The organism is Streptomyces sp. NPDC047072, assembly GCF_040643855.1.
Taxonomy (GTDB): domain Bacteria; phylum Actinomycetota; class Actinomycetes; order Streptomycetales; family Streptomycetaceae; genus Streptomyces.
In genome coordinates this window covers 1-83636 of the sequence record NZ_JBEYVC010000030.1, presented here as the reverse complement: position 1 = coordinate 83636, position 83636 = coordinate 1, and the positions used below count along the sequence as shown (strand labels likewise).

The window sequence follows — 83636 nt, the reverse complement described above, 5'->3', positions numbered from 1 at the left end:
TGGCCTTGATCGGTGCGGATGTCCATGCTAACGGGAAGCAAGGGTGGCAAATTCCACCGATTCCACGGCTCGGACCCGCTCCGGGCTTCGTATGTCGCCGACACGCTGCAGCGCACCATGCTCCCGCCGTCGCTGCCCGAGCCGCCGGGCGTCCGGCTGGCCAGCCGCTATCTGCCGTCCTCGCGGACCGCGCAGGTCGGCGGCGACTGGTACGACGCGATCCCGCTGCCCGGCAACCGCGTCGCCCTGGTCATCGGCGACGTGATGGGCCACTCCATGACCTCGGCGGCGATCATGGGCCAGCTGCGGACCAGCGTGCAGACCCTGGCCGGCCTCGACCTGCCCCCGGACGAGGTGCTGCACCACCTCGATGAGCAGGCGGGGCGCCTGGGCAGCGAGCACACGGCGACCTGCCTCTACGCCATGTACGACCCCGTGCTGCACCGGCTGCTGATGGCCAACGCGGGCCATCTGCCACCGGTCCTGCTGCACCCCGACGGGAGCACGGAGGTGCTCCGGGTCCCGCCCGGGGCGCCGATCGGCGTGGGCGGCGGCGGGTTCGAGACCGTCGAGCGGCACGCGCCCGCCGGGGCCACCCTGCTGCTCTACACCGACGGCCTGGTCGAGTCCCGCGACTCGGACGTGCTGACCGGGATCGACCGGCTGTGCGGACGGTTGCGTACGACCGCGCCGGGACCCGCGCTCGTGACGCTGGAGACGCTGTGCGACCGGGCGCTCGGCACGCTGGGGACGGGTGGCCGCGACGACGACATCGCGCTGCTCGCCGCCCGCTTCGAGGGCATCCGGCCGGAGACCGTCGCGTACTGGTACATGGCCCCGCGCCCGCAGACCGCGGGACAGGCCCGCCGGCTGACCCGCAGGACGCTCCACGAGTGGGGTCTCGACGCGCTGGTGGAGACCACCGAGCTGATGGTCAGCGAGGTGGTGGCGAACGCCGTGCGCTTCGCGTCCCGGCCGATCACGCTACGGCTACTGTGCACCGACGTACTGCGCTGCGAGGTGGGCGACGACTCCCCGGTGGTCCCCCGGATGCGGCACGCCCGGCTGAGCGACGAGGGCGGCAGGGGCCTCTTCCTTGTGGACCAGCTGTCCGAGCGCTGGGGTGCGACGCGGTTGAGCACGGGCAAGGTGGTGTGGTTCGAACAGCCGCTGCACCGCTGAACGGACCCGACAGAACTTTCTGCCGGCCTCGGTACCCAAGTTCCTCCTCGCCTCACTGCTCGCCACGGTGTGCGGGGGGTGGCTGGGCTGGTCCCTTCCAGTGGCTCAGACGATCGCTCGGCGTAGACATCCACCAGCAGCGGCCACAGCCGGGCGCGTTCCTCGGGGTCGGCGGTGTGGGACCGCACCGGGTGCCGGTCCGCGTGGATCTGGATGTGGGTGTCCGGTTGGGCGCAGAGGTTGCGGTACCACTGCGGGTGTTTGGGCAGCCCGCCCTGGGAGGCGACGACGACGGTGTCCGGTCCGTCGGTCATGTAGAGCAGCGGGGTGGTGTGGAGCCGGCCGGACTTCCTGCCGCGATGGTCCAGGAGCAGGGTGGGTACAGGCTTGCGGAAGCCGGCGGCGAGACGCCACTTCCCGCCCAGCCGGCCACGCGTGCGCCGGTAGAGCCAGACCTGGGTCCTGGACATGTACGTGAAGATCTTCGGCAGCAGCGGGGCGTCGAGCTGCCGGGGTCGCGGACGGTGAGTGGACACGCGGGGGCCTCCGATCCGGCCGGTCGGCGCCGTCACGCGCCCCGGGCACACCGCCTCACGACCGCCTCCGGCGCATGGCCCCGAAGACGCCGAGACCGGTCAGAGAGACGAGCGCGGCGCCTCCGACCGCCGTCCCCAGCCGCAGCCCGGGCGGACGGAACGCGCAGGTGACACTGGTCGAGGTGCCGTCCAGCGGTACGGCGATCAGCCCGTGGTACTGCTTCGCGGGTACGGCGGTGGCGTCACCGGCGGCGCAGCGCCACCCCGCGATCCGGGGCGCCGCGACGACGGCGACGCCCTCGCTGCCCGCCGGGAGGTCGGCCCGGATCGTGCCGCCCGAGCCGGAGACGGTGACCTTCGTGGCACCGGTGGCCCGCAGGTGTCGTACGACCGTATGCAGTCGGCCCGTGTCCAGGCAGCCGACCGCCTGGTCCGGCACGACCCCCATCCGGTTCGGGGACAGTTCGATCGTGAGGCGCCCGGAGTCCGGGACCGTGCCGAGGCGCTGCATGGCGGCGATCTTGGTGAGGGGGCGGAAGTCGGCCCTGAAGCGTCCCGTGAGGCCCTGCGCGGACGGGCCGGCGAGCCGCGCGGTGCCCGCGAAGTGCGGCGCCCAGAGGTAGACCTCGCTGCCCGCCCGGCACCGGGCGGTGATCGTCGCCCTTGCGCCGACGCGCACGCCCTGCCGCTCATTGGTGCTGCGGTCCGCCGGCTTCCCGGCGCCGTTGCGGACGGTGATGCGGGGCAGGGTGTAGACGCGGGCGCCCAGCAGGAGTTCCTGGTTGCGGTAGGGCGAGGGCCCGAAGGAGCCGGTCGCGGCGGACGGCCGTACGGTCACCAGGGGCGGTACGGCCTCCCGGGTCACGGTCACTCCGGTGCCGTCCTGCGGGAACCAGTTCTGGTGCGGGTCCGGCGGTGAGTGCACTCGGGCGCCCACCGAGAAGATGGCGTCGGTGACCGCGTTGTCCAGGCTCTGGAGGCTGCGGCCGCCCGAGGTCCAGCCGTAGCCGAGGGCGGTGAGCGTGCCGCTGAGCACGGCGGAGGTGTGGCTGCTGTAGTACTGGGCGCCCTGGCCGCCGACCTCCAACGGGTCGTTGCCGACGGTCTGTTCGCGGCCCGGGTCGGTGCGGTAGCGGGGCCAGCCGTCGGCCTCGGCGATCGCGTCCGCCTGTTGTTGCTGCCGCTCGCCCCAGGGGGCGTAGTCGTCCATGTGGTCGACCCGCATCCGGGTGGCCACGGCGTCGGTGGCGGTGGCCTCGCCGAGCTGCGCCCCGACGAGCAGGACGGCGGCGAGCGCGGCCGGGGCCATCCGCAGCACGGGTCGTTCGCGGCCGAGGAGGAGCAGGCCGAGCAGCGCGCCCACGGCCGCGGTCAGGAAGACCGGCCAGGCGAAGAAGCGGACCAATGGGCTGCCGCTCGCGACGAGCGCGATCAGGGCGAGCAGTCCGACGGCGGCGGCGAGGGCGCGGCGGTCGAGGGGGCCGTAGGAGAGTGTGTGCCAGGCCGCGACGACCAACAGGGCGCACACCACGAAGGTCTGGCGGTACGAACTGCCCTGCGGCTCGGCGAAGGCGTGCCACATCAGATGGGTCGGGCCCCACTGCATCGACAGGGTCACGAGGACCACAAGGAGGGTCCATCCGGCCCGGACCCGGCGGGGAGCGGCCCGGTGGACGGGCAGTGCGAGGGCGAGCAGCAGGGCCGTGGTGCCGACGTAGAGCGCCGGGGAGCCGAAGCTGTACGTCGTCGGCAGCAGACGGGCGAGGAGGTCCTGTGTGCCCACCGGGGCGAACCGGGTGAAGCGGCCTTCGGAGGCGTGTGCGCTGCCGAAGTAGACGACCGTCACCAGGGGCGCGGCCAGGCCGATGCCGAGCCCGAAGGTCAGCGCGGCCCGGCCCGCCGCCGTGAGCTTGTGGCGGCGCGGGAGGCCGGTGAGCCACAGTCGCAGCAGGAACACCAGGGCGGCGGCGAGGGTGGCCATGTACGCCGTGTAGAAGTTGGCGATCCAGACGGCCGTCACCACCAGCACGCCGACCAGAGGGCGCCGGCCGCTCAGGACCCGCTCGCCGACCAGGCACAGCAGCGGCAGGGCTAGCAGCCCGTCGAGCCACATGAGGTTGTACGAGGCGGTCGCCACCGTCCAGCCGCACAGGGCGTACGACGCGCCCAGCAGGCCTGCCGCCCACCAGCGCCCGGGACGCAGCCGCAGCAGCAGCCAGGCCATGGCGGCACCGGCACAGGCGATCTTCAGCACGGTGATCAGGTAGACCGCGAGGTCGATCTCGTCTCTCGGGAACAGGGCGACGAGGAGAGCGAACGGGCTGGTGAGGTAGGTGCCGAGATCGGGCAGGAAGCTCGCGCCGTACCCCGACTGCCAGTTGACGAGAAGCCCGCCGGTGCCCCGGCCGTGCAGCAGGTCCCACAGGTGCGCGTGGAACGGGACGTACTGGTTGCCCAGGTCGTTGACGTTCCGGGTGCGCGGGCCGAAGGGGTAGCTGCGGGCCACGGCGTCGGCCGCGCAGAGCACGACGACGGTGATCGTCGCCGCGAACAGCGCGGCCTGCCGCTTGCCCGGCGCCGATTCCGGTGCGGGTAGGGGCGGACGGCCTCCCACGAGGTCGTCCGCGGTCTTCGGTGCGGGCGGGATGGTCGGTCGCACGCCCTGTCCACTGGTCAATTGAGGCCCCCGTCCGGGGTGTTCACCCGGTGCGTTGTCACTGCGCCGGATTAGACGGGGGGTGCGTTCGGTTGGTTGTGCGACCAGGGAAGGCGGTGAGATGAACTCTGCGCGATCCGGAGACCAACGGAAAGTGCAGGTCGGACACGCCCTCCATGACCTTACGCGTGGGTGCCGGCGAGGGCGTGGACGCTGTCGAGCACGCCCGCGACGCCGTGGTGGCGTCGGTAGGGGCGGAGTTGGCGGGCCGCGTCGGTCAGACTGCGGCTGGCTCGCCGGGAGTTGAGGGTCGGATAGACGTCGAGGAAGGCCCGCCAGTGCGGCAGGGCCTGGTCGAGATGGCCGAGGCGGAGGTGGGTCTCGGCCAGCCGGGCGCGGGTCAGGGCCGCGGGGAGCCGCTCGCCCGGGGCGCGCAGCCGCAGGGAGACGGTCAGCGCCTTCAGGGCCGAGGCGTGGTCGCCGAGGGCGGCCAGCATCGACGCGCGTTGGTAGTGCAGGGCGCCGGCCGGGTAGCTGGTGAACGGTCCGGGGGTGTCGTCGGCACGGGTGTGGAGCCGTTCGGCCTGCGAGAGGGAGTGCAGCGCCGCGTGCCGGTCGTGGTGGGCCTGGAGGACGGCCAGTTGGACCTGTGCGTAGGACCGGACCGCGATAGGGGCGTGGCGGGCGTGCACGGCGGCCTGCTCGGCGAGGTCGAGGACGGCCGGGGTGTGGTGGCCCAGGTCGTGGGCATGGGCGGCCATGGTGCGCAGCGCGATGGCGAGGGTGGTGCGGTCGTCGGCGTCCGCGGCGAGCCGGGCGGCGATCTGCTGGTAGTGCTGGGCGGCGCCGTCCTGGCCCGCGTCGACGCACATGCCGCCGAGGAGCAGCGTGAGTTGTGCCGCCGCGGACAGTACGTCGGCGTGGACCTGTCCGCCAGCGGCGGGGTGCAGATGCGGGATGACCTCGTGGGCCAGGTAGGCGCTCAACGGGGCTCGTACGTGCTGCCCGCCGTGCCGGTCGGCCGCGGTGGCGAACACGGCGGCCATGGTGCGCATCTGTTCCGCCCCGGGATCGTGCGGGCGCCCCGGGAACCTGTCGGCGGCGCCGGACGGCGACGGGGTGTACGGCGGGGCGAGGGCACTGTGGGTGAAGCCACCCGCTCCCGGCAGGACACGGCGCCGCGGGTCGAGCTCGGCATCGGTGAGGTGGGTGAGCTTGCGTACGGGATCGGCTTCCCAGGACAGGTCCGCGACGGCGGCCGGGGCCCGGGTGAGCCCGGCCTCCCGCGCGGTAACTCGCCGGCCCAGGCGGCGCGAGAGGCATTCGAGGATGAGTGCGGGAAACGGCGGCCTCGGTTGGACGCCCTGTGTCCAGCGTCCCGCGGTGGTGCGATGACACACCAGGCCGAGGTCTCGTTCCGCCGCCAACTTCCCGATGGCGAGCGCCAGTTGCGACGCCCCCCAGCCGGCGTCCTGCAACAGGAGCTGTAATCGGGTGTTCGGGGCGTGCGGCATGACTGCCTCCCGGGCAGACAGAACGGCGGCAGTGACGAACGGATCCTGCACAGCGGCTTCCCCCTCCGCGCGTGCGGTGCGGCTGTGACATGGGTGTCTTGGTTGCGGTAGGGCAGTCAAGCCGAGCGGTCCGGGCCGGGGTAAGCGTGTGCGCCGGGCATATGCAGGCAGTCGGTTCCCACCTCACGTGCTGTCCACACACCCCGAACGCGGGGCGTGCGCCCGTGGACGTCCGGTCGGCATGAGGAAATGCGCAGGATGCGCGAGGTTTTACTCCTCGACGCCCACTCCGGCGCGGCCACACAGAGCGCATCACCAGCATCACTGTCACCTTCGCCCGGCCTTACGTCGGCCACCTTTTCACAAATTCACCAAGCCGCACGACATGCACTCCCCCGGCCGCGTCCACGGCTGCGGAATGGTCAGTTCCCGTGGTGAACTGACCGTCCATTGCGGCGCATTGGCAGAAAAAGACCGGCCATTCACTGGGAGACTTATGAAGGAGAACGAGGAATCACCCACGCCCACTTCCGGCGCCTGCCTCCCCGATATGCTGCTGGAGCAGGAGCGCCGCGCCCCCGACCACATCGCCGTCGTCCACGGCGAGCACCGCCTCAGCCGCGCCGAACTCATAGCCGAAAGCCGCGACCTGGGATTCTTCCTGGTGGACGCGGGAGTGACGCGCGACAGTCGCGTGGGCCTGCTCATGGAACCGTCCATCGACCTGATGACCGGCGTCTGGGGCACCCTCTTCGCGGGCGCCGCCTATCTTCCGCTTTCCCCGGAATACCCGGAGGAGCGCATCGCGTACATGCTGCGGGACGCGGAAGTCACCGTCGTCCTCACCCAGGAGCATCTCCGTTCCGCTCTCCGCGATTTGGCCGGTCCGGGAGTGAGGGTGCTGACACTGGACGAGACCCGTAAAGCGCACACCGGGCGTCGATTGACTTCCCCGCGCCCCGATGATCTGGCATATGTCATCTACACGTCCGGCAGTACCGGAAAGCCGAAAGGCGTGATGATCGACCATCGCGGTCTGGTGAACCAGCTGGAATGGCTGCACAACTCCTGCGCGGTGAACGACCAAAAGCGGATTCTCCAGAAAACCCCGATAAGTTTCGACGCCGCGCAGTGGGAGATACTCGCGCCCACCCTCGGAGCCACGGTCGTCATGGGCGAACCCGGGATGTACCGGGACCCGGAAGCGCTTATCGACGCCGTCATCCGGCACGACATCACCACGCTCCAGTGCGTGCCCACCCTGCTCCAGGCACTGATCGACACCGAGGAGCTGCCGTCCTGCCGTTCGCTGCGGCAGCTCTTCAGCGGCGGCGAGGCCCTCTCCCGCGGCCTGGCCCGGCAGTGCCTGGACACCCTGCCGGACTGCCGGCTCGTCAACCTGTACGGGCCCACCGAGTGCACCATCAACGCCTCCGCCCACGTCGTCGACCGGACGGCCGTCGAGGACGGACCCGCCACCGTGCCGATCGGCACCCCTGTCCACGGCACCACGCTCCACGTCCTGGACGCCGAAGGACGGCCCACCCGGGCCGGGGAGATCGGCGAACTCCACATCGGCGGCGTGCAGGTGGCCCGCGGCTACCTCAACCGCCCCGACCTCACCGCCGAGCGCTTCCTGGACGACCCCTTCGCGGCCGGGCCCGGCGCGCGCCTGTACCGCACCGGCGACCTGGCGCACCGGAACCCGGACGGAACCGTCCAGTTCGTCGGGCGGGCTGACAACCAGGTGAAACTGCGCGGCTACCGCGTGGAGCTGGACGAGATCAGCCGGACCGTCGAGTCCCACGACTGGGTCAGGAGCTCCGCGGTCCTGCTGCGCGACGACAGCGCCACCGGTTTCCAGAACCTGGTCGCCTTCGTGGAGTTGAACCCGAGGGAAGCCGCCCTGATGGACCAGGGCGAGCACAGCCCCCACCACCGGTCCAAGGGCGACAGGCTCCAGGTCAGGGCCCAACTGTCGTACCAGGGCTGCCGTGACGAGGCGGAACTGGCCGGCCGACCGGTGATCGAACTGCCCGGGGCGGACGCCACACCCCGCCAGCGCGCTCTCGCCTTCGCCCGCAAGACGTACCGGTTCTACGAGGGCGGCGAGGTCCGCCGGGACGACATCGTGCGACTGCTCGCACGCCCCCGGGATGCCGTCGCCTCTCGCCCGCCCGACAGCCTGGGTCTCAATGAACTGGGCGTCGTCCTCAGGAACTTCGGGCAGCACCTCAGCAACGAACGGCTGCTGCCGAAGTTCGCCTACGCCTCCCCCGGCTCCCTGTACGCGACCCAGCTGTACCTCGAACTCACCGGTACAGCCGAGGTGTTGCCGGGCCTGTACTACTACCACCCCGTGCACCACCACTTGGTGCGCATCGGCGAGGCCGACCCGCGGCCGGGCCCCTCCATCCGCGTCCACCTCCTCGGCAAGCACCGGGCGATCGCACCGGTGTACCGCACCAACATCCGGGAGGTTCTCGAGATCGAGGCCGGCCACATGGTCGGTCTGTTCGAGGAGGTCCTGCCGGAGCACGGCCTCGACATCACGCCCGCCGCCCGCCCCGCCGTCCGGGAGCACCTCGACTGCGCGCCGGAGGACCACTTCCTCGGCTCCTTCGACTGGGTGCCGTACGGCACCGCCGCGCCTCACGACGCTCTCGAGGTCTACGTCCAGTCCCACCCCGGGAAGATCGCGGACCTGCCGGCCGGGCTGTACCGGTACGCCGACGGCCGTCTGGAGCGCATCAGCGACTCGCTCGTCCAGAAGAAGCACGTGGTCGCCATCAACCAACGGGTGTACGAGCGTGCCTCCTTCGGGATGGCGGTGGTGGCCCGTGGTGATGCCGAGCGGTCCTACGTCGACCTGGGCCGCGCGTTGCAGCGCCTGCAGACGAACGACCTGGGCATCGGCCTGATGTCGTCGGGCTACAGCTCCAAGTCCGGCAACGACCTTCCCGCGGCCCGGCGTCTGGAGCAGATCCTCGCCTCCTGCGGGCTGCCCACGGGGCCGTCGTACTTCTTCGTCGGCGGGCGGGTCAGCGAGGAGCAGGTGCGCGGCGAGGGGATGAAGGAGGACACGGTCCATATGCAGGGGCCCGCGGAACTGATCAAGGAGGATCTGTCCGCTCTGCTGCCGCACTACATGGTGCCCCACCGCGTCGTGGTCCTGGACCGGCTGCCGCTGACCGCCAACGGCAAGATCGACACCAAGGCGCTGGAGTCGTCCCAGGAAGCCGAACTCGCCTTTTCCGGGCGGACTTTCGTCGCCCCGCGCTCCCGCACCGAGCGCCGGGTGCGGGACGTGTGGCGGGCGGTCCTCGGGCGGGAACAGGTCTCCGTCCTCGATGACTTCTTCGAGTGCGGCGGCAACTCCCTGCTCGCCGTGGCGCTCGTCCACCGGCTCAACAGGGCGTTCGGAAGTGCGCTGCCGTACCAGACGTTCTTCGAGGCGCCGACGGTGGAGCAGCTCGCCCGCAGGCTGGACGCCGGGTCCCCCGCCACCGTCTCCCGTCTGGTGCCGCTGGCGTCCGGGGGCTCCGGCACCCCGCTGTTCTGCTGGCCGGGCCTGGGCGGCTACCCCATGAACCTGCGTCCGCTGGCCGCCGCGCTGGGCACCGACCGGCCCGTCTACGGCATCCAGGCCCACGGCATCAACCAGGGCGAGGTCCCCTACGGGACGGTGCGCGAGATGGCGTCGGCGGACGTCGAGGCCATCAGGGAGGTCCAGCCGGCGGGGCCGTATCTGATGTGCGGGTACTCCTTCGGCGCCCGGGTCGCCTTCGAGACGGCCCGCCTGCTGGAGCGGGCCGGCGAACGCGTGGAGCATCTCTTCCTCGTCGCCCCCGGGCAGCCCCGGCTACGGCCCGAGGACGCGGCCGAGGCGAGCGGCACCGCGGACTTCACCGACCGGGCCTTCCTCGCCCTCCTCTTCTCCGTCTTCGCCGGCACGCTCGACGGCCGGGTGCTGGACGATTGTCTGCGGACCGTCCACGACGAGGACGGGTTCACCGCCTTCGTCACCGCCCGCTTCCCCCGCCTGGACGAGAAGCTGGTGCGGGCCGTCACCGCGATCGTCCGGCGGACGTACGCCCTGACGTACGCGTTCCCCGAGCTGACCGGACGTCGGCTCGACGCTCCGGTGACAATCCTCAAGGCCGCCGACGACGACTGCTCCTTCCTGGAGAGCCGGAGCGGCTACTCGGCCACACCACCCACCGTGCACCGGCTCGGCACCGGCCACTACGCCGTGCTGCGCGAACCGCATGTCACCGAACTCGCCGCACGGATCCGCGACGGGCTGGCGGCCCCGTCCCACGTGCCCTTTCAGGAGGCCGACGTGCCCCACGTCCACATCAAGCACTTCCCAGTGCCCCTCACCCGGGAACAGGAGACCGAGCTGGTCGACGCGGTGACCACCGCGGTGCGGAAGGCCTTCGGCTGCGCCGAGGACGTCGTGTCCATCGCCCTCGAACCGGTCGACCAAGAGGCATGGCACGAGCGCGTCTACGTCCCGGAGATCGTCGAGCGCAAGGACCTGCTGCGCAAGGCCCCCAACTACTGATCCCCCTACCGGAAGGACCGCGCATGACCAGGCACCAGCCAGGCGTGCACAGCCCTGTGCCTCTCGTGTTCACCGACGAGGTGGCCACGGCACTCGCCGCGGGCGACCCCGTGGTCGCCCTGGAGTCCAACGTCATCAGCCACGGGCTGCCCTACCCCGACAACGTGGCCACCGCCCGCAAGGTCGAACAGGCCGTCCGGACGGGCGGCGCGATACCGGCGACCATCGGCATCGACGGCGGACGGATCCTCGTCGGCATGACCGACGACGACATCGAGCGATTCGGCGCCGGCTCCGGGATCCCCAAGGTGAGCAGCCGGGACCTGCCGGTCGTCCTCGCCGCGGGGTCGCCGGGCGCCACCACCGTCGCCTCCTCCCTGGTGGCGGCGGAACTCGCCGGGATCGAGTTCTTCGCCTCCGCCGGCGTCGGAGGCGTCCACCGCGGGGCGCAGACCACCATGGACATCTCCTCCGATCTCATCCAGTTCACCCGGTCGAAGGTGGCCGTGGTCTGCGCGGGCGCCAAGAAGATCCTGGACCTGGGCCTGACCCTGGAGTTCCTGGAGACGCACTGCGTCCCCGTCCTCTCCTACGGCTTCGACGACTTCCCCGCGTTCTACTGCCGTTCCAGCGGGCTGCGCGCCCCGCACCGGCTGGACGACGAGACGCTGATCGCCCGCACGGTCGACATGCACTGGGCGCTGGGCAACGACGGCGCCGTCCTGATCACCACCCCCACGCCTGCGGAGGACGCCATCGACGGCGAGGAGATCGAGGCGGCCATCGCCGGGGCCCTCGCGGGCGCCGAGCGGGACGGAGTGCGTGGCGGTGACGTGACGAAGTACGTGATGCGTGCGGTCGACCGGGCCACGGAGGGCAGGTCGACCGCGGCCAACACGGCGGTCCTCGTCCACACCGCCGAGGCCGGCGGCCGGCTCGCCGCGGCCCACACCGCCTACCGCCGCGAGGAGGGCCGATGACCGAGACCGAGCATCGGGAGTCGCGAGCGGACAGCCGTAGGCAGCAGGTGCGCGCGGACAGCCGTAGGCAGGGGGCCGATATGACGCGTGTGGCGATCTTCGATCTCGACGGGACCCTGGTGGACTCGCCGCAGGCGATCATGCGGACCTTCGCCGCCGCCTTCGAGGCGATGGGCGTCGGACCCCGGGACCCGGCCGAGATCCGGGCCACCATCGGGCTTCCGCTGGACCAGGCGTTCGCGGACCTGCTGGGTGTACGCCGGGACGACCCCCGCGTCGCCGAGGGCATGGCCCGCTACCAGGAGGCGTTCCGCACCGTACTTCTGCCGCGCGCCGCCGAACTGGTCTTCCCCGGTGTCCCGGAAGGACTCGCCGAGCTGCGCCGCCAGGGCATCACCCTCGCGGTGGCCACCAGCAAGTTCCACGCCGGCGCCGACGCCCTGCTCCGTGCGGCCGGCCTCGGGGACTTCTTCACGGTCCTCGTCGGCGCCGACGACGTGGCCCACCCCAAACCGCATCCGGAGTCCGCGCTGACCGTCCTGGTGCGCTGTGCCGCCGGGCCGGAGCGGGCGGTGGCGGTCGGCGACACCAGCCACGATCTGCTCATGGCCCGGGCGGCCGGTATCCGCTCGGTCGCGGTCACCTACGGCGTCCACACCCGCTCGGCACTGGCGGCGGCCGACCCGTCGTACATCGCCGACAGCTTCGAGGAGGTCGTGGCCCACCTCGTGAAGGAGCTGCCGCCGGACGGCCGCCTCCGCACGACCTCCAGCGCGGTGGTCGACCGGCTGCTCGCGGACCGCAGCCGGCACATCGAGTTCAACGGTCACCTCACCGACCACATCAAGCACGCCGTGGTGGCCCTGGCGGGGCTCGGCGTGGATCCGCGGCGGATCGAGGAGTACCACGACGCCTACGTGAGCATGACGTCGTACGGCTTCCGTGTGGAGCCGGCCCGGCCCGCGCGGCGCACGATCGACGACGACAACTGGCTCGAACTGCTGGGCAGGCGTACCGACTTCGCCGCGTACTGCGACTTCTTCGACCGTCGCGAGCGGGAGTTGGGCCTGCCGGAGGTGCTCCGCCGTTATATGCCCCACCTGTTGTCCGGCTGGGTCGGCGCGCTCACGCACGCCACCATCCATCTCGGCTGGGGGCTGGACGCGGGCAGCCGCCGGATGACGGTCGAGGGGCTCGCCTACCTCGCCTTCGGCCATGTCTCCTGCCACCCCGAGCGCACCTTCCCCGCCGTCCACGGCGAGAAGAGCCCGCTGGACTCTTGGATGCGCATCGTCGCCTTCTGGGAGGACAACCGGGAGGAACTCTCCGACTGGGTGGAGAAGTTGGTCGGTGACACCTCCCCCGAGGCGATGGCCGGCATCAACCCCGAGATCCTGCGCTCGGGGATCCAGTACCGCATCGCCCGGATGCACGCCGTGGGCCACCCCCTGATCCACGAGATCCCCTCCTGGGCCACCGACCAGGACCCCACGACCAGCTGGAACGAAGTGACCCGGCTGGTCACGCTGCTCTATCTCGCGGAGCCCGGCGACTTCCTGCTGGTGCACCTGATCACCTCCCTGCACGCCATGCGGCACATCGCCGACGCGCTCCCCGCCGACCGGCGCCACGAGGTGGTCGGTTGTCACTGGACGGGTCTGATCGGCGTGCTGTTCTCCCGCGGCCGCTTCCCCCGGCAGCGCAAGGTCGCCGCACTGGCCGCGCTCTTCGACACCGCCCTCGACGACCTGGACGACCCGCGCTGGACCCGGGAGTGGGACTGGCTGATCGCGCGGGCGGTCGAGGAGGACGAGGAGCACAACCCGAAGCTGGTGTACGTCATGCACGAGATGTGGTGCCTGAGCGGCGGACTCTCCCTCTACCGGGTCGCCGCGGGCCAGTTCACCACCAGGCCGGCGCTGCCCGCCACCTTCGAGGAGCCGCCCACCGACGAGGAGGCCTGATGACCACTCCCACGCTGTCCGTCGAGAAATACCTCGGCACGAACGTCCATCTCCTGCCCCAGACCGACCAGTTGCGCGCCCTGCACACCCTCATCCGCGACCGGAACGCCCGCCGCGAGGACTTCGTGCTCCACTCCGGCCGTGTCATCCGCAGGGTGATCGAGGCGGGACTGGACCTGCTGCCCTTCGAGCCCTACGACGTCCGGACCCCGGTCGGCGCCACCTACCCCGGGCTGCGCCTGGCGGCCGGACTGTGCGGTGTGCCGGTGCTGCGGGCCGGGGAGAGCATGGAGACGGAGCTGCGCGCGGTGTGCCCCGGGATTCCGATCGGGAAGATCCTCATCCAGCGGGACCCGACCACCAAACTGCCCCGGCTGTACTACACGAAGCTCCCCGGCGACATCGCCGAGCGCCATGTCCTCCTCCTCGATCCGATGCTGGCCACGGGGGGAACGGCCACGGCCTCCATCGAGCTGCTGCTGGAGCACGGGGTGCGCCAGAGCCACCTCGTCTTCGTCAACCTCATCACCGTGCCCGAGGGCATCACGGCCGTGTGCGAGCGGTTCCCCGAGGTGCGGATCGTGACGTCCGCCATCGAGCGACGGCTCAACGAGAACGCCTATATGGTCCCCGGAATCGGCGACTTCGGGGACCGCTACTTCGGCACGGAGGGGTGAGGAGGAGCAGTGCCGACGGCACGGCCGCGGTGGCGACGACCGCGGTGACGTAGAACGTCCGGACGAAGTCCGGGGCCGTCGGCCGCTCTCCGTGCAGGAGGACCAGTAGGGCCAGGCCGAGGGAGCCGCCGATGTACTGCGCCGTGGTCACCAGCGCGCTCCCCATCGCGTTGCTCTCCTGCGGCAGGTCGCGGGTCCCGGTGATGAACATGCCGGTGAACGCCATCCCCTGTCCCAGGCCGCTGAGCAGCAGCCCCGGGAGGATGCCCGGCGCGTATCCCCCGTCGGCGGCGACGGCCAGGGCGAGCACCACGAGTCCGGTCGTGCCGATGAGGAACCCCGCGGACAGCAGCGCTCTCAAGGACAGCCGTCCGGCCGCCCGGCCCGCCACCTGGTTGCCCACCGTGACGGCTCCGGCCAGCGGGAGGAAGGCCAGGCCCGCGGCGAGCGCGCTGTAGTCCCGCAGTTCCTGGAGGTACAGGGTGACCAGGTAGAACTCGGCCCCGAAGCTCGCCATGTGCAACGCCGCGACCAGACAGGCCACTTGGAGGGTTCGCACCCGCAGCAGGGTGCGGGGCACCAGTGGTCTGCCTCCGCTCTGGCACCGTATGAGCAGCCCTCCTGCCAGGACCGCCGCCGCCAGTGCGACGGCGACGACGGGGAGGGAGGGCCGGGTGCGGGAGAGTTCGGTGAAGGCCACGACGAGGGCCACGACGGCGACGCACGCGGAGAACGTGGCCGTCGCCGCGACGGGGGCCCGGGCGGCCCCGGATGCGCCGGAACGGACCGCGTTCCCGGCGGCGAGCAGGCAGAGCGCCACGATGGGGAGGTTGATCCAGAAGATCCACGGCCACGAGGCCACCGCGAGGATGCCCCCGCCGACCGTGACCCCGAGGGCGAGCCCGACCGCACCGGTGGTGCCCCACACGCTCACCGCCCGGTCGCGCTCGGGGCCGGCCGGGTAGGCGGAGCTGAGCAGCCCCAGCGTCGCCGGCACCAGCAGGGCCGCGGCCATTCCCTGCCCGACCCGTGCGGCGATCAGCGGCGTGGCGGAGGACGAGAGCGCGGCACCGGTCGAGGAGACGGCGAAGAGCACCTGGGCGACGAGATACACCCGGCCGGCTCCGAGGACGTCCGACAGCTGTCCGCCCAGCAGCAGGAACCCGGCGAAGAAGATCGCGTACGCGCTCACGATCCACTGCAGCGCCACGGAGGAGAAGTGGAGGTCGGCCCCGATGTCGGGGAGCGCGACATAGATGACGGAGAAGTCCAGCGCCACGAGCAGCTGCGCCCCGGCCAGAGCCGTCAGCAGACGGGGCCCCGGCGTCGGACCAGGGGAAACGGGCACGGTATCGGGGCCTCCGTACGTGACGTCGGATCGAACGTGCCCACTGGCGCGCCGGTTCACACACCCGCACGCGCGCGTGACCTTCGCTGTCTCAAGGTCGATACTGCCGACAGCGGCGATCTCAGCCGCCGACCCTCACGAGGAGACAGCAATGAGGATGTTGATCAACGTCCCGGAAACCGTGGTCGCGGACGCGCTGCGTGGCGTGGCGGCCGCCCATCCCGAGCTGGCCGTGGACGTGGAGAACCGCGTGATCGTACGGCGGGACGCCCCCGTCGCCGGGAAGGTCGGCCTGGTCTCCGGTGGTGGCTCGGGGCACGAACCGCTGCACGGCGGTTTCGTGGGCCCCGGCATGCTCTCCGCGGCCTGTCCGGGCGAGGTGTTCACCTCCCCGGTGCCGGACCAGATGGTGCGGGCCGCGGCGGCCGTGGACAGCGGGGCCGGGGTGCTGTTCATCGTGAAGAACTACACCGGTGATGTGCTCAACTTCGACATGGCCGCCGAACTCGCCGAGGACGAGGGCATCCGGGTCGCCAAGGTCCTCGTCAACGACGACGTGGCGGTGACCGACAGCCTCTACACCGCCGGTCGGCGCGGCACGGGTGCCACGCTGTTCGTGGAGAAGATCGCCGGCGCGGCGGCCGACGAGGGGCAGCCGCTGGAGCGGGTGGAGGCGATCGCCCGTCAGGTCAACGAGAACTCCCGCAGCTTCGGCGTCGCGCTCAGCGCCTGCACGACCCCCGCCAAGGGCAGCCCCACCTTCGAACTGCCCGACGGCGAGCTGGAGTTGGGAGTCGGCATCCACGGCGAGCCCGGCCGGGAGCGGCGCGCGATGATGACCTCGCGCGAGATCGCCGACTTCTCCGTGCACGCGATCCTCGACGACATGAGCCCGCGCAACCCGGTGCTCGTCCTGGTCAACGGCATGGGCGCGACACCGCTGTTGGAGCTGTACGGCTTCAACGCCGAGGTGCAGCGGGTGCTCACGGAGCGCGGGGTCGCCGTCGCCCGCACCCTGGTCGGCAACTACGTCACCTCGCTCGACATGGCCGGCGCCTCGGTCACCCTGTGCCAGGTCGACGAGGAGCTGCTGCGCCTGTGGGACGCCCCCGTGAAGACGGCGGGGCTGCGCTGGGGCATGTGAGCAGGCCGACCGACGTACCTTCCACGCAAGGAGATCCAGTGCTCGACGCCGACTTCTTCCGCCGTTGGATGACGGCGACCGCCGCGTCCGTGGACCGCGAGGCGGAGCGGCTCACCGCCCTCGACTCGCCCATCGGGGACGCCGACCACGGCAGCAACCTCCAGCGCGGCTTCCGCTCGGTGGCCGCAACTCTGGAGAAGGAGGCACCGGAGACTCCGGGGGCCGTCCTCACCCTCGCCGGACGTCAGTTGATCTCGACGGTGGGCGGTGCGTCGGGGCCGTTGTACGGCACGCTGCTGCGGCGGACGGGCAAGGCTCTGGGCGACGAAGCCGAGGTGAGTGAGCGGGAGTTCGCGGACGCGCTGCGGGCGGGTGTGGACGCGGTCATGGCGCTGGGCGGTGCCGCGCCGGGCGACAAGACCATGATCGACGCGCTGGTGCCCGCCGTAGACGGGCTCGGAACCGGGTTCGCCGCAGCGCGGGCGGCGGCCGAGGAAGGGGCCCTCGCGACCACGCCGTTGCAGGCCCGCAAGGGCCGGGCGAGTTATCTCGGGGAGCGCAGCGTCGGGCACCAGGACCCGGGCGCGACCTCCGCCTCGCTGCTGATCGCCGCGCTTGCGGAGGCCGCCGGTGAGTGACGGAAAGCTCGTCGGGATCGTGCTGGTGTCGCACAGCGCACAAGTCGCCGCGTCCGTGGCCGAGTTGGCGAAGGGTCTGGTGGGCGGTGGTGTCGAGGTGCCGGTGGCGCCGGCCGGCGGTACGGCGGGCGGTGAACTCGGCACCAGCGCGGAGCTGATCGCCGCGGCGGCCGCGTCCGTGGACCGGGGCGCCGGGGTCGCCGTCCTGACCGACCTCGGCAGCGCGGTCCTCACCGTCAAGGCGCTGCTCGCCGAGGGCGACGAACTCCCCGCCGACACCCGCCTGGTCGACGCCCCGTTCGTCGAAGGCGCGGTTGCCGCGGTGGTCACAGCGGCAACAGGAGCCGACCTCGCGACGGTGGAGGCGGCGGCCACGGAGGCGTACAGCTACCGGAAGGTCTGACAAGCGGTACGACCGGCGGGGGGCTGGCGGGCGGTACAGCCGGTGGGGAAGGGATGGCGGGCGCCCGGCCGGCGAAGGTCCGGCAGGCGTACGGCCGACGGCGCGTCCGGTGGGCGTACGCCTGAAGCGCGCGGCCACCGTGCAGCCGACGGCGGACCCGGCCGGCGTACGGACCGACGGACGGTCCCGCGAGCGGCCCCGAGCCCCCTCGCCTCCCCTCGCCCGCTATCCGACCCCTTCCGCGGCGACGGCCAGCGCCGAGCGCAACGTCTCCAGCAGTTCGGCCTCCGCCGCCGCGGCCTCGGTGGGCGTGTCGGAGGTGCGCCAGGCATAGTGCTCGACCGCCGCGCGCAGCGCCGCGTTGAACATCGCGGCCCAGATCGCGGGCCGCAGTCCGTCGGCGGATATTCCGGCGCGCTCGGCCAGGGCACGGGCGAAGGCCGGCTCGGCCTCGTCGTACGTCTGGAGCCAGACGGCGCGCAGCCCCGGCTCGGTGCGGGTCAGCCGGACCAGATCGCCGACCGTGGCCCGTTCCGGTCCGCCGATGATGCCGACGTCGGTCGCGGCGTCCCGGTCGAAGAGCCCCTCCAGGGGGCAGTCCGGGGGCCACTCCCGCAGCAGGCCGGCGATCAGGTCGATACCCGCCGAGAACAGCGGCCGTACGCAGCTCTCCTTGCTCGGGAAGTAGCGCCACAGGGTCCGCGCGGAGACGCCGGCCGCCTGTCCGATCTGCTCCCCCGTCGTGGCCGCCACGCCCTGGGTGACGAAGAGGTCCACCGCGGCCCGGGCGATCTCCAGCCGTATCTCGGCCCGGCGCTGCTCCGTCAGGGGCGGCCGTCCCGTGCGCCCACGGGCTGCGGTCATCAGTTCCTCCGGCTTCGGTCCTCGCTGCTCACTGTCCTGCGAAATTCTCCACCAAGAATTTATGTCACTCACAGACATTAAGTCGTAGGGTGGCATCCGCGCAGGCGGACCGCCCGCGCGAGCACCAGGCACAGAACGACAGGAGCACCACATGGCCGGCGATTTCGACGGACGCAGCGTCATCGTCACCGGAGCGGGTTCGGGTATCGGGCGCGCGACCGCCCTGGCCTTCGCCGCCCGGGGCGCCCGGGTCGTCGTCGCGGACCTCAACGCCGAGGGCGCCGCGGCGGTCGTCAAGGAGATCGAGGACGCGGACGGCACCGCGGTCGCCGTCACCGGGGACCTCAGCGAGCAGGCCGTCGTGGACCAGGTGACCCAGGCCGCGGTGGAGCGTTTCGGCGGGGTGGACGTCCTGGTCAACAACGCCGGGATCATGGACCGGATGTCGGCGCTGGCGGACGTGAGCGACGCGGAGTGGGAGCGGGTCATCCGGGTCAACCTGACGGCGCCCTTCCTGCTCACCCGGGCCGTGCTGCCGCACATGCTGAAGGCGGGCAAGGGCGCGATCGTCAGCACCGCCTCCGAGGCGGGCCTGCGCGGCAGCGCCGCGGGCGCCGCCTACACGGCCTCCAAGCACGGCGTGGTGGGCCTCACCAAGAACCTCGCGGTGATGTACCGCAAGCAGGGCATCCGCGCGAACGCGATCGCGCCGGGCGGCACCGCGACCAACATCGTGGTGGAGGCCGACCAGGAGGCGCACGGCCCTGCGGCGCTCGGCCCGCACTTCGTCAACATCGGCAGGATCTCCCAGCCCGAGGAGCAGGCCGCGGCCATCGTGTTCCTGGCCTCGGACGCGGCGAGCAATGTCAACGGCGTGGTCCTGCCGGTGGACGACGGCTGGGCCGCGGTCTGATCCGGCCCACGGAAGGGGAGTCCCGGCGGTCGGGGCTCCCCTGTCTCATTTCGCGTCCACGAACTTGCGTGCGAGCCGCTCGCCGAGTTCCACGGCGGCCTCCTGGTCCTCGATCGGCTGCACCCGCTCGTCCTTGAAGACGATGTAGGTGACCTCGGCGTCCGTGCCGCCGCCGATCGGGTCGGGGCGGATACCGAGGGCCTTGGCGGTGGCGTAGGAGGCCTCGCCGATGATGTCGTGCGGGCCGACGTCCCCGACGACCGCGTACCGCACCTGACCGTCGTGGACGACGGCGGCCACCGAGCCGCCGCGCACCCCGTGGTCGCGGTAGTTCCAGATCCGGCTCGGGGTGGGGACCACGATGTACGGCAGGCGTTCGGCGCTGAGATGGCGGCCGTCCGACTGCTGGAACGCGGTGGCGGCGGAGAAGAGCGGGTCGGTGCGGCGATTGCACCGGCGACCGGGCCGTCCGTCGCAGTCGATGTCCATGTCGGCCTTCCAGAAGACCGCGTCGCGCGTGCCGCAGACCGGGACGGTCGCGCGCTTGCCGTCGTCACTGCGGTAGCGGCCGCGTGAGACGGGCTTGCACTTGCTCACCTTCGCCAGCAGGTCGGCGGCCAGGCTCTCGGCCTCGTGCCGCACCACCGGCTCCGTCCGGGCGACGGGCTCCGTGGCGGGGGACGTCGTGGGGGCGAGCAGAGCGGCGCTTGCCGCGGCCAGTGTCAGCGACTGGACACGCACGATGAGGGGCCCTCTCGTGGGGGGACATTGACGGACACTCAGCCAAATCTGATGCCGTTTCAGTCGGGCGGCCACCGCAAGGGGTCCGTACGGGGCAGGGGCCGGGGGCCGAGGCCCTCGACGGACCCCGGGCCGCCCTGCCACCCGTACCGGTGCGGGGACAGCAACGACAGCGGCCCGCACCACCGGCGCGAACTCCCTTTCAGTCAGGGACAGTTCGGCCGTGAAGGCCCTCAGCATACGTAACCGTCCCGGACCGGCCCACGCGGACCGCCCTCTTGATGCGGGCACCCCACCGGCGTCATATTGGTCCGGACCATTGCCGCGGTGTCCTCCCCGGGAGGCAGAGACGTGCGAGGCGTTCCCGTCCCCCTGCGCCTGTGCGCCGCGCTGGTGTTCGTCGGCTCCTGCGGGTGGGGCGGCCCGGACGACGGCGACAGCGGCCGACTCCCCGCCGCTCCCCTGGGCGTCACCGCCGCCGCGGGAAGCGCGACCAGCGTGCACGTGATGTGGAACGCGGTCCCCTCCGCCTCCATCGACTGCTACGAGGTGTATCGCGGCACCACGAAGGTCCGGGAAGTGCCGGGTTCACAGCACATGGTGGATGTCACCAGGCTCAAGCCGGGCACCCCGTACGTCTTCACCGTCCGCGCCCGTGACATGGAGGGCCGTCTCGGCCCACCCGGCCGGGAGGTCCGGGCGACGACCCCGGTCGCCGTGGCGGCGGACCACGAGGCGCCGACCCGGCCCGGGACGCTGGAGGGGCGGGCGGTGGGCAGCAGGGCCGTGCAGCTGAGCTGGTCCGCCTCCAAGGACGACCGGGATGTGGTGTCGTACGACATCCACCAGGGCGGCACCAAGATCCACAGTGTGGGCGGCGACCAGACGGCGGCCGTGGTCACCGGGCTTCGGGCGGGTACCCGCTACACCTTCACCGTCCAGGCCCGGGACGCGGCCGACAACGTCTCGCCGGCCAGTGGGACCGTCCGGATCACCACGCCGGGCAGCGACGACGGAGGGGACACCGCCCCGACGGACTTCCGCGCGACGGCCCGGCACGCCGACGACGGTGCCTACTACCTCGACCTGAGCTGGGTGCCCCCGCACACGGACGGGGTGGTCACGGAGTACCAGGTCCGGCTGGACGGGGCTGCGGCCACCTCGCTCGTCTTCGGCGGGGAGCCGCCGCGCGGGCGGGCGACGTACAGCTTCTATCTGGGCCGGGAGGCAGGCGTCGACCATCGGGTGCGGATCCGGGCACGGCTGCCCGACGGCACCTGGGGTGGGCTGTCGGTGGAGCGGAAGGTGACGACGGGCGCCCCGGCACGACCCTGACCAACCCTCCGGCCCCCGCTCCCCTGCTTGCGCCGGACGAAGGAATCCGTCACCTGCACGGGGGCGGTCCGCATGCGCGCCGGACGTCCGGCACGTTCGCTGTGACCGAGGCAGCACGGGCGTTTCCCGACCCCAGGCGGCGCAAGGGATGTACCGCCAACCGTGCCGCCGGAGGGCAGTCCATGCGCACTTCTCAGCTTCTCCTCCGCTCCGGCGTGGCCGCGGCCGCCGCCGCGCTGCCGCTAGCCCTGACCGCCGGGCCGGCCGCGGCCGCGTCGGGCATCTCCGTGAGCACCTCCGGATCCACGGTCTCCGTCACCACCACCGCCTGCTCCCGCACCGCCACCACCGGCGGCTGGGGCACCGCCTCGCTCCTCACCAGCAGCCAGGCGAACTTCGCGCAGGGGCGCCAGGTGGCCCTGTCCGGGACGACCTCGCTCCAGTCCGGCGCCTGGTCGAACGTCAGCGCGGGGACGTACACCGTCATCGTCATCTGCGCCTTCGACAACAGCACGGCCGGCACCCAGTCGGTCATCGTCTCCGGTACGGCCGCCACGCCCACGGTCTCGGCGACGGCCTCGCCGTCCCGGGGTGTCGTCGGGGGGCTGGGCGGCTCGACCAAGGACTACAGCACGCTGACCATGGCGGCCGGCGGCGGACTGGTCACGGTCGGAGCCCTGGCGACGGCCTGGTTCCTGCGCCGTCGCGCACGGCCGCACCGCCTCTGACGGGCCCACTCCCTCCCGGCCCTACTCGCCGGGCAGCTCGGCAAACTCCTCCAGCGCCTCAGTGAGCCACTGCGTCCAGAAGGTCTCCAACTCGATGCCCGCGCGCAGGACCAGGTGCTGGAGCCTGGCCTGCGCGCTGTCGTTGCCGGGCGGGAAGTCCCGCTTCTGGATCTCCTCGTACTCCGCCAACTGCCGCCGGTGCAGATCGAGATGGCGACGCAGGTCGGCCTCCAGGCCCTCGGTGCCGACCACCGCCGCCGCGCGCAGCCTCAGCAGCAGCGCGTCCCGGTGCGGCTTGGGGTCCTGGGCCGCGGCCGTCCAGCGCTCCAGCTCGGCGCGGCCCGCGGGCAGGACCTCGTAGGCCTTCTTCTGCCCGCGGGAGGGCTGTTCGGCGGGGAGCGCGCGGATGTACCCCTCCGCTTCCAGTTTCCCCAGCTCGCGGTAGATCTGCTGGTGCGAGGCCGACCAGAAGTAGCCGATCGACCTGTCGAACCGGCGGGTCAGGTCCAGCCCGGCCGAGGGCCGTTCCAGCAGGGCGGTGAGGATCGCGTGCGGGAGTGACATGGGGTCATCCTAGGGACGGGCCGGACGGGCTCTAGAGGGCCGCCGCGACCTCGGTGCCCTGCTTGATCGCCCGCTTGGCGTCCAGCTCGGCCGCCACGTCGGCGCCTCCGATCAGGTGGACCCCGCGACCGGCGGCGACCAGCTCCTCGTACAGGTCACGGCACGGTTCCTGGCCTGTGCACAGGACGACGGTGTCGACGGGCAGGACCGTGCTCTCCTCGCCGATCGTGAGGTGGAGTCCGGCGTCGTCGATGCGGTCGTAGCGGACGCCCGGGACCATGGTGACGCCGCGGTGCTTGAGTTCGGTGCGGTGGATCCAGCCGGTGGTCTTGCCGAGCCCGGCGCCGACCTTGCCGGTCTTGCGCTGGAGCAGGTGGACAGTGCGCGGCGGGGCCGGGCGCTTGGGGGCGGTGAGTCCGCCGGGCGCCGTGTAGTCCATGTCGACGCCCCACTGGCGGAAGTACGTCTCCGGGTCGTCGCTCGCCCCTTCGCCGCCGTCGGTGAGGAACTCCGCAACGTCGAAGCCGATTCCGCCGGCGCCGAGGATCGCGACCCGGTCGCCGACGGGGGCGCCGTCGCGCAGGACGTCGAGGTAGCCGACCACGCTCGGGTGGTCGACGCCGGGGATCTCGGGGGTGCGCGGGGTGACGCCGGTGGCGACGACGATCTCGTCGTAGCCGTCCAAGTCACCTGCGGACACGGGGGTGTTGAGGCGTACGTCCACGCCCTCGGCGTCGAGCCGGTGGCGGAAGTAGCGCAGGGTCTCGTCGAACTCCTGCTTGCCGGGGACCTTTCGGGCGACGTTGAGCTGGCCGCCGACCTCGCTCGCGGCGTCGAAGAGCGTGACCTCGTGGCCGCGTTCGGCGGCGCTCACGGCGCAGGCGAGTCCGGCCGGTCCCGCGCCGACGACGGCGACGCGCTTCCTCAACCGGGTGGGGGACAGCACGAGTTCGGTCTCGTGGCAGGCGCGCGGATTGACCAGGCAGGAGGTGATCTTCAGGCTGAAGGTGTGATCGAGGCAGGCCTGGTTGCAGCCGATGCAGGTGTTGATGGCCTCGGGCGTCCCGGCGGCGGCCTTGTTGACGAACTCCGGGTCGGCGAGCATCGGTCGAGCCATGGACACCATGTCCGCGTACCCGTCGGCGAGCAACTCCTCGGCGACTTCGGGGGTGTTGATGCGGTTGGTGGTGACGAGCGGCACGGACACCTCGCCCATGAGCCGCTTGGTGACCCAGGTGTAGGCGCCGCGCGGCACGGAGGTCGCGATGGTGGGGATGCGGGCCTCGTGCCAGCCGATGCCGGTGTTGATGATCGTGGCCCCGGCCGCCTCGACGGCCTTGGCGAGCGTGATCACCTCGTCGAGCGTGGAGCCGCCCGGGACGAGGTCCAGCATGGACAGCCGGTAGATGATGATGAAGTCCTCGCCGACGGCCTCGCGCACCCGGCGCACGATCTCGACGGGGAAGCGCATGCGGTTCTCGTACGAGCCGCCCCAGCGGTCGGTGCGCTGGTTGGTCTGCAGGGCGATGAACTCGTTGATGAGGTAGCCCTCGGACCCCATGATCTCCACGCCGTCGTACCCGGCCTGCCGGGCGAGGCGGGCGGCGCGGGCGTAGTCGTCGATGGTCCGCTCGACGTCGGCGTCGGTGAGTTCGCGGGGCGGGAAGGGGCTGATGGGCGCCTGGAGGGGGCTCGGCGCGACCAGGTCCTGGTGGTAGGCGTACCGGCCGAAGTGCAGGATCTGCATCGCGATCCGGCCGCCCTCGCGGTGCACGGCCTCGGTGATGACCCGGTGCTGCTCGGCCTCCGCGTCGGTGGCGAGCTTGGCGCCGCCCTCGTACGGCCGCCCCTCGTCGTTGGGCGCGATGCCCCCGGTGACGATCAGGCCCACTCCCCCGCGCGCCCGCTCGGCGTAGAACGCGGCCATGCGCTCGAAACCGCGCTCGGCCTCCTCCAGACCGACGTGCATCGAGCCCATGAGGACGCGGTTGGGCAGTGTGGTGAACCCGAGGTCGAGCGGGCTCAGCAGGTGGGGGTATCGGCTCATCGGGCCCTCCGTGCGCAGTGGCGTGCGCCTCTGTTGTAGAGGACCCCGAGCGCTTTATGCAACTAGTTGCAGAACAATGTGGTCAGCGACTCTCCAGCCGTACATGCAGTTCGCGCTCCTGGTCGCCGGAGGCCGAGGAGAGATCGCGCACCGTGAACATCGAGTCCAGCGTGGCGCGCAGCCGCTCGATGGCCCAGTAGCCGCCCTGTGCGTCCGCCTCCACGGAGGACGAGAGCCGGGCGGGCGGCGGGCACTGGTGGGTGTCGGAGACCTCGAACGTCCCGAGCCACACCATGGGCCGGGTCTCGTGGAGCTGTTCCGGCACGTCGTCGGCGCACCGGTCGGACTCGAAGCAGGCGCAGAGCGTGTCGAAGACGATCCGGGCGTCCTCCTTGCTGCACCCGCTGATTTCCAGGGAGACGGACTCCTCGTGCGGTCGCTCACGGTCCATCGTGATCGCTCCTTCCGGGAGATGGCGCGGTAGCGCCGGGTTCCCCGCGAACCGCGTCACATCCTCAGAAAACCACCACCGCTCTCGGAGCACTACCGGCGGCCTCAGCTCCGTGGGTGATCCCGGTGCGGGTCGAACATCGGGACGGCGATGCCGCCGAGCACCAGTCCCGCGGCGACGAGGATGCCCTCCGGCAGCACCACCCCCGCGGTCACCAGGACCCCGGCGGCGCCCAGGGTGCCCCAGGCGCCCGCGCGCCGGTACTCGCGGGGCCGGGCGGGCCGGCCCGAGCCCAGCGCGCGGGCGAAGCGGGGGTCGTCACGCTCCAGTCGTGCCGCCAGGTCGACCAGGTGTTCGTCGTCGGACTGCGGCATGACTCCTCCTTACGATCGCCCCCTACCGTTCGGCCTCGGCCGGTACGGCGGCGGGAGTCGGCGTCGGTACGACGTCGTCGTCGGTCGTGGTACGGCCGTTCCGGGCGCCCCGATCAGCGCGGGGACCCAGCACGCGGGCGAGCAGATGGGCCTGGCCCGCGGCGACGGGCCCGAGAACGGCCAGAACGAGGACATACCCGGCGACGAACGGCGCCAGTCGCGCGTCCAGGCCCGCACCGGTCGCCATGGCGGCGAGGATCAGCGCGAACTCCCCCCGGGCCACCAGGGTCGTCGCGATGTCGGCGGCCGGTCCGGCGCCGTAGCCGTAGAGACGGGCGACGAGGAGTCCGGCGACGACGTTCATCACGACGGTCACGGCGGCCGCCGCGGCGACGGGTCCGGCGACGGACACCAGGTCGCCGGGGTCGATGGCGAGGCCGAAGGCGAAGAAGAAGATCGCGGCGAAGGCGTCGCGCAGCGGGTGCACCAGGCGTCGGATACGCGGCCCGGAGGGCGTCCCGGCGAGGATGAGGCCGACCATGAAGGCGCCGATGGCGTCGGCGACCCCGAGGACCTCGGAGACGCCCGCGACCAGGACCGCGGCGCCGAGGAAGCTGATGACCAGCAGTTCGTTGTCGCGGACCTGGATCAGACGGCCGATCCAACGGGTGCCGTAGCGGGCGGCGGCGGCCAGCACCAGCAGGAAGCCGAACGCCCTGCCCGCCTGGAGGAGCACCTCCCCGAGGCCCTCGGCGCCGCTGACGACGGGCTGGAGGGCCGCGAGGTACAGGGCGAGGAAGATGTCCTCGACCACGATCACGCCGAGGATCAGCCGGGTCTCCGGGCGGCCGATGCGGCCCAGGTCGATGAGGATCTTGGTGACGATCGCCGACGAGGAGATGCCGAGGACGCCGGCGAGGACCAGCGCCTCCCGGGTGCCCCAGCCGAGGGCGAAGCCGAAGCCGAGGCCCGCGCCGACGTTGGCCAGCAGATAGATCCCGCCCGCGGCGAGCAGCCGCCTGCCGCCCTCGCGGAGGTCGTCGAGGTGGAATTCCAGGCCCAGGTAGAACAGCAGCAGCACCAGTCCGAGCGCCGAGAGCATCTCGAAGTCGTGCGCGTCCTCGACCAGCACCAGTCCCGGGGTGTGCGGGCCGAGCAGGATGCCGGCGAGCATGAACAGCGGGATGGTCGGCAGTCCGATCCGTCCGCCGAGGCGGGCGAGGAAGGCGGCGGCGAGGAAGGCGCCGCCCATGGCGAGCAGGGTGTCAGCGTGTCCCACGGGTCACCTCCCGCGCGGGGGTCGAGGGGCGGGCGTGCTGTGCTTCACGGGGATGGATGCGCTGGCTCCTTCGGTCCGGGGACGGTCAGGTCGGGTCGGGTCCATGCCACCGTCGCATCCGCACCACGGCTCCCACCATCGGTGCCGACCCCCATTTCCCGGGGCCGAGCGCCCGGCGCGCGACGACTTCGTCACCCCGGCGCGCTTCGGCGGACGCGCGCCCCCGTGGTGGGGGATGGTGGAAGAACGCGACCCTGGGGTCGCGGAGGCGGTTGAGCGCGGTAGAACAGGGGAGTCGGCACGGGCTGGGGCGTGCCGCGAGGACGGTCGAAGGCGGTTCGTGCAATGGATGCAGCCGGGATACCCGCGTCCGGGGGCGACGAGCCCGCGCGCGGGACGGTACGGCCGAGCGGTCTGCTCGACGTACTGGGCATGGCTTCGGTGGTGCTGGACACCGAAGGCCGCATCGTGCTGTGGAGCCCGCAGGCGGAGGAGCTGTTCGGCTATCCCGCGCGGGAGGCGCTCGGCACGTACGCGGCCCAGCTGATGATCCACGAACAGCACGTCGACCTGGTGGTCAAGCTGTTCGCGGACGTCATGGAGACCGGCCAGAGCTGGGCGGGCGCCTTCCCGATCCGGCACAAGGACGGCAGCACCCGGCTGGTCGAGTTCCGCAACATGCGGCTGATGGACGACCGCGGTGACGTCTACGCGCTGGGCCTGTGCGCCGACCAGGAGACCGTACGACGGCTCGACCGGGACGTGGCGCTCTCGACCCGCCTGGTGTCCCAGTCCCCCATCGGGCTGGCCGTGATGGACACCGACCTGCGCTACGTGTCCGTGAACCCTGCCCTGGAGCAGCTCAACGGCATACCGGCCGCGGAGCACATCGGGCGGACGATGGCCGAGGTCCTGCCCCATCTGGACGTGGCTGCCTTCGAGGCCGCGGCGCGCGAGGTGCTGCGGACCGGCGTACCGCTGGTCGACCGGCACACGGTCGGGCGGACTCCTGCGGATCCGGACACCGAGCACGCCTGGTCGATCTCGGTCTACCGGCTGGAGGACGCCATGGGGAACGTCCTCGGGGTGGCGGGCTCGGTGCTGGACGTCACCGAACAGCACCGGGCGGCCGTCGAGGCCGAGGCCGCCCGGCACCGCCTGGCGCTCGTCGCCGACGCCTCGGCGCGGATCGGCACCACGCTGGACCTGGACCGCACGGCCCGAGAGCTGGCCGACGTGGCCGTACCGGCACTCGCGGACGTGGCCGCCGTACACCTGCTGGAGGCGGTGGTGCAGGGGCGGCCCAGCACCCTGGGTCCCGCCGACCCGGCCACGACCCGCTCCCTGGCGGTCCGCGCGGACCGGTCCCCGGAGGCGCTGGACGCGGCCGACCCGCCCGGCCGGGTGGTCGAGTACGCCGCCGACCGGCTGGTCACGGAGTGCGTGCGCACCACGAGCCCGGTCCTGGTGACGCAGGTCGGACCCGAGGACCTCGCGCGCATCGGCCGTACCCCCGAGGCGGCCGCTCTGCTGGCGAAGGCCGGGGTCCACTCCTACCTGGCCGTACCGCTGACCGCGCGCGGCGAGGTGCTCGGGGCGCTCGCCCTCAAGCGGACGGGCGGGGCGGCCCCCTTCGACGAGGACGACCTGCTGCTGGCCCGCGAGCTGGCGGCGCGGGCGGCCGTGCAGATCGACAACGCGCGCTGGTACCAGGACGCCCGTGACACCGCCCTGACCCTCCAGCGCAGCCTGCTGCCCAGCCATCCGCCCGTGACCGGCGGCCTGGAGGTCGCCTCGCGCTACCAGCCCGCGGGCGCCACCGCGGAGGTCGGCGGTGACTGGTTCGACGTGATCCCGCTGGACGGCGGGAAGACCGCGCTGGTCGTCGGCGACGTGATGGGCAGCGGCATCACCGCGGCCGCGACCATGGGCCGGCTGCGCACGGCGACCCGCACCCTGGCCTCCCTCGACCTCGATCCGGCCAGACTCCTCGAACACCTCGACCGGATCACCCAGGAACTCGACCACTCCATCGCCACCTGCCTGTACACGGTGTACGACCCGGAGAAGGGCGAGTGCCGGATCGCCAACGCGGGGCATCTGCCGCCGGCCCGGCTGTGCCCCGACGGTCCGCCGGAGCTGCTGGAACTGCCCACCGGGGCCCCATTGGGCGTGGGCGGGGTGGCCTTCGCCACGACGGCCTTCGACCTGCGGCCCGGTGACCGGCTCGTGCTCTACACGGACGGCCTGGTCGAGACCCGCCAGCACCCGCTGGACGAGCGCCTCGACGCCCTCCTGGACCTCCTCGGTGGCCGGGACCGGCCCCTGGAGGAGGTCTGCGACCTGCTCCTGCGCACGCTGCACCAGCCGGACAACTCCGACGACGTGGCCCTGCTGATCGCGCGCGTGCAGACGCCGTGACGGGTGGGACGAGCGTCCCGGATTCACAGGAACCCATTACCGGCGCCTTAAGCGCTCTTTCCCACAATCACACCCAGGCGTGGTGCCGGGGTCGATGGGAGCGAGCCGTGACGCACGAACCGGAGCAGGAACACACCAGGGGCGAGGAGCCGATCGAGCCCGAGCTGCCACCCGGCGAGATCGTCACCGGCCCCGGCGGCGCCGACCACTCGGGGCTGCGCCGGGTGTGGGAGCGGCAGCCCGTGCGGGCGCGGGCGGTGATCGCCGCGGCCACGGTCGGTGTGCTGGCCGTCGGGGGCACCGTAGCCTACGCCGCGACCTCGGGGAGTTCGGGGAGTTCTGAGGGCGCGGTTCCGGCGGCGGCCTCCGCACCGTCCGGGTCGGCGTCCCCCGACCGCGACGGGCACCGGTTCGGCTTCCGGGGCGGCGTGCACGGCGAGGAGACCGTCAAGGACCCCGACTCGGGCGAGTGGGTCGTACGGATCTGGCAGCGGGGCACCGTCGAGAAGGCCGACGGCGACCAGGTCACCGTCAAGAGCGAGGACGGCGCCTCCTGGACGTGGACCGTCGACGACGACACCAAGGTGCTCGGTGCAGACGATGCCGACGCGCTGAAGAAGGGTGACACGGTCTTCGTGAGCGGCAGGCTCTCCGGCTCCGACAGGTCGGCCACGCGGGTCTTCAGCGGCGACCTGGGGAGCGGTGGCCTGGGGAGCGGCGACTCGGAGAACGGGCGGCACGGCATGCCCGGCCACGGCCCGGGTCACTGGCACAGCGGCGGCCCGTCGGCCGAGGGCACGGCTTCCTGAGGGTGCTCGGGGGCGGTGTTCCGCCGCCACGGCAGCAGGGCCGGTGTGGCGAGCAGCAGGACACCGGCCAGCGCGATCGCCGTACGGGTGCCGAGCAGGCTGCCCAGGAGGCCCCACAGGGCGGTCATGCCCGCGGTGGTGAGCTTGCTGGAGACGCCCCAGGCGGAGAGGGTGCGCACCACCCGGTCCGGCGGGGTCAGTTCCAGCCGGGTGGTGGCGTACACCGGGTTGTAGACCCCACAGCAGAAGATCACCCCGAGTTCGACGACCATGACCAGTACGAGCCCGGACATGCCGGGGCCCACGAACGCCAGTCCGAGCGGGAAGCAGGCGCGCAGCACACCGAAGGTCAGCAGGACGCGGTGCTGTCCGTACCGCGCGGCCAGGGGGCGGGCCAGTCGTGAGCCCAGCAGGCCGCCGAGGCAGGGGACCGCGAAGGCGAGGCCGTACTGCCACGGGGAGAAGCCGAGCGGGCCGAGCATCAGGACGGCCAGCAGCGGGGAGCTCACCATGATCAGCGCGTTGACCAGCGCCGTGTTGATGAACAGGGGGCGCAGCAGGGGGTGGGCCAGGATGTACCGCCAGCCCTCCAGGAGGGAGCCCTTGGTGGTCGGGGCGGGCTCGGGGCGTGGTTCACCGCCGCCGACCGCGCGGATGCCCAGGGCCGACAGCAGATAGCTCACGGCGTCGGCCACCACGGTCGTCACCGGCCCGAACAGCCCGATCATGGCCCCGCCGACGGGTGGTCCGAGCACGGTGGCGGTCCAGGTGGTGGCCTCGAACCGGCCGTTGGCGACGAGCAGGTCCTCGCGCGGGACGAGGGCCTTGAGGAAGGCCCCGGAGGCCGCGGTGAAGGTGATGTCGGCCGCCGCGACCAGCACCGCCACGACGAGGAGCTGCTCGAAGGTGAGCCCGCCGAGCGCGTACGCGGCGGGGACGGTGAGCAGGGCGACGCACCGCACCAGGTCCATGGCGACCATCACGGGCCGCTTGTGGCGGAACTCCACCCAGGGCCCGAGCGGCACCGCGACCACCGCCCCGACGGCGAGCCCCGCGGCGGCCAGGACCGCCACCTCGGCGGGCCCCGCGTGGAGCACGATGACGGCGATGAGAGGGAAGGCGTCGAACGCCAGCCGCGTGCCGAACGCGCTCACCCCGTAGGCCGCCCACAGCCACCCGAACCGCCGCCCCAGCGACCGTTTCCCGCCCAATTCCGCGCTCCCTCCTGGACAACCCCGCGTGGACGGAGACATCCAAGCGAGTGGAGGGACGGCAGATCAAACAACCGACGCGCTCCGGGCGCCACAACTGTGGGTTGTACCCGTAGGCTCCGCCCGTGGATCTCGATGCCGTACGCACCTTCGTCGCCGTGGCGGACGCGGGGCGCTTCCAGGAGGCCGCCGCTCAGCTGTCGATCACTCAGCAGGCGGCCTCCAAACGCGTGGCCGCGCTGGAGAGGGACCTCGGGGCGCGGCTGTTCACACGCACCCCGCGCGGTGCCCGGCTCACCATCGACGGGCAGGCGTTCCTGCCGCACGCACGCGAGCTGCTGCGCGCCGAGGAGCGCGCGGCGGCCTCCGTACGACCGGGCAGCCGGGCGCTCCGCGTCGACGTGATCGGCCGACGGCTCGCGCCGGCGGGGCTGCTCCGCGACTTCCACCGGGTCCATCCCGACGCCGAACTCGACGTCGTAACGCTCTTCGACGCGGACGCGGCGCTCGCGGCGGTGCGCTCCGGCACGATCGACGCGTCCTTCCGGGCCGTCACCCGGCCCGTACGACGGCTCCCCGAGGGCATCGAGGCGCTACGGGTCTACGACGAGCCGCTCCAGCTCGTCACCGGCCCCGCCCACGCGCTGGCCGCCGCGCGCTCCGTGACACCGGCGCGCCTCGCCGGGCACCGCATCTGGATGCCCGGCCTGGTCGCGGGCACCGAATGGACGACGTACTACGACGATCTCGCGACGGCGTTCGGGCTGACCATCGAGGCCACGGGCCCGGACTTCGGCACCGAGCCCCTCCTCGACACGATCGCGGACTCCGCGCTCCTCGCGACCTTCGTCGGCGAGCGCACCCACCTGGTCTGGCCCGCCCACCAGGACGTCCGCCGCATCCCCGTCCAGAACCCGACCCCGGTCTACCCCCACTCCCTCCTCTGGCGCACGGACAACCCCCACCCGACCCTGACGGCCCTGCGCACCCATCTGCGCGCGGCGTACCCGAACGATGAGGCCGTGTGGACGCCTCGGTGGGCGGAGGAGAGCGCGTGATCATCCGCGACACGACACTCTCGGACGCCGACGCCGTGTACTCCCTGCTGACGGAGTTCGCGACCAGCCACCGGCCCGAGCGCGGGGTCTTCGACGAGGTCACGTTCCCTCGGGTTCTCGGGGCGGCGGTACAGGGCGGTGCCGAGTTCCTGGTGGCCGAGCGGGAGGCTCGAGTGGTCGGCTATGTGCTGGCGCTGCGCCTGCCCACGCTGTTCGCCGGCGGCACGATCCTCGAACTGCTGGAACTCACCGTCGCCGTACCCGAGCGCGGCCGGGGCACAGGGTCCGCGCTGATCCGTGCCGTCCAGGCCAGGGCGCGGGAAGCGGGGGACGTCGAGGTGACCGTGCCGACCCGCAGGGCGGCGGGCTTCTATCGCACGCTGGACTTCCAGGAGACAGCCGCCTATCTCAAGTGGCCGGTCGGTCAGTGAGGGTGGGATCCGATCACCACGTGGGCGTACCACTCCTCCGAGACGGCCAGGTGGGTGGTGAGGCCGGATCGGGTGAAGGCTGTGACGGCCTGGGGGGCTTGGCGTTCGCTCGTTTCCACCAACAGGCAGCCTCCGGGGGACAGCCAGTCCGTGGCCTCGTCCGCCACGCGGCGCAGGATGTCCAGGCCGTCGGTGCCTCCGTCCAGGGCGACCAGGGGTTCGTGGTCGCGGGCCTCCGCGGGGAGGAGGCCGACCTCGTCGGTGGGGACGTAGGGGACGTTGGCCGCGAGGATGTCGACGCGGCCGCGCAGGGCGTCGGGGAGCGCCTTGAAGAGGTCGCCCGTGTGGGCGTGGCCGCCGGCTCGGGCGATGTTGCGGCGAGCGCACTCCACTGCGGCCGGGTCGATGTCGGCCGCGTGCAGCTCGACCGGGCCGAGCGCGTCGGCGAGGGCGGCTCCTACGGCGCCCGAGCCGCAGCACAGGTCCACCACGACCGACGCGTCCGGCGCCTGGGCGAGCGCCTGCTCGACGAGGAACTCGGTACGGCGGCGGGGCACGAAGACGCCGGGGGCCACCGCGATGCGCAGGCCGCGGAACTCGGCCCAGCCGACGACCAGTTCGAGAGGGTGGCCGGCGACCCGGCGGTCCACCATGGCGGCCACCTCGTCCGGAGTGCGGGCGGCGGCGAGGATCAAGCGGGCCTCGTCCTCGGCGAAGACACAGCCCGCGGTGCGGAGCGCGACGACGACGGAGTCGTAGGACGAGGAAGACGACGGATACGACGAAGACAGTGAGGGCATGGAAGCCGAGGGCCTTTCGAGAGACGAAGGGCGCTCCAGCGGTCACCTACAGACGGTGATCCGCGCCGACGCGAAGGGCGAGCACCCGGACCGACACAGCGTTGATGGGTCTCACCTCCTCGGTACGTAACGGCTGGCACACCCTATCCCACCGGCAGGAGTTGTACTCTGCAACCAGAACGACGAGGGAGGTCCCGTGAGTTCGGCCGGCGCGGTGGAGACGATCCAGCACGAGATGACGGTCTTCGCGCGCCGGGCCCGCGCCTCGGCGGGGCGCCTGCATCCCGAGCTGTCCCTGGTGTCGTACACCCTGCTCGGGCATCTGGAGGAACGCGACGGCTGCCGCGCGACCGACCTGGCCGCCCACTACGCGCTGGACAAGTCCACGGTGAGCCGCCAGGTCGCCGCGCTGGAGCGGGCCGGCCTGATCGAGCGGCGCCCGGACCCGGCGGACCAGCGGGTCCAGGTGCTGCATCTGACGGAGGCAGGGCTGAGCGTCCTCGGCCGGGTCACCGTGAGCCGCCGGGCGGCCGTGAGCGAGCGGCTCGCGGACTGGTCTGAGGAGGACCTGGAGCGGTTCGCCGGGTATCTCGTGCGCTACAACGCGTGGTCGGCACCGGAGGAACACGGCGGCTGAGGACGCTGAGTCAGGGCGCCGCTACGACACCGCCTCCGGCAGCCGCTCCGGTGCCCGGGCCGCCAGGAACGCGGTTCTGCGGCGCAGCCGGAAGCCGAGGGACTCGTAGAGCCGGATCGCGTTGGTGTTCCCGGCCCCGGTGTGCAGGAACGGCGTCTCGCCGCGCTCCCTGATGCCGTGCGCGACGGCGAGGATCAGCCGGGTCGCCAGGCCCTGGCCGCGGACCGCGGGGTCGGTGCAGACCGCGCTGATCTCGGTCCAGCCCGGCGGGTGCAGCCGCTCCCCCGCCATCGCGACGAGGGCGCCCTCCCGCCGGATGCCCAGATAGGTGCCCATCTCGACGGTCCGGGGCAGGAACGGGCCGGGCTGGGTACGGGCGATCAGGTCGAGGATCTCGGGCACGTCGGCGGGGCCGAGACGGACCGCCTCCGGATCGGGCGCGGCGGCGAGGCCGTCGTCGACGAACTGCACGCCCTCGACGTGGAAGGTGGTCTCCCAGCCGTCGGGCAGCCGCCCCACGAATCCGGCCAACGGGATGTCCGCGCCGGGCCCCGCGAGCGCCGCGAGGTCCGCCCAGTCCGTGGCATCCGGGTCCTCGGGCAGCGCGAGCCACGGGGACATGTCCACGGGGTAGCGCAGGACTCTGCCGCGCCGCTCGGCGAAGTGGGCGTGCGGGCCGGTCAGGGAGGCGAGGGCGGGGTTGTCGAGGACGTGCGGCGCGGAGTCGCTCATCGGGCCACCTCGATCACGATCTTGCCGCGTACGTGGCCTTCCTCGACCGCGCGCAGCGCCTCGCCCGCCTCGGCGAGCGGGAAGGTCCGGGTGACGTGCGGGTCCAGCTTCCCGCCGGTGACGAGCCGCGCGACTGCTTCCAGTACGGCCGCGTCGCGGGCCCTGGTCACGCGGGCGCCGCCCAGCTCCCGTACGACGTCCTCCGGGGCGCCGGCGGTGATCAGCTTCGCCCGGTCGGTGACCAGGTCGGCCGCCTCGGTGAGTACGTCGCCGCCGACGAGGTCGTAGATGCCGTCGAGCCCGTCCGGTGCCGCCGCCCGCGCCCGCTCGGCCCAGCCGGGCCCGGAGGGGACGTGGACGGCGCCGAGCGACTCGACGAAGTCCTTCTTGCCCTCGCTCGCGACGCCGACCACCCGCAGTCCGAGGGACCGGGCGATCTGTACGGCCGCCGCGCCGACCCCACCGCCCGCGCCGGTGACCAGCAGGGTCGCCCCGGCAGGCAGGTCGAGCTGGTGGACGCCGTCGTAGGCGGTCGCGGCGGCGACGGGCAGGGCCGCCGCGTCGGTGAAGGAGAGTCCGGCGGGCTTGTGGGCGGTGATGGCGACCGGCACCAGGGTGTACTCGGCGTAGCCGCCGGTGAGGGTGTTGCCGAAGACCTCGTCCCCGACCGCGAACCCCTCGACGCCCTCGCCGATCTCCTCGACCACACCGGAGACCTCGCTGCCGAGCACGGCCGGGAAGGTGCGGTCACCGGTGTCGCCGGGCCGCCGGTAGCCGGAGCGGATCTTCCAGTCGACGGGGTTCACGCCCGCCGCGCGCACGGCGACCAGGAGCTGGCCGGGACCGGGGCGCGGCCGGTCCACGTCCACGAACGCCTCGGTCTCCGGTCCGCCGTACCGTGTGAAGACGTACGCCTTGGGCATCTGCTTCCTCACTCTCCTCGCAACGCCACCGGGGCACCGGCCCCGGCATTGAGCGCCAAGGAGTCACGCTCGGCTGCTATTCCCGGGCCCGCGCACTGTTCATACGGCCGCAATGATCGGGGCACTGACCAGGGACGGAGCACGCGCGGTGACAGCGTACGGTTGATGCATGAACGTCACCCGAGGCTTCACCGGACGCCCCCGCGTCCACAATCCGGGGCTGCCTCCCGGACAGTACGACGCGGGCGACGACTGGCCCGTGCTCTCCGCGGAGGTCACCCCGGACCTGTCCCCCGCCGACTGGACGTTCCGGGTCGACGGGCTGGTCGAGGAGCCCCGGACCTGGGACTGGGACGAGGCGCACGCGCTGCCCTCGTCGGAGTACGCGGGTGACATCCACTGTGTGACCAGCTGGTCGAAGTTCGGGGTGCGGTTCGCGGGGGTGTCGCTGGACGCCTTCTTCCATGTGGTCCGGCCACATGTGTCCGCCACCCATGCTGTCGCCTACTCGCACACGGGATACACCACCAACCTCCCGCTCGCTGACCTGACCGGCGGCAGGGCGTGGATCGCCTGGGAGTACGACGGCAAGCCGCTGCCCGCCGAGCACGGTGGTCCGGCGCGGCTGCTGGTGCCGCACCTGTACTTCTGGAAGAGCGCCAAGTGGGTCGCGGGCATCCGGCTCCTCGACCACGACGAGCCCGGCTTCTGGGAGCAGAACGGCTACCACGCGCGGGGCAACCCGTGGGAGGAGCAGCGGTACTCCGGTGACTGACCTCTCGACCTCCGCACCGTCCCCCACCGCGCCGTCCTCTGCCGCGCCGTCCCCCTTCGCGCCGTCCACGCGGTTCGCCGTGCCCGGCCGGATCGCCGTGAGCAACCGGGCCGCCGCCGTGTGGCAGACCGCCACGCTCACCGAGATCCGGCGCGAGACCCCGCACGCCGCCACGTTCCGCTTCGCGGTGCCCGCGTGGGCGGGGCATCTGCCCGGCCAGCACCTGATGCTGCGGCTGACCGCCGAGGACGGCTACACGGCCCAGCGCCACTACTCGATCGCGTCCCCGCCCGAGGACAGCGGGCACATCGAGTTGACCCTGGACCATGTCGAGGGCGGTGAGGTCTCGGGCTGGTTCCACACCGAGGCGAAGCCCGGTGACGAGGTCGAGGTGCGCGGCCCGCTGAGCGGCTTCTTCGCCTGGCCCGGCGACCGGCCCGCGCTGCTGATCGGCGCCGGCTCGGGCGTCGTACCGCTGATGTCGATGGTGCGGCACCACCGCGCGCGTGGGCTGTCGGTGCCGCTGCGGCTGCTGGTGTCGGCGCGCGGTCCCGAGGAGCTGATCTACGCGCGGGAGTTCGGCACCGAGACGACTCCGGTGTTCACCCGGAGCGCACCCCATGGTGTGCCGGTGGGTCGTATGGGGGCCGCACATGTGGCGCCGCTCCTGGCCGAGCAGCCCGAAGGTGGGTGGGAGGCCTATGTGTGCGGCTCCAACGCGTTCGCCGAGCACGCCTCGCGGCTGTTGGTCGAGGCGGGCCAGCCGGTGGACCGGATCCGGATCGAACGCTTCGGCTGACGGAGGCGGAGGCGGAGGCGGGGCGGAGGCGGAGGCGGAGGCGGAGAACGGGGGCGGAGGACGAGGGCCAGGGGTTCACCCACACATGTGCCCTGTCCCACACGTGACGCGCACCCATGGGCGGGTACTAGATCTGTGTGGCACTCGCAGTCGTGCGCGGTGCGGAGGTCTGGATGCGAACCCGGGTGCGCGGCTGGCGCTGGCGGCGCAATCCGCTCAGGCGTCGGTCGGATGTCGTCGAGGCGTGGGCGATGCTGGTCGTCGCGGTGCTGTTGGCTCTGGGCGCCCCTTTGGCCGGGGCCGCCGTCGGCTGGTGGGCCCATGACGACGCCCGTGCGGTGGCGACGCAGCAGCGGGCCGAGCGGCACCGGGTCCGGGCCGAGGTCGTGGACCGGACGCCGGACTCGCTGCCCGCGGTCCAGGGCGGGCGCGAGCGCTCGTACCGGGCCGAGGTGCGCTGGACGGACACCGGGGGCACCGCTCACACGGCGGCGGCCCGGGTTCCGTCGGGCACCCACCAGGGCGACAGGGTCGATGTATGGCTCGACGCGCGGGGCAGGGCCGTCCCGCCCCCGCCCGACGAAGCGGCGATCTGGCAGCACACCGTGACGATGGGGGCCTGTGGGGCCGCCGCCGCAGCGGCCGTCATCCTGCTCGGACACACCCTCGTACGCGGTGCCGCCCAGCGTCGCCGACTGACCGACTGGGAACGGGACTGGGCGCTCACCGAGCCGCAGTGGACGCGCCGCAGGGCCTGACCGGCACACGCGGCATCCTGCCGACGCCGATCCCGGAGACGCTGCGGGCTCCGAGGCCCACCGGAGCGGCCTGCCCCACCGCTCTCCTACGACACCCCTTGGAGCCGGCGCGCGATCGTCCCGTGCGTGCGCAGCACGTCGGCCAGCCCCGGCAGGACAGGCTCGCCCCGGTCCACCAGCACCCTCCCGCCCACCACCGTGGTCCACGCGCGAGCGGGCCCGCAGCGCAGCCATGCCTCCACCGGGTCGGTCAGCGCGCCCGCCAGCGCCACCTCGTGCAGGTCCCAGACGACGAGGTCGGCGCAGGCTCCCGGCCGCAGATGACCGAGTTCGTCGGCGCGGCCCAGGCAGCGGGCCGACCCCTGGGTCGCGAGGTCGAGGGCGTCACGGGCGGTCATCGCACCGGGGCCGCCCCGATAGCGCCCGAGCAGCAGCGCGTTGCGCGTCTCCATCCAGAGCGAGGCGTGGTCCGTGGAGGCGGAGCCGTCGCAGCCGATGCCGACCGGCATCCCGAGCTCACGCATCTCCTTCACGCGCGCGGTGCCGCCCCCGATGAGCATGTTGGAGCTGGGACAGTGCGCCACACCGACGCCCGCAGCAGCAAGCCGCCGCAACTCCGCGTCGTTCGGGTAGATGCAGTGCGCGACCCAGGTGCGGTCGCTCATCCACCCGGTCTCCTCGAAGTACTCGACGGGCCGGCAACCGTAGGTCTCCAGGCAGTAGGTGTCCTCGTCCTGGTCCTCGGCGAGGTGCGTGTGCAAGCGCACGTCGTACCGCTCGGCGAGTTCCGCGGTGGCGGTCATGACCTCCTTGGTCACCGAGAACGGCGAGCAGGGCGCGAGCGCCACGCGGACGAGCGCGCCCGGCTCCGGGTCGTGGTGGGCCTTGATCAGCCGCTCGCTGTCGGTGAGCACCTCGTCCATGGTCTGGGTGACGCTCCTGGGCGGCAGACCGCCGTCCTCGACGGAGCGGGTCATGGAGCCGCGGGTCGCGTGGAAGCGGAAGCCGATCTCCCGCGCGGCGCGGATCTCGGCGTCGACGAGGCCGGGCCGCGGATGGACGTAGAGGTGGTCGGAGGACGTGGTGCAGCCGCCCATGAGCAGTTCGGCCATGCCGACATACGCCGAGACGTAGGCCGCTTCCTCGTCGAGCGCGGCCCACAGCGGGTAGAGGGTGGTCAGCCACTCGAAGAGGGTGCCGCCGACCGCGGGCGCGTAGGAGCGGGTGAGGTTCTGGTAGATGTGGTGGTGCGTGTTGACCAGGCCCGGCGTGACCAGGCGCCCGGCGGCGGAGACGGTCGTACGGGCCTCGGGTTCGGTGCCGGCGGTGCCCACGGCGGTCACCCGACCACTGGACACGGCCACCCAGCCGCCCGGGATCTCCCGCTCCCCGTCCACGACCAGCAGTCCGGCGTCCTTGACCAGCAGATCCACGGCTGTCGACATGGCGTCATCGTAGCCAGCCGGCACCGCAAAGGCCTGGCGAGTCGTCGGACCACCCACGTACGGTGTGATCATCCGCACCGTACGCTCACAAAGGTGGTCCTGCATGGCCCTGTTCGACCTCCCCCTCGACGAACTGCGCGAGTACCGCAGCGAGTCCACCGAGCCCGAGGACTTCGACGCGTTCTGGTCCAAGACGCTCCAGGAGGCCCGCGAGCACGACCTGGACGCCCGCTTCGACCTCGTCGACACCGGCCTGTCCACGGTCAAGGTGTACGACGTGACGTTCGCCGGATACGGCGGCCACCCGGTGAAGGGCTGGTTCACGATCCCCGCCGAGGTCTCCGCGCCGGTGCCGGTGGTCGTGGAGTTCATCGGGTACGGCGGCGGGCGCGGGCTGCCGCACGAGCACCTGCTGTGGGCGTCCACGGGCCGGGCCCACTTCGTGATGGACACCCGAGGTCAGGGCAGCGCCTGGGGCGGCGGTGGCGGCACCCCGGACCCGGTGGCCGGCGCGCCCGCGTTCCCCGGCTTCATGACGCGGGGCATCGACGCGCCCGAGAACTACTACTACCGGCGGGTGTTCACGGACGGGGTGCGGGCCGTGGAGGCCGCGCGTTCGCACCCGCTGACCGACCCCGCGCGCACGGTCGTGCTCGGCGGCAGCCAGGGCGGCGGTATCTCCATCGCGGTCGGCGGGCTGCTGCCGGACCTGGCGGCGGTCGCGCCGGACGTGCCGTTCCTGTGCGACTTCCCGCGCGCGACGACCACGACGGACCGCCATCCGTACCGGGAGATCGGCCTCTACCTCAAGACGCACCGCGGCCGCTTCGAGGACGTCCTGCGCACCCTGTCGTACTTCGACGGCGTGCACTTCGCGAGCCGCGGCACCGCCCCGGCGCTCTTCTCGGCGGCGCTGGAGGACCAGACGTGCCCGCCGTCCACGGTGTTCGCGGCCTTCAACTCCTGGGCCCACGACGACAAGGCGATCGAGGTCTACGACTTCAACGACCACGAGGGCGGCGGCCCCTACCAGGAGGCGGCCAAGCTGCGCTGGCTGCGCTCGTACGCCTGAGGCCCCGCCCATGGAGACGCGCCGGGCGGCCGAACGCTTCGTCCGGGTGTGGCAGCGGGGCTGGGCCGACCACGACGTGGAGGCGCTGCTCGGTCTGTACGCCGAGCACTGCGTCCACCGCTCGATGCCCTTCCGCGCGCCGCACCGCGGGCGGGGCCAACTGGCCGAGTATCTGCGCTGGTCGTTCGCCCGGGAGCGGGTGACGGACGTGCGGTTCTCGGCGCCGGTCGCGGGGCAGGACGGGGTCGCGGTGGCTGAGTTTCTGGTGCTGGCCGAGGAGGACGGCGCCGCGACCAGCCTCGCCGGGTGCGTCTTCGTGCGCTTCGACGAGGCGGGGCTCGCGGTGGAGACGCGGGACTACTGGCACACGGCCGACGGTCACCAGGAGACCGCGGTGCAGTTCTTCCTCCGTTGAACTTCCCACCCGTCCGACCAGTCGGTATGTTCTGGTTGCCCGGTCCGCAGTGGCGCGGCCCGGGCTTCCGGCGACGCGGGAGGACCCATGTCCGAGCAGGATCCACAGGTTCACGGCCGGTGCGACGACCGCTTCGCGGCCGTACGGGCGGCCTTCGAGGAGAACTTCCGCGACCGTGACGAACTGGGCGCGGCGGTGACCGTCGTCGTCCGCGGCGAGACCGTGGTGGACCTGTGGGGCGGCTGGGCGGACCGGGCGCGCACCCGCTCCTGGGAGCGCGACACACTCGTCAACGTGTGGTCGACGACGAAGGGCGCCACCGCCCTGTGCGCCCATATCCTGGCCGACCGGGGCCTGTTGGACCTGGACGCCCCCGTGTCCGCCTACTGGCCGGAGTTCGCCGCGGCCGGCAAGGAGAAGGTTCTCGTACGGCACCTGCTGTCGCACCGTGCCGGGCTGGCGGGGCTGCGCGAGCCGCACTCCTTCGCCGAGTTCTGCGACTGGGAGCTGACGACCGGGCGGCTCGCCGCGACGGAGCCGTGGTGGGAGCCGGGGACGCAGTCGGGGTACCACGCGTTCACGTACGGCTTCCTCGTCGGCGAGGTCGTCCGGCGGGTCTCGGGGCTGCTCCCGAGCGCCTTCCTCGAGCGGGAGGTGACCGGCCCGCTCGGCATCGACTTCAGCATCGGGCTGCCGGAGAAGGACACGGGCAGGGCGGCCGAGCTGGTGCATCCGCCGGCCGCGTCGAGCAGTGAACAGGCGGCGATCTTCGCCCAGTTGACGCCGGCGGCGATCGCCGCGCTGGCCAATCCGATCGTGGGTGCCGCGGAGGCCAACTCCCGCGAGTGGCGGGCCGCCGAGATCCCCGCCGCGAACGGCCACGGCACCGCCCGGGGCGTGGCCGCGCTGTACGACGTCTTCGCGGGCCGGGGTGTCCAAGACGGCCACCGCGTGCTCTCGCCGGAAGCCGCCGAGCGGGTGCGTGAGGGGCAGGGCGGCTGCCGGGACCTGGTGCTGGGCATCGGGCTCGGGGTCGACACGGAGCTCGGCCTCGGCCTGTGGCTCAGCGGGGCGAACAACGCGTACGGCCCGAACCCCCGCGCCTTCGGGCACGACGGCTTCGGCGGGTCGTGCGGCCTCGCCGATCCCGAGGCGGGGGTCGCGCTCGGCTACGTGATGAACCGGATGGGTCCCCATATCGCCAACGACCCGCGGAAGATGGCGCTGGTGGACGCGTTGTACAGCGCGCTGTAACACCTGAGGGCCTGTTCGGGGGGCGTGCGCGCTGTCAGTATCGCGGCATGACCACCCATGACGCACAGCAGGTCGAGCTGGCCGACGCCTCCGGGCGGACGCCGGTCGTCTTCGTTCATGGTCTGTGGCTCCTGCCCAGCAGTTGGGACCGCTGGGCGGACCACTTCGCGAAGGCCGGATACGCGCCGGTCTCCCTGTCCTGGCCGGACGACCCGGAGACGGTCGCCGAGGCCAACGAGCACCCCGAGGTCTTCGCGGGAAAGACGGTCGGTCAGGTCGCCGACCATCTCGCCGCCCTGATCGGCGGGTTGAGCCGCAGGCCGGCGATCGTGGGGCACTCCTTCGGCGGCCTGCTCGCCCAGATCCTCGCCGGGCGCGGCCTGTCGGCGGCTTCCGTGGCGATCGACCCGGCCCCCTTCCGGGGCGTACTGCCGCTGCCGGTCTCGACGCTGCGCTCCTCCGCGCCGGTCCTCGGCAACCCGGCGAACCGCGGCCGCGCGGTGCCGCTGACCTACGACCAGTTCCGTTACGGCTTCGCCAACGCGGTGAGCGAGCAGGAGGCGAGGGAGCTGTACGAGACGTACGCGGTGCCCGCGCCGGGCGCACCCCTGTTCCAGGCGGCCGTCGCCAACTTCAACCCGTGGACCGAGGTCAAGGTCGACACCGAGAACCCGGACCGCGGCCCGCTGCTGATCGTCTCCGGCGAGAAGGACCACACCGTGCCGTGGGCGATCGCCAACGCCTCGTACAAGAAGCAGCGGCGCAACCCCGGAGTGACCGAGATCGTCGAGATCAAGGACCGGGGACACGCCCTCACCATCGATCACGGCTGGCAGGAGGTCGCGGACACGGCTCTGGAGTTCGTACGGCGTTTCGTCTGACACCTGCTCGACTAGTCGGGCCGTCGCGCCACGACCATCCGGACCCGGGGGCTGCCGTCGCGCCGTGTGCCGAACTCGGGCAGGGTGCGCAGCTCCACCCGGAGCCCGGCCCATTCCAGTTCCCGGCACACGTCCGCGAGCCGGAAGGCCCGGTAGTACATGACGAAGGGCGGGCGCCATACGGCGTTGCGCACCCGCATGACCGCGTCGAAGCCCAGGAGCATCCAGTAGGCCCGCGACGACGGGCGCGGCGGGGCGACGATCGGGAAGGCGAAGCACCCGCCCGGCTTGAGCACGGAGCGGACCTGGGCGAACAGGCCGGGCAATTCACGGGGGAGGAAGTGCCCGAAGGCTCCGAAGCTCACGACGAGATCGAAGGCGGAGCCGAACGGCAGGGCGCGGGCGTCACCTCGCACCCAGGACACGCGCGGTCCGGCCGCCGGTGTGCGCCGCCGTGCCACATCGAGCATCCCGGCACTGAAGTCGACACCGGTGACGCTCTCCCGGCACACCCGGGTCAGCACCCGGGCCCCGGCGCCGGTCCCGCAGCACAGGTCGAGCCCGGCCTCGAACGGGCCCATCCGCCGCAGCGCCGAACCGACCGCGTCCAGCACGGAGTCGGGCGTACGGAAGGGGGTGTGGTCGAACTTGGGGGCGAGCAGGTCGTAGCCGCGCTCGACGGACGACAGCGCCTGGACGGCGAGTTCGCGCAGGGAAGGGCCTTCGGGGCTGAACATTCGGGTCAGCTTAGGGGAGCGCGCCGCCCCAGGATCACCAGAACGCGCTCGCACCAGCGGACGTTCTCCGTCTCCAGGGCGATCCCGCCCATGAGGGTGAGATAGGGGCCGATCCGGTCCGCCTCCCGCAGGTGCTCCTCCTCGGTGCGGCCGGAGAGCAGCCGCTCCCGTACCCGCTCGTACCGGGCGAGCTTCCCGCGCGCCCACGACAGGCGCTCCTCCACCAGTTCACGGGTGGTCCCCGGGTCGGCGCCGTCCATGGCCTGGATCTTGATCATGAACTCGTCGCGCAGGGCGGCGGGCCTGCGGGGCGGCTCGGCGGCGAAGGCGCCCAGCTCGCGCCGGCCGGTCTCGGTGAGGGTGAACAGCCGCTTGTTGGGCCGGCGTTCCTGCTGGACGACCCGCGCCTCGATCAGCCCGTCCTGCGCCAGGCGTTCCAGCTCGCGGTAGAGCTGCTGCGGGGTCGCGGGCCAGAAGTTCGCCAGGGAGACGTCGAAGATCTTCGACAGTTCGTACCCCGAGGCCTCGCCCTCCAGGAGGGCCGCCAGGACCGCGTACTTGAGCGACATGTGGACAGGCTAACAGCGGGTGATTAATCTACTCCACATCTACTCAACAAATTGACTATGGAGGCCCGATGCGAGCGTTCCGAGAGGCTGTGGAGGCGGGCGATCTCGACGCCGTCGAGGCGTTGCTGGCCGAGGACGTGGTCTTCACGAGTCCGGTGGTGTTCAAGCCGTACGAGGGCAAGGCGATCACGGCCGCGATCCTCGGCGCGGTGGTGCAGGTCTTCCAGGACTTCCGCTATGTGAGCGAGCTGAGCAGCGCGGACGGGCGGGAGCACGCCCTGGTGTTCGCCACCCGGGTGGACGGCCGCGACCTCGACGGCTGCGACTTCATCCAAGTCGGCGAGGACGGTCTCATCGACCGGCTGATGGTGATGGTGCGGCCGCTGTCGGGGGCGCAGGCCCTCCAGGCGGCCATGGCGGCGCGGTTCGAGCAGATCGCCGAGGAGGCGGAGGCACGGGCGGCCGCCGCCTCCTGAACGAGGCTCGGGCGTCAGGCCACGGTGAGGGTGAGCGCGCCCGTGTAGGTGGTGCCGGGAGTGAGGGCCGTGGCCGTGCCGTCGACCGTCAGCGTCACCGTCTTCCCGCGCGGTGCCTTCACGGCCGCGTCGGCGGCGAGGGTGAGCGAGGTCAGGTACGAGGTGCCGCTGACGGTCCAGGTGGAGCCGCTGTTCAGCCGGACGACGGCGCCGTTGTTGACGGCGGCCTGGACCGTGTTGGTGACGATGCCGAGTTCGTAGAAGGTGGACGCGTCGATCGAGGAGACCCGGTGCTTGGTCCTGGTGGCCGAGATGACGCCCTCGACGGTGGAGTCCTCGAAGGTGAGGACCATGTTCTTGCCCTTGCGCATGCCGTTGTAGAAGTCGCCCTTCAGGGCGATGGAGGTGAAGGTGGCGGCGCCGTCGGTGGTGTGGACGGCGGTGACGTCGAAGCCGGTGTCCTTCGCGGGGTCGCCGGTGGGCTCGGTGTAGACGCCGACGTTCATCATCTTGCCGTCGACGTTGACCGGTCCCGGGTCGTCCAGCTCGATCATCTGGAGGATCACGCCGTCGCGCGGGTTGAGCCGGGCGCCTTGGGAGCCGTCGACCGAAATGGTGGTCTGCTGACCCTTGTTGAGGAAGGTGGCCCGCTCGGAGTTGATGACCGTACCGCCGTAGAGCGTGAGCTGGCCGGCACCGAAGAACATGTAGCCGAAGTGGCCGGAGTTCACGACGGTGTTGCGTACCGGGAGCGCCTTGAGTTCGGCTGCGGAGAGCCCGAGTGACAGCTCGGTGTTGAGGGCGGCGACCGCGTCCCGGGTGCTGTCGCCGTAGTGCACGACCGCGGCCGGGCCCGCGATGATCGTGGCGTAACTGCCCACGTCGAAGCGGGAGCCGAGGACGCGGACGGTGGCGTCGCCGATGGCGTAGGTGCCGTAGCCGTACTCCCCCGTGTTGCCGACATGGCTGTTGATCGCGGTGAGCTTGAGTCCGCTGCCGCCCTCGACCGACAGGGCGCCCCAAGTCTCCGAGAAGACGGTCGAGTTCAGGTAGGTGGCCGTGCTGTTCTTGCCGATGAGGTTGGTGGCGCGGACGTTGCCGTCCAGGCCGAGCATCCAGGGCACCGACTCCATGTACGGGGTCTCGACGGTGGCCTGGTAGTCGGCGGGCAGGACGCCGTTGCGGCAGCGGACGGTGGAGTTCTTGACGACCACGGTGGCGCCGTCGTTGGAGATGACCCCGGTGCGGACCACGCCCTTGGTGCCGATGCGGGCGCCGTCCACGACGAGCTTGGTGGCCGAGCCGTCGCCGGCGACCGCCGCGCCGTAGCCGGCGAAGTCGCAACGGCCGTTCCCTGTCAGGGAGATGGTGGGCTTCTCCAGGGTGTAGGTGCCGTCCTGCACGTACACGCCGTCGAAGCACTCGCCGGTCGAGGTGATCGACACATTGCGGGCGAGGGTGTCGGTGAGCTTGCCGCCGAGTACGGCCGTGAGGACGGACTTGTCGCGCACGACCCCGTCCGCGTCCACGTACAGCGCCTGACGGAAGGGGAAGGTGAGGGTCTCGTACGTCACCGCGTTGGCCTCGGCGACGGTGAGGACGACGTCTCCCCGGTAGGTGCCGGCCTGGATCAGGGTCGCGGTGCCGCCGGTCTCGGTGAGCAGTTGGCCGGTCTCCACTCCGTCCACGGTCAGGGAGAGGCTGTAGCCGTCGGGGGCGACGATCGTGCCGCCCTCGGCGATGGTCAGGCGGCTCACTCGGGTGGTGGTGGAGAGGGTGTACGTCTCGTCGGCGCCGACCGTGATCTGCTTGCCGGTTGTCCTGGTCGTCGTGGCGGTGGCGGAGGCGGAGGCGGCCGGGATCAGGACGGCGCCGACCGTGGCGGTTCCGGCGATCAGGACCGAGCGTCGGGTGAGAAGCGTCATTGCTTGCCTTCCGGAGGATGGGGTGCGCCGTCGCGCAGCGTGACCGGCCTGTCGTCGGAAGGGGGTCACGACGACACGGGCGGGAAGCACCGTCAGGTGCGTTGAGGGGAGTGAATCAGCCTGCTCCAGCAGGCAATAGGGGCCGTGCGGAGACATTCCGGAACCCGATGCCTCGGATCGCACGGCCCACTTCATGGCGGTCACACAGGGTGGTGACAGGCGGTGGTCAAGCGGTGCTCAGGCGGGCGCGACCATACCCGCGGAGAGATCGATGTCGGCCCCGCACAGACCCGGCATCGCGAGCATCGCCACCAGCGCCCGGGCCACTTCGTCCTCTTCGACCAGCCGGCCGAGCGCGGCGCGGGAGGCGAAGTCGCGTTCCGCCTCCTCGACCGTGCAGCCGGTGAGTTCGGCGGTCAGACGGAAGTTGCGGTCCATGCGCGGGCCTTTCACCGGGCCCGGGGAAAGGGAGTTGACCGCCACGCCCTGCGGGCCGACCTCTCCGGCCAGCGTCCGGGTGAGGCCGAGCAGGGCCATCTTGGAGGCGGTGTAGGGGGTGCGGTTGAGGAGGGGGCGTTTGCCGCTGACGGAGGCGACGTTGACGATGTCTCCGCGCCGGGCCGCCAGCATCGGGGGCAGGAAGGCCCGGCACATGAGGTAGACGCCGCGCACGTTGGCCGCGAACACGTCGTCCCACTCGTCGGGCTCGATGTCCACCAAGGGCCGCACGGGGCCCGCGACTCCCGCGTTGTTGACGAGCAACGACACGTTCTCGTCGGCGAGTTCGGCGGCGAGTGAGCGTACGGACTCCGGGTCGGAGACGTCGCACACCGCCGTACGGGCCTGCTCGCCGACCTGGTCCGCCGCCTCCTTGAGCGCCTGCTCGTTCCGTCCGACCAGCACCACCCGGGCCCCGGCGCGGGCGAGGGCCAGTGCGAACGCCCGCCCCAACGGCCCTCCCCCACCGGTGATCAGTGCCGTACGGCCGTCGAGGCTCACGCGGTGTTCCAGGGCAGTTCGTCACCGGCCGCCTTCGCGGCCCGTACGTCCCCGGAGCGCGCGTGGCCCTCGAACAGCTCGACGCGGGAGGCCCGTCCGCAGAGCCGGCCGAGCAGGACCTGCGAGTCGGTGTCGGTGACCTCCTGGTACGTGACCGTCTTGAGGTACTTCCCGACCCAGAGACCGCCGGTGTAGCGGGCGGCGCCGCGAGTCGGCAGCACGTGGTTGGTGCCGATGACCTTGTCGCCGAAGGAGACGCAGGTGCCCTCGCCGAGGAAGAGGGCGCCGTACTGGGTCATGCGCGCCAGCGCCTCGCGGGGTTCGGCGGTGAGCACCTCGACATGTTCGAAGGCGAACTCGTCGGCCAGTTCATACAGTTCGTCCATCGAGGAGACGACGTGCACCTGACCGTGGTCCCGCCAGGCGGGCCCCGCGAAGTCGCGGGTCGGCATCCCCGGGAGGATCCGCTCGACCTCCGCGATGGTCTGCTCGGCGACCTCGCGGGAGGTGGTGATGAGGACGGCCGGGGAGTCCGGACCGTGCTCGGCCTGGGAGAGCAGGTCGACGGCGCAGACGAACGGGTCGGCGTGCTCGTCGGCGAGGACGAGGATCTCGGTGGGCCCGGCGAACAGGTCGATGCCGATCTCCCCGAACAACTGCCGCTTGGCCTCGGCGACATACGCGTTGCCGGGCCCGGCGATCAGGTTCACCGGATCCATGGTGGCGGTCCCGACGGCCATCGCGGCAACCGCCTGCACACCGCCCAGCAGCCAGATCTCGTCCGCCCCCGCCAGGTGCATGGCGGCGACGGTCGCGGCCGGGATCTCGCCCCGGATGGGCGGCGTACAGGCGACGACCCGCGGCACGCCCGCGACCTTGGCGGTGACGATGGTCATGTGGGCGGAGGCGGTGAGCGGATAGCGGCCGCCGGGAATGTAGGCACCGGCCGCCTGGACCGGGATGTGCTTCTGCCCGAGCCGCACGCCCGGCAGCGTCTCCACCTCGAACTCCCGCAGGGAGTCCAGCTGGTGGCGGGCGAAGGCACGCACCTGCTCCTGGACGAAGCGGATGTCGGTGATGACCCGCTCCGGCACCGAGACGACGATCTTCTCGATCTCCTCCTCGCTCAGCCGGAAGGAGCCGGGGCTCCAGTTGTCGAACTTCTCGGAGTACTCGCGCACGGCCTCGTCACCGCGCTCACGGATGTCGGCGATGACGCCGGACACGGTCGCGCGCACCTGGTCGAGGGAGGCGCTCACCTCGGCCTTGGGGACGGCGTGCTTCAGTATCTCTGCCACGATGGGGACCTTTCTCGAATCAGACGGGCGGCGCTTCGAAGAGCACGTCGGGGTCGTTGAACTGCTCCTTGGCGACCGACTCGCTCATCGGGTCGGCGGTACCCCACTGGTCCTGGGTGATCGGGTCGTCCACGTCATGGCGACCCGGATGCCACACGTCCTCTTCGAGGACGGCGAGTTCGGTGGTGTACTCGACGGTGTTGCCGTGCGGGTCATGGAAGTACGAGAACGTGTTGTCGCCCGCGAGATGCCGTCCCGGCCCCCAGGTGAGCCGGGTCCCGGCCCGCAGCGCCCGCCCGGTGCCGCGCATGTACTCCTCGACCCCGCGCATCTCGAACGAGGCGTGGTGCAGGGAGACATGGGGTCCGCGCGCGATGGCGAAGGAGTGGTGGAGGGGGCTGCACCGCAGGAAGTACATGAGGTCGCCCATGTGGGTCGAGTACAGGGTGTCGGTGAGCCGGAAGCCGAGGTGCTCGACGTAGAAGTCCCGGAGTCCTTCCGGGTCCTGGGAGTTGACCACACAGTGCGAGAGCCGGACGGGGATCGCCTCGCGCTCCTCGATCTTGCGGTGGTCGCGGGTGGCGACGTCCGCCGAGACCTCGACGACCCGCCCGTCCGGGTCGAAGAAACGGAGCCCGTAGCCGCCGCCGGGAGTGTCCAACACCTTGGGTTCGTGCACGAGTTGGACACCCGCCCGGCCCAGTCGCACCGCCAGTTCGTCCACGGCGGCGGGCGACACGGCCCCGAAGGCCACCAGGTCCATCCGCTTGCGCTCGTCCGCACGGATCCGGACGACGTACTGCTCCGGGCTGCCCTCGGCGGCGAAGAAGGCGAGCCCGCTGTCGTTGGCGACCTCGGTCAGGCCCCAGGTGGTGCCGTAGAAGGCGCGCTGTCGCTCGAAGTCCGGTACGGCCAGGTCGACATGGCGCAGATGGGTGATCGGCTGGAAGCTCATGGCCGGCTCCTGACGGTGTTGCGCTGGTGGCCCAGGCCGGTGATCTCGGACTCCACGACGTCACCGGGTTGCAGGAACACACCCCAGTGGGCGCCGTTGCCGGCCGGGGAGCCGGTCAGCAGCAGGTCGCCCGGGCGCAGGGTGGTGGTCGTGGAGACGTACGCGATCAGCCGGGGGATGTCGAAGATCATGTCCTTGGTGGACTCGTCCTGGCGGACGACTCCGTTGTGGCGCAGGGTGATCCGCAGGTCGTTCGGGTCGCCGACGAAGGCCGCCGGGACGAGGAAGGGACCGGTCGGCAGGAAGGTGTCGGCGTTCTTGGCGGTGAACCAGTCGGTGCCGATGGCCTTGAGGTCGGGCCGGTAGAGGCGGTCGCGGGTGGTGAGGTCGTTGCAGATGGTGTACGCGGCCACATGCCGGAGGGCGTCCTCCTCCGCGATGTTCCGGCCCGACTTCCCGATGACCAGGGCGAGTTCGAGCTCCCAGTCGTGCTGCTCGCCGAGCGCCGGGAGCAGGATGTCGTCGTAGGGGCCGCACATCGCGCGCGGGGAGCCGAGGAAGACGTACGGCACACCGCTGCGGATCCGCTCGTCCATCATCAGCTCGGCGTCGGCGCGGGCCTCCTCGGGGGTGGCGCCGTGCACGCTCTCCTTCTCGGCGGCGACCAGATCCACCACGTGCTTGCGGTAGTTGGCGCCGCTCTGGAGGATCTGACCGGGCTCGAAGGGGATCAGGACGCGGAGGTCGGCGAGGTCGTGCCAGATGCCGTCGACAGACACCGACAGCTCGTGGAGCCGGGGCAGCCAGGCGTCCCAGTCCTCGACGACGGCCCGCACGGAGGCGACCCGGTCGGACAGGTCTCGGACACGAGTGCCGGTGACGAGGCCGGGGAAGGCGTCGGCGCCGCGGCTGAAGGTGCCGAGCGCGAACGGTCCTGCAGGGGTGAGTGGATCGGGCACGGGCGGCTCTCCTCGTACGGGTGGGGTCGCCTTCGACGCTAGGCATCACGGGGTGACGGCGGAAATGGCCGTTCGCGATGCCTGCCATCACCGGCCCGCCACGCCCTGGACCGCGCCTCCGTCACCGGCCCGCCCACCCGCTGAACTGCGCCTCCATCGCCGTACGGCATGGATGACGTCCCCCTTGCCGATGCCTCGATCCGTTGACCCCGCACGGACCGCCCCGCAGGCTCGGACCACCCCCTCACCCCTAGGAGAACGACGTGGTCGTCGAGCATGCCGAGCTGACCGTGGAGGCCGGCCGGGAAGCGGAGTTCCAGGAGGTCTTCGGCAAGGCGCGCGAGGTGCTCGCCGAGGCGGACGGCTTCCGGTGGGCCGAGCTGCTGCGCTGCGAGGAGCGCCCGTCGGTCTTCCTGCTGCTGGTCGGTTGGGAGTCGGTCGAGGCGCACATGACCGGTTTCCGGGAGTCCGAGCGGTTCGGGCGCTGGCGGGCCCTGGTCGGGCCGTTCTTCGCCGCACCGCCGGCCGTCGAGCACCACCGCGTCGTCAGCCCGCGCTGACCCCACCTCTTCCTACGTTCGCAAGGATCTCCCATGCCCGTTCAGAAGGTGCTCGTCGTCGGCGGCGGCATCACCGGAAGCGTGCTCGCGCTGGCCCTCGCTCAGCGCGGCACCGACGTCGACCTCGTCGAGATCTCCCCCCAGTGGTTCGGAGTCGGCCACGGCATCACCGTCCAGGGAAACGCGCTGAAGGCGCTGCGCTCGGTGGGCGTGCTGGAGCGGGTGCTGGAGCGGGCGGTGCCGTTCGACGTCATGCGGCTGCGGCACGCGGACGGATCGCTGCTCACGGAGCTGCCCACCCCGCACACCGGCGGCCCCGACCTGCCGTCCACGGCGGGCGCGCTGCGCTGCGACCTCCAGACGGCGCTGTGCGACGCGGTGTACGCCGCGGGCGTCCAGGTCCGCCTCGGACTGACCGTCGAGAAGCTCGACCGGCCGCCGGACCACGTGGACGTCACCTTCACCGACGGCTCCACCGGCCGCTACGACCTGGTGGTCGGCGCCGACGGCATCAACTCGGCGATGCGGGCGCTGATCGGTTTCCCGCACCACCCGCGCCCGGTCGGCATGTCGATCTTCCGGGTGGTCGCCGACCGCCCCGCCGAGATGGACTGCGCCGAGGTGTACTACGGCGGCCCCCGCTTCAAGGCCGGCTACAGCCCGATCTCCCCCGACCAGTGCTACGCCTATCTCCTGGACGAGAACCTCGACGCGTCCCTGATCGGCCCGCGCGCCCCGCTGTCGCTGATGCGCGAGCGCGGCGCCGGGTACGGCGGCACCTGGGGCAAGGTGATCGCCTCGCTGCCGGACGACACGGCGGTGGACTACCGCTGGATCGAGGCGGTGTTGGTCGACGAGCCCTGGCATCGCGGCCGGGCCATGGTGATCGGCGACGCGGCGCATGCCTGTCCGCCGCTGATCGCGCAGGGTGCCGCGATGTGCATGGAGGACGCGGTGCTGCTGGCCGAGCTGGTCACCGGGGACGAGCCGCTGGAGCGGGCCCTCGACCACTTCATGGCACGGCGGCTGCCCAGGGTCGGGATGGTGCTGCGGAACTCGCTCCAGCTCGCCGAGTGGGAGATCCACCCGGGCACGCCCGGCGCCGATCCCGCGCGGATCATGTCGGAGACTCTCCAGTCCCTGACGGCGGCCGCATGAGCACGCCCGTCGTCGACTTCCACGGCCACCTCGCCGTCCCGGCCGCCGACGCGCTGGTCGCGGGCACCCCGGGTCTCGCGGCCGAACTGGCGGCCGAGCAGCGCGCCCACTCCCCCGCTTCGCTGGCCGCCAACCGGGCCCAACTCCAGCGGCTCGCCGGGAGGTTGACGGACGTCTCCACCAGACTCGCCGATCTCGACGCGATGGGCGTCGATCTCCAGGTCGTCGGTCCGATGCCCATGCACCACTACTGGGCGGACGAGGATCTCGCCGTACGACTGTCCCGTACCGTCAACGCGGCGGTGGCCGCGCACTGCGCCGAGGCGTCGGAGCGGCTGTACGGACTCGGGACCGTCCCGCTCCAGCACCCGGACCTGGCCGTAGCCCTGCTGGACGACGCGGTCACCGGGCACGGTCTGTACGGCATCAGCGTCTCCACGACCGTGGACGGACGGGAGCTGGCCGAGCCGGCGCACGACGATGTCTGGCGCAGGGCCGAGGAGTTGGGCGCGGTCGTCTTCGTCCACCCCTGGGGCTGTTCGCTGGGCGAACGGCTGGCGACGCAGTACCTGGGCAACACGGTCGGGCAGCCGGTCGAGACGACTGTCGCGCTCTCCCATCTGATCTTCACCGGTGTCCTCGACCGTTTCCCGCGCCTGAAGCTGGTGGCCGCGCACGGGGGCGGCTATCTGCCGACGTACGTCGGGCGCTCCGACCACGCCTGGCGGGTGCGCGAGGACGCGCGGGGCTGCGCCGAGCCGCCGAGCGCCTATCTGCGGCGCATGTGGTTCGACGCGCTCGTCTACACACCGCGCGCGCTGCGCCAGTTGGTCGAGGAGGTGGGGGCGGACCGGGTCGTGCTCGGTACCGACCACCCCTTCGACATGGGGGTCGACGACCCCGTGGCCCGGCTGGACGCCGCCGGGCTCGCGTCGGCGGACCGTGCCGCGATCGCCGGGGGAAACGCCCTCGACCTGCTCCTGAAAGGACGTACCCGATGACCCTGGGGCCCATTGAGGAAGAACTCGCCAAGGCCCGTGCCGCCTACCGCAATTGGGGCCGTTGGGGCGAGGACGACGTGCTCGGCACGCTCAACTTCATCGACGACGCGATCCGCGCCCACGCGGCCGGCCTGGTGCGGCGCGGGCGGTCCTTCTCACTGGCGCTGGAGTTCAACGAGGACGGCCCGCAGCGCGGCTTCCGAGGCCGGATCAACCCCGTGCACTACATGAAGGACACCGGCTCCGACGCGGCGGCGGGCACGCAGGGCTTCCCGCACGGCTTCGGCGGCGCCGACGACCACATCGTGATGCCGCTCCAAGCCTCCACGCAGTGGGACGGGTTGGGGCACATCTACGACAACAAGCAGGCGTGGAACGGCCGCCCGTGCACCATCGTGAACGGCGACGGCGACTCCGTCACCGGCATCGAGCACATGCGGGACGCCTTCACGGGACGCGGTGTGCTGCTCGACGTGGGCCGCGTCTGCGGCGACGAGCACGGTGAACTCCCGGACGGTTTCCCGATCCTGGAGGAGCACCTGCGCGCCACGATCGAGGCTCAGGGCGCCACGTCCACGGTCCGCCGCGGCGACCTGGTGCTCGTGCGCACCGGGCAGATCGGCCGGGTACGGCGGCTGGGCGGCTGGGGCACCTACGCGGCCGGTGACGCGCCCGGCCTCTCCTTCACCACCCTCGGATGGCTGCACCGCACGGAGATCGCCGCGATCGCCTCCGACACCTGGGGGCTCGAGGTGCGCCCGTACGAGTTCGCCGAGCCGGCGATGTCCCCGCTGCACCAGATCGCGATCCCCAACATGGGCCTGCCGCTGGGCGAGATGTGGGACCTGGAGGCGCTGGCCGAGGACTGCGCGGCGGACGGCGTCCACGAGTTCCTGCTGGTCGCGGCCCCGCTGCCGGTCACCGGTGCGGTGGGCGCGCCGGTCAACCCCATCGCCCTGAAGTGAGGACGCGCGTGTTCACCGGAAAGCTCCACCTCGCCGACGAGCCCGGCTTCGAGGAGGCCTGCTTCGGCCGGGTCTTCAACGCCCGCCGCCCCTCGGACCGCCTGCCCGCCGCCGTCCTGGAGGCGCACACCGAGCAGGACGTCGTGGCGGGTGTACGACTCGCCCTGGAGCGCGGCTGGCAGGTCGCCGTCCGCTCCGGCGGGCACAGCTGGGCGGCCTGGTCGGTGCGCGAGGACGCGCTGCTGATCGACCTCGGGGACTTCCGGGAGATGGTGTACGAACCGGAGACGGGCATCGTCACGGCGACCCCGAGCGTCAAGGGCGGCGACGAACTCAACCCGTATCTCGGCGAGTTCGGGCGGTTCTTCAACGGCGGGCACTGTCCCTCCGTCGGGATCGGCGGCTTCCTGCTCCAAGGCGGGCAGGGCTGGAACGCGCGTGGCTGGGGCTGGGCGGCGGAGAACATCGTGGCGATCGACGTCGTCACCGCCGAGGGCGAGCTGGTGCGGGCGGACGAGTCGCGGAACAGCGACCTGTTCTGGGCGGCACGCGGCGCGGGCCCCGGCTTTTTCGGGGTCGTGACCCGCTTCCACCTGCGCACCCGCCCGCTGCCCAAGCACCTGGGGCACACCGTGCACGCGTATCCACTGGAGTTGTTCGACGAGGTCATGACCTGGCTGCACGGCATGCACCACACGGTCTCGGACCTGGTGGAGATCGTCGCCCTCACCCAGACCCCGCCCGACCGCGACGAGCCGGTGCTGCTGGTCACCGGTGTCTCGATGACCGACACGCCCGAGGAGGCGGCGGAGGCGCTGGCCCCGCTGCACACGAACCCGTACGCGGACCGGGCCCTGTTCCGCCTGGAGGCCCAACCCACCACGCTCGCCGAGCAGATCAAGGGCCAGCGCATCGCGAACCCGGAGGGCCACCGCTACCTCGTCGACAACGCCTGGCTGACCGGTCCGCCCGAAAGAGTCGTCCCGGCGATCCGGAAGGCGTTCACCGAGCACCCGACCCGCCAGACCTTCACCATCTGGTTCTCCATGGCGCCGCTGCGCCAACTGCCCGACATGGCCTTCTCGTTGCAGTCCGAGATCTACTGCGCCACCTACGTCGTCCACGACGAGCCCGACCAGGACGCGGAGCTGCGCGCCTGGTTGGACCGGGCGATGGCGGCCATGCAGCCGGTGACGGCGGGCCAGTACCTGGGTGATTCGGACTTCACCGTACGGCAGTTGAGGTTCATGGGGGACGAGCAGTGGCGGCGCCTCCAGGAGATCCGGACCGCGCGCGACCCCAAGGGCCTGTTCGCGGGCTACCTCAGCGCGGGGGCCGTCACCAACACCAACCACTGGGAGCAGTGAGCGATGCGTTTCGCGACATACGAGCACGAGGGCGTGGAGCGCTCCGGAGTCGTCCAGGACGGGCGCGTCCATCCCCTCTCCGAGTCGGTCCTCACCCTCGTAGAACAAGGGGCTCTGCACACGGCCGGCGAGCAAGCGCTGCGACGGCCGGGCGAATTGACGGTGGATCAGGTACTCCTGCTGCCCCCGCTGAAGCCGCCTTCCCTCCGGGACTTCGTCGGCTTCGAGGCACACATCGAGGGGGTCTCGAAGTCCCTCGACGGGCTGGAGCACGTGCCCGAGGAGTGGTACCGGGCGCCCAACTTCTACTTCACCAACCCGCACGCGGCCTACGGCGCCCACGACGACGTGCCGGTCCCGGCGGGCTGCTCGGTGCTGGACTTCGAGCTGGAGGTGGGCGCGGTCATCGGCCGCAGCGGCCGTGACCTCACCCCGGAGAAGGCCCGTGAGCACATCGTCGGCTACCTGGTCTTCAACGACTGGTCCGCGCGCGATCTCCAGAAGCCGGAGAAGAACCTCGGCCTCGGCTTCTCCAAGGGCAAGGACTTCGCCAACACCCTCGGCCCGTACCTCGTGACCGCGGACGAGGTCGAGGACCGGCGGGACGCGGACGGCTTCCTCGACCTGGAGATGACGGTCACCCTGAACGGGGAGCTGATCGGGCGGGACACCCTCGCCAACATGTCCTGGACCTTCGAGGAGATGGTGGCCTACGCGAGCCGGGACGCCTGGGTGCGCCCCGGGGACGTCCTGGGCTCCGGCACCTGTGGCTGGGGCGCGCTCGCGGAGTTCTGGGGCCGGCTCGGCGAGCGGGTGCCGCCGCCGCTCGGCCCCGGTGACGTGGTGGAGCTGACCGTGGAGGGGCTGGGCACCCTGCGCAACCGGGTGGTGCCGGGCCGTACCGACGTGTATCTGCCGCGAGCCCGCAAGCGCGGGCGCACCCCACGCCCGTGAACGGTCTTGACCTGCGGGTATCCGGGGGTCCGATGGCTGCTATCGGATCCCTGTGAGTTGTGTTCCGGAGTCTTCCTCGCCGCCGCCCGCGCTGGTTACCCTCCGATTCAACCGAGCTTCAAGGACGTGGCGCGGCCGGAAGGGGACATACGTGGGTCTCGGAGCGATCGACCTGAATCTTCTGGTGGCGCTGGAAGCCCTCCTGGAGGAGAAGAACGTCACCCACGCGGGCGTCCGGCTGTCCACCAGCCAGTCCGCGATGAGCGGCTCGCTGGCCCGGTTGCGCCGGCACTTCAACGACGAGCTGCTGGTGCGGGTCGGCCGCGAGTACGAGCTGACGCCCCTGGCGGAGCGGCTGCTGCCGGTCGTCCAGGCCTCCCTGCACAAGGCGGAGGAGGCGCTGTCGCTGACCCGGCACTTCGATCCGGGCCGCAGCAGGCAGCGGTTCTCGGTGGTGATGTCCGACTACGTGATGACGGTGCTCGTGGAGCCGCTGCTGCGCGTCATCGCGGAGGAGGCGCCCGGGGTCCGGATCGACTTCCACCCCATCGTGGACGGGCAGCTGGAGAACGAGACGCATCTGCGCTGCCACGACCTGATGATCGTGCCGCTCGGCTATCAGCTGCCGGGCGTGAGCGAGGCGGTCATGCACGACCGGTTCGTGTGCCTCGTCGACCCGGACAATCCGCGGGTCGTGGACGGGCGGCTCGGACTGCGCGACCTCGCGGAGATGCCCCACGCCGCCTGCGCCATCGGCAAGAGCCACACCCCCGCCGAGCGCCAGCTGGAGACCCTCGGCATCACGCCGAGGGTGCAGGTCAGCACGCCCGGCTTCAGTGTGCTGCCGTTCCTGGTCAGCGGCACCGACCTGGTGGCGATGGTGCCGGAGCGGCTCGCCCGGCGCTACGAGGGTTTCGCGCGCTGTGCGGTCGTACCGACGCCGTTCCCGGACGTGCCGCTGGTGGAGGCCATGTACTGGCACCACAACCGGCACGCCGACCCCGCGCACCGGTGGCTGCGGGAGACCGTGCGGAAGGTCGGCGAGTCGCTGAACCAGGAGATCGCCGTCGCGGATGACAGCCATGAGGAACACGCGTTTCCGGAGCTGTCCGCGGCTTCCTAGCGTGGACGGGAGACATCCCGATTCCGCATTGGAGGAACCGTGAGCCGTACGCGTCTGGCGGGCCGTACCGTCGTCGTCACCGGGGCCGCGCAGGGGCAGGGCGCCGCGGAGGTGGCGGCGGCCGCGCGGGAGGGGGCGGCCGTGATCGCCACCGACGTGCTCGACGAGGCGGGCACGAAGCTGGCGGCGGCGCTGCGGGCCGACGGGTTGGACGTTTCGTATCGGCATCTGGACGTGTCCTCGCCGGAGGACTGGGCGAGTCTCGCGAGCGGGCTCAATGTCGTGCACGGGCTCGTCAACAACGCGGGGATTCCTGTGCGGGCTCGGCTCGGGCAGGTCGAACTCGCGGACTGGAACCGGGCGTTCGCGGTGAACACGACGGGGGCGATGCTGGGGATCCAGGCGCTGGCTCCGCTGATGCCGGCCGGCTCGTCGATCGTGAACGTCGGGTCTGTGGCCGGTTTGACCGCCCATCATGCGGTGGCTTATACGGCCAGCAAGTGGGCGCTCCGGGGGCTGTCGAAGGTGGCTTCGCTGGAGTTGGCGCCTCGGGGGATCCGGACGAATCTCATCCATCCCGGGTACATCGAGACTCCGTTGATGGAGTCCGCGAATCCGGTCTTCGTGGGGGCGCATCTTGCGATGACGCCTCAGGGGCGGGCGGGGACGGTTGATGAAGTGGCGCCGCTGGTCGTCTATCTGCTGTCCGACGAGGCGTCTTATGTGAATGGGGCGGAGATCACGGTGGATGGGGGGTATGCGGCGCATGGTGGGGTGAAGGCGATCACTAATGCGCTTGACGGGTGAGGTCGTCTGCGGGTCGGTGGGGGCTGGTCGCGCCCACGCGGCGGAGCCGCATATTGACACGTCCCGCGCCCCTTAGGTGTGACATCGGGCCCGGCAATGCCATCGTGCAGGTCAGTCCGGTCGCCGCAAGAACCGCGCACGCCGTGAATGCTGCTTGATAGCCGGCCGTCGGTATCCCCGTCGTGTAGAAGATGGTTACTACGGCTACCCCGAGCGCTCCGCCGATCTGGAAAGCCGCCGTCTGGATGCCCGAGGCCACGCCCGAGTCGCACTCCCCCACCCCGGTCAGCGAGGCGATGGAGCCGGCCACCGCGCAGGCGCCTACGCCCGGGCCGAACAGCAGCAGGGCGGGCAGGAGGTCCTCAACGAAGGTGCCGTGCACCGGGACCCCGCTGAGCAGCAGGGCCGCCGCGCCGACCAGCGTCAAGCCGCCCGCCGCGACCCTGCGGGCGCCGAGCCGGGTCACCAGGGCCTGACCGGCGTAGGAACCGACGACCGCGCCCAACGGCATGACCACGTTCGCGAGGCCGAAGCGCAGCGGGGACCAGCCGAGGACCTCCTGGCCGTACTGGGACAGGGTGTACGACATGCCGAAGCAGGTGGCGCCGAGCAAGAAGACAACCAGGTTGGCGCCGCTGACCGTGCGGGAGCGCAGCAGTCGCAGGGGCACCAGCGGGGCGGGCACCCTCGACTCGGTCCGGACGAAGACGAGGGTCATCACCGCGGCGAGGACCAGCAGGCCGGTCGTCCGTGCCGAGAGCCATCCGGCGTGGGGCGCCCCGACCACGGCGTAGACGCAGGCGACCAGCGCGCCGGTGGCGGTGAGGGCGCCCAGCGGGTCGAAGGAACGGGTTCGTGTCTCCATGCGGCTCTCGCGCAGCAGCACCGGGCTCAGGGCCAGCAGGAGCAGCGCCACCGGGACGTTGAGGAAGAAGACCCACCGCCAGCCGAACGCGTCTGTGAGCGGGCCGCCGATCAGCAGCGCCGCGGTGGCACCGAAGCCGCCACTGCCGGACCAGACGGCGAGGGCCTTGTTGCGCTCGGAGCCCTCCTCGAAGGTGTTCAGCAGGATCGACAGCGCGGTCGGTGCCATGACGGCGGCCGACACGCCCTGTACGGCGCGGGCGGCGATCAGGACGCCCGCCGTACCGGCCAGCCCGCACAGCAGCGAGGACAGTCCGAACAGCAGGGTGCCGGTCATGAAGACCCGGCGGCGGCCCAGCAGGTCGGCGATCCGGCCGCCGAGCAGGAGCAGTCCGCCGAAGCTCAGCAGGTAGGCGCTCATCACCCATTGGGCGCCGCTCGCGGAGACGCCAAGACCGTCCGCGATCGACGGCAGGGCGAGGACGACGATCTGCGCGTCGAGGATCACCATGAATCCGGCGACGCAGAGCAGGCAGAGGGCGTACCAGCGGCGGGTGTCGGTTCCGGCCATGTCGGTGGCATTCATGTCGGTGGGGGTCATGGGGACCTCCGGTGTCTCGGGGTTGCCTTTCACCCCACCGACGAACGGCCCCTACGCGGATCGACACTCCGCCAGACGTTTTTCCAGGAAGTTCCGCTCGGTCTCGTTCTCCACCAGGTCCAGCGCCCGCTCGTACGCCTCGGCCGCCTCTTTCCTACGGCCGCTGCGGCGCAGCAGGTCGGCGCGCGTGGCCGGGAGCAGGTGGTAGCCGCTCAGCTCGCCCTCGTGTTCCAACTCGGCGACCAGCGCCAGTCCCGCGTCGAAGCCTTCCGCCATGCCGACGGCCACCGCGCGGTTGAGGCGGACCACGGCCGAGGGGACGAAGCGCATCAACTCGCCGTACAGGGCGGCGATGTCGGCCCAGTCGGTGTCCTCCGCGGTGGCCGCCGTGGTGTGGCAGGCGGCGATCGCGGCCTGGATCTGGTACGGCCCGGGACGCCCCCGGCGCAGCGCGGTCTCCAACAGGGCGGCGCCCTCGTCGACTTCGGCGTGGTCCCATGCCGTGCGGTCCTGGTCCTCCAGCGTCACCAGCTCTCCCGCCACGTCCACCCGGGTCTCCTGGCGGGCGTCGTGCAGGAGGAGCAGCGCGAGCAGGCCGAGGGCCTCGGGCTCGTCGGGCATGAGGGCGGCCAGGACGCGGGCCAGCCGGATCGCCTCCGTGCACAGGTTCCGTCGTACGAGATCGGCGCCCGAGGTGGCCGCGTACCCCTCGTTGAAGAGGAGGTACAGCACGCCGAGCACGCCCGTCGTGCGCTCGGGCAGGAGGTGGGCGGGCGGGACGCGGTACGGGATGCCCGCGTTGCGGATCTTCTTCTTGGCGCGCACCAGGCGCTGCGCCATCGTCGCCTCGGGGACGAGGAAGGCGCGGGCGATCTCCGGGGTGGTGAGGCCGGCGAGGGTGCGCAGGGTCAGCGCGACCCGCGCCTCGATGTGCAGTGCGGGGTGGCAGCAGGTGAAGATCAGGCGCAGTCGGTCGTCCCGGACGCCGCTGTCGTCGTACGACGCCTCGAAGTCACCGTCGCCGTACGGCTCTTCGCCGGGTGTCAGCATCGCCGCCTCCCTCAGTTTCCGCGCGCCCACCGCCTCCCTGCGCAGCACGTCCATGGCCCGGTGGCGGGCGGTCGTGGTGAGCCAGGCGCCGGGGTGGCGCGGGACTCCGTCGCGCCGCCACCGGTCGAGTGCCTGGGCGAAGGCGTCCTGCGCGCACTCCTCGGCGAGGTCCCAGTCGCCGGTCACCCGGATCAGGGTGGCCACGACCTGGCCCCACTCCTCGCGGAAGGCGGCGGCGACGGCCTCTTCCGGGCTCACTCCCACACGGGCCGCACTTCCACCGAGCCGCCCCCGAGCGCCGCCGGATGCCGGGACGCGAGGGAGATCGCCTCGTCGAGATCGGCGACCTCGATGATGTCGATACCGGCGATGTACTCCTTGGACTCGATGAACGGGCCGTCGGTGAGCAGGACTTCGTCGCCCTGGACGCGCACGGTGGTGGCGTCGGAGGCCGGGCGCAGCCGGGCCCCGCCCTTGACGACGTCCCGGCTGCGGACCTCGTGGATGTACGAGGTGAAGCGGGGGTCCTCGGCGATCTCGGCGGGGCTGAGTTCCTCGCCGTCGACGGGGGTGCAGATCAGCAGGACGTACTTCATGACGTGGCCTCCGTGACGTGCTCGTGGACGATCAGCCAGCGCGGGCCGGCGTTGCGGTAGCCGGTGGTGACGCGCTGGAGCCTGCCGTCGAGGCGGACGAGGGCGTGGCCGAAGGCGATGCTCTCGTCGACGTGGACCCGGAACTCCAGCACCTCGCGGGTGACCGACCCGGTCTCCGACCATGTCTTGCGGAGCGCCTCTACGCCCCTCTCGGCCTGACCGTTCGCCACGACCTCCGCGTCCGTCGCATAGCAGGCGAGCGTCCGCTCGACGTCCCCGGCGCGGGCCGCGGCCGTCAGTTCGGCGTCCAGGCGCCGGATCTCGCCCTCGGCGTCCTCGTCCTCCCAGAACGGGCGCACCTCCATGGCGCCGATGGTGGCCACGGGGTGCTTGGCGGCGGCCTCGACCGCCTCCTGAAGGCTGTCGCACTCCAGGATGTCGAAGCCGGCGACGTACTCCTTGGTCTCCGCGAAGGGGCCGTCCGTGCGCAGCACCTCACCGCCACGTACCCGTACGGTCACGGCGTCGGCGGGCAGGGCGAGCCGGTGCCCGTGCAGCCGTACGCCACGGTCGCCGAGTTCGTCGACCCAGGGTTCCACGGGGGCCATGTCCGAGGCGTCGTTGGTGTCGTCGCCGCAGACGAGCAGCATGTACTTCATGGTTCCTCCCGGTCCTCATGAGCTTCCTACACCCGACCGACGAACGGGACCGCGGCGAATCGACACCACGCGCGCAAAAAAAGAGGGGCCGGATATCCGGCCCCTCAGCCACGCCTCGGGCTCACGCGGCCGCGGGCTGCACCGCCGCCTCCGCGGCGGAGCGCGTCGCGTTCTTGCGCACCAGCAGCAGGGTGACCAGCGCGCCGAGCAGGGAGGCGCAGCCGCAGATCACCACGCCGACGGCCATGCCGTGGGCGAGCGCGTCCTGGGCGGCGGCCCGGGCGCTGTCGCTGCCGGCGTTGACGACGGCCAGGGGGCCCGCCGCCGCCTCCATGCCCGCGTCGGCGCCGGAGAGCTTGCCGACCAGGGCGGAGGAGGCGAGGCTCATCGCGACCGTGCTGATCACGGCCGGTCCGAGGCCCTGCCCGAACTCTCGCACCAGGCTGGTGGCGCCCGAGGCCATGCCGGTCATGTGGAGCGGTACGGCGTTGACGGCGGCGGAGGTCAGCGAGGAGACCACGCAGATGAAGCCGACGCCGAGCAGCAGCACCGGGCCGATGAAGGCCGCGAGGGACGTGGTGGTGATGGGCAGGGCGGCGATCCAGAACTGACCTGCGGCCATCGGCAGCAGCCCGCCGACCAGCAGCCAGCGCGGCTCCACCCGGGTCAGCATCTTGCTCAGCACCGGGGCGAGGAGCAGCGGGATCAGCTGGAGGATCACGAACGGCATGCCCGCTTTGAGCGCGCTGAGGTGCATGACCGCGCCGAGGCGGATCGACACGCAGTACGCCGTGCCGATGAAGCCGAACATGCCGGCCAGGGCGACCACGGCCGCCGCGGCGAAGGACGGGATCCTCAGCAGGTCGAGGTTGAACATCGGCGAGGCGGAGCGCTTCTCGGCGACCACGAAGCCGATCAGGGCCACGGCGGCGAGGGTCAGGCTGCCGACGATCGCCGGGCTGCTCCAGCCGCGGTCGCCGCCCTCGATGATGCCCCAGAGCAGGGCGGTGAGGCCGACGGCGACGGTGATCTGGCCGGGCCAGTCCAGGGTGCGGCCTTCGGGCGCCTTGGAGTCGGTGACCATGACCATGCTGGTGATGCCGACGACGAGGCCGAGGATCACCGGCGGGACGAACGCCCAGCGGAAGTCGGCGACGGTCGCCAGCACACCCGAGGACAGCGGGCCCACCGCGGAGGCGAGGGAGATGCTCAGCGCCCAGGTGGAGACGGCCTTGGCGCGGTCCTTCTCCTCCGGGGTGGCGGCCGCGATCACCGCGAGGGAGCTGGGGAAGAGCGCGGCGGCGCCGATGCCGGCCAGGGCCTGGCCGATCCACAGCATCTCGACGTTCTGGGAGAGCGCGTTGATCAGCTCACCGAGGGCGAGGACGAAACCGCCGAGCACCAGGAGCCGTTTCCGGCCGAACAGGTCGCCCACCACACCGAAATTCAGTTCCAGAATCGCGGTGGGCAGAATGAAGGCGGAAGTCACCCAGGCGACCTGGGATCCCGAGGCACCGAATGCGGCCTGTATTTCGCCGTTGATCGGCGAGGGCACGGTAATGCACAGCTGCGCGGCGGCAACGGCCAGACAGCAGGCTATGAGTGTTCCCCTGTCGAGTCTTTTCAGCACGCTTGTCATTCCGTACTCCGTCGCTCTATGAGTTCGATGAGATTTCCCTCGGGGTCGGTGACCCAGGCCATGCGCACTCCGGGTTCGGGGGACGGCCCGGGTGCGACGGCCTCGCCCGCTCCATGGGCCAGAAGGGCCACGTGGACGGGGTCGAGTTCAGGGGTGGTGACCGCGAAGTGGCCGTATCCCTCGGTGAGGGCGGCGGTGATCGGGTCGGGGGCCCTGAGGCCCGGTGCGGAGCCGGGGCGGGCCAGCAGTTCGAGGCGCCAGCCGTCGGGATGCTCCAGGACGACGCCCCTGAGGCCGGGGCCTTCGAGGTGGAACTCGAAGACCGTCTTCAGCCCGAACGCCCGCTGGTACCAGGCGGTCTGGGCGGCGAGGTCGCATACGTTGACGCCCACGTGGTCGAGTCGCACGGTCACGTCAGCCCGCCATCGCGCTGTCGCCGCCGTCGACCATGAGGTTGGCACCGTTGACGAAGGCCGCCTCGTCGGAGCAGAGGAAGGCGGCGGCCCGGGCGATGTCCTCCGGCTGCCCGACCCGCCCGACCGGGATCCGCGCCTCCAGCTGCGCCCTCGGCCCGTCCGGGTCGTCGAGGAAGGGCGCGGTCGCGGAGGTGCGGGTCATGCCGGGGGCGATGGTGTTGACGCGGATGCCGTGCGGGGCGCCGGCCGCGCACAGGTGCTTGCTCATCGCGAGCACCCCGCCCTTGGCGGCGCCGTGCGGCACCATCGGCATGAAGGGCGCGCCGCGTACGGCGGCCACGGAGGCGACGTTCAGGACCGCCCCGCCGCCGCGCGCGATCAGGTGCGGCCAGGCCGCCTGCGTACAGAAGTACGGGATGTCCAGCTCGTTCTTGATGGTGAAGTACCAGTCCTCGGCGGGCATGGTCGCGAACGGGCCGTTCCGCAGCGCGGAGGCGTTGTTGTAGAGGATGTCGATCCCGCCGAAGGCGGCGATACCGGCCTCGATCCATTCCCGCGCCCCGGCTTGGGTGGACAGGTCGACGGGCGCCAGGGACCGCATGACTCCTCCGGCCTTCTCGACGATTTCCACGGTCTCGGCCGCACTGTCCTCGTCGATGTCACAGCCGAATACCTGCGCGCCCTCGGCGGCGAATATCTCGGCCGCGGCCCGGCCTATTCCAGCTCCTGTCCCACTGATGAAGGCGATTTTCCCGGCCAGTCGACCCATGATGACGAAGTCCCTTGTCCCGTGCCGCCGTAGTGCGGTGCTCGCAGCGTAGGGAGGGCCTTTCGGCCGAACAAGAAATACGGCGGCGAAACGTCATCGGGGGTTCGTATGGCTGGTATGCGGCGCGGCGCGTCCCGGTTCACGGTTGGATGTCCTCATGACCACCGACGAGCACGCACGGCTGATGCGCGCCAACCAGGCCAACTGGGATGCCCGCACCCCCGTCCACCTCGCCAGCCGGTTCTACGGCCTCGACCAGGACCTCGATCCCGAGCGCTGGTTCGCCGCGTTCGAGTGGGAGGACCTCGGGGACCTCGCCGGCCGTGACGTGCTCCACCTCCAGTGCCATCTCGGCACGGAGACGGTCGCCCTCGCCCGGCGCGGGGCGCGCGCGGTCGGGCTCGACTTCTCGGAGGCCTCGGTGGCGGCCGCGCGCGAGATCGCGGCCGAGGCGGGCGTCGAGGCCGAGTACGTACGGGCCAATGTGTACGACGCCGTGGAGGCCCTGGAGGGACGGCGGTTCGACGTCGTGTACACCGGGAAGGGAGCACTCTGCTACCTGCCCGATCTGGAGCGTTGGGCCGGGGTGGTCGCCCAACTCCTGCGCCCCGGCGGACTGTTGTACATCGTCGAGTTCCATCCGCTGCTCAACTCCCTGGGCCCGAAGCCCGCTCCGGGAGAAGGACCGGAGTTGGTGCTGCGCCACGACTACCTGGGCGGGGACGGTCCCGTGCACCGGGACGCAACCCACACCTACACCGACGGTCCGGCCGTCGAGGGCGCCACGGAAAGTTTCGAGTGGATGCACGGAATAGGAGAGGTCGTCACCGCGTTGACCGGAGCAGGACTGAGTGTCCGGCGGCTCCGCGAGAGCGACGAACTGCCGTGGCCCCGCTGGCCGCGGATGACGCGGACCGCGTCCGGCTGGTGGCGGCTCCCCGAGCCGCGGATCCCGCTGCTGTACGGACTTCTCGCCGCGCGCTGAGCCGTCGTGGTACGGTCCTGCTAGCACTTGTGTACGCCCGGTCAGGGCGCCGGTGCCAGTTCTCCTTCCTTCGCCGGTCGATGTACCGGCTTCTTCTCAACACCTCTTGAGGTGCTGTCTCTCGCCGCCCGAAGGCGCCATGTCCGCCTTCCCGAAGTCGCGGCTTCCCCCCTCCCTTCCGCATGTCTCATGCCTTCCGTCCCCGAGAGGACCGACCATCATGACCACCACACTGGAAACCCCCCAGAACCAGCAGCAGATCCCGGTCCGGGCCGTCACCGGCGTGCTCGACATCGACACGAACGGGAAGGGGCACCTCCGTGGCCCGGACCTGCTGCCCACGCCCTCCGACCCCCAGGTCTCCCCCGCGCTGATCCGCCGGTTCGGCCTGCGCAAGGGCGACGTCGTCGACGGGGTGCGCGGCACCCAGCGCGCCCTCACCGAGGTCGCCCGGGTCAACGGGCACACGCGAGACATCAGGCGCCCCCGCTTCCACGACCTCACCCCGCTCTTCCCGCAGGAGCGGCTCCGCCTCGAACACCCGGCGTCCGGGCTGACCGGCCGGATCGCCGACCTGATCGCCCCCGTCGGCAAGGGCCAGCGCGGGCTGATCGTGGCCCCGCCGAAGACCGGCAAGACCGTCATGCTCCAGCAGATCGCGGCCGCGGTCGCCGGCAACCACCCCGAATGCCACCTCATGGTGGTGCTGCTCGACGAGCGGCCCGAGGAGGTCACCGACATGCGGCGCTCCGTGCGCGGCGAGGTGTACGCCTCGACCTTCGACCGCTCACCCAAGCAGCACATCGCGCTCGCCGAGCTGGTGATCGAGCGGGCCAAGCGGCTCGTCGAGGCCGGCCAGGACGTCGTGATCCTGCTCGACTCCCTGACCCGGCTGTGCCGGGCCCACAACAACGCGGCGAGCGGCAACGGCCGTACCCTCAGCGGCGGTGTCGACGCGACCGCGCTGATCGGGCCGAAGAAGTTCTTCGGTGCCGCCCGGCTCACCGAGGAGGCCGGTTCGCTCACCATCCTCGCCACCGCGCTGGTGGAGACCGGCTCCCGTGCCGACGACTTCTACTTCGAGGAGCTGAAGAGCACCGGCAACATGGAGCTGCGCCTCGACCGCGAACTCGCCTCCCGCCGTGTCTTCCCGGCCGTCGCCGTCACCCCCTCGGGCACCCGCCGCGAGGAACTCCTGCTGACTCCGGCGGAGTTGACCGCCGTACGCGGGCTGCGCCGGGTCCTGCAGAACGGCGACGGCCAGGGCAACCTGGAGACGCTGATCCAGCGCATGCGCGAGACCCCGGACAACGCGACCTTCCTGCGGCGCATCCAGCCGACCCTGCCCGCCGGCTAACCCAGGCGCAGGGTCGACCACTCCCCCTCGTCGAGGGTGAGCAGGCGGTCCAGTTCGGCCCGGTCGGGTGCCGTGGGCACGTCTCCGCCGGTCGCCAGGGCCGCGGCGGCCATCAGATGGCCCAGGCGCAACGCCGTCGCCGTACCCCTGCCTTCGAGGTGGGCCGCGAGGAATCCGGCCGCGAACGCGTCGCCCGCGCCCACGCGTTCGACGATCCGCGAATCCGGTGCGGGGACGAACACCTCCTCGCCGTCGGCGGTGTACGCCGTCGCCCCGTGGTCCGCGTCCTTCACGACGACGACCGGGGCGGGCGACAGCAGGTCGCGGATCTCCTCCGGTTTGGCGGTGCCCCAGAGCGCCTCCGCCTCGTCGCGGCCGACGAAGACGATGTCGGCGTGACGGGCCGGTTCCAGCAGGGCTGTCGCCGGGTCCCGGTGGCGCCACAGGGCGGGCCGGTGGTTCACGTCGAAGGAGACGGTCGCGCCGGGGACGGCCCGGCGTACGACGATCTCCGCGACCAGGTCCGCGCAACTGTCCGACAGGGCAAGGGTGATGCCGCTGAGGTGCACCACCCGAGCCTGGCACGTCTTCGCGAGGTCCGGTCCCATGCGGGTGGCCGCCGAGCCCATGCGGTAGTAGTACGTGCCGGTGCCCGCCGGGCCGGTGTCCTTGAAGTACACGCCGGTCGGCCGGTCCGGGTCGGTCTCGACCCAACCGACGTCCACACCACGGCCCTTGAGGTCCGCGAGGACCCGGCGACCGAGCGGATCGTCGCCGACGCGGCTCACCCAGGCCACGCGGTGCCCCAACGCGGCAAGCCCACAAGCCACGTTGGACTCGGCACCGCCCACCTCCAGGCGCAGCACGCGCTGCCGTTCGAGGGGCTCCTCGTCGGGCGGGACGAGGACGGCCATGGTCTCGCCGACGCACACGACTTCGGGCGAGGTGGAGTGACGAGCCCTCACGTGTCCAGCACCCGGTGCAGGAACTGCTGGGTGCGCGCCTCGGCCGGGCTGCCGAACACCTGCTCCGGCGGGCCCTGTTCGAGGACGACCCCGCCGTCCATGAAGACGACCCGGTCGGCGGTGTCCCGCGCGAACCGCATCTCGTGGGTGACCACGACCATCGTCATGCCTTCCTCGGCGAGGGAGCGCATGACGCCGGTGACCTCGCCGACCAGTTCGGGGTCGAGCGCGGAGGTCGGCTCGTCGAAGAACATGATCGCCGGGTCCATGGCGAGGGCGCGGGCGATGGCGACGCGCTGCTGCTGGCCGCCGGAGAGCTGAGCCGGGTAGGAGTCCGCCTTGTCGGCGAGACCGACCCTGGCCAGCACCTCGCGTCCGCGCTTCTCCGCCTCCGCCTTGCCGAGCCCGCGCACCTTGAGCAGCGCCAACGTCACATTGCCCAGGGCGGTCTTGTGCGGGAAGAGGTTGAACTGCTGGAAGACCATGCCGACATGGCCGAAGATCTCGGGTGCGCGCTTGCGGTCGTGCAACGGCACGTCGTTGACCCAGACTTCGCCGCTGTCGGCGCGCTCCAGGTCGCACATGATGCGCAGGAGGGTGGACTTGCCGGAGCCGCTGGCGCCGATGAGGACGACGACCTCTCCGGGTGCGACGTCGATGTCGACGCCCTTGAGGACCTCCAGGTTCCCGAAGCTCTTGTGCACGCCGGTCAGGGAGACGCTCGCGGTCTGCCGGTCGGTGAGGGTGCTGGTCATGCGAGGACGGCCTTTCTCTCCATCCGCCGTACCAGGACCGACAGCGGATAGCAGATGACGAAGTACAGGACGGCGACGGCGAGATAGGAGGTCCCCGGGTCGCCGACACGGTCGATGACGGCCTGTCCCTGGCGCACCAGCTCGACGTAGCCGATGACGACGGCGATCGAGGTGTCCTTGATCAGGGAGAGGTACTGGCCGACCAGCGGGGGCAGCACGATCGCGCGGGTCTGCGGCAGGATCACGCTCAGGAAGGTCCGCACCCGTCCGAGCCCGAGGACGCGCGAGGCCTCCCACTGTCCGCGCGGGACGGCCTCGATGCCGGCCCGGAAGATCTCGGCGATGTAGGCGCCCTGGTAGAGGGTGAGGGCGAGCAGCGCGGCTCCGAAGACGGTGATGCCGAAGCCGCTCAGGTAGGCCGCGCCGAAGTAGATGAACAGCATCTGGATCAGCAACGGGGTGCCGCGGAACACCTCCAGGTAGCCGCGGGCGAGTTGGGCCAGGACCGGGATCCGGCTCGTGCGCACGGCGGCGACCAGCAGCCCGGTGAGCGTGGCGGTGGCGATGGCCGCGAGGGACAGCAGGACGGTGGCCCACAGCCCGGAGAGGTACAGGTCGCGGTTGTCGGAGACGATCGACCAGTCCATCAGGCCTCCTTACGACGCGGAAGAGCCGGCAGCAGCCGTCGTACGGCGTCCAGCGGCCGGGGTCGTACGGCGGCCGGGCGCAGCGGCGGCTTGAACGCCACCCGGCCCACCAACCCGGCGGCGAACACGACCAGGTTGGTCAGGAACAGGTAGAGGATCGCCGCGATGCCGAAGACCTGGACGGTCAGCAGGGTGCGGGAGTTGATGACCATGGAGGTGCCGGTGAGCTCGGGGACCGAGATCGCCGACAGCAGCGAGGAGCCCAGGATGATCTGGACGAGCTGGTTGACCACGGCCGGGTAGACGTTGCGCAGCGCCTGCGGCAGGACCACGTGGGCGAAGGCGCGGGACGGGCTCAGCGCCAGGACGCGGGCCGCCTCGCGCTGGCCGCTCGGCACGGCCTGGATTCCGGCGCGGAAGATCTCGGTGAGGTAGGCGCCGACGTTGATGCCGAGGGCGAACACACCCGCCTGGACCGGGGTGAGCCGGAGCCCCGCGGACGGGAGCGCGAAGTAGGCGACGAACATCTGGAGCAGGACAGGGGTGTTGCGGATGACCTCGACGTAGACGGCGGCGACCGCCCGCGGCACCCGGTGACGGGATCTGCGGGCGGCGGCACCGAGCAGGCCGAGGGCGCACGCCAGGGCGAAGGCGGCCAGCGACAGGCGCAGCGTCAGCCAGGCCGCGTCGACATAGGTGGTCCAGTCCCTCAGGGCGTACGTCCAGTCGGTGAGCATGAGTACTCCTGGGCGGCCGTATCAGTACGAGGGGTTGAGCGGGAAGGAGCGGCTGACGCCGAACCACTTCTTGTAGAGGGCGTCGGCCTGCCCTGAGGTGTTGAACTCGCGCAGCCAGGTGTCGACCCACTGGATCCAGGTGGCGTCGCCGAGCGGGAGGCCGATGCCGTTGTACTCCAGCGGGACCACGGAGTCCTTGGTGACCTTGAGCGAAGGGTCCAGCTTCGCCTGGTAGTTGAGGAAGTTGGAGTCCTCGACCATGGCGTCGGCCTGGCCCTGCTTGACCGCGAGGACGGCCGCGGACGAGGTGTCGTACTCCTGGATCTTCGCCTTGGGGTTGCCCGCCTTGACCGCGTCGCCGTTGGTGGAGCCCTTGGTGACGGCGACCGTCTTGCCGGTGAGGTCCTTGAGGGTGGAGATGCCGCTGGACTTCTTCACCAGCATGACCTCGCCCGCGACGATGTACGGGTCGCTGAAGGAGACCTGCTTGGCCCGCTCCGCGGTGGTGGTGAAGTTGCAGACGACCGCGTCGACCTTCTTGGTCTGAAGGTTCGGGATGCGGTTGGCGGAGGTGGTGTCGACGATCTTCACCTTGACGCCGAGCGCGGTGGCCATGGCGGTCGCCACGTCGACGTCGAAGCCCTGCGGCTTGTTGTCCTTGCTGGTCGAGCCGAACGGCGGGAAGGTCAGACAGCTGGCCACGTTGAGCGTGCCGCGCTTGATGACCTCCTGGAGGGTCGAGGACTGGGCGGAGGAGGACGAGCCGGTCGAGCCGGCGGCCGAGGTGCACGCGGACAGCAGTGCGGCACCAGTCACACTCACACAAATCGCCATCAAAGGCCGGGTACGGTGACGGAATCTCATCGGGGACACCCTTCGGGGGACGGGGTTCTGCATTGCAAAACAACGTTTCGTAATGCGATGCGCAGAAGCTAGCCCCGGATTTTCGAGACCGTCAACCATCGATTTCAATATGTGATACTGAGTTTTGCAATGCAGCACGCTAGGATGCCTGCATGGTCACCGCCGACGACTCCGCACCCCGCCGCAACGCCTCGTCCTCCCTGCGCCGCGCCCTCGGCATCCTGATGTACCTCGCCGAGGACCGAAGCCATCCGCACGGCGCTACGCTCAGCGACCTCGCCACCGGCCTGGAGCTGAGCAAGAGCACGGTTCTGCGGCTCGTCGCCCCCCTGAAGGACGTACGACTCGTCGACCAGGACCCCGAGTCGGGCCGCTACCGTCTCGGCCCGCAGAACGCCCTGCTCGGGCAGGCCTATCTGGAGCGCCGGGACACCCGGCAGATCACCGCGCCCGTGCTGCACCGGCTGGCCGCGGAGAGCGGCGAGACGGTCCACCTGGTCTCCTTCGACCCGCCGGAGATCGTCTACATCGACAAGGTGGAGAGCCCCCGGGCGGTCCGCATGCACTCCCGGATCGGCGGCCGGCTGCCCGCCTACTGCACGGCGACCGGCAAGGTGTTCCTCGCCCACGCCAAGGAGGACGTGGTCGGCACGGTGATCGCGGCGGGCATGCCGGCCCGTACGGCGACCACCATCACCACCCCCGAGAAGCTGCTCGCCGAGCTGGACGTCATCCGGGAGCGCGGGTACGCGGTCGACGACGTGGAGAACGAGCAGGACATCCGCTGCGTCGCCGCGCCCGTCCACGACCACACCGGGGCGGTCACCACGGCCGTCAGCATCTCGGGCCCGGCGACCCGGGTCACCCGTGAGCGCCTGCCCGAGCTGGGCGGCCTGCTGATTTCCGCGACCCGCACCATCACCGAGGACCTGGGCGGCAGCAGGCCGTAGGCCACGTCACCCGGTGGGCCGGTGGCGCCCCGCAGGTCGGCGTCACCCGGTATCCCTATGCCATCCGGGTGCTCGCGGCGGTCGCTCGGCCCGGGCAGCGCTGCTCGGAGCGGGTCCGTTCCTAGCTTTGCGATATGACAATCGGATCTTCCTCCCGGACGGCCGCCTCAGCCTGTGTGCTGTGCGCGGTGGGTCTGCTGGCGTTCGCTCCCGTGACGGCGTCGGCCCACGTGGGTCCCGACCCCGTCGTGCCGCACGGGGCCCAGGCCGCGCCGTCCGCCCTGCTGTACCGCTCCGGCGTCCAGGTCCGGCCCCACCGGGACGCTCCGCGGGTGCCGGACGTCTCGGCACTGTCCTGGGTGGTGGCCGACGCGACGAGCGGGGCGGTGCTCGCCGCGCACGACGCGCACCGCAAGCTGCCGCCCGCGAGCACCCTCAAGACCCTGTTCGCCCTGACCGTGCTGCCGGTGCTGCCCGGCGGGATCCGGCACCGCGTCGGACAGGACGAACTGGCGGACGTGGGCCCGGGCAGCAGTCTGGTGGGCGTCAGGGAGGGGCAGACGTACCGAGTGTCGGACCTGTGGCGCGGGGTCTTCCTCAACTCCGGGAACGACGCCGTGCACGTCCTGGCCCGGCTCGGCGGCGGCTGGCGCTTCACCGCCGAGCGGATGCAGGTCAAGGCGCGGGAGTTGGGCGCGCGGGACACCCACGTCCGCTCGCCCGACGGCTACGACACCCCCGGCCAGGTCTCCTCGGCGTACGACCTGGCCGTCTTCGGCAGGGCCGGGCTGCGCAACCCCGACTTCGCCCGGTACTGCGGCACGGCCGAGGCCCGTTTCCCCGGTGGCGGCAGGTGGTCGTACGGGATCCAGAACACCAACCGGCTGCTGACCGGGGCCGACGGCGTGGAGCCGTACAAGGGCCTGATCGGGATCAAGAACGGCTACACCACCCACGCCGGCAACACGCTGGTGGCCGCGGCCCACCGGGGCGGCCGCACGCTCGTCGTCACGGTGATGAACCCCCAGGCGGGCGGCGGTTTCACCGTCTACGAGGAGGCGCGCGAGCTGCTCGACTGGGGGTTCGGCGCGGCCGGGCGGGTGGATCCGGTGGGCTCGCTGGACGCGCTGCGGGCGAGGCCGCGGCCCGGTCCCGAGGCCGTGGCGGCCGCGGCGGCCGTGACTCCGGAGGACGACGGGCCGGGCTGGGCCACGACCGGTGCCATCATGGCTGCCGCGGTCCTGGGCGCGGGTGCCGTGGCGCTGGTGTTGCGCGCCAAGTTCGGTTCTGTGGAACGGAGTTGACGCACCGGCAGCCACACCAGCAGCCCCAGGGTGATCCAGGTGTAGGTGTTGCTGCCGAGGAAGCCGTCGATGCCGGAGGCGTCGTCGAACCACAGCCACACCACGCTGGTGCACAGGACCGCGTAGAGGGCGCCCGCGATCCGCGGGTGCCCGGCGCGGACCAGCACGGCGAAGGACGGCAGCAGCCACACCAGGTGGTGCACCCAGGTGATCGGGCTGACCAGGCAGGCGGTCAGCCCGGTGAGCGCGAACGCGGCCGCCCAGTCCCCCGCCGCCACCGCGCGGCGGGCCCGCACCGCCCAGACGGCCAGGGTCACCAGCACGGCCGCCGCCCAGACCGCGCGGTCCGTCTCGCCGAGCCGGGCCAGGATCCCCTGGAGGGACTGGTTGGAGACGTAGTCCAGGCGCCCCACCCGGCTGGTGTCCCACATCGCCACGGTCCAGTAGAAGCGCGAGGCACCAGGTGCGACGACGGCCGCGAACCCGGTGGCCGCGACCGCCACGAGGGTCGCGACGGCGGCCTCGCGCCACCGCCTGGCCACCAGCAGCAGCCCGATGAACAGGGCCGGCGTCAGCTTCACCGCGGCGGCCAGGCCGATCCCGATCCCGGCCCACCGCGCCCGTCCCGTCCGCAGCAGCCAGGCGTCGGTGAGGACGAGCGCCAGCAGCAGGAGGTTGACCTGGCCGAAGCTGAAGGTGTCCCGGAGCGGTTCGAACAGCGCGAGCCCGCAGCCGGCCAGCGCGCACCCGTACCAGCCGTAGCGCCGCCAGGCCCGGCCGGTGAGCAGGCGCATCACCACGGCCAGGGCGCCCAGGTTGAGCAGCAGGCCGACGGCGATCGCGGCGCGCAGGCCCAGCAGGGACATCGGCAGCATCGCGACGGCGGCGAACGGCGGGTAGGTGAAGCCGTACGACGTCCCCGGCACCCGGTAGTCGTAGAGCCCTCCGCCGTGGTGGACCCAGCTGTCGACGGCGCCGTGGTAGACGCGCAGGTCGAACCAGTCGCGCAGGAGCGGCACGGTCGCGGTGAAGGCGGTGACGGCGGCGGCCAGGGCCAGGACGAGCAGCAGCCGGCCGCGGTCGGTGGCGGGGGCGAGGGCGGGGGCCTTCATGCCGTACGTCCGTGTGCCGGGGCCTGTGCGGTCTGGTGCGCCTGCACCAGCACGACCAGGGCGAGCACACCGCCGGAGACGGCCAGTACGAGTTGTCCGGCGTCGGCCGGGCCCCCGTTCGGCAGGGTGGCGAGCGCGAGGACACCGGTCACGGCCGCGACCCGGCGCCGCACCGAGGCGTCGGGCGCGGCCGCCGCTATGAGGAACAGTCCCCACAGGGCGTACCAAGGGCGGATCGCCGGTCCGAGGGCGGCGACCGTCGCGAGGCTGAGACCGAGGGCGTACACGGGACGCGGACGCAGGCGCAGCCATATGTGGCCGATCAGGGCGATAGCCGCCACGATGCCGAAGGCGTGCCAGGCCGGTACGGCGAGCGGGGCGAGGTCGCTGCCGAGACGTTCCAGCAGAGATCCTGTGGCGGGCGAGGCGGGGCAGGGCGGCGGCCATCAGCGCGACGCCGAGCAGGGCGACCAGCCGCATACCGAAGAGGCCGGCCGGGATCTCACCTCGGGTCAGTCCGGCGAGCGCGGAGGCGAGGGCGAGGAACACCGGGCCGTAGGGGGCGCCGGTGTGCTGCCACATGGGGGCGACCTCGTCCGCGAGCGGACCGCCGAGGTGGGCCGGGCCGTAGGTGTAGACGTCCATGTGGGCGTCGGCCATCGCGCCCTGGGCGAGGTAGCTGTAGACGTCCCGGCTGAAGAGCGGGGGCGCGACGAGCAAGGGTGCCGACCAGATGACCAGGACCGCCATGAGGGCGCGGGTGCTGGGGGGTTCGGGGCTGCGGACCAGGCGTCCCAGGAGGAGCCAGGCGGCTATCAGGAGCACTACACCGAAGTAGGCACCTACCAGGCCCAGGGCTGCCAGTGGGGAGGACGGGGTGAGGAGTTGGCTTACTGGGAGGGCGCCGGATGTCTCGCCGCCTGCGGCCAGGAAGGCGGTGCCGGCCAGACCTAGGATCTGGCAGCGGCGGAGGTCTATGGGAGGTATGGCCGGCACGTCAGCAGCGTGTCAGCGTTGGGTTGCTGGGAGGGGACGGGGTGGTGACCGGTTCGTGGTCAACTGCGGATCCGTTGGGGCTGGTCGCGCCCACGCGGCGGAGCCGCATATCGATACAGCCCCGCGCCCCTAAAAAACAGGTGGGTGCACTTGCCCTTCTAGAAAATCGACACGCCTGTCAACGTCGTGAAGCGGTCCAGGGCCGCCATGCCTGCCACCGAATTGCCTCGCTCGTCCAAGCCCGGACTCCATACGCACAGCGTGCACCGGCCCGGCACCACCGCGATGATGCCGCCGCCCACCCCGCTCTTCCCCGGCAGACCGACCCGGTACGCGAACTCGCCCGCCGCGTCGTACGTTCCGCAGGTCAGCATCACCGCGTTGACCTGCTTGGCCTGGCTACGGGTCAGCAGGCGGGTGCCGTCGGCGCGGATGCCGTGGCGGGCCAGGAACGTGGTGGCGAGGGCGAGGTCCGCGCAGGAGGCCCGGATCGAGCACTGGCGGAAGTACTGGTCGAGCAGGAGCGGGACGTCGTTGTCGATGTTGCCGTAGGACGCCATGAAGTGGGCCAGGGCCGCGTTGCGGTCGCCGTGGGCGGACTCGGACGCGGCGACTTCCTGGTCGAAGTCCAGGGACGGGTTGCCGCTCTCCTCGCGGAGGAAGGCGAGCAGTTCGCCCGACGCGTCTCCGGTACGGCTGTGGAGGCGGTCGGTGACGACGAGCGCGCCCGCGTTGATGAACGGGTTGCGCGGGATGCCGCTCTCGTACTCCAGCTGGACCAGGGAGTTGAAGGGGTTGCCGGAGGGCTCGCGGCCCACGTGCTCCCAGAGTTCGTCTCCCTCGCGGGCCAGGTCGAGGGCGAGGGTGAAGACCTTGGTGATCGACTGGGTCGAGAAGGGCTCGCGCCAGTCCCCCACGCCGTACACCGTGCCGTCCAGCTCCGCGACGGCCATGCCGAAGCTGCGCGGATCGCAGGCGGCGAGCGCGGGGATGTAGTCGGCGGCCCGGCCGCGGCCGGGGGTGCGCGCGATCTCCTCGGCGATGCGCTCCAGGACCGGCTGGAAGGCGAGGGACGACGTCGTTGTCATGATCACCATTGTGCCTCCGTGCCGGTCCTGGAGCCTCGTCGCGGGGTCGCCCCCAGGTCAGGAGTGGGTCACCGGTGGGTCAGGCGATCGCCGGACCCGTGCCCGCGACGACCTCGGGCCGCAGCAGGTCGGCGAGCTTCTCGGCCGGCAACAGACCCTTCTCCAGGACCAGTTCGGCGACCCCTCGGCCGGTGGCGAGGGCCTCCTTGGCGATGTCGGTCGCGGCCGTGTACCCGATGTGCGGGTTGAGGGCGGTGACCAGGCCGATGGAGTTCTCGACCGTCCGGCGCAACGCCTCGGTGTTGGCGGTGATGCCGTCCACGCAGCGCTCGGCCAGGGTCAGACAGGCGGCGCGCAGATGGGTGAGGGACTCCGACAGGGAGTGCAGGATGATCGGCTCGAAGGCGTTGAGCTGGAGCTGCCCGGCCTCGGCGGCCATGGTGATGGCGACGTCGTTGCCGATCACCTCGAAGGCGACCTGGTTGACGACCTCGGGGATCACGGGGTTGACCTTGCCGGGCATGATCGACGAACCGGCCTGCACGGGCGGCAGGTTGATCTCGCCGAGGCCCGCGCGCGGCCCGGAGGACAGCAGCCGCAGGTCGTTGCAGCTCTTGGAGAGCTTGACGGCGATCCGCTTGAGCACACCGGACATCTGCACGAACGCCCCGCAGTCCTGCGTGGCCTCGACCAGGTTGGCGGCAGTGACGAGCGGGAGGCCGGTGATGTCCGCGAGGTGGCGCCGGGCCGCCTCCGCGTACCCGGCGGGAGCGTTGAGTCCGGTGCCGATGGCCGTGGCACCCAGGTTGATCTCATGGATCAACTGGACGGCCTCGTCAAGACGGTGGCGATCCTCGTCAATCATGACGGCATAGGCGGAGAACTCTTGACCGAGCGTCATGGGGACCGCGTCCTGCAACTGTGTACGGCCCATCTTGAGCACGTCATGGAACTCGACGGCCTTCCGGGCGAATGCATCCTGGAGTACAGCCATCGCCTTGAGCAGTCCACGTACCGCGAAGACCGTCGCGATCTTGACGGCGGTCGGGTAGACGTCATTGGTCGACTGCCCGAGGTTGACGTCCTCGTTCGGATGCAGATACCTGTACTGCCCCTTCTCGAACCCCATCAGCTCCAACGCCCGGTTCGCGATGACCTCGTTGGCGTTCATGTTGGTGGAGGTCCCGGCCCCGCCCTGAATGACATCCACGACGAACTGCTCGTGCAGCTTCCCGTCCCGGATCTCCCGACAGGCCTCGACAATGGCCCGCGCCTTCTCCGCCTCCAGCAGCCCGAGCTCCTCATTGGCAAGGGCAGCGGCCTCCTTGACGGCGGCGAGGGCATCGATGAGGTGCGGGTAGGCGGAGATGGCCGTACCGGTGATGGGGAAGTTCTCGGTGGCCCGCAGGGTGTGAACACCCCAGTAGGCATCGGCGGGAACGTCCCGATCCCCGAGCAGATCGTGCTCACGACGGGCAACGACGACGGTCATGAGATGCAGAGCTCTCTTTCTGAGAAGGCGAGGGTCACTTACCAGGGGCGCGGGGAACTGCGCGACCAGCCACATTCGGCCCGCACCCGCCGAACAAGAAGTACCGGCAGACTCTTAGGCGCAGGCCGCATGAACAACGGGTTCCAGCGAACGAACGGGCCGCACACACCCGACCTCGACGCCACCCCCGAGAAGCGCCTCCCCCTGGAAGTCCGTGAGCAGATCCGGCGAGACCCCGGCGCGGGCAAGCGCCGCCGCGGCCACAGGAATCCGCGCCCGGTTCGCCCCGTCGGAGATCTTCACGGCAACGGCCCGCCCGTCCGGAAGCGCCGCCACCTCGACCCCTTCGAACCCGTCCTTGGCAAGCAGCCCCGGCACGGCCTTCATCAGCGCGGCCACGTCACGCCCCGCCCCGGACGCCATCTCCGCATGCGACCGCATCGCGTCGGCGACCCGGGCCTCAGGAGTACCGGGAGCAGCGGACGCGATCCGCGCGGCGGCCCGAGCCAGGCCGTGCAGGGACACGGAGAACAACGGAGCCCCGCACCCGTCCACCGTCACCCGCGCGATCCGCTGCCCGGTCAGATCCTCCACGATCTCGGCGATCGCCTGCTGGAGGGGATGCGCGGGGTCGAGATACCCCTCAAGGGGCCAGTCGTTGAGCACGCACGTGTACAGCATCGCCGCGTGCTTGCCGGAGCAGTTCTGGGCGAGCCGCGACGGCCCACGCCCCTCCCGGATCCACTCGTCCCGGACAGCCGCACCGAACGGCATGTCCGCAACGTTGCGCAGGGCATCCTCGGAGACCCCGGCGAGCGAGAGGATCCGCCGGGCACCAGCGAGGTGCCGTTCCTCGCCGGAGTGGCTGGCCGCGGTGAGCGAGAGCAGTTCGCCGTCGAGGGGCAGTCCCGCGCGGACCATGGCGACGGCCTGGACGGGCTTGAGGGCCGAGCGGGGGTAGAACGCGGCCTCGATGTCGCCGAGCTGGAACTCGACCCGGCCGTCGGCGCCGAGGACGACGACGGAGCCGTAGTGGATGCCCTCGGTCACGCCACCGCGGATGAGGTGGGCGACCGGGGCGTGGAGGGGTTCACGGACAAGGGGTGCGTCCGCGGGGGAACTGCTGAACATCACTTCCTGCTTCTCGGGGGGGGCGCCGCGCGGGTCACGCGGCGGCGCCGGCTGGTCGGGGTTCGGTGTCCGCGCCAGCGGTCACACGGTGTCGTTCGAGGCGCGGGCGACGCGGCCGCGGATGCCGAACCATCCGGCGACCAGGGCGGCGACGATCAGCGGGACGCACAGCACGGTGGTGCGTCCGGCGCCGCCGTCGGCGTACATGAGAACGAAGACGGAGGCGAGGAACGCCAGGGTCATGATCTCGGTCCAGGGCGAGCCGGGGAGCCGGTAGCTGGGCCGCTCCAGCTCGCCGCGCTGGGTCTTCTGCCAGAAGAGCAGGTGACAGATCATGATCATGCCCCAGGTGGACAGGATGCCGATCGCGGCGAAGTTCAGGACGATCTCGAACGCGTCGGCGGGGACCACGAAGTTGAGGCCGACGCCGAGGACGCAGATCCCGCTGGTGAGCAGGATGCCGCCGTAGGGGACCTGGGTGCGGCTCATCACCGAGGTGAACTTCGGGGCGGAGCCGGACATCGCCATGGAGCGCAGGATGCGGCCGGTGGAGTACAGGCCGGAGTTGAGCGAGGACATGGCGGCGGTGAGGACGACGAGGTTCATCACGCCGCCGGCCGCGGGGATGCCGATGTTGGACAGGACGGTCACAAAGGGGCTCTCGGCGCCCGTGTACTTGTTCCACGGCAGCAGCATCGAGAGCAGGACGACCGAGCCGACGTAGAAGACGCCGACGCGCCACATGATCGAGTTGATCGCCTTCGGCATGATCTTCTCGGGGTTCTCGGTCTCGCCGGCGGCGACGCCGACCAGTTCGACGGAGGCGTAGGCGAAGACGACGCCCTGGATGATCAGCAGCATCGGCAGCAGGCCGTTGGGGAAGATGCCGCCGTTGTCGGTGATCAGGGACGGGCCGGGGGTGGTGCCGGCGACTTCGTGCTGGGTGACCAACAGGAAGATGCCGATGCACATGAAGATCACCAGGGCGCTGACCTTGACGATCGCGAACCAGAACTCCAGCTCGCCGAAGATCTTCACGGAGATCAAGTTGACGGTCAACACGACCGCCAACGCGATCAATGCGATCAACCATTGAGGGATGTCGGAGAACATCCCCCAGTAGTGCGTGTAGGTGGCGACCGCGGTGATGTCGGCGATGCCGGTGGTGGCCCAGTTGAGGAAGTACATCCAGCCCGCGGTGTACGCGCCCTTCTCACCGAGGAACTCTCGGGCGTACGACACGAAGGCGCCGGAGGAGGGCCGATACAGGACGAGTTCGCCGAGCGCGCGGACCACGAGGAAGGCGAAGACGCCGCAGACCGCGTAGGCGATGAAGAGGGAGGGGCCGGCGTCGGCGAGGCGGCCGCCGGCGCCGAGGAAGAGGCCGGTGCCGATGGCGCCACCGATGGCGATCATGTTGACGTGCCGATGCTTGAGGGACTTGCTGTACCCCTCGTCACCTGCGTCGACATGGCCGGAACGTTTCTGCACAACGTCGTGCAGGGACTGCTCGCTCACGCCTGCGATCCGCCTTCCGTGGGGCTGTCCGTGCGCGGGGAACGCACGATGTCGGTGAGGGTGGTCTCGACGCGGTCGAGGTGGTGGGACATCGCCTCCACCGCGTCGAGTTCGGAACCGTCGACCAGCGCCTCGACGATCGCGCGGTGCTCGCGGTTGGACTGCTCGCGACGGCCGCCCAGTTCGTTGAGGAAGGCCGACTGACGCGCCAGGGCGTCCCGGATCTCCTCGATGACCCGGCGGAAGACCGGGTTCTGGGCGGCCTCGGCCACGGCGAGGTGGAAGAGGGTGTCCATCGCGACCCACGCGGTGGTGTCGGTCTCCCGCTCCATCCGCTCCAGGAGGTGGGCCAGGTGGTCGAGGTTCTCCGGGGTGCGGCGCACGGCCGCGTACCCGGCGACGGGGATCTCGACGTGCCGGCGCACCTCCAGGAGGTCGCTGGCCGCGTAGTCGCCGAAGGTGGGGTCCTCGACGGTGCTGGCCACGACGAAGGTGCCCTTGCCGGTCTTGGAGACGGTCAGGCCCATCGTCTGCAGGGCCCTGAGGGCCTCCCGCAGCACGGGCCGGCTGACCTCCAGGGTGCGGCAGAGCTCCGCCTCCGAGGGGAGCTTGTCGCCGATGGCGTACTCCCCGCGCTCGATGGCGCCACGCAGATACGCCAGCACCGCTTCCATGGCGCTGACGCGTCGCGGGGGCTGTCCGGCTGTCCGGCTGTCTGACAGGTTCACGGGAGAGATACTCCGGGCGGCGGGAGGGTGCTGTCAAGGGCCGGTCCCCGACCGGCGCCGACCGGGTGACCCCTGCGCAGTTCTGCGGGATGCGCGGGTGACGCGGCACCTAGCGTGAGGAGTCCCGTCCCAGAAGGAGCCCGCACGTCATGCGCTCTCACTCCGTGGTCACCGTCGCGGCCGCCACCCTCCTCACCACGCTCATGGGCGTCTCCACCGCACGCGCCGACGTGGGCACGGCCGCCCACTATGCGCCGCCCTACCTGCCCACGGCCTGTTACGGCAAGGACGGGACACGGCTCCCCTCCGGCGGACTGGTCGCCGCGGCGGGGGACGGCGTCTGGGACGGCGGAGCGGCCTGCGGGCGGACTTACCAGGTCAGGTGTGTGTCCGCGGCGCAGCCGGGGGTGTGCGTCCCGGGCCGGACGATCCAGGTGGAGATCGTCGACTACGCGCCGTCGTCGGTGTCGCCGGCGTCCGCCTCGTCGACCACGCTGGTGCTGTCCGACACCGCCTTCGACGCGGTGACCAGGCGGACCGCGGAGAGCATCACCATCGAGTTCCAGGAGGTCTGAGGCGTCTGCCGGGAGGCCTGTGGCGTCGTCCGGGAGGTCTGAGGCGTCGCGGGCGGCCGAGCCCCGCCGTTCGCCGGGGAAGTCCCGCTTGATGGCGGCCCCTTGAGGCCGGTCGACGGTCCGAGCATGGTCGTACGACCGTCCCGACACCGCAGTCGGACCAGCGAGGAGCAGCCATGACCCTGGTACCGCCCCCCTTCGACCCAGAACTCGGTGCCGCGCTGGCCATCGTGTCGGAACGGCTCCCCCGGGTGTTCACGCTCGACGTGGTCGCCGCGATGCGGCAGGGCGAGGCCGCGATGGCACCGACCGACGAGCAGCTGAGCCAGGAGGGGTTCTTCGAGGTCGAGGAGCGGGCGGTGCCGGGGCCCGAGGGAGATCCCGAGATCGCGCTGCTGATCTGCCGGCCGGCCGCCCCGAGGGCTCTCGGTCCGCGACCGGTCCTCTACTACGCCCACGGCGGCGGCATGGTCATCGGGACCAGCCGCACCGGTGTCGACCTGGTCCTGGACTGGGCGCGCGAGCTGGACGCGGTCGTGGTGTCGGTGGAGTACCGGCGTGCGCCGGAGCATCCGCACCCCCCTGTTGCCCGGCGTCGAAAATGCCGACGAAGGCGGCGTTCACGGTGCCGACGAACTGTGACGGCTTTGTAGTGACGG

76 protein-coding genes and 4 pseudogenes are annotated in these 83636 nt (G+C 71.5%); 38 read left to right on the top strand and 42 right to left on the bottom strand.

Translation table 11 applies throughout. The annotated features are described in order from the left end of the window. Positions 1-90 precede the first annotated feature (90 nt). A pseudogene (locus ABZ896_RS16265) lies at positions 91-1182 on the top strand (ATP-binding SpoIIE family protein phosphatase); the annotation flags it as partial. 128 nt (positions 1183-1310) lie between these two features. Here ABZ896_RS16265 and ABZ896_RS16260 read toward each other — a convergent pair. The 3 genes and pseudogenes from ABZ896_RS16260 to ABZ896_RS16250 all read right to left on the bottom strand — a co-directional run. Then, positions 1311-1652 (bottom strand): annotated as a pseudogene (locus tag ABZ896_RS16260) (nitroreductase/quinone reductase family protein); the annotation flags it as partial. Positions 1653-1773: 121 nt separating this feature from the next. Then, positions 1774-4377 carry a YfhO family protein gene (locus ABZ896_RS16255; RefSeq protein ID WP_360928269.1) on the bottom strand — a complete coding sequence of 868 codons (2604 nt, stop codon included), beginning with the start codon at positions 4375-4377 and terminating at the stop codon, positions 1774-1776. 179 nt (positions 4378-4556) lie between these two features. Then, positions 4557-5888, bottom strand: coding sequence for a hypothetical protein (locus ABZ896_RS16250; RefSeq protein WP_360928266.1), 1332 nt, complete (start codon positions 5886-5888; stop codon positions 4557-4559). A 496-nt stretch (positions 5889-6384) separates the two neighbouring features. On the opposite strand from ABZ896_RS16250, the gene ABZ896_RS16245 reads away from it, so the two are divergent. From ABZ896_RS16245 to upp, 4 genes are read left to right on the top strand one after another with little or no spacing between them, the layout of a single operon-like run. After that, positions 6385-10455, top strand: a complete 4071-nt coding sequence (locus ABZ896_RS16245) for an amino acid adenylation domain-containing protein (RefSeq protein WP_360928263.1) — start codon at positions 6385-6387, stop codon at positions 10453-10455. Positions 10456-10478: 23 nt separating this feature from the next. Beyond that, positions 10479-11435 (top strand): pseudouridine-5'-phosphate glycosidase, encoded by a 957-nt coding sequence (locus tag ABZ896_RS16240; RefSeq protein WP_360928260.1) that lies wholly within the window; start codon positions 10479-10481, stop codon positions 11433-11435. After that, the gene (locus tag ABZ896_RS16235; RefSeq protein ID WP_360928257.1) at positions 11432-13399 is read left to right on the top strand and encodes an HAD-IA family hydrolase; all 1968 of its coding nucleotides are present in this window, start codon (positions 11432-11434) and stop codon (positions 13397-13399) included. The genes ABZ896_RS16240 and ABZ896_RS16235 overlap by 4 nt, the downstream gene beginning before the upstream one ends. Continuing rightward, positions 13399-14076: a uracil phosphoribosyltransferase gene (gene upp / locus ABZ896_RS16230; RefSeq protein ID WP_360928254.1), complete on the top strand. Its 678-nt coding sequence runs from the start codon at positions 13399-13401 to the stop codon at positions 14074-14076. The genes ABZ896_RS16235 and upp overlap by 1 nt, the downstream gene beginning before the upstream one ends. Here the strand turns inward: upp and ABZ896_RS16225 are convergent. Next, positions 14006-15424 carry an MFS transporter gene (locus ABZ896_RS16225; protein WP_360928251.1) on the bottom strand — a complete coding sequence of 473 codons (1419 nt, stop codon included), beginning with the start codon at positions 15422-15424 and terminating at the stop codon, positions 14006-14008. The two genes, upp and ABZ896_RS16225, sit on opposite strands and share 71 nt — an antisense overlap. 151 nt (positions 15425-15575) lie before the next feature. Here ABZ896_RS16225 and dhaK point away from each other — a divergent pair, with 151 nt between their 5' ends. The 3 genes from dhaK to ABZ896_RS16210 are packed head-to-tail and all read left to right on the top strand — an operon-like array spanning position 15576 to position 17609. Then, on the top strand, positions 15576-16568 hold the full coding sequence (dhaK, locus tag ABZ896_RS16220) for a dihydroxyacetone kinase subunit DhaK (protein ID WP_360928248.1): 993 nt from the start codon (positions 15576-15578) through the stop codon (positions 16566-16568). Between the two features lie 38 nt (positions 16569-16606). After that, positions 16607-17206 carry a dihydroxyacetone kinase subunit DhaL gene (dhaL, locus tag ABZ896_RS16215; protein WP_360928245.1) on the top strand — a complete coding sequence of 200 codons (600 nt, stop codon included), beginning with the start codon at positions 16607-16609 and terminating at the stop codon, positions 17204-17206. Then, positions 17199-17609, top strand: coding sequence for a PTS fructose transporter subunit IIA (locus ABZ896_RS16210; RefSeq protein WP_360928242.1), 411 nt, complete (start codon positions 17199-17201; stop codon positions 17607-17609). The genes dhaL and ABZ896_RS16210 overlap by 8 nt, the downstream gene beginning before the upstream one ends. 225 nt (positions 17610-17834) lie before the next feature. On the opposite strand, the gene ABZ896_RS16205 is transcribed toward ABZ896_RS16210, so the two are convergent. After that, positions 17835-18473 (bottom strand): helix-turn-helix domain-containing protein, encoded by a 639-nt coding sequence (locus tag ABZ896_RS16205; protein WP_360928239.1) that lies wholly within the window; start codon positions 18471-18473, stop codon positions 17835-17837. A 151-nt stretch (positions 18474-18624) separates the two neighbouring features. Here ABZ896_RS16205 and ABZ896_RS16200 point away from each other — a divergent pair, with 151 nt between their 5' ends. Then, a complete protein-coding gene (locus ABZ896_RS16200) occupies positions 18625-19386 on the top strand; it encodes a glucose 1-dehydrogenase (RefSeq protein ID WP_360928237.1) in 762 nt (253 codons plus the stop codon). A 45-nt stretch (positions 19387-19431) separates the two neighbouring features. Here ABZ896_RS16200 and ABZ896_RS16195 read toward each other — a convergent pair whose 3' ends face one another. Next, entirely contained in the window at positions 19432-20127 is a 696-nt protein-coding gene (locus ABZ896_RS16195; protein WP_360928234.1) for a glycoside hydrolase family 75 protein, read from the bottom strand. Between the two features lie 351 nt (positions 20128-20478). Between ABZ896_RS16195 and ABZ896_RS16190 the strand changes: the two genes are divergently transcribed. Together ABZ896_RS16190 and ABZ896_RS16185 are read left to right on the top strand one after the other, a co-directional pair. Next, on the top strand, positions 20479-21462 hold the full coding sequence (locus ABZ896_RS16190) for a fibronectin type III domain-containing protein (protein WP_360928231.1): 984 nt from the start codon (positions 20479-20481) through the stop codon (positions 21460-21462). Between the two features lie 182 nt (positions 21463-21644). Then, complete coding sequence (locus ABZ896_RS16185; RefSeq protein ID WP_360928228.1) at positions 21645-22190, top strand: hypothetical protein; 546 nt, start codon at positions 21645-21647, stop codon at positions 22188-22190. A gap of 21 nt (positions 22191-22211) precedes the next feature. On the opposite strand, the gene ABZ896_RS16180 is transcribed toward ABZ896_RS16185, so the two are convergent. From ABZ896_RS16180 to ABZ896_RS16160, 5 genes are all read right to left on the bottom strand, one after another. Further along, positions 22212-22754 (bottom strand): PadR family transcriptional regulator, encoded by a 543-nt coding sequence (locus ABZ896_RS16180; RefSeq protein WP_360928225.1) that lies wholly within the window; start codon positions 22752-22754, stop codon positions 22212-22214. Between the two features lie 31 nt (positions 22755-22785). Continuing rightward, positions 22786-24801, bottom strand: a complete 2016-nt coding sequence (locus ABZ896_RS16175; RefSeq protein ID WP_360928222.1) for an NADPH-dependent 2,4-dienoyl-CoA reductase — start codon at positions 24799-24801, stop codon at positions 22786-22788. A gap of 82 nt (positions 24802-24883) precedes the next feature. Then, entirely contained in the window at positions 24884-25252 is a 369-nt protein-coding gene (locus ABZ896_RS16170; RefSeq protein WP_360928219.1) for a hypothetical protein, read from the bottom strand. A 104-nt stretch (positions 25253-25356) separates the two neighbouring features. After that, entirely contained in the window at positions 25357-25626 is a 270-nt protein-coding gene (locus ABZ896_RS16165; RefSeq protein WP_360928216.1) for a DUF3040 domain-containing protein, read from the bottom strand. 22 nt (positions 25627-25648) lie between these two features. Continuing rightward, the gene (locus ABZ896_RS16160; RefSeq protein ID WP_360928213.1) at positions 25649-26905 is read right to left on the bottom strand and encodes a cation:proton antiporter; all 1257 of its coding nucleotides are present in this window, start codon (positions 26903-26905) and stop codon (positions 25649-25651) included. Positions 26906-27250: 345 nt separating this feature from the next. Between ABZ896_RS16160 and ABZ896_RS16155 the strand changes: the two genes are divergently transcribed. Further along, a complete protein-coding gene (locus tag ABZ896_RS16155; RefSeq protein ID WP_360928210.1) occupies positions 27251-29326 on the top strand; it encodes a SpoIIE family protein phosphatase in 2076 nt (691 codons plus the stop codon). Positions 29327-29433: 107 nt separating this feature from the next. Further along, complete coding sequence (locus ABZ896_RS16150; protein WP_360928207.1) at positions 29434-30135, top strand: DUF5666 domain-containing protein; 702 nt, start codon at positions 29434-29436, stop codon at positions 30133-30135. On the opposite strand, the gene ABZ896_RS16145 is transcribed toward ABZ896_RS16150, so the two are convergent. Continuing rightward, positions 30090-31346 (bottom strand): MFS transporter, encoded by a 1257-nt coding sequence (locus ABZ896_RS16145; protein ID WP_360928204.1) that lies wholly within the window; start codon positions 31344-31346, stop codon positions 30090-30092. The genes ABZ896_RS16150 and ABZ896_RS16145 overlap by 46 nt on opposite strands. 125 nt (positions 31347-31471) lie before the next feature. Here ABZ896_RS16145 and ABZ896_RS16140 point away from each other — a divergent pair, with 125 nt between their 5' ends. Both ABZ896_RS16140 and ABZ896_RS16135 read left to right on the top strand, forming a co-directional pair. Next, positions 31472-32404 (top strand): LysR family transcriptional regulator, encoded by a 933-nt coding sequence (locus ABZ896_RS16140; protein ID WP_360928201.1) that lies wholly within the window; start codon positions 31472-31474, stop codon positions 32402-32404. After that, positions 32401-32835, top strand: coding sequence for a GNAT family N-acetyltransferase (locus ABZ896_RS16135; RefSeq protein WP_360928198.1), 435 nt, complete (start codon positions 32401-32403; stop codon positions 32833-32835). The genes ABZ896_RS16140 and ABZ896_RS16135 overlap by 4 nt, the downstream gene beginning before the upstream one ends. On the opposite strand, the gene ABZ896_RS16130 is transcribed toward ABZ896_RS16135, so the two are convergent. Then, the gene (locus ABZ896_RS16130) at positions 32829-33635 is read right to left on the bottom strand and encodes a putative protein N(5)-glutamine methyltransferase (RefSeq protein WP_360928195.1); all 807 of its coding nucleotides are present in this window, start codon (positions 33633-33635) and stop codon (positions 32829-32831) included. The genes ABZ896_RS16135 and ABZ896_RS16130 overlap by 7 nt on opposite strands. 196 nt (positions 33636-33831) lie before the next feature. Between ABZ896_RS16130 and ABZ896_RS16125 the strand changes: the two genes are divergently transcribed. Further along, positions 33832-34272, top strand: coding sequence for a MarR family winged helix-turn-helix transcriptional regulator (locus ABZ896_RS16125; protein WP_360928192.1), 441 nt, complete (start codon positions 33832-33834; stop codon positions 34270-34272). A 21-nt stretch (positions 34273-34293) separates the two neighbouring features. On the opposite strand, the gene ABZ896_RS16120 is transcribed toward ABZ896_RS16125, so the two are convergent. Continuing rightward, positions 34294-35004: a GNAT family N-acetyltransferase gene (locus ABZ896_RS16120; RefSeq protein ID WP_360928189.1), complete on the bottom strand. Its 711-nt coding sequence runs from the start codon at positions 35002-35004 to the stop codon at positions 34294-34296. Then, a complete protein-coding gene (locus tag ABZ896_RS16115; protein WP_360928186.1) occupies positions 35001-35927 on the bottom strand; it encodes an NADP-dependent oxidoreductase in 927 nt (308 codons plus the stop codon). The genes ABZ896_RS16120 and ABZ896_RS16115 overlap by 4 nt, the downstream gene beginning before the upstream one ends. Before the next feature lie 169 nt (positions 35928-36096). Here ABZ896_RS16115 and ABZ896_RS16110 point away from each other — a divergent pair, with 169 nt between their 5' ends. From ABZ896_RS16110 to ABZ896_RS16100, 3 genes are all read left to right on the top strand, one after another. After that, positions 36097-36702: a sulfite oxidase-like oxidoreductase gene (locus ABZ896_RS16110; protein ID WP_360928184.1), complete on the top strand. Its 606-nt coding sequence runs from the start codon at positions 36097-36099 to the stop codon at positions 36700-36702. Positions 36703-36781: 79 nt separating this feature from the next. After that, positions 36782-37501 carry a ferredoxin reductase gene (locus tag ABZ896_RS16105; RefSeq protein ID WP_360928274.1) on the top strand — a complete coding sequence of 240 codons (720 nt, stop codon included), beginning with the start codon at positions 36782-36784 and terminating at the stop codon, positions 37499-37501. Between the two features lie 173 nt (positions 37502-37674). Then, positions 37675-38259, top strand: coding sequence for a hypothetical protein (locus ABZ896_RS16100; RefSeq protein ID WP_360928272.1), 585 nt, complete (start codon positions 37675-37677; stop codon positions 38257-38259). A gap of 86 nt (positions 38260-38345) precedes the next feature. On the opposite strand, the gene ABZ896_RS16095 is transcribed toward ABZ896_RS16100, so the two are convergent. Continuing rightward, positions 38346-39704: an 8-oxoguanine deaminase gene (locus tag ABZ896_RS16095; protein ID WP_360928181.1), complete on the bottom strand. Its 1359-nt coding sequence runs from the start codon at positions 39702-39704 to the stop codon at positions 38346-38348. 103 nt (positions 39705-39807) lie between these two features. On the opposite strand from ABZ896_RS16095, the gene ABZ896_RS16090 reads away from it, so the two are divergent. The 4 genes from ABZ896_RS16090 to ABZ896_RS16075 all read left to right on the top strand — a co-directional run bounded on the left by ABZ896_RS16090 (position 39808) and on the right by ABZ896_RS16075 (position 43326). Then, entirely contained in the window at positions 39808-40776 is a 969-nt protein-coding gene (locus ABZ896_RS16090; RefSeq protein WP_360928178.1) for an acetylxylan esterase, read from the top strand. A gap of 10 nt (positions 40777-40786) precedes the next feature. Continuing rightward, complete coding sequence (locus tag ABZ896_RS16085; RefSeq protein ID WP_360928175.1) at positions 40787-41191, top strand: nuclear transport factor 2 family protein; 405 nt, start codon at positions 40787-40789, stop codon at positions 41189-41191. 87 nt (positions 41192-41278) lie between these two features. Continuing rightward, on the top strand, positions 41279-42445 hold the full coding sequence (locus ABZ896_RS16080) for a serine hydrolase domain-containing protein (protein ID WP_360928172.1): 1167 nt from the start codon (positions 41279-41281) through the stop codon (positions 42443-42445). Between the two features lie 47 nt (positions 42446-42492). Then, positions 42493-43326 carry an alpha/beta hydrolase gene (locus ABZ896_RS16075; protein ID WP_360928169.1) on the top strand — a complete coding sequence of 278 codons (834 nt, stop codon included), beginning with the start codon at positions 42493-42495 and terminating at the stop codon, positions 43324-43326. Positions 43327-43337: 11 nt separating this feature from the next. On the opposite strand, the gene ABZ896_RS16070 is transcribed toward ABZ896_RS16075, so the two are convergent. After that, complete coding sequence (locus ABZ896_RS16070; RefSeq protein ID WP_360928166.1) at positions 43338-44063, bottom strand: class I SAM-dependent methyltransferase; 726 nt, start codon at positions 44061-44063, stop codon at positions 43338-43340. Between the two features lie 5 nt (positions 44064-44068). Then, entirely contained in the window at positions 44069-44632 is a 564-nt protein-coding gene (locus ABZ896_RS16065; RefSeq protein ID WP_360928164.1) for a PadR family transcriptional regulator, read from the bottom strand. A gap of 68 nt (positions 44633-44700) precedes the next feature. Between ABZ896_RS16065 and ABZ896_RS16060 the strand changes: the two genes are divergently transcribed. Continuing rightward, entirely contained in the window at positions 44701-45108 is a 408-nt protein-coding gene (locus ABZ896_RS16060) for a nuclear transport factor 2 family protein (RefSeq protein ID WP_360928161.1), read from the top strand. A 14-nt stretch (positions 45109-45122) separates the two neighbouring features. On the opposite strand, the gene ABZ896_RS16055 is transcribed toward ABZ896_RS16060, so the two are convergent. The 5 genes from ABZ896_RS16055 to ABZ896_RS16035 form a co-directional block, all read right to left on the bottom strand. Further along, positions 45123-47033, bottom strand: a complete 1911-nt coding sequence (locus ABZ896_RS16055; RefSeq protein ID WP_360928158.1) for a hypothetical protein — start codon at positions 47031-47033, stop codon at positions 45123-45125. Positions 47034-47270: 237 nt separating this feature from the next. Then, positions 47271-48032, bottom strand: a complete 762-nt coding sequence (locus ABZ896_RS16050) for an SDR family NAD(P)-dependent oxidoreductase (RefSeq protein ID WP_360928156.1) — start codon at positions 48030-48032, stop codon at positions 47271-47273. Then, positions 48029-49330, bottom strand: a complete 1302-nt coding sequence (gene hisD, locus ABZ896_RS16045) for a histidinol dehydrogenase (protein ID WP_360928154.1) — start codon at positions 49328-49330, stop codon at positions 48029-48031. The genes ABZ896_RS16050 and hisD overlap by 4 nt, the downstream gene beginning before the upstream one ends. A gap of 19 nt (positions 49331-49349) precedes the next feature. Beyond that, positions 49350-50285 (bottom strand): VOC family protein, encoded by a 936-nt coding sequence (locus ABZ896_RS16040; RefSeq protein WP_360928151.1) that lies wholly within the window; start codon positions 50283-50285, stop codon positions 49350-49352. Continuing rightward, a complete protein-coding gene (locus ABZ896_RS16035) occupies positions 50282-51244 on the bottom strand; it encodes a fumarylacetoacetate hydrolase family protein (RefSeq protein WP_360928148.1) in 963 nt (320 codons plus the stop codon). The genes ABZ896_RS16040 and ABZ896_RS16035 overlap by 4 nt, the downstream gene beginning before the upstream one ends. Positions 51245-51507: 263 nt before the next feature. On the opposite strand from ABZ896_RS16035, the gene ABZ896_RS16030 reads away from it, so the two are divergent. The 8 genes from ABZ896_RS16030 to ABZ896_RS15995 all read left to right on the top strand — a co-directional run bounded on the left by ABZ896_RS16030 (position 51508) and on the right by ABZ896_RS15995 (position 59179). Then, positions 51508-51804: an antibiotic biosynthesis monooxygenase family protein gene (locus ABZ896_RS16030; RefSeq protein WP_360928145.1), complete on the top strand. Its 297-nt coding sequence runs from the start codon at positions 51508-51510 to the stop codon at positions 51802-51804. A 33-nt stretch (positions 51805-51837) separates the two neighbouring features. Then, a complete protein-coding gene (locus ABZ896_RS16025) occupies positions 51838-52962 on the top strand; it encodes an FAD-dependent monooxygenase (RefSeq protein WP_360928142.1) in 1125 nt (374 codons plus the stop codon). Next, a complete protein-coding gene (locus ABZ896_RS16020; protein ID WP_360928140.1) occupies positions 52959-53963 on the top strand; it encodes an amidohydrolase family protein in 1005 nt (334 codons plus the stop codon). Before ABZ896_RS16025 ends, ABZ896_RS16020 begins: the two co-directional genes overlap by 4 nt. Beyond that, entirely contained in the window at positions 53960-54928 is a 969-nt protein-coding gene (locus ABZ896_RS16015) for a cyclase family protein (protein ID WP_360928137.1), read from the top strand. Before ABZ896_RS16020 ends, ABZ896_RS16015 begins: the two co-directional genes overlap by 4 nt. Positions 54929-54936: 8 nt before the next feature. Then, the gene (locus ABZ896_RS16010) at positions 54937-56295 is read left to right on the top strand and encodes an FAD-binding oxidoreductase (protein WP_360928134.1); all 1359 of its coding nucleotides are present in this window, start codon (positions 54937-54939) and stop codon (positions 56293-56295) included. A 3-nt stretch (positions 56296-56298) separates the two neighbouring features. Beyond that, positions 56299-57249, top strand: a complete 951-nt coding sequence (locus ABZ896_RS16005; protein WP_360928132.1) for a fumarylacetoacetate hydrolase family protein — start codon at positions 56299-56301, stop codon at positions 57247-57249. A 151-nt stretch (positions 57250-57400) separates the two neighbouring features. Next, positions 57401-58372, top strand: a complete 972-nt coding sequence (locus tag ABZ896_RS16000) for a LysR family transcriptional regulator (protein ID WP_360928129.1) — start codon at positions 57401-57403, stop codon at positions 58370-58372. 39 nt (positions 58373-58411) lie between these two features. Next, positions 58412-59179, top strand: coding sequence for an SDR family oxidoreductase (locus ABZ896_RS15995; protein WP_360928126.1), 768 nt, complete (start codon positions 58412-58414; stop codon positions 59177-59179). Here ABZ896_RS15995 and ABZ896_RS15990 read toward each other — a convergent pair. The 7 genes from ABZ896_RS15990 to ABZ896_RS15960 all read right to left on the bottom strand — a co-directional run bounded on the left by ABZ896_RS15990 (position 59160) and on the right by ABZ896_RS15960 (position 65773). After that, positions 59160-60644 carry an MFS transporter gene (locus tag ABZ896_RS15990; protein WP_360928123.1) on the bottom strand — a complete coding sequence of 495 codons (1485 nt, stop codon included), beginning with the start codon at positions 60642-60644 and terminating at the stop codon, positions 59160-59162. The two genes, ABZ896_RS15995 and ABZ896_RS15990, sit on opposite strands and share 20 nt — an antisense overlap. Positions 60645-60695: 51 nt before the next feature. Next, on the bottom strand, positions 60696-61952 hold the full coding sequence (locus ABZ896_RS15985) for an RNA polymerase sigma factor (RefSeq protein WP_360928120.1): 1257 nt from the start codon (positions 61950-61952) through the stop codon (positions 60696-60698). Continuing rightward, positions 61949-62290, bottom strand: a complete 342-nt coding sequence (locus ABZ896_RS15980) for a YciI family protein (RefSeq protein WP_360928117.1) — start codon at positions 62288-62290, stop codon at positions 61949-61951. The genes ABZ896_RS15985 and ABZ896_RS15980 overlap by 4 nt, the downstream gene beginning before the upstream one ends. Further along, positions 62287-62949, bottom strand: a complete 663-nt coding sequence (locus ABZ896_RS15975; RefSeq protein ID WP_360928115.1) for a YciI family protein — start codon at positions 62947-62949, stop codon at positions 62287-62289. The genes ABZ896_RS15980 and ABZ896_RS15975 overlap by 4 nt, the downstream gene beginning before the upstream one ends. A gap of 121 nt (positions 62950-63070) precedes the next feature. Next, on the bottom strand, positions 63071-64588 hold the full coding sequence (locus tag ABZ896_RS15970) for an MFS transporter (RefSeq protein ID WP_360928112.1): 1518 nt from the start codon (positions 64586-64588) through the stop codon (positions 63071-63073). Further along, positions 64585-65001: a VOC family protein gene (locus ABZ896_RS15965; RefSeq protein WP_360928109.1), complete on the bottom strand. Its 417-nt coding sequence runs from the start codon at positions 64999-65001 to the stop codon at positions 64585-64587. The genes ABZ896_RS15970 and ABZ896_RS15965 overlap by 4 nt, the downstream gene beginning before the upstream one ends. Position 65002: 1 nt before the next feature. Beyond that, the gene (locus ABZ896_RS15960; protein ID WP_360928106.1) at positions 65003-65773 is read right to left on the bottom strand and encodes an SDR family NAD(P)-dependent oxidoreductase; all 771 of its coding nucleotides are present in this window, start codon (positions 65771-65773) and stop codon (positions 65003-65005) included. Positions 65774-65930: 157 nt separating this feature from the next. Between ABZ896_RS15960 and ABZ896_RS15955 the strand changes: the two genes are divergently transcribed. Both ABZ896_RS15955 and rho read left to right on the top strand, forming a co-directional pair. After that, complete coding sequence (locus ABZ896_RS15955; protein WP_360928103.1) at positions 65931-66758, top strand: class I SAM-dependent methyltransferase; 828 nt, start codon at positions 65931-65933, stop codon at positions 66756-66758. 220 nt (positions 66759-66978) lie between these two features. Beyond that, complete coding sequence (gene rho, locus ABZ896_RS15950) at positions 66979-68115, top strand: transcription termination factor Rho (RefSeq protein WP_360928100.1); 1137 nt, start codon at positions 66979-66981, stop codon at positions 68113-68115. Here the strand turns inward: rho and ABZ896_RS15945 are convergent. Genes ABZ896_RS15945 through ABZ896_RS15925 form a run of 5 tightly spaced genes read right to left on the bottom strand, consistent with a single transcriptional unit; the run spans position 68112 to position 72041 of the window. Further along, positions 68112-69080: a sugar kinase gene (locus tag ABZ896_RS15945; RefSeq protein ID WP_360928097.1), complete on the bottom strand. Its 969-nt coding sequence runs from the start codon at positions 69078-69080 to the stop codon at positions 68112-68114. The two genes, rho and ABZ896_RS15945, sit on opposite strands and share 4 nt — an antisense overlap. Next, a complete protein-coding gene (locus ABZ896_RS15940) occupies positions 69077-69835 on the bottom strand; it encodes an amino acid ABC transporter ATP-binding protein (protein ID WP_360928094.1) in 759 nt (252 codons plus the stop codon). Before ABZ896_RS15940 ends, ABZ896_RS15945 begins: the two co-directional genes overlap by 4 nt. Then, positions 69832-70482 carry an amino acid ABC transporter permease gene (locus ABZ896_RS15935; RefSeq protein ID WP_360928091.1) on the bottom strand — a complete coding sequence of 217 codons (651 nt, stop codon included), beginning with the start codon at positions 70480-70482 and terminating at the stop codon, positions 69832-69834. Before ABZ896_RS15935 ends, ABZ896_RS15940 begins: the two co-directional genes overlap by 4 nt. Beyond that, positions 70482-71219, bottom strand: a complete 738-nt coding sequence (locus ABZ896_RS15930) for an amino acid ABC transporter permease (RefSeq protein ID WP_360928088.1) — start codon at positions 71217-71219, stop codon at positions 70482-70484. Before ABZ896_RS15930 ends, ABZ896_RS15935 begins: the two co-directional genes overlap by 1 nt. Before the next feature lie 21 nt (positions 71220-71240). After that, a complete protein-coding gene (locus ABZ896_RS15925) occupies positions 71241-72041 on the bottom strand; it encodes a transporter substrate-binding domain-containing protein (protein ID WP_360928085.1) in 801 nt (266 codons plus the stop codon). Positions 72042-72235: 194 nt separating this feature from the next. Between ABZ896_RS15925 and ABZ896_RS15920 the strand changes: the two genes are divergently transcribed. Further along, entirely contained in the window at positions 72236-73033 is a 798-nt protein-coding gene (locus ABZ896_RS15920; protein ID WP_360928082.1) for an IclR family transcriptional regulator, read from the top strand. A gap of 134 nt (positions 73034-73167) precedes the next feature. Next, positions 73168-74046 (top strand): annotated as a pseudogene (locus ABZ896_RS15915) (serine hydrolase); the annotation flags it as partial. A gap of 35 nt (positions 74047-74081) precedes the next feature. Here the strand turns inward: ABZ896_RS15915 and ABZ896_RS15910 are convergent. The 7 genes and pseudogenes from ABZ896_RS15910 to ABZ896_RS15880 all read right to left on the bottom strand — a co-directional run bounded on the left by ABZ896_RS15910 (position 74082) and on the right by ABZ896_RS15880 (position 82402). Then, on the bottom strand, positions 74082-75449 hold the full coding sequence (locus tag ABZ896_RS15910) for a glycosyltransferase 87 family protein (protein WP_360928079.1): 1368 nt from the start codon (positions 75447-75449) through the stop codon (positions 74082-74084). Beyond that, a pseudogene (gene mptB / locus ABZ896_RS15905) lies at positions 75446-76445 on the bottom strand (polyprenol phosphomannose-dependent alpha 1,6 mannosyltransferase MptB). The gene ABZ896_RS15910 and the pseudogene mptB overlap by 4 nt, the downstream one beginning before the upstream one ends. Before the next feature lie 158 nt (positions 76446-76603). Beyond that, the gene (locus tag ABZ896_RS15900) at positions 76604-77542 is read right to left on the bottom strand and encodes a glutaminase (protein ID WP_360928076.1); all 939 of its coding nucleotides are present in this window, start codon (positions 77540-77542) and stop codon (positions 76604-76606) included. Between the two features lie 70 nt (positions 77543-77612). Further along, positions 77613-79025, bottom strand: coding sequence for an aspartate ammonia-lyase (gene aspA, locus ABZ896_RS15895; RefSeq protein WP_360928073.1), 1413 nt, complete (start codon positions 79023-79025; stop codon positions 77613-77615). Positions 79026-79139: 114 nt separating this feature from the next. After that, positions 79140-80156 carry an asparaginase gene (locus ABZ896_RS15890; RefSeq protein ID WP_360928070.1) on the bottom strand — a complete coding sequence of 339 codons (1017 nt, stop codon included), beginning with the start codon at positions 80154-80156 and terminating at the stop codon, positions 79140-79142. A gap of 81 nt (positions 80157-80237) precedes the next feature. After that, positions 80238-81674: an amino acid permease gene (locus tag ABZ896_RS15885; RefSeq protein WP_360928068.1), complete on the bottom strand. Its 1437-nt coding sequence runs from the start codon at positions 81672-81674 to the stop codon at positions 80238-80240. Further along, positions 81671-82402 (bottom strand): FadR/GntR family transcriptional regulator, encoded by a 732-nt coding sequence (locus tag ABZ896_RS15880; protein WP_360928065.1) that lies wholly within the window; start codon positions 82400-82402, stop codon positions 81671-81673. Before ABZ896_RS15880 ends, ABZ896_RS15885 begins: the two co-directional genes overlap by 4 nt. A 149-nt stretch (positions 82403-82551) precedes the next feature. Between ABZ896_RS15880 and ABZ896_RS15875 the strand changes: the two genes are divergently transcribed. Both ABZ896_RS15875 and ABZ896_RS15870 read left to right on the top strand, forming a co-directional pair. Beyond that, the gene (locus ABZ896_RS15875; RefSeq protein ID WP_360928063.1) at positions 82552-82977 is read left to right on the top strand and encodes an RlpA-like double-psi beta-barrel domain-containing protein; all 426 of its coding nucleotides are present in this window, start codon (positions 82552-82554) and stop codon (positions 82975-82977) included. Positions 82978-83153: 176 nt separating this feature from the next. Beyond that, complete coding sequence (locus ABZ896_RS15870; protein WP_360928060.1) at positions 83154-83630, top strand: alpha/beta hydrolase; 477 nt, start codon at positions 83154-83156, stop codon at positions 83628-83630. The last annotated feature ends 6 nt before the right edge of the window (positions 83631-83636 follow it).

What these genes read in the sequence shown, in the direction of transcription:
- ABZ896_RS16250 (WP_360928266.1), bottom strand. Translation starts at nt 5,888, where the DNA reads ATGCCGCACGCCCCGAACACCCGATTACAGCTCCTGTTGCAGGACGCC.
- ABZ896_RS16245 (WP_360928263.1), top strand. Translation starts at nt 6,385, where the DNA reads ATGAAGGAGAACGAGGAATCACCCACGCCCACTTCCGGCGCCTGCCTC.
- ABZ896_RS16240 (WP_360928260.1), top strand. Translation starts at nt 10,479, where the DNA reads ATGACCAGGCACCAGCCAGGCGTGCACAGCCCTGTGCCTCTCGTGTTC.
- ABZ896_RS16235 (WP_360928257.1), top strand. Translation starts at nt 11,432, where the DNA reads ATGACCGAGACCGAGCATCGGGAGTCGCGAGCGGACAGCCGTAGGCAG.
- upp (WP_360928254.1), top strand. Translation starts at nt 13,399, where the DNA reads ATGACCACTCCCACGCTGTCCGTCGAGAAATACCTCGGCACGAACGTC.
- dhaK (WP_360928248.1), top strand. Translation starts at nt 15,576, where the DNA reads ATGAGGATGTTGATCAACGTCCCGGAAACCGTGGTCGCGGACGCGCTG.
- ABZ896_RS16205 (WP_360928239.1), bottom strand. Translation starts at nt 18,473, where the DNA reads ATGACCGCAGCCCGTGGGCGCACGGGACGGCCGCCCCTGACGGAGCAG.
- ABZ896_RS16200 (WP_360928237.1), top strand. Translation starts at nt 18,625, where the DNA reads ATGGCCGGCGATTTCGACGGACGCAGCGTCATCGTCACCGGAGCGGGT.
- ABZ896_RS16185 (WP_360928228.1), top strand. Translation starts at nt 21,645, where the DNA reads ATGCGCACTTCTCAGCTTCTCCTCCGCTCCGGCGTGGCCGCGGCCGCC.
- ABZ896_RS16180 (WP_360928225.1), bottom strand. Translation starts at nt 22,754, where the DNA reads ATGTCACTCCCGCACGCGATCCTCACCGCCCTGCTGGAACGGCCCTCG.
- ABZ896_RS16175 (WP_360928222.1), bottom strand. Translation starts at nt 24,801, where the DNA reads ATGAGCCGATACCCCCACCTGCTGAGCCCGCTCGACCTCGGGTTCACC.
- ABZ896_RS16170 (WP_360928219.1), bottom strand. Translation starts at nt 25,252, where the DNA reads ATGGACCGTGAGCGACCGCACGAGGAGTCCGTCTCCCTGGAAATCAGC.
- ABZ896_RS16165 (WP_360928216.1), bottom strand. Translation starts at nt 25,626, where the DNA reads ATGCCGCAGTCCGACGACGAACACCTGGTCGACCTGGCGGCACGACTG.
- ABZ896_RS16155 (WP_360928210.1), top strand. Translation starts at nt 27,251, where the DNA reads ATGGATGCAGCCGGGATACCCGCGTCCGGGGGCGACGAGCCCGCGCGC.
- ABZ896_RS16130 (WP_360928195.1), bottom strand. Translation starts at nt 33,635, where the DNA reads ATGCCCTCACTGTCTTCGTCGTATCCGTCGTCTTCCTCGTCCTACGAC.
- ABZ896_RS16120 (WP_360928189.1), bottom strand. Translation starts at nt 35,004, where the DNA reads ATGAGCGACTCCGCGCCGCACGTCCTCGACAACCCCGCCCTCGCCTCC.
- ABZ896_RS16115 (WP_360928186.1), bottom strand. Translation starts at nt 35,927, where the DNA reads ATGCCCAAGGCGTACGTCTTCACACGGTACGGCGGACCGGAGACCGAG.
- ABZ896_RS16110 (WP_360928184.1), top strand. Translation starts at nt 36,097, where the DNA reads ATGAACGTCACCCGAGGCTTCACCGGACGCCCCCGCGTCCACAATCCG.
- ABZ896_RS16100 (WP_360928272.1), top strand. Translation starts at nt 37,675, where the DNA reads ATGCGAACCCGGGTGCGCGGCTGGCGCTGGCGGCGCAATCCGCTCAGG.
- ABZ896_RS16095 (WP_360928181.1), bottom strand. Translation starts at nt 39,704, where the DNA reads ATGTCGACAGCCGTGGATCTGCTGGTCAAGGACGCCGGACTGCTGGTC.
- ABZ896_RS16090 (WP_360928178.1), top strand. Translation starts at nt 39,808, where the DNA reads ATGGCCCTGTTCGACCTCCCCCTCGACGAACTGCGCGAGTACCGCAGC.
- ABZ896_RS16085 (WP_360928175.1), top strand. Translation starts at nt 40,787, where the DNA reads ATGGAGACGCGCCGGGCGGCCGAACGCTTCGTCCGGGTGTGGCAGCGG.
- ABZ896_RS16080 (WP_360928172.1), top strand. Translation starts at nt 41,279, where the DNA reads ATGTCCGAGCAGGATCCACAGGTTCACGGCCGGTGCGACGACCGCTTC.
- ABZ896_RS16075 (WP_360928169.1), top strand. Translation starts at nt 42,493, where the DNA reads ATGACCACCCATGACGCACAGCAGGTCGAGCTGGCCGACGCCTCCGGG.
- ABZ896_RS16070 (WP_360928166.1), bottom strand. Translation starts at nt 44,063, where the DNA reads ATGTTCAGCCCCGAAGGCCCTTCCCTGCGCGAACTCGCCGTCCAGGCG.
- ABZ896_RS16065 (WP_360928164.1), bottom strand. Translation starts at nt 44,632, where the DNA reads ATGTCGCTCAAGTACGCGGTCCTGGCGGCCCTCCTGGAGGGCGAGGCC.
- ABZ896_RS16060 (WP_360928161.1), top strand. Translation starts at nt 44,701, where the DNA reads ATGCGAGCGTTCCGAGAGGCTGTGGAGGCGGGCGATCTCGACGCCGTC.
- ABZ896_RS16055 (WP_360928158.1), bottom strand. Translation starts at nt 47,033, where the DNA reads ATGACGCTTCTCACCCGACGCTCGGTCCTGATCGCCGGAACCGCCACG.
- ABZ896_RS16040 (WP_360928151.1), bottom strand. Translation starts at nt 50,285, where the DNA reads ATGAGCTTCCAGCCGATCACCCATCTGCGCCATGTCGACCTGGCCGTA.
- ABZ896_RS16025 (WP_360928142.1), top strand. Translation starts at nt 51,838, where the DNA reads ATGCCCGTTCAGAAGGTGCTCGTCGTCGGCGGCGGCATCACCGGAAGC.
- ABZ896_RS16020 (WP_360928140.1), top strand. Translation starts at nt 52,959, where the DNA reads ATGAGCACGCCCGTCGTCGACTTCCACGGCCACCTCGCCGTCCCGGCC.
- ABZ896_RS16015 (WP_360928137.1), top strand. Translation starts at nt 53,960, where the DNA reads ATGACCCTGGGGCCCATTGAGGAAGAACTCGCCAAGGCCCGTGCCGCC.
- ABZ896_RS16005 (WP_360928132.1), top strand. Translation starts at nt 56,299, where the DNA reads ATGCGTTTCGCGACATACGAGCACGAGGGCGTGGAGCGCTCCGGAGTC.
- ABZ896_RS15990 (WP_360928123.1), bottom strand. Translation starts at nt 60,644, where the DNA reads ATGACCCCCACCGACATGAATGCCACCGACATGGCCGGAACCGACACC.
- ABZ896_RS15980 (WP_360928117.1), bottom strand. Translation starts at nt 62,290, where the DNA reads ATGAAGTACGTCCTGCTGATCTGCACCCCCGTCGACGGCGAGGAACTC.
- ABZ896_RS15975 (WP_360928115.1), bottom strand. Translation starts at nt 62,949, where the DNA reads ATGAAGTACATGCTGCTCGTCTGCGGCGACGACACCAACGACGCCTCG.
- ABZ896_RS15970 (WP_360928112.1), bottom strand. Translation starts at nt 64,588, where the DNA reads ATGACAAGCGTGCTGAAAAGACTCGACAGGGGAACACTCATAGCCTGC.
- ABZ896_RS15960 (WP_360928106.1), bottom strand. Translation starts at nt 65,773, where the DNA reads ATGGGTCGACTGGCCGGGAAAATCGCCTTCATCAGTGGGACAGGAGCT.
- ABZ896_RS15955 (WP_360928103.1), top strand. Translation starts at nt 65,931, where the DNA reads ATGACCACCGACGAGCACGCACGGCTGATGCGCGCCAACCAGGCCAAC.
- rho (WP_360928100.1), top strand. Translation starts at nt 66,979, where the DNA reads ATGACCACCACACTGGAAACCCCCCAGAACCAGCAGCAGATCCCGGTC.
- ABZ896_RS15940 (WP_360928094.1), bottom strand. Translation starts at nt 69,835, where the DNA reads ATGACCAGCACCCTCACCGACCGGCAGACCGCGAGCGTCTCCCTGACC.
- ABZ896_RS15935 (WP_360928091.1), bottom strand. Translation starts at nt 70,482, where the DNA reads ATGGACTGGTCGATCGTCTCCGACAACCGCGACCTGTACCTCTCCGGG.
- ABZ896_RS15930 (WP_360928088.1), bottom strand. Translation starts at nt 71,219, where the DNA reads ATGCTCACCGACTGGACGTACGCCCTGAGGGACTGGACCACCTATGTC.
- ABZ896_RS15920 (WP_360928082.1), top strand. Translation starts at nt 72,236, where the DNA reads ATGGTCACCGCCGACGACTCCGCACCCCGCCGCAACGCCTCGTCCTCC.
- ABZ896_RS15910 (WP_360928079.1), bottom strand. Translation starts at nt 75,449, where the DNA reads ATGAAGGCCCCCGCCCTCGCCCCCGCCACCGACCGCGGCCGGCTGCTG.
- ABZ896_RS15900 (WP_360928076.1), bottom strand. Translation starts at nt 77,542, where the DNA reads ATGGTGATCATGACAACGACGTCGTCCCTCGCCTTCCAGCCGGTCCTG.
- aspA (WP_360928073.1), bottom strand. Translation starts at nt 79,025, where the DNA reads ATGACCGTCGTCGTTGCCCGTCGTGAGCACGATCTGCTCGGGGATCGG.
- ABZ896_RS15890 (WP_360928070.1), bottom strand. Translation starts at nt 80,156, where the DNA reads ATGTTCAGCAGTTCCCCCGCGGACGCACCCCTTGTCCGTGAACCCCTC.
- ABZ896_RS15875 (WP_360928063.1), top strand. Translation starts at nt 82,552, where the DNA reads ATGCGCTCTCACTCCGTGGTCACCGTCGCGGCCGCCACCCTCCTCACC.
- ABZ896_RS15870 (WP_360928060.1), top strand. Translation starts at nt 83,154, where the DNA reads ATGACCCTGGTACCGCCCCCCTTCGACCCAGAACTCGGTGCCGCGCTG.